The sequence below is a fragment of the Pseudoxanthomonas spadix genome (genome assembly GCF_003703395.1).
Taxonomy (GTDB): domain Bacteria; phylum Pseudomonadota; class Gammaproteobacteria; order Xanthomonadales; family Xanthomonadaceae; genus Pseudoxanthomonas_A; species Pseudoxanthomonas_A spadix.
In genome coordinates this window covers 1-114,783 of sequence record NZ_RDQN01000007.1, presented here as the reverse complement: position 1 = coordinate 114,783, position 114,783 = coordinate 1, and the positions used below count along the sequence as shown (strand labels likewise).

Genomic DNA, 114,783 nt, shown 5'->3' with positions numbered 1-114,783 from the left:
GATCCGGGCGATCTTCGCCGAAGTGATCGACGTGGAGCTGGCCGCGCCATTCCCGCGCATGAGCTGGGCCGAGGCGATGCGCCGCTACGGTTCGGACAAGCCGGACCTGCGCATCGACCTGGAACTGGTCGATGTGGCCGAGCTGGTCAAGGACTGCGGATTTGCCGTGTTCACGGCCGCCGCCCACGATGCCCAAGGCCGCGTGGCCGCGCTGCGCATTCCTGGCGGCGCCTCGCTGTCGCGCAGGCAGATCGACGAGTACGCCGCCCACGCGGCCAAGTACGGCAGCAAGGGCCTGGCCTACATCAAGCTCAGCGAGGCCGGCGAAGTCGCTTCGCCGATCGCCAAGTTCTTTGCCCAGGAGCGACTGGCCGCGCTGATCGCCCACGTCGGCGCCGGCAACGGCGACATCGTGTTCTTCGGCGCCGGTGGCTACAACACGGTCTGCGACTTCATGGGTGCGGTGCGCCTGAAGGCGGGCAAGGACTTCGGTCTTGTGTCCGATGGCTGGCGGCCGCTGTGGGTCACTGATTTCCCGATGTTCGAGTGGGACGAGCAGGCCCAGCGTTTCGTCGCCCTGCATCACCCCTTCACCGCGCCGGCGGTGGACGACATCGCCCAGCTGCGTGCGCACGCCAGGACCGCGGTCTCGCGCGGCTACGACATGGTCCTCAATGGCAACGAGATCGGCGGCGGTTCGATCCGCATCCACCGCCCGGACATGCAGAGCGCGGTGTTCGAGCTGCTGGGCATCGGCCAGCAGGAAGCCCGCGCCAAGTTCGGCTTCCTGCTCGATGCGCTGAACTACGGCGCCCCGCCGCATGGCGGCATCGCTTTCGGCATCGACCGCATCGCCGCACTGATGGCCGGTACCGACTCGATCCGCGATGTGATCCCCTTCCCCAAGACCACCGGCGCCCAGGACCTGATGACCGACGCCCCCTCGCCGATCCCCGACGAGCAGCTGGCCGAACTGCACGTCCAGGTGCGTGGCGGCGAGAAGTGAGCGAGGGGGGCGAGGAGTGAGCAGAGCGCCAGCGCATCACCGTCGCTCACTTCTCACTCTCACTTCTCTACATTCGCTCCTTGCCTGACCCCATGATCATCCGCCAAGCCACGCCCGATGATGCCCAGGCTGTCTCCGACCTGGCTGCGCGCACCTTCACCGAGACCTTTGGCCACCTGTATCCGGCCGAAGACCTGCACGGTTTTCTGGAGGAAAGCTATGCGCTGGACCGGGCCAGGATCGTGCTGGCCCATCCGGACTACGCGATCTTCCTGGCCGAAGAGGACGGCGTGGCGATCGGTCATTCGGCCGCCGGTCCGTGCGGGCTGCCGCACCAGGACGTGCAGCCGCAGGATGGCGAGCTCAAGCGCCTGTACCTGTTGTCCGGCTACCAGAACCGCGGGATCGGCTCGCGCCTGTTCCACACCACCCTGGACTGGCTCCAGCGCCACGGCCCGCGCGCGCTGTGGATCGGGGTGTGGTCGCAGAACTTCGGCGCCCAGCGCTTCTACGCCCGCCACGGGTTCGAGCGGGTGGGCCAGTACAAGTTTCCGGTCGGCAAGATCGTGGATGACGAGTTCATCCTGCGACGTCCGGCACGGTCCTGAAAGCCGCGTCCGGGTTGAGCGGGCGCGACGCCTGGGTCATGCTGCGGCCACTTCATGGAGGAAATGCCGATGTCACTGCTGCGTCCCCTGTTGTGCCTGGTCCTGGTGCCCGCCGCGTTGAGTGGCTGCGCACACGATGAGATGGCGCGTTGCACGTCGGCCTCGGGCAGCTGGGCCATCGGCCGGGTTGCCGACCAGGCCACCCTGGACCGCATCCAGGCCGAAAGCGGCGCCCGGCAACTCCGCACCCTGGCCGACGACCAGACCTCCTCGGACATCGGCATGGACCGGGTCACGGTGCACGTGGACGCGCGCAACCGGGTCAGTGCAGTGACCTGCGACTGAGACCGGCGCGCGCCCATGCCGTCCAGCAGCCTGAACTGCCCTTGCCGGCGGTGCGGGTTCTGCACGGCATCTGGAATGCTCAAGCGTGGGTGCGCCCGCTGGCCTGGCGGTTGTCGGCCCGGGGCTTCGATGCGCAGGTGTTTGGCTATCGGAGCATCACCGCAGTGCCGCAGGCGGCGATCGACTGCCTGGCCCAATGCCTGGGCGATGGCCCGCCGACACATCTGGTCGGATACAGCCTGGGTGGGCTGATTGCGCTGGAAACCCTGCGCCGGTATCCGCAGCTTCCGGTGCCGCGGCTGGTGTGCCTGGGCTCGCCGCTGCGCGGCAGTGCCACCGCCCGTGCGCTGCTGCAGCGTGGCTGGGGCGGGCTGCTGGGGCGCAGCGGGCCGTTGCTGGACCATGGCTGCCAGCCCTGGCACGGGCCGACCCAGGTGGCGATGGTCGCCGGCCTCGTGCCGCGCGGGGTGGGGCGGCTGCTGGGCGCGGTCGGCACCGATTCGGACGGCACCGTGGCCCTGGCCGAAACCCGCCTGCCGGGTCTGGCCGACCATTGTTGCGTACCGGCCAGCCACACCGGGCTGGCGTTCTCACCGCAGGCCGCGCGCCAGGTGGCCGCGTTCCTGCGCTGCGGGCGGTTCCAGCGCTGACCGGGCTGTCAGTGGCCGGCGCGCGCGGCGCATTGGAGTAAAATTATCGCTTCATGTTCGTGTCCCAACGGAAGTGTGTCATGGGTCGAGGCCCTTCGATCGAAGCCCGCAAGAACGCCAGCGACGCCAGGCGCGGCAAGATCTTCACCAAGATCATCCGCGAGATCAGCGTGGCCGCCCGCGCCGGCGGCGGTGATCCGCACCACAATCCCAGCCTGCGCACGGCGATGGACAAGGGCCTGTCGGCCAACATGTCCAAGGACGTGATCGAGCGCGCCATCAAGAAGGCCACTGGCGAGCTGGAAGGCGTCGAGTACGAATCGATCCGCTACGAGGGCTATGCGCCCGGCGGGGTGGCGGTGATCGTCGATGCGCTGACCGACAACCGCGTGCGCACCGTGGCCGATGTGCGCCATGCCTTTGCCAAGTGCGGCGGCAACATGGGCACCGAAGGCTCGGTGGCCTTCATGTTCAGGCGCGTGGGCGTGCTGAGCTTTGCGCCGGGCGCCGACGAGGATGCGGTGACCGAAGCGGCCATCGAGGCCGGGGCGGAGGACGTGGTGGTCTATCCGGATGACGGCTCGATCGACGTGCTGACCGCGCCGGAGGCTTTCGAGACGGTCAAGCAGGCCATGGCCGCGGCTGGCTTCACGCCGGGCTATGCCGAGATCACCTTTCGCGCCGACAACGACATCGCCGTGGACGGCGAGACCGCCGTGCAGGTGCGCAAGCTGCTGGACATGCTCGAAGACCTGGACGATGTCCAGGAGGTGTATTCCAACGTCGACCAGGCCTCGCTTGGCGGCGTGAGCTGAAGTGGCGGTGGCCGGGACTGGGAAGGGTCGGGAAGTCGGGACTGGGGGCTCGGCTGCGGCAGCGGCGATGGCAGGCGCGCGGGAACAGGGTTTTCCGGGTCCCGGCTCCATCCGCATCCTCGGCATCGACCCGGGCTCGCAACGCACCGGCGTGGGCATCATCGATGTCGATGCCGCCGGCCAGACCGCACACGTGTTCAATGGCCCGCTGGTGCTGCTGGGCGAAGGCGGGTTTCCGCAGCGGCTCAAGCGCCTGCTGCTGGGGCTGGGTGAGCTGCTGGAAGAGTGGAGGCCGGACGAAGTGGCGATCGAACAGGTGTTCATGGCCCGCAATCCCGATTCGGCGCTCAAGCTGGGCCAAGCCCGCGGCGCGGCGATGGCCGCGGTGGTCATGCGCGACCTGCCGGTGCACGAATACGCCGCCAGGGAGGTCAAGCTGGCCATCGTGGGGCGCGGCGGCGCAGACAAGGAACAGATCCAGCACATGGTCGGCATCATGTTGAACCTCAAGGGCAGCCTGCAGGCCGACGCGGCCGACGCGCTGGCCGTGGCCATCACCCACGCGCACGTGCGCGCCACCGCGCAGCGGATGGGCGTGGATGCGCGCGCGGCCTGGAGCAGGAAATGAGTCTCTTGAAGAAGCCGGGACCCGGGACCCGGGACCCGGGACCCGATCAGGGCAACGGCGCTTTCGGGTGCACCGGGACGGGCTCTGCCGGGTCCCGGGCCCCGGGACCCGATCAGGGCAACGGCGCTTTCGGGTGCACCGGGACGGGCTCTGCCGGGTCCCGGGTCCCGGGTCCCGGGACCCGGCTTCCTGGGTCCCGGCTTCCTGGGTCCCGGCTTCCCGGAGCGCTGCCATGATCGGTCGCCTGCGCGGGATCCTGATCACCAAGTCGCCGCCGTGGCTGATGATCGAAGTCGGCGGCGGCATCGGCTACGAACTCGAAGCGCCGATGAGCACCTTCTACGACCTGCCCGAGCTGGGCCGGGAGGTCACGCTGTTCACCCATTACGCGCAGAAGGAAGACAGCGTGTCGTTGTACGGCTTCCTGCGCGAGGGCGAGCGCAGGCTGTTCCGCGACGTGCAGAAGGTCACCGGCATCGGCGCCAGGATCGCCCTGGCGATCCTGTCGGGGGTGAGCGTGGACCAGTTCGCCCGGCTGGTGCAGGCCGGCGACGTCACCGCACTGACCCGCATCCCCGGCATCGGCAAGAAGACCGCCGAGCGCATGGTGGTGGAACTGCGCGATCGCGCCGCCGGGCTGATCGCAGGGCCGGTCGGGGGGGCCGCGCTACCGGTGGATCCCCAATCCGAGGCGATCACCGCCCTGCAGCAGCTGGGCTACAAGCCCGTCGAGGCGCAACGGATGGCGCGCGAGGTGGCCGCCCCGGGCGATGATGCCGCCGGGATCATCCGCAAGGCCCTGCGCTCAGCCTTGCGCTGAGTGCAGGCCTTCCTCACCTCCCCAGCAGTAGGCTAACTTTCGCCATGTCCACAGCGCACCCCACTTCCTCGGCTGCTGACAGCGCGGCGTCCCATCATGATCACGGCAACCAGGGCCTGCCCGGCCTGATCCTTGGGGCCGTTGGCGTGGTCTTCGGCGACATCGGTACCAGTCCGCTGTACACGCTGAAGGAGGCGTTTTCGCCGCACTTCGGCCTGGTCGGCAACCACGACACCATCCTGGGCATCCTCTCGCTGGTGTTCTGGGCGCTGGTGATCGTGGTGACGGTCAAGTATGTGACCATCATCATGCGCGCCGACAACGACGGCGAGGGCGGGATCATGGCGCTGATGACCCTGGCTCAGCGCACCTTGCCGCAGGGCTCGCGCTCGGCCTACGTGGTCGGCATTCTTGGCATCTTCGGTGCTTCGCTGTTCTTCGGTGACGGGGTGATCACGCCGGCCATCTCGGTGCTGTCGGCGGTGGAGGGCCTGGAAGTGGCCGCGCCCGGCCTGGAGCGCTGGATCGTGCCGATCACCGTGACCATCCTGATCATGGTGTTCGTCGCCCAACGCTTCGGCACCCAGAAGGTCGGCAAGGTCTTCGGCCCGGTGACGGCGCTGTGGTTCCTGGCCCTGGCGGTGCTGGGCGTGTGGAACATCATCGACGCGCCGGAAGTGCTCAAGGCCTTCAATCCGATGTGGGCGATCGACTTCTTCATCGCCCACGGCTGGCACTCGGTGCTGATCCTGGGCGCGGTGGTGCTGGCGGTCACCGGTGGCGAGGCGCTGTATGCCGACATGGGCCACTTCGGCGCCCGCCCGATCCGCTATGCCTGGTACCTCATGGTGCTGCCATGCCTGATGCTGAACTATCTGGGGCAGGGCGCGCTGGTGTTGCAGGATCCGGCTGCGGTCAGCAATCCGTTCTACGAAGGCGTGCCCGAGTGGGGCCTGTATCCGATGATCGTGCTGGCCACCATGGCCACCATCATCGCCTCGCAGGCGGTGATCACCGGCGCCTTCTCGGTGGCCCGCCAGGCCATGCAGCTGGGCTACATCCCGCGCATGCAGGTCAAGCACACCTCGCACGACACCATCGGCCAGATCTACGTGCCGGGGGTGAACTGGATGATGATGATCACGGTGCTGGCGGTGGTGCTGGCGTTCGGCAGCTCCACGGCACTGGCCAGCGCCTATGGCATCTCGGTGTCGGCCACGATGCTCATCGATACCCTGCTGCTGGCACTGGTGGCGCGGGCGCTGTGGCCGCAGGGGCGCAAGTGGGTGCTGCCGCTGTGCGTGCTGTTCTTCATCGTCGATGTGGGCTTTGTGATCGCCAATGGCGCCAAGTTCTTCGACGGGGCCTGGTTCCCGCTTGCGCTGGGCCTGATCGTGTTCACCTTGCTGCGCACCTGGCGTCGCGGCCGCGAACTGCTGGCCGCCGAAATCCGCAAGGACGGCATCGGCCTGGACAGTTTCCTGCCCGGGCTGATGCTGGCCCCGCCGGTGCGCGTGCCGGGTACGGCGGTGTTCCTGACCGCGCAGACCGGCGTGGTTCCGCATGCACTGCTGCACAACCTCAAGCACAACAAGGTGCTGCACGAGCGCAATGTGTTCCTGACCGTGCACACCCTGCCGCTGCCGTACGCGCCGGCCGACAGACGGTTGAAGGTGGAGTCGATCGGCGACGAGTTCTACCGGGTGGTTGTCAGGTTCGGCTTCATGGAGACCCCCGACGTGCCGCTGGCGCTGATGCGCAGCTGCGACCAGGGCGGGCCGTACTTCGACCCCATGGACACCACCTTCTTCGCCAGCCGCGAGACGATCGTGGCCAGCGCCCGCCGCGGCATGCCGATCTGGCGCGACAAGCTGTTCGCCGCCATGCACCGCAATGCCGCGCCGGCGACCGGATTTTTCCGCATCCCGGGCAACCGGCTGGTCGAGCTGGGCTCGCAGGTGGAGATCTGATGCGCGTGACCTGCGCCGCGGCGGCGGCGCGTGCGACCATGGCCGCATGAACGAGCACCGCCTCATTGCCGCCGACGCCACCGGCGAGGATGACGCCCTGGAGGCGTCGATCCGGCCCCGGCGCCTGGCCGATTACCTGGGCCAGCAGCCGGTGCGCGAGCAGATGGACATCTATATCCAGGCCGCCAGGGGCCGCGGCGAGGCGCTGGACCACGTGCTGATCTTCGGTCCGCCGGGCCTGGGCAAGACCACCCTGAGCCAGGTGATCGCCAACGAACTGGGCGTGAGCCTGCGCGCCACTTCCGGCCCGGTGATCGAGAAGGCCGGCGACCTGGCCGCGCTGCTGACCAACCTGCAGCCGCACGATGTGTTGTTCATCGACGAGATCCATCGGCTTTCGCCGGTGGTCGAAGAGGTGCTGTATCCGGCCATGGAGGACTTCCAGCTGGACATCATGATCGGTGAAGGCCCGGCGGCCCGTTCGATCAAGATCGACCTGCCGCCGTTCACCCTGATCGGCGCCACCACCCGCGCTGGCCTGTTGACCGCGCCGCTGCGCGACCGCTTCGGCATTGTCCAGCGCCTGCAGTTCTACAGCGCCGAGGAGCTGACCCGGATCGTGCGCCGCTCGGCGCAGATCATGGCCATCACCTGCGAGCCGGAGGGCGCGGCCGAGATCGCCCGGCGCTCGCGCGGCACCCCGCGCATCGCCAACCGCCTGCTGCGGCGGGTGCGCGACTACGCCCAGGTCCGCGCCGGCGGGCACATCGACCACACCGTGGCCAAGGCGGCGATGGAAATGCTCAAGGTGGACCCGGAAGGCTTCGACGAGATCGACCGCCGGCTGCTGCACACCATCATCGAGAATTTCGACGGTGGCCCGGTCGGTGTCGAATCGCTGGCTGCGGCGCTGAGCGAGGAACGCGGCACCCTGGAAGATGTGGTCGAGCCCTACCTGATCCAGCAGGGCTTCCTGGTGCGCAGCGCACGCGGGCGCATGGCCACGCGCAAGGCCTATCTGCATTTGGGGCTGACGCCTCGGGACCCGGGGCCCGGGACCCGGGACCCGGAGGAGCTGTTCTGATGAAGGCCGCGCAGTGGATGGCCATGGCCGTGCAGCGCTCCTGCGCCCGCGCCTTGCCAATGAAAAGGAGCGGGTCCCGGGGAGGCCGTTCTGATGGCCATGCAGCGCTCTTGCGCAAGGGCCTTGCCGATGAAAAGGAGCGGGTCATGGCCTTCGGGTCCCGGGTCCAGGGCCCCGAGTCCCGCCCTTTAAGAAGGAGCGGGTCATGACCGCCGGGTCCCGGGTCCCGGGCCCCGAGTCCCGGCCTTTATTCAGTTGGCCGACACGCGTCTATTGGGAAGATACCGACGCTGGCGGGGTGGTCTATCACGCGCAATACGTGGCTTTCCTGGAACGGGCACGCACCGAATGGATGCGCGCCCGCGGACAGATGCAGGAGCAGCTGCGCCTGGACCACGACCTGGTCTTCGTCGTGCGGGCCATGCAGGTGGACTTTCTCAGGCCCGCGCGGCTGGACGACCTGCTGGCGGTCACCGCGGCGGTCAAGCAGGTCAGGCGGGCCAGCGTGATCTTTGCCCAGCAGATCTGGCGCGAGGATCAGCTGCTGCTCAGCGCGCAAGTCAAGGTGGCCGCGGTCTCGGCTACCGCGTTTCGCCCGGTGGCCCTGGCCGAGCCGCTGTACCAGGCATTCAAATCGCTGGAAATTGCAAGTTAACCCCTTACACGCGTAGAACACCGAGGAACACGACGGATGATTGGATTGCTCCTGGCGCTGCAGGACACCGTGACCGAGGCGCTGCCGGCGCAGACCGCCAGCGCAGCCGCCCAGGCCACCGCGCAGGTGACCCACACCAGCATCAACTACTTCGAGCTGCTGTCCAGAGCCAGCTTGCCGGTCAAGTTGATCGTGCTGCTGCTGCTGGTCGGCTCGCTGGTCAGCTGGGTGATCATTTTCCGCAAGGCCGGCGTGTTCAAGCGCGCCAACCGCGATGCGGACGAGTTCGAAGGCCGGTTCTGGTCCGGCGCCGACCTCAACAAGCTGTATTCGGCCGCTGCCGACCGCAACCGTGTGGTGACCGGGCTGGAGGCGATCTTCGAGGCCGGTTTTCGCGAGTTCTCGCGCCTGCGCGACAAGCGCCGCGGCGACCCGCGCGTCCAGCTCGAAAGTGCCCAGCGTGCCATGCGCACCACCTTCGCCCGCGAGGTCGACGCGTTGGAACGCAACCTGGAACTGCTGGCCAACATCGGCTCGAACGCGCCCTACGTGGGCCTGGTCGGGACCGTGTTCGGCATCATGGTGACCATGCACGACATGCTCAACAGCGGCGAGCAGGCCGGCATCGCGGCGGTGGCTCCGGGCATTTCCGAAGCGCTGTTCGCCACCGCGATCGGTCTGTTCGTGGCCATCCCCGCGGTCTGGGCCTACAACCGCTTCACCACGCGCGTGGAGCGCATCTCGGTGCGCTATGAAACCTTCGCCGAGGAATTCAGCTCCATCCTGCAGCGCCAGCCCGGCGAAGAGTAAGGGGCCGCCCATGCAATCGGCCATCTCCCGGCGCAAGCGCCGCAAGCTCAAGTCCGAGATCAACGTGGTGCCCTACATCGACGTGATGCTGGTGCTGCTGATCATCTTCATGGTCACCGCGCCGATGCTGACCCTGGCGGTGAACGTGGACATCCCCAAGTCGACCGCGCGCTCGGTGGACAGCAAGGCCGATCCGGTGATCGTCACGGTGGACGGTGACGGGCGCTTCTTTCTAAAGCTCAAGGATGCCCCGATCCAGGAGCTTTCGGCCGAAGAGCTGCAGGCGCGCCTGGCGGCCTTCGTCAGCGAGAACAAGGACATTCCGGTGTTCCTGGCCGCCCCGGGGGATGCCAACTACCAGAAGGTGATCGACGCGACCGGCATCATTTCCAAGGCCGGGGTGACCAAGGTGGGCCTGATGAGCAAGCCGGGCGGCACGGGCGGCAATGCACGCTGAGGCGTCGTCTTTCGACCGCAGGGATCCACGCGACCGTCCGGGCACCGCGGTGGTGCTGGCCGTGTCCATGCACCTGCTGTTGCTGCTGTTGATCGTGCTGTCCTCGTACTTCAACTGGAACACCGACCAGGCCAGCGCCGCGGCCGGCGCCCCGGCCATCGAGGCGTCGCTGGAGATGTCGGCTTCGGACATGCGCGCCGCCCAGCAGGCGATCCGCGAAGCCTCCAAGGTCGAACCCAAGCCCGAGCCGCCCACGCCCACGCCACAGCCGGTGGCCGAACAGGACACCGTGCCGCCGCCGCAGCCGCTGCCCGAGCCCAGGCCACAGGATTCGCAGGTGCCGCAACAGCAGCAGGCGCAGGAGCCGGTGCCTGATCCGGACCAGGTCAACCAGGAAGAAGCCAGCCGCCTGGCCATCGCCCAGGAAAAGGCCGAGAGGGAACAGGAGGCCAAACGCCGCCAGGAGCAGATCGACCTGACCGAACGCAAGCGTCAGGAGGAAGCCGAGCGCAAGCAGCGCCTGGCCGAGCAGCAGCTGGAGGACGACCGCCAGAAGAAGCTGGCCGCGATCCGCGCCCAGCGCGAGCAGGCCGCCAGACAGGCCAGGCTGGCCGAACAGAAGCTGCGCCAGCTGGCCGACGCGCGCGCCAAGCAGGCCTCGGCGCAGGCGGCTGCGCCGTCCGCCCCGCCGGGCCAGAACGGCGTCGACGAAGGCCTGGGGGCCAGGTACAAGGCTGCGATCCAGAGTGTGGTAACCCAGCAGTGGACCCGGCCGGACAGCGTGTCGGTGGGGACCAGATGCGTGGTCGAGATCACCCAGCTGCCCGGCGGCGAGGTGATGGAAGCCCAAGTGCGCCCGGGTTGTCCGATGGACGCGGCCGGCCAGCGCTCGATCGAGGCCGCCGTGCTCAAGGCCCAGCCGCTGCCGTATCGCGGGTTCGAACCGGTGTTCCGGCGCAAGCTCACCTTCATCTTCGAGGCGCAGGATCGCTGAGGCCGCGCCTTGCGGGGTTCACGCCCCCTTGGCGTTCATGATTGCGAAAATGTTCACGTCCAGCCTGCTATCCCTAGCGGCCTTTCGCAAGACCAACGCCTTCATGAAGAAATTGTCGCACTGGTTCGTCGCGCTCATCGTCCTGCTGCTCCCGGCCCTGGGCCAGGCGCAGGATCAGGCCCTCGAGATCAACATCGTCGGCGGCAACGCCTCGGCGCTGCCCATCACGATCGTGCCGATGCCCTACCAGGGCTCCGGCGCGGCTCCGACCACCGACGTCTCGCAGGTGGTCCGCGCGGACCTGGAGCGCTCCGGTGCCTTCCGTACCCTGCCAGAGGCCAGCATCGTCGAGAAGCCGACCCGCGGCTCGGAGATCCAGTACCCGACCTGGCGCGCGCTGAAGCAGGACTACATCGTCGTCGGCCGCGTCATCGATGGCGGCAACGGCGTCTTCCGCGTCGAGTACGAACTGTTCGACGTCGCCAAGCAGGAGCGTCTGCTCGGCCTGGCCATGACCGGCCGCGCCAGCGCCATGCGCGATGTCGCCCACCAGATGGCCGATGCGATCTACGAAAAGATCACCGGCATCCGTGGCGCCTTCTGGACCCGCATCGCCTACGTCACCCAGACCGGCCTGGGCGCCAACGCGCGCTACGCGCTGATGATTGCCGACTCGGATGGGTTCAACCCGCAGACCATCGTGCGTTCGGCCGAACCGCTGCTCTCGCCCTCCTGGAGCCCGGATGGCCGCAGGCTGGCCTATGTCAGCTTCGAGCGCGGCAACTCCTCGATCTACCTGCAGGACATCACCACCGGCGCGCGTGAGCTGGTCGCCAGCTTCCGCGGGATCAACGGGGCGCCGGCGTTCTCGCCCGATGGCCGCCGCCTGGCCCTGACCCTTTCGCGCAGCGGCAACCCCGAGATCTACGTGATGGACCTGGGCAGCAAGGCGCTGACCCAGATCACCAACCAGTACGGCATCGATACCGAGCCGACCTGGAGCGCCGACGGCAGTCAGCTCTATTTCACCTCCGATCGCGGCGGCCGGCCGCAGATCTACAAGGCCTCTTCCGGTGGCGGCGGTGCCACCCGCGTGACCTTCGAAGGCAACTACAACGCCACCCCGACCGTGTCCTACGATGGCAAGAAGATCGCCGTGGCCCAAGGCAGCGGCAGCACCTATCGCATCGCCATGATGGACACCAGCCTCGGCTCGCCGCGCTGGACCACGCTTTCGCCCGGTTCGCTCGATGAGTCGCCGAGCTTTGCCCCCAACGCCTCGATGATTCTGTACGCCGCACGCGAGGGTGGCCGGGGCGTGCTGTACGCCGTTTCCGCAGATGGCCGTGTCCGTCAGCGACTGGTGCTGGCCCAGGGTGATGTGCGTGAACCGGCCTGGTCGCCGTACCGCAACGCTACTCCGCAAAAATAACCCGGTCGGGCATTTCCGCTGGCTTAATATTGCGTTAAACTAGCGCACGTTTGTATCCCACCATCCCGGATTCGTGTCACAAGGAACCCACATGAACACCACGTTTCGCGTCGCTGCTCTGTCCCTGATGTCTGTGGCCGTTCTGGCCGGTTGCAAGAAAAACACGAAGGAAACCCCGCCGCCGCCTGCCGTCGAGCCGCCGCCGGCGATGACCCAGCCGGTCGAAACCTCCGGTCTGTATGGTCCGAGCGATCTGGATACCGACGCCTGCCTGCGTCAGCGCGTGGTCTACTTCGACCTGGACCAGGATTCGCTGAAGCCGGAGTTCCAGGCCATCATGGCGTGCCACGCCAAGTACCTGCGTGACCGTCCTTCGGCCCGGGTCAACCTGGAAGGCAACGCCGACGAGCGCGGTTCGCGCGAGTACAACCTGGGCCTGGGCGAGCGTCGCGGCAACGCGGTTTCCTCCGCCCTGCAGGCCGCCGGCGGTTCGGGTGCGCAGTTGTCGGTGGTGAGTTACGGCGAAGAGCGTCCGACCTGCACCGAGTCCAACGAAGACTGCTGGGCCAGGAATCGTCGCGTCGAGATCGTGTACACCGCGAAGTAATCGACGGCTGAACTTCAGGCCACCGCTTGCGGTGGTCCACCAGGGCCGGTGACCGGAGCGGGCAACAGGACACAACCTGTCTGCCCGACCTGGCACCGGCCCTTCTCATTGGCCCGCCATGATTCAATGCCGCTTCTGCCGTGCCATGCGCATCCCTTTCGTCACGTGAGCCCCATGCGTCCAATCCATTTCCGTGTGCTTCTGCCGGTCCTGCTGCTGTCGCTGGGACTGGTGCCCACTGCCTTGGCCCAGCGCGCCAGCCTGGCCGATCGGGTTGCCGCGCTCGAAGCGCAGTCGGCCAACAGCCGCGGCAACATCGACCAGCTCAACCAGCTCAACCAACTGCGCAGCGAACTGGCCGAGCTGCGCGGCATGGTCGAGCAATTGCAGAACGAAAACGCCCAGCTCAAGCAGCGCGCCAAGGACCAGTATCTGGACCTGGACGGGCGCATCGGCCGCCTGGAGGGCGGAGGTGGCGCAGCGCCTGCAGCTGCCGGTGCGGTGCCTTCGGTCGTGCCGCCGCCGGCTTCAGGGGGTGCTTCGGCCGCCACGCCGACGGCCGTTCCGGTCGCGGACGCGGCGGTGGAAGCGCCCCCGTCCGTGCACGGCGATGCCGGCGCGCTGGCCCAGGCCGGCGACGAGCGCACCGCCTACGGCGTGGCCTTCGATGCGCTGAAGAAGGGCGAGTACGCCGACGCGGCCAACCTGTTCACCAGCTTCCTGCAGCTGTATCCCGGCGGCGTGTATGCGCCCAACGCGCTGTACTGGCTGGGCGAGAGCTATTACGTCACCCAGAACTACCAGATGGCCGCCGACCAGTTCAGCGCGCTGATCGCGCGCTATCCCACCCATGACAAGGCGCCGGGTGCGCTGCTGAAGTTGGGCCTGGCGCAGTACGGCCTGGGAAAGGTCAACGACGCCGAGGGCACCCTGCAGTCGGTGATCCAGCAATATCCCAACAGCGATGTCGCACGCACCGCCGAAGACCGCCTGCATTCGATCCAGGTCGGCCAGATGCGCTGAGGTGGATGGCTTCATCCGGGCCGCTCGAACCTGTTGTGCTGAAGATCGTTGAACGCCACTGCGGGGTCTGCGGTGGTGCACCTGTTGGAGGCCCCGTGAGATGAACGCCACTGCCGCCGCCCTTCCCGGCGATATCGAACAATCACCGCAGGAGCGGCTGAAGATCACCGAGATCTTCCTGTCGCTGCAGGGCGAGGCCGATGCGGTCGGCTGGCCGACGGTGTTCGTGCGCCTGACCGGTTGTCCACTGCGCTGCAGCTACTGCGATACGGCCTACGCCTTCCATGGCGGCACCTGGTGGGAGATCGACGACATCCTGGCCGAGGTCGCGCGCCAGGGCGTGCGCCATGTGTGCGTGACCGGCGGCGAGCCGCTGGCGCAGAAGCGCTGCATCGGCCTGCTCGAGCGCCTGTGCGATGCTGGCCACGAAGTCTCGTTGGAAACCTCCGGCGCGATCGATGTCTCACAGGTTGATCCGCGGGTGTCACGGGTGGTCGACATCAAGACGCCGGGCTCGGGCGAGCTACACCGCAACCGTTGGGAGAACCTGGCGCTGCTGAGCGCGCGCGACCAGCTCAAGTTTGTCCTGTGCGGGCGCAGCGATTACGAATGGGCGCGCGCACTGGTGCGCGAGCACGCGTTGTCCGGCCGCTGCAGCGTGCTGTTCTCGCCGTCCAAGGATCAGTTGAGTCCGCGCGATCTGGCTGATTGGATCGTCGAAGATCGTCTGCCGGTGCGCTTTCAGATGCAGCTGCACAAGCTGCTGTGGAACGACGAACCCGGTCGCTGAGTCACCGGCCGCGCGTCCTGGCGCTAGTACCGTAGCCCGGAGATAACGGAACATGGTGAAAGTGATGGATTCAAGTCCAGGGCAAGGCGCAAGCTGCCGCCAAGGCAGGCCGCCTTGGCAAGGCTTGCAACGCCGCCCTGGGCTTGAAGCCGCGCTTTCACGTTTCGATATCTTTGGGTTGCGGTACTAGGCTATGCATCCCCCGCCCGCTCGAGCCGGCAAGAACAAACGCCCATGAAAAATGCAGTGGTTCTCGTCTCCGGCGGGATGGATTCGGCCGTGGTCCTGGCCATGGCCCGCGCGCAGGGCTTTGTGCCCTACGCCCTGAGTGTGCAGTACGGGCAGCGCCACACCTCCGAACTGGACGCGGCCGCGCGCATGGCCGCCGCGCTCGGTGCGGCCGCGCACAAGGTCGTCAATGTCGACCTGCGCAGCATCGGCGGCTCGGCCCTGACCGATGACATCCAGGTGCCCGTGCGGACCGGTGAAGAGCCGGGCGGCGAGGGCATCCCGGTCACCTACGTGCCGGCGCGCAACACCATCATGCTGTCCATCGCACTGGGCTGGGCCGAAGTGCTGGGCGCGGCCGACATCTTCTGCGGCGTCAACGCGGTGGACTACTCGGGCTACCCGGACTGCCGGCCGGAGTTCATCGCCGCTTTCCAGGCACTGGCCAACCTGGCGACCAAGGCCGGCGTGGAAGGGGCGGGCATCGTCGTGCATGCACCGCTGCAGTTCATGGGCAAGGCCCAGATCGTGCGCGAAGGGGTGGCGCTGGGCGTGGATTTTTCCAGCACGGTGTCCTGCTACAACGCCGATGCGGCCGGCAGGGCCTGCGGCCATTGCGATGCCTGCCGCCTGCGCGCGGCCGGCTTTGCCGAGGCCGGCGTGGCCGATCCGACGCGCTACGCCTGATCGGGCGTGATAGATGCGATTCGCGCATCGGCGTATCGATGCGGTAAAATTCCCGGCCCGGCGCAAGGCCGGGGCCGCAGTGCCCGGGCCGTTAGCTCAGTCGGTAGAGCAGAAGACTTTTAATCTTTTGGTCGATGGTTCGAATCCATCACGGCCCACCAAATCAAGGTCCGGAAGCATCCGAAGAAGTCCAAGAAACCCCGCTGAAATGCGGGTTTTTTGTTGTCTTGCGTTCGCTTCAGTCCGATGCCGGCTATTGAAAACCGACGGTAACTGACGGTAGCTTTGCCGGTAACCCGGCATCCCGCCGACCCTGTTACCGTCATGGCCCTGTCCGATACCGCGATTCGCAAGGCAAAGCCTGCCGGCAAGCTGATGAAGCTTGCCGATGGCGGCGGCCTGTACCTCCTGCTGAAGCCAGACGGCGCGCGCTGGTGGCGCTGGGACTACCGCAGGCCCGTCACCGGCAAGCGCAACACGTTGAGTCTGGGCACCTATCCGGATGTGAGCCTGGCCGACGCCAGGGACCGGCGCGCGCAGGCCCGCAAGCTACTGGCGTCCGGTATCGACCCGGGCGAGCAACGCAAGGCGGAAAAGGCGGCGACGGCCGAGCGCACCGCCAACACCTTCGGGGCGGTTGCCGCCGAACTTCTGGCGCAGCGCGCGAAGAAGCTGGCCCCTGCGTCCGTGGTGCGGGAACGGCGCCTGCTGGAAAGCGACCTGACCCCGTACGTCGGGGATCGCCCCGTTGCCAATGTGACCGCCCCGGAGCTGCTGGCGGCACTGCGCAAGATTGAAGCGCGCGGCGCCGTGGAGACCGCGCACCGCGCGCGCATGCTGGCGTCCCTGGTGTTCCGCTATGCCATCGCCACCGGCCGGGCCGAGCGCAACCCGGCGGCCGATCTGCTGGGCGCGCTGTCGCAGCCGCAAGGCAGCCATTTCGCCAGCCTGACCGAACCGGCGGACGTGGCGCCGCTGTTGCGGGCGCTGCACGGCTACCGGGGCACCCCGGTGGTCATGGCCGCGTTGAAGCTGGCGCCCTTGTTTTTCGTCCGGCCCGGCGAGCTGCGTCGCGCGCGCTGGGCCGATATCGACCTGGACGCTGCCGAATGGCGATACACGGCCAGTAAGACCGGAACGCCCCACGTTGTCCCGTTGGCCACGCAAGCGGTGGAAATCCTGCGCGAGCTGCACGCCCTGACCGGGCGCGGACAATACGTGTTCCCCGGGGTGCGCGGTCGCGACCGGGCGATGAGCGAAAACACCGTCAACGCAGCCATGCGCCGGATGGGATTCGACGGCGACACGATGACTGGCCACGGGTTTCGCGCCATGGCCCGCACCATCCTGGATGAAGTGCTGGGCTACCGGCCCGACTACATCGAACACCAGTTGGCGCATGCGGTACGCGACCCCAACGGCCGCGCCTACAACCGCACGGCGCACCTGGCAGAGCGTCGCAAGATGATGCAGGGCTGGGCCGACTACCTGGACAGCCTGCGCGTTGGCGGCAACGTCGTGCCATTGCGGGCGAAAGCGGGTTGAGTCGCACGCGTCGCGCCGGCCGGCAGCAGAAACGGGCAACGTCCGGCAAGCGGCGCGGCGGGGTGATAGCGCACTCCGCCGCGCCTTCCACGACCGCTCAACAGGAGAGCAAGCATGGCAGCACAAAGTCTGGCAATCGATCCCGGGACCTACGGCGCGCCGCCGGTCAAGGGCAACACCCGGCGAGCGCGTCAAGCGCAGGGGCCCGAAGTGCTCGCCAGCAACCAAACCTGGCGGGGCAAGGCATGAGCGCGGCAGAACGGAAGGGCGCCGCGCTGGAGCTATTTGCCAAGGCCCTGGCCGCCAATGATGACGGCACGACCCATGGCGCCGCGGCGCCTCCCGACGATGTGCGCGAAATACTGGAAAACATGGACCGCATGACACCGGCGCAGCGCGCGCGCCTGGCCCGCCTTGCCGAGATCCTCAGCGAGGCAACGGACCGCGCTACAGGGCAAGCCGTAGGGCGGGAGGCTGGATTGAGGATGGCGCGCGAGCTAGCGCAGAAGATCCACCGGGCGCGTATGGAAATTGCGGAAAACAGCGCGCGCTGATTGCTTCAAAACGCCGCGGCTAGGCCGGCCAGCTGAAAGCGGGACACCTTCACCCGTTGCCGTGGCGTCCTTTTTTGAAGGGCGCAGGAAGGTGCGCACATGGCAATTGAAGATCCGTTCTCCGCGTGGCGGGGCCTGTCCGAATATTCCTTGGATGACGCGGCGGCCCTGTGCTGCGGCATCGTTCCCGGCCGCCTGTTCCGTCCCTTGAGGGAACGTGACAAAGCCGAGCAAGAGGAAATTGCCGCCCTGAACGGCTGGAAGCGGCGCCTTGCAGATGCGAGGGGCGCGCTGGGCGTGACCGTTGTGCGGCACCATCCGGCACGGCAGGTGTACGGGGCCACCATCGACGGTGAACGCTACCCTCAGGGAACAAAAGGCGCATGGGACGAATACGGGAAGGTCCCGCGCGCGGCGCTGGTCGAATGGCTGCGCCTGCAAGGGCCGTTGCCGCGTTTCTTTGCAGAAGATGAGCAAGCCGGACCGGTCGCGACCGAAGAAAAGCCATTGGCCGCGCGTGAGCGCACAAACCTGCTACGGATCATTCGTGCGCTGGACGTGATGGCAAAGCTGCCGGACAAGGCGGTAGGGAAAAGCGTTGAAAAACAACTGCAATTGTTGGGGTTCAGAAGTCCTAAGGACGAGATCGCCAGCCAGGTTGTGATGCGTGCGCGAGCGCTGCTGCCGGATGAAAAAAGCTAATTAGCAATCTGAATTCCTAATTGGCACATCGATTCTCGATGATGGCTGAAGATTCCGCCGCCGGACATTACGGCGTCAAAAGGAATCCGAAGCCATGCAAACACTCCCTGAAACCGGCTACCTGCGCCTGCCGCAGGTCCTGGCCCTGTTCCCCGTTTCCCGTTCCACCTGGTGGGCTGGCGTGCGTTCTGGCCGCTATCCGCAACCGTTCAAGCTGGGCGAGCGCACCACGGCCTGGCGTGCCGAGGACATTCGCGAACTGATCGCAGCGGCGGCGCAACGGAAAGCGCGAGCATGAGCGCGCCCATGACCGCAGCGCGCGCCATCGCGCCAGCAGCCACGCCGGGCGCGGATCACTGTTCCGGCCTTGTCGTGCGCGCCGTCCTGCCTGTTCCCCATGGCGCCTGGTATGCGTGCTATGCCGATGGCGTCGAGGAATTCCAGTTGGAGGTGATCGCCTGGGCCGATTGCGTGTGCCCTGATGGCACCTGGGCCGGGCTGTTTGCAGTGGTGCCGGAGGATGGCACTGCGGGCACGATCGCAACGCCGGAATCAGGTTTCAAGAGAATCACACGCCAGCGGCGCGGGCAGGTGCGGTGATGCATGCCGTTCCGCATTCGGCGGTTGGCCCGGCCGGGATCCTGCTGGCGCGCCTGGAGTGCGTGCGTCAAAGCGGACGCGGGTGGACCGCGCGCTGTCCTGCGCACAAGGACCGCAGTGCATCGCTATCCATTGCCGAAGGCCGCAACGGCTGTGCGCTGGTGAAGTGCTTTGCCGGGTGCGATGTTTCAGACGTGCTGCGTGCCCTTGGCCTTGAAATGGCAGACCTGTTCCCGCCGCGCCCCGTGGACACAAGTCCCGGCGGCCGTGCCAGTGCTCGCGATGCCTGGCGACAGAGTGGGTGGTCTGCTGCACTGGGCGTCCTGGCCCGGGAATCACTCATCGTCTCCTTGGCGGCCCGTGACTTGGCGGACGGGCGCACGCTGGGCGATGAGGACCGGGACCGGCTGTTGCAGGCCCTTGCGCGCATTGATGCGGCCCGTGAGGTGTTGACATGACCTCACCCCTTGATGAGCGCGCAGAACGCGACCTGGCACGGATGGAAGCTGCGCGCGCCGTCAAGGCCAAGCCCAGCACGCGACAGGCGCGCAGGGCCAGGTCGGTGCGTGCGCTGCGCTCCCGGTTCGTCAATGCTGACGGCGAGGCATTCGACCCGCCGGGCGTTTACTGGATCGGCGCCACGCAGGACCCCATGACCGGCGAACACCGCGAAGGGGAACCGCAATGGATCTGCGGGCCGCTGGAAATCAGTGCCTTCACCCGCGATGCACAGGGCAGCGAATGGGGCCGGCTGCTGGTGTTCCGTGACCGCGACGGACAGGAACACCGCTGGCCAATGCCCATGTCCATGTTGGCCGGCAGCGGCGAGGAACTGCGGGCCGAGCTGCTGCGGCAGGGCCTGGACGTCACGCCGGTTGCGGTGCGCCGGGGAAAGTTGGCCGAGTACATCGCGCAGGCCCGCCCGGAAGCCAAGGCGCGTTGTGTGCTGCGCACCGGCTGGCACGGGGGCGCATTCGTGCTGCCGTCCATGGCCTATGGCGAAAGCGCGGGTGAACCCCTGTTGTTTCAGGGCGCCATGTCCGATGGCGTCGCCCTTGGTTGCGCGGGCACCGTGGATGAGTGGCGCACGCTTGTGGCCGCACCCTGCGCCGGCAATTCGCGCCTGGTGCTGGCGTTGTCGGCCGCATTCGCTGGCCCATGCCTTGGGCTGCTGGACAGCGAGGGCGGCGGCTTCCACCTGCGGGGCGGCAGCAGCAGCGGCAAGAGTACGGCACTTGCGGCGGCGGCAAGCGTGTTCGGTCCGCCAGCCTATGCGCGCACCTGGCGAGCCACCGACAACGCCCTGGAAGCTGTGGCGTCGATGTATTCGGATCTTCTGTTGCCGCTGGACGAAATCGGGCAGCTTGACCCACGTAACGCCGGTGCGGCCGCCTACTTGCTGGCCAATGGCCACGGCAAGGGTCGAAGCAACCGCGACGGCACGGCGCGCGCGCCGCAGCGGTTTCGCGTGCTGTTCCTGTCCGCCGGTGAAATAGGCTTGGGCGATCTGGTGACCGCATCGGGCAACAAGCTGCGCGCCGGGCATGAGGTGCGCGTGATCGACGTCCCGGCGGACATCGAGGGGGCTGCCGGCATCTTCGAGCGCGTGCCCGACGGGACCACGCCCGGGGAGTTTGCAGATGCGCTCAAACGCGCCGCAGCGGCCCACCACGGCCACGTGCTGGCGCAGTGGCTGGACATGCTCACGCGGGACCCCGGTGCGGCGCAGGGCGAGCTGCGGGCGAATCGTGATGCGGTGTTCGATTCGCTTTGCGACGGCTTGGCTTCCGGCCAGGTCCGCCGAGTCGCGCAACGCTTCGCCCTGGTGGCCGCGGCTGGGGAGATGGCAACTTGCCGGGGGCTGACCGGTTGGCAGCGTGGTGAAGCCATCTGGGCGGCTCGCGCCTGCTACGGCGATTGGCTGCGAATGCGTGGAACCGCCGGCGCATCGGAGCCTGTGGCAATGCTTGGGCAAGTGCGCCTGTTCCTTGAATTGCATGGAGAGGGCCGGTTCAGTCCATGGAGGGACAACGGCGAGAACCACAAGCCACGCACGATCAACCGCGCAGGCTTCCGCAAAGGGACCGACGATGACGGCGGAACCGCCTATTACATCGACGGGGAGGTGTTCCGGCGCGAGGTGTGCGCCGGATTCGACCCGCGACAAGTTGCGCGCGCCTTGGCCAATGCGGGCGCGCTGCGGCTGGGAAGCGGCGGGGAGTTCACCCGCAAGGAACGGCTACCGGACGGCCGCAGCGCGCGCGTATACGTGGTCCTGCCGGCACTGTGGGATGACGATGAGGATGTGGCGTGAGTGCCGCCCACGTGGCCGCACAAGAGGCGCAGCGGTTGAAACTGATCCGCATATGCCAGGCCGCGGATCTGGACGTGCGCCGCGTCCTGCGGCTGGCGCGTGATGACTTGAACGGCCTGGCCGACTACGCCGATTGCACCCTGTTGGCATATGCGCGTGCGCTGCTTGCGAGCGATGGGCGGCGGCGGGGTGCGGTGCCTGTGGACTGGACATCGGCATGTCGTTGCCAAGGATGCGGGCCGGTGCTGCTGTGGGATGACGCACCGTTGCGGGTGCTCGCCTGCCCGTGGTGTCTCAACCGACTGCACGGCCTGCCCATTCCCCGCCCGGCGGCTGGGCCGTGATGCGCGCCGGGTGGTGCTGGGACGGGAGATTGGCAGCGCGGTGCGGGCCTGCGGGTCCTCCCGAGAGGGCACCCCTCCCGGGTAATTCGGACCCCGTTTGTTGTGTAGATAGCCCCTGTCGATTTTGACTTGACCCAACGGAGTACCCGATGACACGCGCAATTGAATGCCCGAATGAAGCCGGCGCCGAAGCCCGCCCGTCACTCCTGCCCTTCGACCCTGGCGACCTGCTGGAAATGCGCGTCCTTCCGGCGCAGTTCGCGCGCATGGTCGGAGTCTCCAAGCAAGCTGTGTCGCAGTGGATCAAGCGGGGCATCATCCAGCTTGAAGCCGACGGACGCCTGGAACCCAAGCGCGCGGCACGACAGGTCATCGAGCGCACCGACCCGACCCGGCTGCGGGCGCGCGTGTTCAAGCACGCGACCTCAACGCACGCCGAGCTGCGCACGCGCATCCGTGATCTGGAGGCCGAGTTGGCGCAGGAGCGCCAGATGAACGATGCCCGCACCGCCGCGGCCAAATACGGTGCCGAAGCGGAGGCCGTGCGGAAGCTGCAATGCTTCACGGACGCCCTCATGGCGCAGTCCGAGGCCGCAGTCGGAGCGCATGCCAAGGGCCACCTGGACCAATGGCTGGATGAGATGGTGGCCGTGGCTTTTTTTGGGCTGGACCTGGACGAATACCGCCACGAGATGGCCGGCGAGCTGGAACACGTGCCGAACTTGTCCCGGGTAGATGCGCAACCCGGGACAAACCCGGGGCGCTGAAAGCCAATGCCCGCCTGCTGTCCCGGGTGTCCCGGGTTGTCCCGGGTTATATACAAAGGTCCATTGTCAAAACGCACATCCGCCAAGGTCGGCCGCGAGGACTTTCGCGCATGTCCTCCGCCCTTTGCGTTCGCGACCCGGGACACCCGGGACACCTTGTCCCATAAGGGTTTCAGCGTCCCGGGCTTGTCCCGGGCAACCGGCTTGCCCGGGACAACAATCGTCCGATCAAGTCCAGCCGAGTCCGCACCGCTGCTGCCCGAAATTCCGGCCACGTGCTGCCAGGCAATGCCGGCGGGTCGAGACTGCATGCGATCCGGACCGTCCGGCGGACCACGGCCCGCCGAGCCGAGCCGACAGCCGGCCGAAGGCAACAGCCGCGCTGCATGTCCTCCCGTCCCCCACCAGCACGCGATCGGTTGCAATGGCTGGCGGTGCCGGACCCCTTAGCCCGGGCTACCTGTCAGGGGCCAGGCTGCTATTGGATCGCACCCATGCCAGAGCTGTGAGCGGGCGCATTGTGGCGGTAACTTTGACGGTAACTGCAAGACTCGAAAGCAGAGAACCCGCGCAGACTTGACGCTTGAGCGGGGAATTCGATTGCATCACGGCGCAGGAAAAACAGCTGGCGAGTCGGTCTGGCACCGTTGTTCTTGCCAGTGAGGTGGCCACTCCCGGGCCGCCCAGGTGATCAGCAAACCGGCACACCGCGCGGGCATCGAGCGCATCGGTCCTGGCCGGTTCTCCGGTCGCGCACCCCAGGCCGGTGCCGGTCGCACATCATTGCAGGCGCTCGGAGCCACTGGCCAACAGCGGTGCGCCTTCGAACAGCTGTGCGATCTGATCCGGGCTGAAGTGATAGCGGCGGCCGCAGAACTCGCAACGGATCTCGGCCTGGCCCTCCTCAGCGGCGGCCATGGCCTCCTCGCGTCCCAGCGAGACCAGCATGCCTTCGACCCGCTCGCGTGAGCACGAACAGGCAAAGCGCAGCGGCTGCTGGTTCAGCACCACCACCGACTCTTCGTGGAAAAGCCGGTGCAGCAGCGCGGTCGGCGCGGTAGCCAGCAGTTCCCCGCGGCCCAGGGTGTCAAACAGCATGCCGGCGCGCTGCCAGCCGTCGGCATCGCCTTCGTCGCCGGGCAGTTTCTGCAGCATGATTCCGGCAACCTGGTCGCCGTCGGCGGCCAGCAGCAAGCGCGTGGGCAGCTGTTCCGAACGCAGGAAGTAATCCTGGAAGGCAGCGTCCAGCGTGGCCGCACTGAGTTCGACCAGGCTCTGGTAGCGCTGCGGCTCGCGCGGGTCCAGGCCGGGGTTCTCGATGGTGATGGCCAGCAGCGCATCGTCGCCGAGTGCGGTCAGGTCGGCAGGCGCGTCGTGGCCATCTCGCAGCTGGACAATCCCGCGCACGGTGCCGGCGGCGGTGCACTCGGTAAACAGCGTGCGCAGGCCGACGCTGCTGCGCAGCTGTACCGACAGGCGCCCGTCGATCTTGACGTGGCCGGTGAACAGTGCCGCTGCCGCCACGGCCTGGCCGAGCAGGTCCCGGGCGCGGGGCGGGTAATGGGCCGGTTCGCGCAGGTCGGCCCAGGCCTGGCGCAGGCGCACGCTGACCCCGCGCACACCGGCCTGGGGGAGCAGGAAACGGGTACGCAGGTCGTCTGAAGACGGGATCGAGTTCACGGGTGCATCCAAGGGCAGCGGCCTCGCCTGGAGGTCCGTCAGAATCCCTAGCGTGCGGGCGGCCGCGGCACTTTCCAAGGCGGCGCCGGATCCTGGCCGTCAACGCAGTGGAACCAGCAAGTAACATTGCCGCTTCCGCATCATCGCCCAGGAGCCCGGCCATCGACCCCATGCCCGCCATCGCCCGACCGCGTCGCTGGCTGCGCTGGCTGCTGGCCCTGCCCTTGCTGATCGCGGCCGGCAGCGCGCTGCAGGTGGCGGTGTTGCGGTTCGTCGATCCGCCGGTGTCGGCCTTCATGATCGCCCGGCAGTTCGAAGCGTGGGGCCAGGGCCAGTGGCGCTTCCATCCGGCCTACCAATGGCGCGACTGGGGCCAGATCGCCCCGGCGCTGCCGTTGTCGATGGTCGCCGCCGAGGATCAGCGCTTTGCCAGCCATGCCGGTTTCGACCTGCAGGCCATCGAGAAGGCGCGCGCCCACAACGCGCGCGGTGGCCGGGTCCGCGGCGCCAGCACGATCAGCCAGCAGGTGGCCAAGAACCTGTTCCTGTGGTCCGGGCGCAGTTACCTGCGCAAGGGCGTCGAGGCCTGGTACACGATGCTGATCGAGCTGCTGTGGCCCAAGCGGCGAATCCTGGAGGTCTACGCGAACATCGCCGAGTTCGGCGATGGCGTGTATGGCGCGCAGGCGGCCGCACGCGCCTTCTGGGGCGTGGATGCGTCGCGGCTCAGCGCCGAGCAGGCCGCGCGCCTGGCCGCGGTGCTGCCTGCGCCGCGCACCTACAGCGCGGTGCGCCCCGGCCCGTACGTCTCCCGCCGCGCGGCCTGGATCCAGCGCCAGACCCGCCAGATCGGCGGTATCGGCTACCTGCAGACCCTGGAGTGAGCTGATGGCCCAAGACCGCCTGACCGTGGTGATCGCCGCACGCAACGAGGAGCAAGCCCTGCCGCGGTTGCACCAGCGCCTGCGCGCGGTGCTGGACCGGCTCGATGCCATCTCCACCCGGGTGCTGTACATCGACGACGGCAGCACCGACCGCACCTGGGAGGCCATGCAGGCACTGGCCGCCCGCGACGCACAGGTGGAATTGCTGCGGCTGTCGCGCAACTTCGGCAAGGAGGCGGCGCTGACCGCCGGCCTGGACCTGGTCGCCGAGGACAGCGCGGTGATGATCCTGGATGCCGATGGCCAGGACCCGCCGGAGCTGATCCCGCAGTTCGTCTCGGCCTGGCGCGAAGGGCATGACAACGTCTTTGGCACGCGGGTCGAACGCGATGGCGAAGGCTGGCTCAAGCGCTTCACCGCGCACGGTTTCTACCGCCTGATCGGGCGCCTGTCCAAGACCCCGATACCGGCCGACACCGGCGATTTCCGCCTGCTGTCGCCGCGTGCGCACCTGGCCCTGAGGCAACTGCGCGAGCGCCATCGTTTCATGAAGGGCCTGTTCGGCTGGGTCGGCTATGGGCCGCTGTCCATTCCCTACCATCGCCAGGCGCGCATCGCCGGGCGCAGCAAGTTTGGCGCGTGGAAGCTGTGGAACTTCGCCCTGGAAGGCATCACCAGCTTCTCCACCGCGCCGCTGCGCGCGGCCACCTACCTGGGTCTGATCGTGGCGGTGCTGTCCTTCGTCTACGCGGTGATCGTCATCGCGCGCGCGCTGGCCCATGGCGACCCGGTCGCCGGCTGGCCCAGCATGATGACCGTGGTGCTGTTCCTGGGCGGCACCCAGCTGATCGCGCTCGGCCTGATCGGGGAATACCTGGGCCGGCTCTACGAGGAAGCCAAGCAGCGGCCGCTGTACCTGGTCCAGCAGTGGCAGCCGGCGCGCGAAGGCGTATCCTTCGAGCCAACCGAAGCAGACGGAGCGCGCCATGCGCACAGTCAGGCAGTTGCTGGCGGGCAAGACCGCTGAACTGGTCACGGTGACACCGGATCAACCGGTGTTCGAGGCGGTCCGCAAGATGGACCAGCATGGTGTCGGTGCGGTCCTGGTGATGCGCGGCCAGGTGTTGGTCGGGATCCTGTCCGAGCGCGATTACGCGCGCAAGGTGGTGCTGCTGGAGCGCTCCTCGCGCAGCACCCGGGTCGAGCAGATCATGACCACCGAGGTGGTGACGGTGGAACCGCAGCAGAGCGTGGCCCACTGCATGGAAGTGATGACCAGGCGCCGCTTCCGCCACCTGCCAGTGGTGATGGAGGGCCGGGTGATCGGGGTCGTGTCGATCGGCGACCTGGTCAAGGCGGTGATCGAGGACCAGCAGGCCGATCTGGACGCGCTGCAGCGCTACATCGCCTCCTGAGCGCGGTCGCCTACTTGGCGTACTTGCCACCGCAGTCGCTGTCCTGGCCGGCCCCGGTGTCGATGGTGGCCAGCAGGGCCGCCGGCGGCGCGATGGCGCCCAGCGCCAGGGCCACGGCGCCGCGCAGGCCCAGTTTGCCCGGGTCGGGGTGGAACGAGGGGTCCTTCAACGTGCCACCGATCTTCAGCGGTGTGCGGAAGCTCAGGATGCTGCGGTCCTTGGGACGCGGGTTCAGTTCCAGCGCCAGCGATTCGTCCTTCAGATTGATCTGGCCGCTGCCGAGCACGATGGTGTCGGTGGTGTCAAAGGCCATGCTGCGGGTCTGCATCAGCCCGTTGGTGACGCCGAAGTCGGCGAAGGCACAGCGGATCGGCACCTGCTTGTCCTGGTTGAACAGATAACCCAGCGACTGCGTCACGTCCAGGCCGGCCAGTTCAACCAGCAGCTGCGGAATCTGGCCCTTGCCCATGCCCACCGCCACCTCGCCGTTGGCGTTGCCGGCCATGTGCGCGATCGAGTTGCCGGTGGTGTCGACGCGAACGTGTCCGCCGATGCGGCCGGTGGCGGCCTGGGCGATCTGGGCCTGGGGGAACAACCGGCCCAGGTCGAGCGTGTGCATCTGGATGTCGGCGCGGGTGCGGATGGTCGGGGCGCGCGCGTCCATGCCGATGTTCGAGCGGATCTTGCCGCCGGCGACGCCGAAGTCCAGCGGCTGCAGCTGCAGCAGGCCGTCGTTGAGCAGCAGGTGCGCCTCCATGTTGTCCAGAGGCAGTCGGGTGTTGATGTGCCCGGCCTGCAGGCGGACGTCGGCATCCATCGAACGCAGCTTGGACAGGTCATAGGGATCCTGCGGCAGCACGCGTGGGTCGGCGGCCAGCCTGGCGGCCCTGGCTTCCTGCTCGGCGTTGCGGGTTTCGCCGGCACCGCCTTCGGGCGGCGCGCCGATGAAGCCAGCCAGGTCATCCAGATCCAGCCGCTCGGACACCAGATCGGCCTGCAGCTTCAGGCGCGGTCGACCCAGGATCACCGTGGTCGAACCGGCCAGGTCGCTGTCGCCGACCTTGCCGGCGAAGTGGTCGTAACGCCAGGTGTGGCCATCGCGGGCCAGGTCGCCGTCGATGGCATACGGCGGTGATTCGGGCAGGGCCACGCCGATCAGCCGATACAGGTCAGCCAGGTTCTGCCCGGACAGCGCCAGACGCAGGTTGAACTGGCGCAGGTGCAGGGGGTCGACCAAGGTGCCGCGCGCGCGCGCCTTGGTGTCGCCGGCGGCGGCATGCAGATCGACGCGATACGGGCGCTGGCTGTTGGCCAGGTCCAGCGGCGACTGGATGCGTCCACCCAGGGTGAACGGGTTCTCGCTCCAGCGGCCGGCGCCGGTCAGGTCGATCGGCGGTGCCCTGTACTGGGCGTTGGGCTTGCCGCTGCTGGCCTGGATTTGCAGGTCGGTCTCGTTGGCGGCATCCAGATAGTGCAGGCGCGCACGGTCGACCACGACCGCGCCGAAGCGCGGGCTCATGCCGCCTTTTCCGTCATCGGGCGTGTCGCCCTGGAAGACCCAGTTGCCACCGCCCTGGCTGGCCGGGCGCGATTCCAGTTCCAGCACTGGCTGGGTGATGCGGATCGCCGGCAGGAACAGGCTGCGCTGGAACAGCAGCTGGCCCAGTGCCACGTCGTTTCCAGGCGCTGGGCAGTGGCCATCTCCGGCGCGGTCTTGCGCGCCCAATCGGCGTTGGCCAGGCGCAGGCGATCGGCGCCGATGGTGGTGATGCGGCCCAGGTCCACGTCCAGGTTGCCGTCGATATGGAAGGCGCGCCCGGTGTTGGCCGCCACGGCCCGCTCCACCGGGCCCTTGAACCAGTTCCAGTCCCAGAAGCCGATCAACAGCACGATCAACACTGCCGCGATGGCCAGCGCGGTCAGGACTGGATGGGCGCGGGCGACATTGCGCGAGGGCGGCTTGGCAGGGCTCATGCGGGGCCACTATCGACAGCCTGGGTGTCTACGTGCTGCGAAGGCAGGAGCAGGCGTTCAGCCCCGCCCTGACGCTCCGCGAAGCCGATCAACCGCCGTGATGCAGCCGTGGTCCCACCACCTGGCCGGTCACTGCAACGAAGTGGCAGACGCTGCCGGCCAGCACGAACAGGTGCCAGATCGCGTGGAAGTAGCGCACCGAGTCGCGTTGGTAGAAATAGGTGCCCAGGGTGTAGAAGATCCCGCCCGCCAGCAGCCAACCCAGGGTGAAGGCATCGACCGATTTCAGCAGGGGTTCGATCGCCACCACCACCAGCCAGCCCATCGCCAGGTACAGGCCGGTGGAAAGCAATCTGAAGCGGCCGGTGAAGAACAGCTTGAACACCACCCCGAACAGCGCGATCGTCCAGACCGCGGCAAACATGCCCCAGCCCCATGGGCCGCGCAGCCCGATCAGCAGGATCGGCGTGTAGGTGCCGGCGATCAGCAGGTAGATCGCGCAGTGGTCGAAGACCTGCAGCCGCGCCTTGGCCATCGGATGCTGGATGGCGTGATACAGCGTGGAGGCCACGTACAGCAGCAACAGCGTCACGCTGAACACGATCGCCGTGCCCAGCTGCCAGCCATCGCCATACAGCGCCGCCAGGGTGATCAGCACCGCGCCGCCGGCCAGGGCGGCGATCGCGCCCAGGCCGTGGGTCAGGGCACTGGCGATCTCGTCGCGGACGTTGGTCTTGGGATGTGCCTGCAGCGCCATGTCCTGACTTTATCGCAGCCCATTCCCGGCCAGATGTGAGAATGGGCGGAGAGGCTGCACTGCACCCAAGTCAGGTTGAGCTTGTGTATGCGGCGGGTCGCTGGTCGATCGATGCCTGGATCTGCCTGGATCAGTCGGCCAGCGCGCTGTGGGCGTGCTCGCGGGTCGCGCGGAAGACCACCTCCGGCGCGCGTTCCTGGGCCAGCTGCAGGTTGACCCGGGTTGGCGCCAGATACACCAGCTGGCCGGCCGCGTCGATGGCCAGGTTGGCGGCGTTCTTCTCGCGGAACTCTTCGAGCTTCTTTGGATCGGCGCACTCGATCCAGCGCGCGGTGGTGACCGCGACCGGCTCGAAGATCGCATCCACGCCGTATTCGTCCTTCAGCCGGTAGGCGACCACCTCGAACTGCAGCACGCCCACTGCACCCAGGATCAGGTCGTTGCTCATCAACGGGCGGAAGAACTGGGTCGCCCCTTCCTCGGACAGCTGGGCCAGGCCCTTCTGCAGCTGCTTGAGCTTGAGCGGATCGCGCAGGCGCGCGCGGCGGAACAGTTCCGGGGCGAAGTTGGGAATGCCGGTGAAGCTCAAGGATTCGCCTTCGGTGAAGGTGTCGCCGATGGAGATCGTGCCGTGGTTGTGGATGCCGATCACATCGCCCGGCCAGGCTTCGGCGGCGATCTCGCGGTCGGAGGCCATGAAGGTCAGCGCGTTGGCCAGCTTGTGCTCCTTGGCCGTGCGCACGTGGAAGGCCTTCATGCCGGCAGTGAACTTGCCCGAGCACACGCGCATGAACGCCACCCGGTCGCGATGCTGCGGGTCCATGTTGGCCTGGATCTTGAACACGAAGCCGGACAGCTTGTCTTCTGTTGGTTGCACCTGGCGGCTGGTGGTGGCACGCGGCTGCGGCGGCGGGGCGTGTTCGACGAAGAAATCCAGCAGCGGCTGCACGCCGAAATTGTTCACGCCCGAGCCGAAGAACACCGGCGTCTGCCGACCGGCGCGGTAGGCGTCCAGGTCGAAGCGATTGCTCGCGCCCTGGACCAGCTCCAGCTCGTCGCGCAGCTCGGCCAGCATCGTCTGGCCGATCTTCTCGGCCAGGCCCGGCGCGTCGAGCGAGGGAAAGATGGTCGAGTCCTGGCGGGTGAAGTTGCGGCCCGGCTCGTACAGGTGCACCTGGCCGGTGATCAGGTGGACCACGCCTTTCAGGCGCTGGCCCATGCCGATCGGCCAGGTCACCGGCGCGCACTGGATGCCCAGCACGGTTTCCACTTCATCCAGCAGCTCGATCGGATCCTTGCCCTCGCGATCGAGCTTGTTGATGAAGGTCATGATCGGGGTGTCGCGCAGCCGGCACACTTCCATCAGCTTGATGGTGCGCTCCTCCACGCCCTTGGCCACGTCGATGACCATCAGCGCCGAGTCCACTGCGGTCAGCACCCGGTAGGTGTCCTCGCCGAAGTCGGCGTGGCCGGGCGTGTCGAGCAGGTTGACGATCTTGCCCTCGTACGGGAACTGCATCACCGAGGAGGTCACCGAGATCCCGCGCTCCTTTTCCAGCGCCATCCAGTCCGAGGTCGCATGGCGCGCGGCCTTGCGGCCCTTGACCGAACCGGCCATCTGGATCGCACCGCCGAACAGCAGCAGCTTTTCGGTCAGGGTGGTCTTGCCGGCGTCGGGATGGGAAATGATGGCGAAGGTGCGGCGGCGCGCGGCTTCGCGGGAGACATCGGACATGGTGGTGGCGCCGGCACGGGCGCTGATGAGCGGTCAGGAAGCCAGCAAGTATAGCGGGGCAGGTGGTCCGGACCGGACGCGTTTGGACCAACAGGCGCCCATGGACCCCCTGCGCCCCTCAGCCGGCCAGCAGGCGCTCGAGCTGGGAAGCCGAGGCACGCGCCATCGGCTGTTGGTCCACCGGCGAGAGCGGCGCCTGGCGCAATGCCTGGCGCGGCAACACGGCCAGTTCGAAGTGCACCCCGTCGGCGGCAAAACCCCACACCGTGACCTCGGCATTGCGCTGGCGGTCCATGCGCAGCCGGCGCACGCGCGCATCGGCCGGAATGCGCTGGTCGTCCAGGAAACGGGCAACGGCTTCCTGGTCATCACTGTGCAGGTGCAGCTGCACCGGCGAGCGCGCATCGGCGGTGCCGTCCAGGACCGGACCGACCAGGCGCGGCGAGAACGCGGCGAAGAAGTCCATCGCCTGCAACGCGGCCTGGCGCAGCCGGCGCAGCAGTGCGGCATGATCCGGGCCGGCAAACAGGCGCTGGTACTCGCGCAACGCCGCCTGGACCTCGTGGTTGCGCGGAAGCGAGGCATCGTCGTGGATGCCAAGCCGGCTGGCGGCCTTGCGCTTGGCCAGCTGGTAGTCACCGATGCCGCTTTCGGCGATCAGGCGGGCTGCTTCGTGGGCCAGCCGGCGCCGGCGCTCGGCTGTGTGGATCTGGGCGTGCTGGCGGGCGTGGTGCATGGCGGGCCTCTGGCTTCGAGCAGTGAGCAAGGAGGAGTGAGAAGTGAGCGAAAGATGGATTGGGCTTTTGCTTTTGCTCTCTTCTCACTCCTCCCCACTCACTCCTGGCTTCAAAAGATGTCGAACGCGGCCTCGTCGGTGGCGTTCTCGTCCTGCAGCGCATCATCGCCCTGCATGCGCTCCAGGTCCTCGATCTTGATCCATTCGGTTGCGCCGTTCCTGGTGACCTCGACCATGCCCTCGGGCGGCGCATTCGGGGTGATCGGCTTGTCCTTCAGGGCCACGCGCATGTAGTCGATCCAGATCGGCAGCGCGGCCTTGCCGCCGTATTCGCGGTAGCCGAGCGAGCGGAAGTTGTCCCTGCCCACCCACACCGTGGTCACGTATGGCCCGGCGAAGCCGGAGAACCAGGCATCGCGGTGGTCGTTGGTCGAGCCGGTCTTGCCGGCGGTGTCCTCGCGGCCGAGCACGTTGGCTGCGGTGCCGGTGCCACGCCGGACCACGTCGCGCATCATCGACACCAGCTGGTAGGAGGTGCGCTCATCGATCGCACGCGGCGCCACCTTGGTGCCCGGCGGCGGCGTCTGCGGGGCAGGGTCGGGTTCGGAGGTGGCCAGCGGCGCGGGCCTGGTCGGCTGCTGGGTCTGCACCGGACCGAAGTTGAAACCATCGACCACCTGGCTCGGCGCCGGCGCGTTGGCGCCATGGCGACCGCAGGCACGGCAGGCGGTGGCCGGGTTTTCCTTGAACACCACCTTGCCGTCGCGGTCCTTGACCACATCGACCAGCCACGGCGTCACCAGCGAGCCGCCGTTGGCCAGCACTGCATAGCCGCGCGCCATCGACATCGGCGTCAGCGAGGCCGAGCCCAGCGCCATCGACAGGTTCGGCGGCAGCTCGGCGATGTCGAAGCCGAACTGGCTGATGTACTTGCGTGCGAAGTCCACGCCGATCGCATCGAGCAAGCGCACCGAGACCAGGTTCTTGGATCGCACCAGCGCCTCGCGCAGGCGCATGGGACCGGCAAACTTGCCGTCGTCGTTGCCCGGGCGCCAGACATGCCCGCGGCGGTCGCGGAACACCACCGGCGCATCCAGCACGATCGACAGCGGGTTGAAACCCTTTTCGAACGCGGCCGAATACAGGAACGGCTTGAAGCTCGAACCCGGCTGGCGCCGCGCCTGGGTGGCGCGGTTGAACTTGTTGGCGGCAAAACTGAAGCCGCCGACCAGCGCGCGGATCGCGCCGTTGTTGGCGTCCAGCGAAACCAGCGCCGACTGTGCCTGCGGCAGTTGCTCCAGGGTATAGACGTATTCGGCCGTGGCATCGGGCTGGGCGGGTTTGCTGTCGGCATCGGCCAGCGCCTTGCGCTTGGCACCGACGCGGACCAGGTCACCGCGTGCCAGCAGCTTGCCCGGGGTGCGGCCGGTCCACCTGCTGGCTGCCGCGCCCAGCACGATCTGGCGCGCGTCGCGGGTGACAACCGTGGCGCTGTCGCCGGAAGTACCGGCGACGATCGCCGGGTCGAGCCCGCCTTCGGAGGCGATCCCGGCCAGGTGCGCGGCCAGCGACTCGGCGTCGGCATCGGAGGCCAGGTCGACATGCTTCTCCGCGCCGCGCCAGCCATGGCGGTGGTCGTACACCGCCAGGCCGTCGCGCACCGCCTTGTCGGCGGCCGGCTGCAGCAGCGGGTCGATCGTGGTGGTGACGTGGTAGCCCTTTTCCAGGACGTCGCCGCCGAACCTGGCGAGCATTTCCTGGCGCACCATCTCGGCGATGTACGGCGCATAGACTTCCACCGGGCGCTCGTGCGGTGCGGCGTGCGGCGGCTCGGCCTTGGCGGCGTCGGCCTGGGCCTGGGTGATGTAGCCGTCCTCGCGCATGCGCTCGATCACGTACACGCTGCGCTGCTGGTTGCGCACCGGGTTGCTGATCGGATTGCCGCTGGAGGGGAATTTCAGCGAGCTCACCAAGGTCGCCGCCTCGGCCAGGGTCAGCTCCTCGAGCGGCTTGCCGTAGTAGAACTCGGCCGCCGCGGCGACGCCGTAGGCGCGATTGCCGAAGAAGCTCTTGTTGAGGTACAGCTCCAGGATCTGGTCCTTGCTCAGCATCGCCTCGATGCGCATGGCCAGCAGCATTTCGGCCAGCTTGCGGGTGTAGCTGTACTCGGAACTCAGGAAAAACTGCCGCGCCACCTGCTGGGTGATGGTACTGCCACCTGCCACCCGTCCCTCCCGGGTCAGGGTTTGCCACACCGCCCGTGAAATGCCCTTCGGGTCGATCCCGCGGTGCGTGTAGAAGTTGGCGTCCTCGGCCGCCACGAAGGCCTGCTGGACCTCCCGGGGGACCTGGGCGATGGCGACCGGATAGCGTCGGGTCTCGCCGAACATGCTGATCAGCTGACCATTGCTGGCATAGACATACATCGGTTCCTGCAACTGGACATCACGCAGGGATTGGATCGAGGGCAGCCTGGACGAAATGGAGTAATAAAAGAAGCCTAGAATCACCGCGCCCACCAGGGCGCCGACCAGGCACAGACCAATCGCCCAGCGCAGCAGGCGGCGGAAACGGGACATCAGGGAGCTTCCGATTGCACAATTCGTGGCACGCGAGTATAGATGCTTCCGGAAGCGGGGTTGGCTTCCTTGGGGGAAACAAACACTTGGGCTACATCCTTACAAGAACGCGTAAGGCGTCACGGGTTGCTGTACAAGTGCTTGCGGGTTGTGAATAATTCATTATTAATGTGAGGGTGGGCTGAATCCGCTCGCTCAGGTTCCGCCGGTCGGAAGGGGATATACCGTGGGGCTCATCCCGAAAAGTCAGTCTTCGCTGATCGGCGTGGACATCAGCTCGACTGCGGTCAAGCTGTTGCAGTTGTCGCGGGTCGGCAATCGTTTCCGCGTGGAACACTACGCCGTGGAGCCGCTGCCGCCGAATGCGGTGGTGGAAAAGAACATCGTCGAGGTCGAGGCGGTCGGCGAGGCCATCCGCCGTGCGGTGACCCGGGCCGGAACCAAGACCAGGAATGCCGCCGCTGCAGTGGCCGGTTCGGCGGTGATCACCAAGATCATCCCGATGCCCGCCGAGCTGGACGAGAACGAGATGGAAGCCCAGATCGAGCTCGAGGCAGTCAACTACATTCCATATCCCATCGAGGAAGTGAACCTGGATTTCGAGGTGCTCGGGCCGCTGCCCAGCAACCCGGAAATGGTCCAGGTTCTGCTGGCCGCCTCGCGCTCGGAGAACGTGGAACTGCGCCAGTCCGCGCTGGAACTCGGTGGACTGACCGCCAAGGTCATGGACGTGGAGGCCTTTGCGGTCGAGAACGCTTTTGCGCTGCTGGCGGGCGATCTGCCGGTGCCGCATGACGGCGTGGTCGCGCTGGTGGACATCGGTGCCACCATGACCACCCTCAACGTGATCCGCAGCGGCCGCAGCCTGTACAGCCGCGAACAGGTCTTCGGCGGCAAGCAGCTCACCGACGAGGTCATGCGTCGCTATGGCCTGACCTACGAGGAAGCCGGCATGGCCAAGCGCCAGGGCGGCCTGCCGGAAAGCTACGAGGTCGAGGTGCTGGAGCCGTTCAAGGAAGCCACGGTCCAGCAGATCAGCCGCCTGCTGCAGTTCTTCTATGCAGGGAGTGAATTCAATCGGGTCGACCAGATCGTCCTGGCCGGCGGTTGCGCGGCCCTGACAGGCCTGCCGGAGATGGTGGAGGAGCAGCTCGGCGTGTCGACCGTGGTCGCCAATCCGCTGGCGCAGATGACCCTAGGTCCGCGCGTGCAGGCGCATGCGCTGGCGCAGGATGCGCCGGCGCTGATGATCGCCACCGGTCTGGCCCTGCGGAGCTTCGACTGATGGCAAAGATCAATCTTCTTCCGTGGCGCGCGGAACGTCGCGCGCAGCGCCAGAAGGAGTTCTACGGCATGTTGGGCATGGCCGCGGCCATCGCGGTCGTGCTGGCGCTCTTCATCTGGTTCTACTACAACGGCCAGATCGACGGCCAGAGGGAACGCAACGCCTTCCTGCAGGGCAAGATCACCGAGGTCGATGCCCAGATCAAGGAAATCGATGCACTGGACAAGCAGAAGGGTCGCCTGCTGGCGCGCAAGAAGGTCATCGAGGAGCTGCAGGCCAACCGCTCGCAGATGGTGCATCTGTTCGATTCGCTGGTGCGCACCATCCCCGATGGGGTGGTGCTGTCCAGCCTCAAGCAGGACGGCAACATCCTGACCCTGCAGGGCCGCTCGCAGTCCAACGCGCGGGTCAGCACTTACATGCGCAATCTGGAAGGTTCGGGCTGGATGACCAAACCAGACCTGTCGATCATCGAGGCCAAGGCCGAAGGCCAGTCCGGTGGGGTGCCGGTGCCGATTGCTGGCCGCGCGCTGCCCTATGTGTTCACCCTGAAGGTCGAGCTGGCCACGCCTGCCGATCCAGGCGCGGTCCCGGTCGTTGACCCGACCGCAACGCCGGCGGCCCCGGGCGCGCCGGCCGCGCCGGCCACCACGACGCCTCCGCCAGCCCCCACGCAGACGCAAGGGAGCCCGGCGTCATGAGTCAGAAGAAAGTCAAGCTCAACGAGCTGGATTTCAGCAATATCGGCGGCTGGCCGCAGAACTACAAGATCGGGTTCTGTACCCTCGTCGGCCTGTTCATCCTGATCCTGGCCTACCTGCTGGTGTTCCGTAGCCAGGGCGAAGAACTGGAGGGCCTTGAGAGCCAGGAATCGACCCTGCGCGCCGAGTTCGAGCAGAAGGCCGGGCGCGCGGCAAACCTGCAGCCACTCAAGCAGCAGCTGGCGCAAATGGAGCAGGTGCTGCAGCAGATGCTGCGCCAGCTGCCCAGCAAGACCGAGATGCCCGACCTGATCGTGGACATCTCGCAGACTGCCCTGTCCAGCGGCCTGACCAATGAGCTGTTCCAGCCCGGCCCGGAAACGCCCAAGGAGTTCTACGTCGAAAAGCCGATCGCGCTGCGCATGGTGGGCAGCTACCACCAGTTCGGCGCCTTTGTCAGTGGCGTGGCGTCGCTGCCGCGCGTGGTCATCCTGACCATGCATGACATTTCGCTGCAGCCGGTCGACCCGAAGACCGGCGCCACCAGCAACGGCAGCCTGGAACTGTCCGGTACGGTCAAGACCTATCGCTACATGGACGAGGAAGAAACCGCCGCGCAGGAGAAGGCGGCCGCCGGCACGCGGCCTGCAGGAGCACAGCCATGAGTCGCGCCTTCTCGGTCATGCTGCTTCGCCTGTCGGTCGCTGTTGCCGCGCTGGCCATGGCCGGCTGCACCCGCGGCATCACCAGCACCCCTGGTGATGCGCCCAACCTGGAGGACTGGGTGGCCAACGTGCGCGCACGCCCGGCACCGCCCCTGGAGCCGTTGCCGGTCATGCAGCAGTTCGAGACCTTTGAATATGCGGCGCAGGGACTGCGCGACCCGTTCAGCGCGGCCTGGAGCACCACCGACGCCGGTGGCCTGCGCCCGGACCCCAATCGCCGCAAGGAAACGCTCGAGCAGTATCCGTTGGACAGCTTGAAGATGGTGGGGACGATCGGCAGCGGTCCCGGACTGGTCGCGCTGGTGATGGCGCCGGACAAGGTGACCTATCGCGTTTCTCCGGGCGACTACATGGGCCAGAGCGATGGCCGGGTCACCGATGTGCAAGCCGACCGCGTCGATCTTGTTGAGCTGGTGCCAGACGGTGCCGGCGGCTGGCTGGAGCGTCCAGCTGCTGTGACGTTAGATCAATGATTAGGGGATACACGATGACCGCTTCCAACGCTCGTAGCCAGCGGCCTTTGCGGCGCGCGGCCACCCACTGGCAATACGCACTGGTACTGGCGATTGCCGCCGTGGCCGGCGTTGCGCCGACATTCGCCGCGCAGCCCTCCACGCCCGGCGGTGCTGCGCAGACCAGTGCGGTGCAGGTTTCGGACATCGACTTCCGCCGCGCGGAAGACGGATCGGGGCGGTTGATCCTGAAGTTCGACCGCGAGGGTGCATCGCCTGACCTGCGCACCGAGGAAGGCAAGGTGATCGTGGACCTGGCCAATGTGGCCATGCCGGCCTCGCTGCAGAAGCCGATGAGCGTCATCGATTTTGCGACGCCGGTGCAGCGCATCGATGCGCACGCTGTGGGCAAGGGGTCGCAGCTGGTGCTTGATATCAAGGGCGTGGTCGAGTCGCTGGCCTACCAGACCGAAGACCAATACGTGGTCGAGATCAGCCCCAGGACGGGGAAGCTGGCGGTCGGTGCCGCCTCGAACCAGGTCGCAGGCTCGGCGCAGCTGGGCGTGGCGGCGGTCAAGCCATACTCAGGCAAGCCGGTGACCTTCAACTTCCAGGACGTGCCGGTGCGCACGGTCCTGCAGCTGATCGCCGAGGAGTCCAACCTCAACATCGTCGCCTCGGACACGGTCCAGGGCAGCGTGACGCTGCGCCTGGTCAACGTGCCGTGGGACCAGGCGCTGGACATCGTCCTGCGTGCAAAGGGGCTGGACAAGCGTCGCGATGGCAGCGTGGTCTGGGTCGCGCCGCAGCCTGAGCTGGCCAAGTTCGAGCAGGACAAGGAAGACGCGCGCATCGCGATCGAGAACCGCGAGGACCTGATTACCGATTACGTTCAGATCAATTACCACAGCGCAACCGAAATCTACAAGGCATTGACCGAGGCCAAGGGCATTGGCGGCAGCGGCGGCGGTGGCAGTGGCAGTGCTGGCAGCAACAACGAGAATGGCTTTCTGTCCCAGCGCGGTCGCCTGGTGGCCGACGAGCGGACCAACACCCTGATGATCAGCGACATTCCGAAGAAGGTCGCTTCGATGCGCGAGCTGATCGGCGTGATCGATCGCCCGGTGGACCAGGTGCTGATCGAGGCGCGGATCGTGGTGGCGACGGACACCTTCGCGCGTGATCTGGGAGCAAGATTCGGCGTGGCCGGTACCCGGGTCGGCGACCGGACCCAGATCATCGGTGGCAACACAGCCGATGTCGTGAACATCGCCAATGGCAATGATCGCCAGTTTCCGGATGCCTACAACGTGAACCTGCCTGCAGGCACTTATACGAATGGCAATGCCGCGAGTCTGGCTTACACCTTGCTTGGGACCAATTTCAGCCTGGATGTTGAACTTTCCGCGCTGCAGGAAGAGGGCCGTGGCGAGGTGATCTCCAATCCACGAATCATCACCGCCAATCAGCGCGAAGGTGACATCAAGCAGGGCAGGGAAGTGGGCTATGTGACCATCACCGGTGGGACCGGGGGCACGGCCGCCACACCGAACGTTCAATTCAAGGAAGCGCTGCTCGAGCTGAAGGTCACGCCGACCATCACGCATGATGGGCGCATTTTCTTGAATATGTTCGTCAAGAAGGACGACATTGCCCGCTACATCGATCTTCCGGGTTACGGGACCGTGCCTGAGCTCAATCGACGCGAGATCAACACGGCCGTACTGGTCGAGGACGGCCAGACCGTGGTGATCGGTGGTGTCTACGAATTCACCGACGACGCCTCGGTGGCCAAGGTGCCATTCCTGGCGGACATCCCCTTCCTCGGCAACCTGTTCAAGAAGCAGGGCAAGCAGAAGAACAAGGCAGAATTGCTGATCTTCGTGACGCCGAAGGTGATTGCGGTTCGTCAGTAGCGGCACCGGCGGCTGACGCCACATGGACGGGACCTTCGGGTCCCGTTTCCCATTGGGATGTGCGGTTGCCCGTCAGCCGATCGGGGGCGATCGCGCGGACCACGGACGCCAGGGCCTTCGTTAAACACCGATCTCGGGTTATGGTGCAGGGCGCAACCCCGCAGACTGGCGCCGGTCCAATCCCGCATTGGTCCCGACTGTGAGACACCCAATGGCCTCTTCCCCCGACGTGCTTCCTCCTGCGGCGCCTGTGCCCCAGGCGACTTCGGACAATCGGCTGCATGAGGCCTTCATCGCGCTGCGGGCCTCGCTGTCGCAGACCATCGTGGGCCAGCAGGCGCTGGTGGACCGGCTGCTGATCGCGCTGCTGGCCGACGGGCATCTGCTGGTCGAAGGTGCGCCGGGTCTGGCCAAGACGATGGCGATCCGGGCGCTGGCGGCGCGGTTGGAGGCCGATTTTGCCCGAGTGCAGTTCACTCCTGACCTGCTGCCGGCCGACCTGACCGGCACCGAGGTCTGGCGCCCGCAGGATGGGCGCTTCGAGTTCCAGGCCGGTCCGATCTTCCATCCGATCCTGCTGGCCGACGAGATCAACCGCGCCCCGGCCAAGGTCCAGTCGGCGCTGCTGGAGGCCATGGGCGAGCGCCAGGTCACCGTCGGCCGGCACACCTATCCGCTGCCGCCGCTGTTCCTGGTGATGGCCACCCAGAACCCGATCGAGCAGGAAGGCACCTTCCCGCTGCCCGAGGCGCAGCTGGACCGCTTTCTGATGCACGTGAAGATCGGCTACCCGGAGGCCTCGGCCGAGACCGAAATCCTGCGCTTGGCCCGCGAGCGTGCGCGCGACGCGCTGGAACCGGCGGCGGGCGAACAGCTGGCGCGCATGCCGCTGGAGGATGTGTTCGCGGCGCGCCGGCAGGTGTTGGAACTGCACATGGCGCCGGCCCTGGAGCGTTACCTGATCGAGCTGGTCCTGGCCTCGCGCGATGCCGCGCGCTACGACGCGGCGCTGGCCCGGCGCATTGCCTGGGGCGCCAGCCCGCGCGGCTCGATCGCCCTGGAACGCTGCGCGCGGGCCAATGCGTGGCTGGCCGGGCGCGACTACGTGACCCCGGAAGACGTCCGTGCCGTGGCGCCGGACGTGCTGCGCCACCGCGTGCTGCCCAGCTACGAAGCCACGGCCGAAGGCTGGGATGGCGCGCGCCTGGTCGAGGCACTGATCGAACGCGTGCCGTTGCCATGAGCGTCGGGACCCGGGACCCGGAACCGGGGTCCGGCGAAAGCACGCGCAGGCGCCGAAGTGGCCTTGCCGATGGACGCGTTCCCGCGCCAGGTTCCCCTGTCCCCGGGGCCGGCGACGGCCTCAGGCCAACCTTGGCCGAGCTGATCCAGCTGCGTGCCCTGGCCCAACGCCGACCTGCGGCGCGGCGCGGCAGCCATCACCTGACCGGGCCGGCGGCCTCGCCGCTGCGCGGGCGCGGCATGGAGTATGCCGAGTCGCGCGAATACGTGGCCGGAGACGATGCCCGCCACATCGACTGGCGGCTGACCGCGCGCAGCGGCAAGCCGCACACCAAGCTGTTCCAGGCCGAACGCGAGCGCCTGACCCTGATCGTGGCCGACACCGCGCCGGCGCTGTACTTCGGCACCCGGGTGCGCTTCAAGTCGGTGCAGGCCGCGCGCGCCGGAGCGCTGGCAGCCTGGGCGGCGGTGCGCGATGGCGACCGGATCTCGGTGCTGCGCGGCGCCGGGCGCGAGGCGCCGGTGCCACCGGCCTCGGGCACCCGCGGCGCGTTGCGGGCCCTGGACGGCCTGATGCGCTGGTATGCACAGCGACCGGACGACGATCTGGGCCTGGCGCCAGCCCTGGAACACGCCCAGCGCGTGCTGCGGCCCGGCTCGCGGCTGGTGGTGTTGGCCGATCCGCGCAGCGTGGCGCAAGTGCCCCAGATCCGCTGGCCGTCGCTGGCCGGGCACCACGAGGTGATCGTGCTGCTGCTGACCGATGCCCTGGAACAGGCCCCGCCCAAGGCCACGCTGCCGTTCCAGTCCGGTGACCACCGCGTCGAGCTGGACCTGGGCGATGCCGCGCAGCGCCAGCGCTGGGGGCGCGAATTCGTCCAGCCGCTGCACGCCGCGCTCGAGTACCTGCCGGCGCGCGGGGTGCGCGTGTTCGCGCTGCGCGCCGATGCGGCCAGCGACGCCTGGCTGCCGCTGCTGGGGCGCGCGCCGGCGCCGGCCACCGCATGATCGCCGCGGCGCCGCAACCGCTGGTCCTGCGCGACGTGCACGTGCCGCCTGCGCCCGGTTGGTGGCCGCCCGCGCCGGGCTGGTGGCTGGCGCTGCTGGTGATCGCGCTGGCGGTCGGCGTCCCGCTGCTGTTGCAGCAGCGCCGGCGCGCGCGCCGGCGGCGCTGGGCGGCGCTGTTCGACCGCGACTGCGATGCGGCGTCGGCGCCGCCGGTACAGGTGGCCGCGGCCTCCGAACTGCTGCGCCGCGCCGCGCGCAACGTCGATCGCCATGCCGACCGGCTGCAGGGCCAGGCCTGGCTGACCTTCCTGGACGGCACCAACGGCCAGCCATTCAGTGCCGGTCCGGGCCGGTTGCTCGAGGACGGCGGCTACCGGCGGCGGGTCGATCCGCGCCAGCTTGAACAGCTGCGCGAGCTCGCGCGCGCGCGCTTCGTGCAGCTGATGGAAGGCCGGCGATGAGCCTGGCCGCACAATGGCTGCAGGAATTCAGGCAGGTGTTCGGCGGCTTTGCCTGGCCGTGGATGTGGCTGGCGCTGCCGCTGCCGTGGCTGGTGGCCTGGCTGGCGCCGGCTGCGCGCAGCCAGTCGCCGGCGTTGCGCGTGCCCTATGGCGAGCGCCTGGACGGCATCGCCACCACCGGCGCTTCGGTGCGCCGGCTGCGGGTGAACTGGCTGGCGGCGCTGGCCTGGGTCCTGCTGTGCCTGGCCGCCGCGCGCCCGCAGCAACTGGGCGCGGCGATCACCCCGCCGCAGGCCGGACGCGACCTGATGCTGGCAGCGGACCTTTCCGGAAGCATGCGCGAGCCGGACATGGAGCTGGGCGGCCGCCCGGTCGATCGTCTGACCGCGGCCAAGGCGGTGCTGGCCGACTTCCTGGATCGGCGCATTGGCGATCGGGTCGGCCTGCTGGTGTTCGGCAACCGGGCCTACACGGTGGCCCCGCTCACCCTGGATCGCGATTCGGTGCGCGACCAGCTGCGCGACATGGTCAGCGGCCTGGCCGGGCGCGAGACCGCGATCGGCGATGCGATCGGCCTGGCGGTCAAGCGCCTGAGCCAGCAGCCGGCCGGCCAGCGCGTGCTGATCCTGCTCACCGACGGGGTCAATACCGCCGGCGCGCTGGACCCGCAGAAAGCCGCCGAGCTGGCCAGGAACCAGGGCGTGCGCATCCACACCATCGCCTTCGGCGGTGACGGGGCCGGCCTGTCGGTGTTCGGCATGCGCCTGCCGGGCCAGGGGGCCGACGACATCGACGAGGAGGGCCTGCGCGCGATCGCCGACACCACCGGCGGGCGGTTTTTCCGCGCCCGCGATACCGAGGAGCTGGTGGGCATCTATTCGGAGCTGGATCGGATCGAGCCGATCTCGCGCCCTGGTCGCGCGGTGCAGCCGCGCATCGAACGCTACCCGCTGCCCTTGGCGTTGGCCCTGGGCTGCGGACTGCTGGCCCTGGCCTGGCGAGGACTGCGCCGATGAACCGCGGCTGGGAATGGTTCGTGACCGGGTTCAAGGAGTTCCACTTCCTGCGGCCGTGGTGGCTGCTGGCGCTGCTGGCCCTGCCGCTGCTGTGGTGGCTGTGGCAACAGACCCAGCGCCGCGCCAACGCCTGGCGCGGGCTGGTGGACGCGCACCTGCTGGCGCACCTGCAGGCGGGCGGCGGGCATCGGCAGCGGCTGGCGCTGCTCGGCAGCATCGCTGCCTGGGTGCTGGGCAGCGTCGCGCTGGCCGGGCCCAGCTGGCGCCAGGACGAACAACCGCTGTGGCAGACCCGCGCACCGCTGGTGATCGCGCTGGATCTGTCCGGCACGATCAACGCCAACGACCTGCCGCCCTCGCGCCTGCTGCAGGCGCGGGCCAAGCTGGCCACGCTGCTGCGCGAACGCGCTGGCGGCCAGGTCGCGCTGGTGGTCTACGCGGGCGAGGCCTTCACCGTGGCCCCGCTGACCGATGACGCGGCCAACGTGGCGCTGTTTCTGGATGCGCTGGACCCGGGCATCATGCCGGCCGCCGGCAGCGATGCCGGCAAGGCCATTGCGCTGTCGCAGGCGCTGATGCGCCGGGCCGGGTTCGACCGGGGCCAGATCCTGCTGCTGACCGACCATGCCGACGGCGAAGCCCAAGGCGCGGCCCGGCGCGCGGCCAGCGCCGGCTTCAACGTGTCGGTGCTGGGCCTGGGCACGCCGACCGGCGCGGCATACCGCGATGCCGATGGCAGGATCGGGCGCGCGCAACTGGATGCCGCTTCGCTGCAACGCCTGGCCGCGGCCGGGGGCGGGCGCTACCAGGCACTGACTGGCGGCGATGGCGACCTCAAGGCGCTGGGCGTGCTGACTCCGCAATCGGAAAGCGCCAGCGCCGCCAAGGGCGAGAAGGGGATCGCCTGGCGCGACCAGGGCTACTGGTTCCTACCGCTGCTGATGCTGGTGTGCCTGTTCGGCTTCCGGCGCGGTGGCGTGCTGGCTGCGCTGCTGCTGTGCCTGACCCTGCCGGTGGCGCAGCCGGCCGCGGCCGCGGCTGTGGACTGGTGGGCGCGCGCCGACCAGAAGATCCAGCAGCGCCTCGAACAGGGCGCGCAGGCCTATCGCAAGGGTGACTTTGCCGCGGCGCAGGCGCAGTTTCAGGGTATCGACAGCGCCGATGGCCTGTACAACCTGGGCAACGCGCTGGCCAGGCAGGGCCAGTACGACCAGGCCATCGCCGCCTACGATGCCGCGCTGGAAAAACAGCCCGGCATGGAGGACGCCATCGCCAACCGCGCCGCAGTCCAGGCCGCGCGCAAGCCGCCGCCGCCGGGCGGGCAGGGCAAGCAGGGCGGCCAGCAGGGCAAGGGCCAGGACAAGCCGCCGTCGCAGAGCGGCCAGCAGGGCGACAAGTCGCAGCAGCAGGGTGGCCAGGGCCAGCAGGATCCCGGCGACCAGAAGCCCGCCCAGGACAGCTCCGATCCGGGCAAGCCGCAGGACGGCAAGGACCAGGCCTCCGACGCCCAGGCCGACCCGCCCCAGTCGGCCGCCGAACAGCAGCAACGCCAGCAGGCCGCCGACCAGGCCCAACGGCGCAGGATGCAGCAGGCCATGCAGCGCAACGGCCAGGATCCAGCGCAGCCCGGGCAGGCGCAGGCCAGACCCGAGACCGCGGCCGAGCGCGAACAGCGCCAGGCCACCGAAGCCTGGCTGCGACGCGTGCCCGACGACCCGGGCGGCCTGTTGAAGGCCAAGTTCCAGCTCGAATACCAGCGACGCCAGAGGGAAGGAGAATGATGCGAGCCGCCGCTTTCGGGCAGGCCCATGGCCAGCGGGCCGCCGCGTGCCTGTCGTCCAGGGTCGTGCTGGCACTGGTCCTGCTGCTGGCCAGCGCCGCACCGGCGCTGGCTGCCACGCGCGCCTGGCTGGACCGCTCGCGCACCGCGATGGGCCAGCCGGTGGTGCTGAACATCGAAAGCGACCAGGACATCGGCCAGCCTGACCTGGCCCCGCTGCAGCGCGACTTCGAGGTGGTCGACACGTCCAGCAGCCGGCGGATGGAGATGGTCAACGGCCGGGTCAGCCGCAGCACCCTGCTGGCCATCACCCTGCAGCCGCGCCGCACCGGCGAGCTGAGCGTGCCGGCGCTGGACATCCAGGGCCAACGCACGCCGATCCTGGGCCTGCGCGTGACCGAGGCCCCGGCTGCGCAACCGGGCAACGCCAACGCCTATATCGAGACCGTGGTCGACGACCTGACGCCCTATGTGCAGCAGACCGTCGGGGTGACCCTGCGCCTGTACTACGCCGTGCCGCTGGTGTCCGGGCAGCTGGACATCGATCCGCCGCAGGGCACCTCGCTGCAGCGCGTGGGCGATGACGTGCAGTCCACCCGCGAGGTCAACGGCCGGCGCTACAGCGTGGTCGAACGGCGCTTCCTGCTGGTGCCCGACCGCAGCGGCAACCTGACCCTGCCGGCGGCGCGGTTCTCCGGGCGCGGTGCCGGCGGCGGCGGACTGTTCGATTCGATGCTGGGCATGGGCCAGCGCAGCGACCTGAGCGCAGTCGGCCAGGAGCAGACCCTGCACGTGCAGGCCCAGCCGGCCGACGCCCCGCAGCCGTGGCTGCCGCTGGCCGACCTGCGCCTGCGCTATGCCAGCACCCCGCGCCAGCTCAAGGCCGGCCAGGCCAGCAGTTTCGCGGTCGAAGCCACCGCGCGCGGCGCCACCCGCGCGCAGCTGCCCGAGCTGCCCACGCCGAGGGTGGACGGCGCGCAGGTATTCGCCGAGCCGCCGCAGTTCGCCGAAAGCTTCGACGGCCCCACGCCCGTGGTGAAAGTCACCCGTCAGTATTCGCTGGTGCCCAACGGCGCCGGCAGGCTGGCGCTGCCGGGCCTGAAGATGGACTGGTGGGACGTCAAGGCCGATCGGGCCAGGACCGCGTCACTGCCGGACCTGCAGCTGGAGGTCGCGGCGGGCTCGGGCAGTTTCGCCGATGCGACCCTGCCGCAGCCGGCGGCGGCCAGCGTGCCAACCGGAGTGCAGGACAGCGGCCGCCGGGACAGCTCGGTGGTCACCGCCACGGCGCCGGCCAGCGGCCTGCGCGATCCCCGGCTCTGGATGCTGGCCGCCTGCGGTTTCGCGCTGCTGTGGCTGCTGACCCTGGGCTGGATCTTCCTGCGAGCGCGGCGCGCGCCGACGCGTGCGGTCGCGCGCGTGGCGCCCGGCCCTGCGCCTGCGCCCGAAGCGCGCGCGCGCTTCGGCCTGCCCGACCTGCGCCGGGCGCTGGATACCGGCACCCTGGACGAAGTGGGCCAGGTGCTGGTCGGCATGGCGCCGCCGCCGGCGCCCGACCTGGACGCGGTGGCCGCCCGGCTGGCCGATCCGGCGCAGCGTCGGGCGCTGGACAGCCTGCGCCGTGCCCGCTGGGCCGGCGGCGACGGCACCCAGGCGCGCAATGCGCTGCGCGAGGCGTTTGCAGGCGGGCCCAGGTGGATCAGCCCGCGTGCAGGGAACGCTGACCCGGATCCACTGCCGCCGCTGTATCCGCAGCGCTGAGCCCGTGCCCGCCGGCGCGGCCCCGTGCGGGTGTGGCCGAAGCGCGACGGACACCTTTGTTAAGCTCCCGTGCTTGCCAGTACCCACCAGGATCTTTCGCATGACCGAAGCTGCTTCCGGCAAGTCCAGGCTCCCCTTGCATTGGAAGATGCTGATCGGATTCATGCTGGGCCTGGTGCTGGGCCTGATCGTGCACGGCACCGTGGGCGCCGATGCGCAATGGGTCAGGCACGTGACCAGCGTGACCCAGCCGGCGGGCACCATCTTCCTGCGCCTGATCTTCATGCTGGTGCTGCCGCTGCTGTTCTCGGCGCTGGTGTGCGGCATCTCGGAAATGGGCGACGTGCGCGCGCTTGGCCGGATCGGCTGGAAGACCCTGGGCTACACCATCCTGGCCTCGGGGCTGGCCGTGGTCCTGGGCCTGGTGCTGGTCAACCTGTTCAAGCCCGGGGCCGGCACCGACCCGGTCGTTGCCCGGCAGATGCTGGACGCCGGCGCCGAGCGTGCCCAGGCGATCATCAGCAAGGGCAAGGCCGCACCGGGTGGGGCGGACATGCTGCTGTCGATCGTGCCGGCCAACGTGGTCAGTGCCGCCGCCAACGACCAGATCATGGGGGTGATGTTCTTTGCCCTGATGATCGGGGTGGGCGTGGTCCTGACCCGCAGCGAGAAGACCGCCGTGTTCCGCAATGCGGTCGAAGGCCTGTTCGAGATCTCCATGACCCTGATCACCCTGGTGATCAGGCTGGCGCCGTACGCGGTGTTCTGCTTCATGTTCAACCTGGCCACGCTGTTCGGCTGGGACCTGCTGCTCAGGCTCGGCGCCTATGTCGGGGTGGTGGTGCTGGCCCTGGCGATCCACATGTTCGTGGTCTATTCGGCGCTGCTGAAGTGGGCCGGCTGGTCGCCGCTGAGATGGTTCGGCGCGGTGCGCGAGGTGATGGTGCTGTCCTTTTCCACCGCCTCGTCCAATGCCACCCTGCCGACCTCGCTGCGGGTGGCCGAAGAAAACCTGCACCTGCCGAGCAAGGTCTCGCGCTTCGTGCTGACCGTGGGCGCGACCGCCAACCAGAACGGCACGGCCTTGTTCGAAGGTGTCACCGTGCTGTTCCTGGCCCAGTTCTTCGGGGTGGAGCTTTCGCTGACCCAGCAGGTCACGGTGATGCTGGTGTGCATCCTGGGCGGAATCGGCACCGCCGGGGTGCCGGCCGGTTCGCTGCCGGTGGTGGCGCTGATCTGCGGCATGGTCGGGGTGCCGCCGGAAGGGATCGGCATCATCCTGGGCGTGGACCGGTTCCTGGACATGTGCCGCACCACCCTCAACACCACCGGTGACCTGGTGCTGGCCACCCTGGTCTCCCGGGGCGAGCAGGACGCGCCCGATCCGGACGCCATCAACGCCTGACCGGCCCGGCCGGACGTGCGGGCGAGGGTTCATTTCACCGGAACGGGCCGGGATGGGACAATGCGGGTTCCTGGCGTTGCTTGCGCCGTCTTTTGCCCCGTCCCCGACATGCCCGCTCCCACCCGCCGTCAGCTCGCCAACGCCATCCGTTTCCTCGCCGCCGATGCGGTCCAGGCCGCCAATTCCGGCCATCCGGGCATGCCCATGGGCATGGCCGACATCGCCGAAGTGCTGTGGAACGACTACCTCAGCCACAACCCCAACAATCCCAAGTGGTTCAACCGCGACCGTTTCGTGCTGTCCAACGGCCACGGCTCGATGCTGCAGTACGCGCTGCTGCACCTGACCGGCTACGACCTGCCGCTGGAGGAGCTGAAGAATTTCCGCCAGCTGCATTCCAGGACCCCGGGTCACCCGGAGAGCCACCTCACCCCCGGGATCGAGACCACCACCGGTCCGCTGGGGCAGGGCTTTGCCAACGCGGTCGGCTTCGCCCTGGCCGAGAAGCTGCTGGCCCAGCGCTACAACCGCCCCGAGTACAGCGTCGTCGATCACCGCACCTGGGTGTTCATGGGCGACGGCTGCATGATGGAGGGCATCTCGCACGAGGCCGCCTCGCTGGCCGGGACCCTGGGCCTGGGCAAGCTGGTGGCCTTCTGGGACGACAACAAGATCTCCATCGACGGCGAGACCGAAGGCTGGTTCACCGACGACACCCCGGCGCGCTTTGCCGCCTACGGCTGGCACACCATCGGCCCGATCGACGGCCACGACCCGGACCGGATCAAGGCCGCGATCGAGCAAGCGCTCGCCATCACCGATCGCCCGACCCTGATCGCCTGCAAGACCACCATCGGGTTCGGTTCGCCCAACAAGGCCGGCAAGGAATCCAGCCACGGCTCGGCGCTGGGCAAGGAGGAAGTGGAAGCCACGCGCAAGGCGCTGGACTGGCCGTACCCGGCCTTCGAGATCCCGCAGGAGATCTACGACGGCTGGCGCGCCGGCGGTGCCGGTTCGTTGCGCCAGGCCGAGTGGGAGCAGTTGTTCGACAAATATGCCAGGCAGTTCCCGGCCCAGGCCACCGAGTTGATCCGCCGCTCGCACCACGAATTACCGGAAGACTTCGTCCAGGCCGCCGACGCCTACGTGGCCAGGCTGCAGGCCGAAAGCCCGGAAATCGCCTCGCGCAAGGCCTCCCAGCAGACCATCGAGACCTTCGCCGCGCTGCTGCCCGAACTGCTGGGCGGCTCGGCCGACCTGGCCCCGTCCAACCTGACCCTGTGGAAGAACGCCAAGACCGCCGTCGGTGACGACCCGGGCGCCAACTACGTGCATTACGGCGTGCGCGAGTTCGGCATGAGTGCCATCGTCAACGGCGTGGCCCAGCACGGCGGCTTCATTCCCTTCGATGCCACCTTCCTGACCTTCAGCGACTACGCGCGCAACGCGGTGCGCATGAGCGCGCTGATGCGCAGCCACGCCATCCACGTGTACACCCACGACTCGATCGGCCTGGGCGAGGACGGCCCGACCCACCAGCCGGTCGAGCACCTGGCCAGCCTGCGCCTGATCCCGGGCAACGATGTGTGGCGCCCGTGCGATGCGGTGGAAACGGCGGCCTGCTGGAAAGCCGCGGTGACCCGCACCGATGGCCCCAGCTGCCTGGTCTTCAGCCGCCAGAACCTCAAGCCGCAGCCGCGCGACAAGGCCGGCATCGACGGCATCTACCGCGGCGGCTACGTGCTGGCCGAGGCCGAGGGCGGCACCGCCAAGGTGATCCTGATCGCGACCGGTTCGGAAGTGGGCATCGCCTCACAGGCGCGCGAGAAGCTGCAGGCCGCGGGCATCCCCACCCGCCTGGTGTCGATGCCCTCGACCGACGTGTTCGACCGCCAGGACCTGGGCTACCGCGAGTCGGTGTTGCCGCCCTCGATCCGCGCCCGGGTGGCGGTGGAAGCGGCCTCGACCGATTTCTGGTTCAAGTACGTGGGCCTGGACGGCACCGTGGTGGGCATGACCACCTTTGGCGAGTCGGCCCCGGCGGAACAGCTGTTCCCGTATTTCGGCTTCACCGCCGACCATGTGGTGGAGGCGGCGCAGAGCGTGATCCGCGGCTGAGGCGTTGGTTGGCCGCGTCTGAGAGAAGGCCGGGCAATGGGGTCGACGTGGCCGGTGCGAGCTGTCACCGGCACGTCCACCCGATCAGGGCGTCGGCTCGTCAAAGAACACGCGCCGCACCGTGGCCCGCGCCGCGTCCAGCGAAAAATGCCGCTGCACGTTGTCGATGCCGTTGGCGGCCAGTTGCTGCCACAGCCGCGCATCGCCATGCAGGCGCACCACCGCGGCAGCGAACTCTTGCGGTGTATCGGCCACCAGCACATCCAGGCCATCGCGCAGGTGCATGCCTTCGACCGCCAGCGTGGTGGCCACCACCGGCAGGCCGTGGGCCATGGCCTGGTTGATCTTGCCCTTGACCCCGGCGCCGTAGCGCAGCGGCGCCAGCGCGATGCGGCTGCCTTCCAGCAGCGGCAGCAGGTCCGGGACGTGACCGTGCACGAGGATGCCGGGCTGACTGGCCAGCGCCTGGATCGGCGGCGGCGGCGCGATGCCGACGATGTGCAACTGCACCTGCGGCAGCTGCGCGCGGACCAGCGGGAAGATGGCTTGCGCGAACCAGCCCACCGCGTCCACGTTCGGAGGATGGTGGAAGCCGCCGACGAACAGCAGGTCGCGGCGCGCCTGGAACGCCGCGCCGGCACCGCCGGGCTGGTGCAGGTTGGACAGGATTTCCACGTGTACCGCCGGCGCCTGGCGCGCCAGTTCCTCGCGTTCGACGGCGCTGACCACCAGCGTGGTATCGGCGGCCTGCATCACCGCCAGTTCCAGCGCCTGGGTGGCCTGGGACTGCCTGAGCAGTACCGCATCGCCCAGGGTCTGCGCCCCACGGCGCTCGCGCAGGTAGTGCAGGTCCACCGTGTCGAAAATCACCCTGGCCTGCGGCGCGTGCTTGCGCAACAGTGGCAGCAGCGCATCGGCCACGTAGTGGCGGCACACCAGCACCCGCGCGAAGCGGCCACCGTGCTGGCGCAGGAACTGCGGCAGGCCCTTGACGAAAGGCGCATGCCAGACCTCCACGCCCATGCCCTGCAGCGCCGGCGTGTAGCCGGGGACCAGGCCCGCATCGGCGGCGATGAAGCACACGTGCGCGCCTTCCTGCTGCAGCAGCGCGATCAGGTTGACCAGCCGCAGCGAGGCCGAATCGCGATCGGGCCTGGGCGTGAAGGCGTCGATCACCAGCACCTGCCGCTGGCGCGCATGCAGGCTGGCCGGCGAAGGTGGCCTGCGCTGCGCCGGCTGCCGGGCCAGGGCCGCACGCCACTTGTCGGCGAACACGCCGGCGTTGCGCAGCTGGCAGGCCTTGATCCCGGTGTTCTCGTCGGTGCCGGCGGTGGCGCCTTCGCGATGGACCACCACCGAGCCCGGCTGGTAGCGCACCTGGTAGCCGGCCGCGCGCACGGCGAAGGCCAGGTCGGTGTCCTCGTAGTAGGCCGGCGCGTAGCGGGCGTCGAAGCCGCCGAGGCGTTCGAACAGCGTCCGCGGCACGGCGATCGCGGCCCCGGAGACGTAATCGGCCTGGCGCACGTAGCTGTAGCGCGGATCGTGTGGCGCATCGAAGCGCCCGTAATTCCAGGCCGAACCATCGGCGAACACCACCGCGCCGGCTTCCTGCAGGCGGCCATCGGGATAGACCAGCTTGGCCCCGGCCAGGCCGGTCTGCGGATGGCTGGTGAAAGTGGCCAGCAGCGCCTCCAGCCAGCCCGGCTGGGGCAGGGTGTCGTTGTTGAGGAACACCACGTAGTCGCCGCGCGCCAGCGCCGCGCCGTCGTTGCAGGCGGCGATGAAGCCGCCGTTGGTCGCGCGCCGGTGGTAGCGCAGGCCCTGCACCTGCGGCAGGCACTGGCCGCTGGCGTCGGGCGAGCCGTCGTCGACCACGATGATCTCCACCGCAAGCCCTGGCGGATGCGCGGCCAGCGCGCGCAGGCAATCCACGGTCATCTGCAGCTGGCCGTAGACCGGGATGACGATGCTCGCCCGCGGCGCTTCCGAGCACGGCACCGCAAACGGGGCGAAGGGTTCGCAGGCCGGCAGCCACAGCGGCGCGGCGGCGAGCGGGCGGCGCAGTTGCCCGGCCAGGCGCTGCCAGGCGCGGTGGGCGGTGGGCGCAAGGCCGCGGGTCCGGGCGCTGGCCACCATCCGGCGCAGGGTGGACGTCGCGCGCGTGAACAGGAAGCGCGCGTCATCCAGCAGCATCGACATGGGCGGTCCTGACTCCAGCTGATCGGGCGGCGGGCCTTGCAAGTCCGGGGTTCATCGGCCTGCTAGACTCTCCAGTCCTTTCCATTGTCGCATCCGAAGTGGCCCGCAACGACGACGAACACGACGCCGACGACACGTACGACGATCAGGAAGACGAAGCTCACGCACGGCCCGCTTCGGTGTGGCGCCGCCGCCTGATCACCCTTGCCTTGGCCCTGGCCGGACTGGGACTGGGCTTCATGATTCCCTACGTGGCCTACCTGAACCACCAGGTGAGCCAGCGCTTTGGTGCGCTGCAGTGGCAGATCCCCACGCGGGTCTACGCCCGTCCGCTGCCGCTGGCCCCGGGCCAGGCACTGGACGCGGCCACGCTGAAGACCGAGCTGGACGCGGCCTCCTACCAGGAGGACGACACCGGCCAGGCACCGGGAACCTACGCCCGCAGCGGCAACCGTTTCACCATCGCCAGCCGGGGTTTCACCGACGTGGACCACATCATCCCGGCCACCCGGGTGCAGGTGACCCTGTCCAATGGCGAGGTGCTGGGCCTGCGCGACCTGGCCCGTGGCCGCAACATCAGGTCCTCGCGGCTGGACCCGGCCCGCATCGCCACCCTGTACGGCAAGCGTCAGGAAGAGCGCCGCCTGGTTCGCCTGGAGGACGTGCCGGAATTGCTGGTCACCGGCCTGCAGGCGGTGGAGGACCGCGACTTTGCCACCCACCACGGCATCGACCTGTCCGGCATCGCGCGCGCGGGCTGGGAGTTCCTCGCCAGCGCCGGGCAGGTGCGCCAGGGCGCCAGCACCCTGACCCAGCAGCTGGCCCGCAGTGGCCTGCTCGGCATCGGCCGCGAGCAGACCCTTGGCCGCAAGTTCAACGAGATCCTCTATGCGGTGATCCTGGAGGCGCGCTACGACAAGCGCACCCTCCTGGAGGCCTACTTCAACCAGGTGTACTGGGGCCAGCGCGGCGGCCAGGCCATCCATGGCGTGTCGGCGGCTTCCGAGTTCTGGTTCGGGCGCGAGCTGGACAGCCTGTCCACCGAGCAGATGGCGCTGCTGATCGGGATCGTCAAAGGCCCGTCCTACTACGATCCGCGCCGCCACCCCGAGCGCGCCAGGGAACGCCGCGACCTGGCCCTGCGCCGGATGCTGGCGACCAAACTGATCGACCAGAAAGAGTTCGACCGCGCCGTGGCCGCACCGCTGGGCGTGACCCGGGAACCGGGGATCACCGCGGCCAACCGGTTCCCGGCCTACGTCGACCTGGTCCGCCGCCAGCTGGCCCATGACTATCCCGAAGACGCGCTGCAGGGCGCTGGGCTGACCGTGATGACCGGCATGTCGCCCTCGGCCCAGGCCTACGCCGAAGGCGCGGTGACCGGCACCATCACCCGGCTGGAAAAGGGCAAGCGTCCGCCGCTGCAGGCCGGCTTGGTGATGACCGACGTGCACAATGGCGACGTGCTGGCGGTGATCGGCAACCGCCAGGTGGCCGCGCCCGGTTTCAACCGTGCGCTGGAGGCCCAGCGCCAGGTCGGTTCGCTGATCAAGCCGTTCGTCTACCTGCTGGCGCTGGCCCAGCCGGACAGCTGGTCGCTGGCCAGCTGGATCGACGATGCGCCGATCACCGTGCCGCTGGGCCGCGGCAAGCGCTGGCGCCCGGCCAATGCAGACAACCGCAGCCATGGCCGGGTCCGGTTGATCGATGCGCTGGCCCGTTCCTACAACCAGGCCACCGTAGCGCTGGGCATGAAGGTCGATCCGCAACGGGTGGCCGAGCTGCTCAAGGTGCTGGCCGGCATCCAGGCCGATCCCAATCCCTCGCTGCTGCTGGGCGCCACCGACCAGAGCCCGTATGCGATGGCGCAGGCGTACCAGTTTCTGGCCTCCGGCGGCCAGATCCAGCCGCTGCACGCGGTGCGCGGCGTGATCGATGCCCAGGGCCGGGTGCTCAACCGTTACGACAAGACCCCGACCGCGGCGCAGAAGGGCGATTCCATCGCTGCACACTTGATCAGCATCGCGCTGCAGGAGGCGGTCACCGACGGCACCGGCCGCCAGCTGCTGTCCGACGGCCTGGGGCGCCTGTCGCCGGCCGGCAAGACCGGCACCAGCAACGACGGGCGCGACAGCTGGTTTGCCGGCTACACCGGCGACCACCTGGCCGTGGTGTGGATGGGCAACGACCAGAACCTGGAGACCGGCCTGTATGGCGCCACCGGCGCGATGCGGGTCTGGTCGGGCATCTTCTCGCGCCTGCCCAGTGCGCCGTTGCAGGTCTCCAGCGAAGGCCTGGAGTGGAGGTGGGTAGCCGAATCGGCTGCGGTCGACGCCAGCTGCCCGGGTGCGCGCCGGTTCCCGTTCGTGGCCGGCTTTGCACCGTCCCAGCAGCCATGCCCGCTCTACGACACCGGCGAGGAAAGCAGCAGCGGCGGTTGGCGCCGCTGGTTCGGCCTGCCGCCCAGGGAGCCGGACCAGCCGGCGCGCGAACTGCCGTCCCTGCCACCGCCGCCACCGTCCACGAGCCCGCTATGAACCGTGCCTTCCGCCTTGCCCTGACTGCTGCGCTGCTGCTGCCACTGGCTGGCTGCGTGACCGAGCCACCGCCAGCGCCGGCCCCGGCCCCGCCGCGGCTCACCCCGACCCAGGCGCTCAACGCGGTGCTGGCCGTGGCCGGGGCCGACGACCGCGAGGTGGCGATCCAACCGGTGCGCGATCCGCAAGTGGAAGACCTGCGCCAGGCGTCGCTGGACGCGCAGCGGCGCGGCGACTGGAAGGCCTCGGCCGATGCACTCAACCAGGCGCTGCTGATCACTCCGGACGATCCGGCGGTGCTGCAGGAACGCGCCGAGGTCGCCCTGGCCCTGGGCGAATGGGAGCGGGCCGAGACGCTTGCGCGCAAGGCCCTGGCACTGGGCTCGCGGACCGGGCCGCTGTGCCGCCGCCACTGGGCCACCATCGAGCAGTCGCAGCTGGCCCGGGGCGAAGACCGCAACGCCATCTCGGCCCACGCGCAGATCGCCAACTGCACCGTGGCCGGGTTCAACCGGATGTGAGCCGGGCCGTGCCGGGCAAGCCACTGCCGAGCGCACCGGCGCCGGCCCGGTCCGCCTTGGCGGGGCAGGGAAACCGCGCCTGATGTCGCAGCTGTCCCAGGCCAGCCGCGAGGCGTTGGGTGAGGGCGGGGCGCTGGCGGTGCGGCTGGAGCAGTTCGTCCCGCGCCAGGCCCAGCTGAGCCTGACCGCCGCGATCGCCGATGCGCTGGAAGCGCGCGACACCCTGCTGGCCGAGGCCGGCACCGGCACCGGCAAGACCTTCGCCTATCTGGTCCCGGTGCTGCTGTCGGGGATGAAGGCGATCCTGTCCACCGGCACCCGCGCGCTGCAGGACCAGCTGTTCCACCGCGACCTGCCGCGGGTGCGCGCGGCGCTGGGCGTGGGCCACAGCGCGGCGCTGCTCAAGGGGCGCGCCAATTATCTATGCCGCTATCGGCTGGGCCAGGCGCGCGGCGCGCCGCAGTTCGCCAGCCGCGAGCAGGTCGACCAGTTCCAGCGGATCGTGGTCTGGAGCGGGCGCACCCGCCACGGCGACATGGCCGAACTGGAATCGCTGCCCGAGGATTCGCCGCTGCTGCCCCTGGTGACCTCGACCGTGGACAACTGCCTGGGCACCGAATGCCCGTTCTGGGACGACTGCTTCGTGGTCCAGGCGCGCCAGCGCGCGCAGGCCGCCGACATCGTGGTGGTCAACCACCACCTGCTGCTGGCCGACCTGGCGCTCAAGCAGGAAGGCTTCGGCGAGATCCTGCCCGGTGCCCAGGCCTTCGTCATCGACGAGGCCCACCAGCTGCCGGAACTGGCGGCCAACTTCTTCGGCGAAGCCTTCGGCCTGCGTCCGTTGCAGGAACTGGTCGGCGATGCCTTCGCCGAAAGCCGCGCGGTGCCTGGTGCGTTGGCCCAGGTCGAACCGCTGGCGCGCGCCCTGGACTTTTCCGTGCGTCAGCTGCGCGCGGCGATGGAAGGGTTGCCACCGCGCGGCACCCGCCAGCGCGCACTGGGCAGTCCGGCGGTGGCCGAGGGCTTTGACACCTTGATGATCGCGCTGCAGGACCTGGCCGGTGTGCTGGCGCCGCTGGCCGCGGCCGCGCCGGGCCTGGATGCCTGCCACGCCCGGGCACGCGAGATCAGCGGCCGGCTGCAGCGCTGGCTGGGCCAAGCGCCGGGACCCGGGGAAGACCAGGACGGCGTGGCATCTGCGGCTTTTGCCATTCCGGGTCCCGAGTCCCGGGTCCCGGCTCCCGGCTCCTCCGACGTGTTCTGGTACGAGCTGACCGCGCGCGGGTTCCGCTGCCAGCGCACGCCGCTGGATGTGTCCGCGCCGCTGCGCCAGCATCGGCAGGCCTCGCACGCGGCCTGGATCTTCACCTCAGCCACGCTGGCGGTGGGTGGCGGCTTTGACCACATCGCCACCCGGCTGGGCCTGGACGATCCGCACACGCTGCTGCAGCCCAGCCCGTTCGACTGGCCGCGCCAGGCGCTGTGCTACCAGCCGCCCGGCCTGCCCGATCCGAACGCGCGCGGCTACGGCACCGCCCTGATCGCCGCGCTGTTGCCGGTGCTGCATGCCTCCGGCGGCCGTGCGTTCCTGCTGTTTGCCTCGCACCGGGCGCTGCGCGAGGCCGCGCAAGCCCTGCGCGATGCGCCGTGGCCGCTGTTCGTGCAGGGCCAGGCGCCGCGCGCCACGCTGCTGCAGCGCTTTCGCGAATCGGGCAACGGCGTGCTGCTGGGTTCGGCCAGTTTCCGCGAAGGCGTGGACGTGGTTGGTGAGGCGCTGAGCGTGGTGGCCATCGACAAGCTGCCCTTCGCCGCGCCGGATGATCCGGTGTTCGAGGCCAGGCTGGAAGCGATCCGCAACGCCGGCGGCAATCCGTTCCGCGACGAGCAGCTGCCGCAGGCGGTGATCGCGCTCAAGCAGGGCGTGGGCCGGCTGATTCGCAGCGAGTCCGATCGCGGCGTGCTGGTGCTGTGCGACCCGCGCCTGTCCAGCAAGGCCTACGGCCGCACCTTTCTGCAGTCGCTGCCGCCGTTTGCGCGCACCCGCGAGGTAGCCGATGTGCAGGCATTCTTCGGCCAGTAACCAATCAAGAAGCGGCCTGCCGTGGGAGCCGCTACAGCGGCGATGAGGCGTTACCGGTCAAGCTTCATCGCCGCTGTCGCGGCTCCCACCAAGCCGGCCTGCGTGTTCTGAAATAATGCGGCTGTCTCTCCCGCTTCCTCCGCTCCAGGTGACCCATGTCCGCAACGCTCCGCATCGCGATGGCGCAGTTCGATTTCCCGGTCGGCGACCTGGCGGGCAACACCACCCGCATCATCGACCAGATCGCGCTGGCCCGTGAGGAATTCGGCGCCGACCTGGTGCTGTTCCCCGAGCTGGCCCTGAGCGGCTATCCACCGGAAGACCTGCTGATGCGGCCCTCGTTCCTGGCCGATTGCCACGCGGCGATGGAGCAAGTGGCCAGGGCGGTCGGCGGGGACATTACCGCGGTGGTGGGCTGGCCGGAGAGTGCCGGCAGCGTGCTCTACAACGCCGCCTGCGTGATGCGCGATGGCCAAGTCATTGCCAACTATCGCAAGCGCGAGCTGCCCAACTACAACGTCTTCGACGAGCGCCGCTATTTCCACGTCGATCCCGACGGCGGCCCGTGCGTGTTCGAGGTCAAGGGCGTGCCGGTCGGCCTGGTGATCTGCGAGGACCTGTGGTTCCCCGAGCCGCTGGCCGAGACCGCCGCGCAGGGCGCACAGCTGGTGCTGGTGCCCAACGCCTCGCCGTTCGAACACAACAAGCACGCCCAGCGCGATGCGCTGCTGGCCCAGCGCGTGCGCGAGACCGGTGTGGCCCTGGCCTACATCAACCTGGTCGGTGGCCAGGATGCGCTGGTGTTCGACGGTGCCTCGGTGGTGGCCAGCGGCAACGGCGAGATCTCGCCAGCGGCTTCGGCCTTCACCGAGCAGTGGCTGGTGGTGGACTACGAGGCCGACAGCCGGATGTTCACGCCGGTGCAGTGGCAGGACGAAGGCGACGAGAGCCGCGATGCGCTGGCCTGGCGCGCGGTGGTGCGCGGGATCGCCGACTACTGCCGCAAGAACGGCTTCTCCAAGGCGTGGGTGGCACTGTCCGGCGGCATCGATTCGTCGATCGTGCTGGCGATGGCGGTCGAGGCGCTGGGCGCCGAGAACGTCACCGCCGTGCGCCTGCCCTCGCGCTACACGGCGGACTTGTCCAATTCGCTGGCCCAGGAGCAGTGCCAGGCGCTGGGCGTGCGCATGGAGACCATCGCCATCGAAAGCGCGTTCACCGGTTTCCTCGACGCGCTGGGCCCGATGTTCGAGGGCCGCCAGCCCGACACCACCGAGGAGAACCTGCAGTCGCGCGCGCGCGGGGCGATCATGATGGCCCTGTCCAACAAGTTCGGCGGGCTGCTGTTGACCACCGGCAACAAGAGCGAGTACGCGGTCGGCTACGCCACCATCTACGGCGACATGTGCGGCGGCTATGCGCCGATCAAGGACCTGTACAAGACCGAGGTGTTCGCGCTGGCGCGCTGGCGCAATACCGTCGGCGGCGCGCCGGTGATCCCGCAGGGGGTGATCGAGCGCCCGCCCTCGGCCGAACTGCGCCAGAACCAGCTGGACCAGGACTCGCTGCCGCCCTACGACGTGCTGGACGCCATCCTGACCCGCTACGTGGACCTGGAGCAGTCGCGTGCCGAGATCATCGCCGCCGGTTTCGACGCCGAGGTGGTCAACCGCATGCTGCGCCTGGTGCGCATGAGCGAATGGAAGCGCCAGCAGGCCGCGCCCGGCCCCAAGGTCTCCCAGCGCGCCTTCGGCCGCGAACGTCGCTATCCGATCAGCAACCGCTATCCGGCGTAGGAGCCTGGGCTGACAAAGCCCCCGTGGGAGCCGCTTCAGCGGCGATGGGATCTCACTTGCGGGAATGCCTCATCGCCGCTGAAGCGGCTCCCACAGGGGGCGTTGCGACGGAAAAGGGGCCTTGCGGCCCCTGTTCCGTGCGTGCGCTGGCGCGGCCCGGATCACTGCCTGCGCGCGTCCTCGTTGTCCAGCGCGGACTTCTCGCCGGCGAACGGGTTGAGCTTGCGGATGGTCATCGGATAGTCGGGCCAGTTGCCACTCAGCCACGGGTGCTGCGGGTCGTTCATCTGCAGCACGCGGCGGGCATCGTCGGCCAGGGTCTTGTTGTCCAGCCTGGTGTAGGCCTCGGCCAGGACGGCGACCGCGTCGTATTGGTACTTGCTCTGCGGGTAGGTTTCCAGGATGTACTTGGCCCGGGTCGCCGCCGCGATGTAGGCACCGCGGTTCAGGTAATACAGGGCCGTGTCCATCTCGTGGCGGGCGAAGGTGTTGCGCAACTCGATCATGCGCCGGCGTGCATCCTCGGCGTAGCGGCTGTTGGGGTAGCGCTCGGAGACGGTGTTGAAGTCGCTGTAACCCTGCAGCGGGGTGGACAGGTCGCGGCGGCTGGAATCCAGGCGCCAGACCTTCTGCAGGAACACCGTGTCGCGACTGGCGTTGGCCAGGCCGCGCAGGTAGTACATGTAGGGCACGTTGCGCTGGGTGGGATAGGTGCGCAGGAAGCGGTCGATGCTGGACACCGCCTCGTCCATCTTGCCGGACTTGTACTGGGCGTAGGCGATTTCCATCTGCGCCTGCTCGGTGTACGGGCCGTATGGGTACTGGGCGATCAGCGCCTGGAACTGCTTCTCCGCGCCGCTCCAGTTGCCGTGGGTCATGTCGGCGTGGGCTTCGGCGTAGATGGCCTCCACCGGGCGGGACTCGGCGACCTTGTCCTTGTTGTTGCGGCCACAGCCGGTGGCGGTGAGGGCCACCACCAGGAGCAGGAGCAGGACGCGGACGGCGGGGCGGGTGAACTGGGCTGCGAGGCGCTGGGACATGGGCTGGCGGCCTGGGCCGCGTCGGGGAAACGAGGCGGCGATGATAGCCTAGGCCGCTGCCGGGCCATGAATGTCCGGTCAATCGAACCCGACGGCCCTGTGACGAAATGACCGCTTCCCCCGACCACGACACCCTGCCGGACTCGGCCAGTGACGAAGGTCCGCGCACCGCGGTGGTGCCTGCGCATGCCGCCGGGCGCCGGTTCGACGCGGTCCTGGCCGAGCTGTTCCCGGAGTTTTCCCGCTCGCGCCTGGCCGAATGGATCAAGTCCGGCGATGCGCTGCTGGACGGCGAGCAGGCGCGCACGCGCGATCCGGTGACCCCCGGGCAGGTCGCCAGCCTGCAGGTGGTGCTGGACACCCAGACCCACGCCCAGCCCGAGGACATTGCGCTGCAGGTCCTGTATGAGGACAGCGAGGTCATCGTCCTGGACAAGCCGGCCGGGCTGGTGGTGCACCCCGGCGCCGGCAATCCGACCGGGACCCTGGTCAACGCGCTGCTGTTCCATGACCGGTCGCTGTCGGCGCTGCCGCGCGCGGGCATCGTCCACCGCCTGGACAAGGACACCTCCGGGGTGATGGTGGTGGCCAGGACGTTGCCGGCGCACGCCTCGCTGGTGGCCCAGCTGTCCGCGCGCCAGGTGCATCGCCAGTACCTGGCCGTGGTGGTGGGGGCGATGGTCTCCGGCGCCACCGTCGATGCGCCGATCGACCGCCACCCGCGCGACCGCCTGAAGATGGCCGTGCGCGAGGATGGCCGTGATGCCGTGACCCACGTGCGCCTACGCGAACGCTTCCGCGGCCACACCGCGGTCGAGTGCCGCCTGGAAACCGGCCGCACCCACCAGATCCGCGTGCACATGGCGCACCTGCGCTTCCCGATCGTGGGTGATCCGCTGTACGGCGGCCCGCTGCGCCTGCCGCGCGGCGCCGACGAGGAACTCACCGCCCGGCTGCGCGGCTTCCGCCGCCAGGCGCTGCACGCCGAGACGCTGGAATTCACCCACCCCACCACCGGCGAGCCGGTGCGTACCAGCGCGCCGGTTCCGGCCGACATGCTGGCGCTGATGGCGGCCCTGCGCGCCGACGTGGCCGCGCACAAGGCCAAATGAGCCTGCCGGCATGAGCGCGCTGCTGCCCGCCGACTGGCCGGCGCCGCCCGGCGTGCGGGCCTTGAGCACGCTGCGCTTCGGGGCCGGCGGCTCGGCGCCACCGTTCGACACCTTCAACCTGGGCAACCGCAGCGCGAGCGACGGCGATAGGCCGGCCCAGGTGGAAGCCAACCGTGCCGAACTGGCGATGCTGGTCGAGCTGCCGTCGCTGCCGCACTGGCTGCGCCAGGTGCATGGCACCGGCGTGGCGCGCTTGGATGTGCCGCTGGCGGTGCCGCGCGCGGCTTCCGAGGAACCCGAGGCCGACGCGGCGGTCACCGCCAGGCCTGAAGTGGTCGTGGCGATCCTCACCGCCGACTGTCTGCCGGTGGTGCTGGCCGCGGCAGATGGCAGCGAGGTGGCGGCCGCGCATGCCGGCTGGCGCGGACTGGCCGGTGGCGTGCTGGAAGCCACGGTTGCGACTATGGCCACGGCGCCTGCGCGCATCCGCGCCTGGCTGGGGCCGGCGGCCGGACCGCAGGCCTACGAGATCGGCCGGGAGGTGTTCGATGCGCTCACCGCCTCCGATCCGGAGGCTGCAGCCGCCTTCATTGCCACCCGGCCTGGCCACTGGCGGGTTGACCTGTACGCGCTGGCGCGGCGCCGGCTGGCGGCCGTGGGCGTGACCGATGTCCATGGCGGCGGCCTGTGCACCATCTCCGCACCCGGCCGCTTCTTCTCGCATCGACGTGACGGCCGCAGCGGGCGGCTGGCCACGCTGGTCTGGCGCGCCCCCTGAGCGCGGCGTGCCCCTTGGCCATGAAGGCCAGTCACACCGCTGCTGCTTCCACTCTGCCGCCGCTGTGCCAGCGTGCTGAGCGAGGCGCCGTTCAACGCGCTGCCGGCGCCACCACCTGCACGCCCCGACCTCGCAGCGACGTGTCGGGTGCTGGACTGCACGGGCCTGGGCGCTCCGCTTTTCCAGACTTCCCCCAGCGCGATTCAGATCGGACAATCGGGGCATCTGCGCAGGTTGGCGGATGTTGTCCCGCCATGACAGCGCGCCGCCAGGTGCGTCACCGTGCGCCTCTTCTTCAGCTGTTTCCCGGAGTTTGTGCCGATGTTGCTGCGTGCCGCGCTGCTGCTTTCCCTGCTGACCCTGGGCGCCTGCGTCACCACGCAGGGCACTGCTGCGCCGCAGGTCGGCACGACCGCCTCACTGCAGGGCGATGCCTTGCGCCCGGCGGCTGCCACCGGCTGGATCCGTAGCGAGCTGTACTTCGGTGTGGGCCAGGAGAGCGGCGCGGTTGATCGGCCTCAGGGTGCACCGATCAGCGAGGCCCGGTGGCGCGCCTTCTTGGACAAGGAAGTGACCCCGCGTTTCCCGGATGGCCTGACCGTGTTCGATGCCGAGGGCCAGTGGTTGTTCCGCGCGGCCGAGCCCAGCCGGCTCGAGACCAAGGTGCTGGTGGTGCTGCACCCTGACACGCCCGCGCGCCGCGCCGACATCGAGGCCATCCGCCTGGCCTGGAAGCAGGCCACCGGCCACCAGTCGGTGCTGTGGTCGCGCCAGCCGGTCGAGGTCTCGTTCTGAGCGCGTGCGCCGGTGTTCGTGGCGCTCGAGTGTGGCGATCGGCCGTGGCGGCGCTGTTCGCCGCGAAGCCGACCCCTTAGCATCGCCCTCCCCTGCTTTTGCGAACGTCGACATGTCCCACGCCGCTTCGCCCTCTCCGTTCCGCCCGCGCTGGTTCGTCGCCGGCGATCTCAATGGGTTCTTCGGTCTGGTGGTGGACAACCTGTCGATCCTGGGCTTCATCGCGATGGCGCTGGTGGGGATCTTCCGGTTTCCGGCCGAGGTGGTGTTCGGGCGGATGTTCCCGGGCACGGCCTTTGGGGTGCTGGTGGGCAACCTGGCCTACACCTGGATGGCGCGCAGGCTGGCGGCCAGGAGCGGGCGCGAGGATGTGACCGCGATGCCGCTGGGGCTGGACGCGCCGACCAGCATCGGCATGGCGCTGCTGGTGCTGGGCCCGGCCTTTGCCGGCTTCAAGGCCGGCGGGATGACGCCCGAGGCGGCGGCGATGGCCACCTGGCAGCTGGGCATGGCTGCACTGATGATCATGGGACTGTTCAAGCTGGTGCTCTCGTTCTTTGGCGAAGCGGTCACCCGCGCGCTGCCGCGTGCGGCGCTGCTGGGATCGATCGCCGGGATCGCGCTGGTGCTGATGGGCTTCTTGCCGCTGCTGGAAACGCTCAAGTCGCCGGTCGTGGGCCTGCTGACGCTGGGCCTGCTGCTGTATGTGCTGATCGCCAAGGGCCGGCTGCCGGTCAAGCTGCCGGGGGTGCTGGTGGCCTTCGTGGTCGGCACGCTGCTGTATTACGCGCTGGGCCTGGCCGGGCTGGGCGCGCCGGGCTTCAAGCTGCCCGAACTGGTGCCACCGCAGATCGCGCTGCCGCTGCCGTCGCTGGGTTTCGTCACCGGCATGGCCGATGCGCTTGCCTACCTGCCGCTGCTGCTGCCGTTCGGCCTGCTGATGGTGGTCGGCGGGATCAACGTGTCCGAAAGCGCGCGTGCGGCCGGCGACGACTACCGCACCCGCGACATCCTGCTGGTGGAAGCCATCGCCACCCTGATCGCCGGCGTCTGCGGCGGGGTGGCCCAGACCACGCCCTACATCGGCCAGCCGGCTTACAAGCACATGGGCGCGCGCAGCGGTTACACGCTGCTGACGGGCCTGTTCATCGGTATCGGCGGCATGCTGGGGGTGGTGTCGATGCTGGTGCAGTGGCTGCCGCTGGCGGTGCTCTCGCCGATCATCGTGTACGTGGCCATCGACATCACCACCCAGGCCTTCCAGGCCACCCCGCACCGGCATGCCGGGGCGATGGTGCTGGGTTTTTTGCCCTCGGTGGCCTACCTGCTGCTGATCAAGGCCCATGGCTGGATCGGGCCCGAGCAGTTCGTCGCGATGACCACCACGGTCAATGGCCAGGGCCTGCCGGAAATGGCGGTGATCCTGGTGCTGGGCAACGGCTTCATCCTCACTGCGATGCTGTGGATCAGCGCGGTGGCGGCGATGGTCGATGGCGCGCTGCGGCGGGCGGCGGTCTTCTGGGCGGTGGCTGCGGCAATGACCCTGTTCGGGGTGATCCATTCGGTGGCCCCCAACGGCGCGCTGACCCTGCCCTGGCAGCTGGAAGGGCTGGGGCGCACGCTGTGCTGGCAGTTCGCTGGCGCCTATGCCGCGCTGGCGGCGTTGATGGCGGCGTTGTCGCTGCAGTCCACGGCGAGCCTTCGATAGGCGCGCTGCCTCACGCCGCATCCAGCTCAGGATAGTGGCGGAAGAGGCCGCGGGTGTTGAACGCCACCCGCCGCTCGGAGGCCAGATAGGCGGCGATGTTCGGTCGCTGCGCGATGCGCGCCCTGAGCGCCTGCAGCAGCGGCAGGGTGGGCGCCAGGGTGGCCATGCGCTTGGGGAACATGTACTCCAGCCCGCTCATCACCTGGAACAGCGACAGGTCCACGTAGGAGTGCTGGCCCAGCGCGTGCCTGCCGCCGCCCTGTTCCAGCACGTCCTCGAAATAGCCCAGGAACTTGGGCAGGCGGTTGCTGCGCAGGTCCTCGGCGCGACGCCGCGCTTCGGTCTTCTGGTCTTCGTAGTACAGCGCGCTGGCGATCGGGTGATGGGTGTCGTGCACCTCGGCGACCAGGTCGGTGATGGTCATCTGCAGCTGCAGCGCCTGCAGGCGGCGCGATTCGGCCTGCGGCACCAGCCCCAGGTGCGGGCCCAGGTAATGCAGGATGCCGGCGACCTGGGCGATCACCAGGCGACCGGCCTTGAGGAATGGAGGTGCGAACGGGCGCGCGCCCTCGTGCTGGCCTTCCAGGAAGGCGTTCATGGCCGCATCGCCTTCCACGCGCGCCACATCGGTGTAGTCGGCGGCCGCATCTTCCAGCGCCAGGCGGACGAACTCGCCGCGGCCCTGCAGCCCGGTCCAGTAATACAGGTCGTAGTGCATGGTGCAGCTCCGCAGTCGGGGGGCACCCAGGCTAGGCCAGCGTCGGCACGTACGGCGTGATCAGGGACGCGTGGATCACGTCAATGCGACCACCCCGGTCCTCGCCCAGCAACCAAGCCAGCTTGCGGTCGCGGGGCAGCTGCTTGACCTGCCATTCGGCCCGCGCGGCGCTGGCGCGGTCGGGGTAGGGCCGGCTGCCCAGGATGCGCACGGGTGGGTGGGCGCGGGTGTAGCGCGCGCCGCGGCCCTGCACGTGGGCCTGGAAGCGGGCCTGCACATCGTTGCTGATGCCGCAGTAATAGCTGCCGTCGCGGCACTGGAGCAGGTAGACCGACCAGGAGGTGGGGGTGGGCATGAGGGTCATGATGCCGCAGGCGGGGCGCGCCCTTGCGCAGGATCAAGGCGCGCCAGCGGTCAGGCCGGCACCCTGCAGCGGGTTCAATCGGTTGGCGCAGCCGCCTTGAAACCCGCCCTGCCAACGCCATGTCGGTGACATTGCCGGCCTTGCCGGCCCCCCCTTCGAGGATTTCCCAATGCGGATGGACAAACTCACTTCGCGCTTCCAGCAAGCCCTGGCCGATGCCCAGTCGCTGGCCGTGGGCCGCGACCACAACTTCATCGAACCGGTGCACCTGATGGTGGCGCTGCTGGATCAGTCCGGCGGCAGCACCCGCGCGCTGCTGCAGCAGGCCGGGGTCAACGTGCCGGTGCTGCGCGAGCGCCTGGGCGAGTCGCTGGAGGCACTGCCCAAGGTCACCGGCCAGGCCGGCAACCTGTCGGTGGGCAACGACCTGGGCCGCCTGCTCAACCAGACCGACAAGCTGGCCCAGCAACATGGCGATGCCTTCATCGCCAGCGAGTGGTTCGTGCTGGCGGCAGTGGATGACGGCGGTGCGGTGGGCATGGCCCTGCGCGCGGCCGGTGCCGACAAGAAGAAGATCGAGGCGGCCATCGACAAGATCCGCGGCGGCGAGAGCGTGCAGTCCGAAAACGCCGAGGACCAGCGCCAGGCGCTGGAGAAGTACACCATCGACCTGACCGCACGCGCCGAGAGCGGCAAGCTGGATCCGGTGATCGGCCGCGACGAGGAGATCCGCCGCACCATCCAGGTGCTGCAGCGCCGGACCAAGAACAACCCGGTGCTGATCGGCGAGCCGGGCGTGGGCAAGACCGCGATCGTCGAAGGCCTGGCCCAGCGCATCGTCAATGGCGAGGTGCCGGAGAACCTGAAGAACAAGCGCGTGCTGTCGCTGGACATGGGCGCGCTGATCGCCGGCGCCAAGTTCCGCGGGGAATTCGAGGAGCGTCTGAAGGGCGTGCTCAATGACCTGGCCAAGAGCGAGGGCCAGATCATCCTGTTCATCGACGAGCTGCACACCATGGTCGGCGCCGGCAAGGCCGAGGGCTCGATGGATGCGGGCAATATGCTCAAGCCGGCGCTGGCCCGTGGCGAGCTGCACTGCGTCGGTGCGACCACGCTGGACGAGTACCGCAAGTACATCGAGAAGGATGCCGCGCTCGAGCGCCGCTTCCAGAAGGTGTTTGTCGGCGAGCCGTCGGTGGAAGACACCATCGCGATCCTGCGCGGCCTCAAGGAGCGCTACGCCGTGCACCACGGTGTGGAGATCACCGACCCGGCCATCGTCGCGGCGGCCACCCTGTCCCACCGCTACATCGCCGACCGTCAGCTGCCGGACAAGGCCATCGACCTGATGGACGAGGCCGCCAGCCGTATCCGCATGGAGATCGATTCCAAGCCGGAGGAACTGGACCGCATGGAGCGCCGCCTGATCCAGCTCAAGACCCAGCGCGAGATGCTGAAGAAGGAGAAGGACGCCGAATCGGCCAAGCGCCTGGCCGACCTGGAAGCGGACATCGACACCTTGGAACGCGAGTTCTCCGACCTCAACGAAGTCTGGAAATCGGAAAAGGCCGCGCTGCAGGGCGCCACCCGGATCAAGGAGCAGATCGAGGCGGCCAGGGTGGAACTGGAAGGCGCCCAGCGCCGCCAGGACTATGCGCGCATGAGCGAGATCCAGTACGGGGTGCTGCCGCAGCTGGAGAAGCAGCTGGCCGAAGCCCAGGCGGCCGAGCAGCAGGAGTTCAAGCTGGTCCAGGACCGGGTCACTGCCGAGGAGATCGCCGAGGTGGTTTCGCGCTGGACCGGCATCCCGGTGTCCAAGATGCTCGAGGGCGAGCGCGAGAAGCTGCTCAAGATGGAAGACCAGCTGCGCGAGCGCGTGGTCGGCCAGGAGGAGGCGATCAAGGTCGTGTCCGATTCGGTGCGTCGCTCGCGTGCCGGCCTGTCCGATCCAAACCGGCCCAGCGGTTCGTTCCTGTTCCTGGGCCCGACCGGCGTGGGCAAGACCGAGCTGTGCAAGGCGCTGGCCGAATTCCTGTTCGACAGCAGCGAGGCGATGATCCGCATCGACATGAGCGAGTTCATGGAGAAGCATTCGGTCGCCCGGCTGATCGGCGCGCCCCCGGGCTACGTGGGTTATGAGGAAGGCGGTTACCTGACCGAGGCGGTGCGTCGTCGCCCGTACTCGCTGATCCTGCTGGACGAGGTGGAAAAGGCGCACGGCGATGTGTTCAACATCCTGCTGCAGGTGCTCGACGATGGCCGCCTGACCGATGGCCAGGGCCGCACCGTGGACTTCCGCAACACCGTGATCGTGATGACCTCCAACCTGGGCAGCCAGCTGATCCAGGAGATGTCGCACGATGAAAGCGCCGAGTCCTACACCAAGATCAAGGCGGCGGTCATGGGCGTGGTCCAGGCGCACTTCCGGCCCGAGTTCATCAACCGGCTCGATGACATCGTGGTGTTCCATCCGCTGGACAAGGTCCAGATCCGCCAGATCGCCAGGATCCAGCTGCGCGGGCTGGAAGCGCGCCTGCGCGATCGCGGGATCGGGCTGGAGGTGTCCGATGCGGCCCTGAGCGTCCTGGGCGACATCGGGTTCGACCCGGTCTACGGCGCACGGCCCCTCAAGCGCGCGATCCAGTCGCAGCTGGAAAACCCGCTGGCGCAGAAGATCCTGTCCGGCGCGTTCGTCAGCGGCGACACCGTGCAGGTCGACGCGGCAGGCGGGCGGCTGGTGTTCGCCAAGGCGTAAGAAGGCCTGAATTCTTTGCTGTATGTCGCCATCCCCGCGCTCAACGGCGCGGGGATGGCGTTTTTTAAGATAAAACTCACCAGGTCCGCAGTCACTGCCGAAGCCCCGTGGTGCAGGCCAACTGCACCGTCGGTGTGCTGCGGAGTCTGGAGAAATGTGCCCGTATCGGGTATGATTTTGTGGCCAAGATGACGCCCATCCTCAAACGGAAAGATTTTGCACGGTGGCAGGTGGGTGAAAAGCTGCCCGATGCTGCCTTGTGCAAGGCAGTTCAAGAGATGGAAAGTGGCTTGGTCGACGCCGACCTGGGTGGCTTCCTCTACAAGAAGCGGGTAGCCCGCCCAGGTGCAGGCAAGAGCGGTGGCTATCGGACGCTGCTGTCGGCTCGGATCGGCAGCAGCTATGTTTTCCTGCATGGGTTCCCCAAGAGCGACAAGGCGAACGTCACGCAAGACGAGAAGAAGGCACTGCAATTTGCCGGCAAGGTGTTCTTGGAACTGTCTGCCGATGCTTTGTCCAAGGCATTGCGATCGGGCGTCTTACTGGAGGTGCATTGTGAGCAAGATCATTGAATCCCTGCGTGGCGACCTGGCTGCGCTCCACGAAGCCGGAGCGATCGGTAAGGTGACGATGCGCAAGTTCGACACCCTTTGCCCGCCGCCAGTGCGGGAGTTCGGCGCTGCCGACATCAAGCGCCTGCGCGAAACCTTGAAATTCAGCCAGCCGGTGTTTGCGCTCCACCTACACACCACCGCCTCGACGGTGCGCAAGTGGGAGCAAGGTCAGACTCACCCGACCGGCCCCGCACTCAAGCTGCTCAACGTCATTGCAGACAAAGGCCTGCAGGCCATCATTTGACCTGATTGGCACGAGCTTTCAGCAAAAACACAGGGCGTTGCGCAGGACAGGTTCCGGCCATGGCCGGGTTCTGGCGGTGGCGAGCAGCAGCCAGGTCCTGCCGGCCGTCACCGGGTCCGCCGCCTGGTGAAGCAGCACGGCCTGCAGGCGCGCTGGAGGCGCACGTTCGTCCACACCACCGATAGCCGATGACCTGTCGGTGGCGGCCAGCCTGCGCGCAAACGCGCCGTGTCGGTACCGGCGTAGTCGGATCGCTCATGCGCTGATTGCCTTTGGACATGAGCCGGGGTGGTGGAGGCCACCCCCGGCGCGACGGGCTGGGCTATCGTCGCCTTCCTTCTGCCCCAGTGAACCTGTGCCATGACCCAGCCCCAGTGGAAGCCCGAAACCATCGCCGTGCACGGTGGCTACAGCCCCGACCCGACCACCCGCGCGGTCGCCGTGCCGATCTACCAGACCGTGGCCTTCGCCTTCGACAGCACCCAGCACGGCGCGGACCTGTTCGACCTGAAGGTGCCGGGCAACATCTACAGCCGGATCATGAATCCGACCAACGAGGTGCTGGAGCAGCGCATGGCCGCCCTGGAGGGCGGGATCGGTGCGCTCGCGCTGGCCTCCGGGCAGGCGGCGGTGACCTACGCGATCCAGACCATCGCCGAGGTCGGCGACAACATCGTCTCCTCCAGCGCGCTGTACGGCGGCACCTACAACCTGTTCGCGCACACCCTGCCGCAGTTCGGCATCAGCACCCGCTTCGCCGATTATCGTGATCCACAGGCCTTCGCCGGTCTGATCGACGAGCGCACCAAGGCGGTGTTCGTCGAATCCATCGGCAACCCGCGCGGCAACATCACCGACATCGAGGCGGTGGCCGCAATCGCCCATGCGCACGGCGTGCCGTTGATCGTGGACAACACCGTCGCCACGCCCTACCTGTTGCGCCCGATCGACTTCGGCGCCGACATCGTGGTCCATTCGCTGACCAAATACCTGGGCGGGCACGGCAACAGCCTGGGCGGGGCGATCGTCGATTCCGGGCGCTTCCCGTGGGCCGAGCACAAGGCCCGCTTCGGCCGCCTCAACGAGCCGGACGTCAGCTACCACGGCGTGGTCTATACCGAGGCCCTGGGCGAGGCGGCCTACATCGGTCGTGCGCGCGTGGTGCCGCTGCGCAATACCGGCGCGGCGCTGTCGCCGTTCAATGCCTTCCTGATCCTGCAGGGGATCGAGACCCTGGCCCTGCGCATGGACCGGATCAATGCCAACACCCTGGCCGTGGCCCATTACCTGCAGCAGCATGCCCGGGTGCAGTGGGTCAACTATGCCGCCCTGCCAGATCACCCCGAACATGCGCTGGCGCGCAAATACCTGCGCGGTCACGGCTCGGGCGTGCTCACCTTCGGTCTGCCCGGCGGGCGCGAGGCCGGCGCCCGCTTCCTGGACGCGCTGCAGCTGTTCACCCGCCTGGTCAACATCGGCGATGCCAAGTCGCTGGCCACCCATCCGGCCTCGACCACCCACCGCCAGCTCTCGCCCGAGGAACTGGACAAGGCCGGGGTGGGCATCGACACGGTGCGCCTGTCGCTGGGGATCGAACACATCGACGACCTGCTGGCCGACCTGGAACAGGCCCTGGCCCAGGCCTGAGCGGGCGCTACGGCACCGGCTGCGCGCGCAGGGCGCGGTAGGGCGGGGTGGCCAGGATCATCTCGGCCAGCGAATGGGCCAGTTCGCGTTCGGCCAGGACCGCGCCATCGGCGCCGTGTGCGAGCAGGTGCGCAACCTCGGCTTCGCTGTGGGCGCGCGCCAGCACGGTCAGGTTCGGGTTGAGCGCCCGCAACTTGGCGATGGCCTCGCCGGCTTCCAGCGGCTGGGCGATGGCCAGCACCGCGATCCTGGCCTTGTCCGGTTGCGCCTCGGCCAGCACCGCATCGGCCGCCGCGCTGCCGCGGATGGCGGCAATGCCGGCGGCGTGCGCCCTTTCCACGTTGTCGCGGTTGTCATCGATCACCACCAGCGGCACCCCGCGCTCGCGCAGCAAGCGCGCCAGGTGGCTGCCCACGCGCCCGTAGCCGATCACGATGGCGTGCTCGTGCCCCTCCAGTGGTGGGCCGGGCCGCGGCTCGGGTTCGGCGGCCGGGGTGACCCCGGCGGTGTTCATGCCGTGGCGCTTGTTCCAGGCGTCCAGGGCGGTGAACAGGAACGGATTGGCCACGATCGACAGCAGCGCCCCGGCCAGGATCAAGTCGTGCCCTTGCTGCGGCAGGATCTTCAGGCTCAGGCCCAGCCCGGCCAGGATGAAGGAGAACTCGCCGATCTGCGCCAGGCTGGCCGAGATGGTCAGCGCCGTGCCCTTGGGATGGCCGAACGCGCGCACGATGAGGTAGGCCGCCGCCGACTTGCCGACCACGATGATCAGGAAGCTCGCCAGCACCTGCAGCGGGTAGGTCACCAGGATGGCCGGGTCGAACAGCATGCCGACCGAGACGAAGAACAGCACTGCGAACGCATCGCGCAGCGGCAGCGAATCGCTGGCCGCCTTGTGGCTCAGCTCCGACTCGTTGAGCAGCATCCCGGCAAAGAACGCGCCCAGCGCGAAGCTCACCCCGAACAGCCTGGCCGAGCCGAACGCCACCCCCAGGGCGATGGCCAGCACTGACAGGGTGAACAGCTCGCGCGAGCCGGTGGCCGCGACCTTCTCCAGCGTCCACGGGATCACCCGCCTGCCCACCACCAGCATCACCGCCACGAACGCGGCCACCTGCAGCAGGGTGATGCCGATGGCCTTGGCGATCGACAGCCAGGCGTTCGGTTCGGCCTGGGCAGCCTTGACCGCCGCGCCGCCGCCGGCCTCGGCCACGGCCTGCGCGGTGGCGCCGTCGCCCAGCGCGCCGGCCAGCGCCGGCAGCAGCACCAGGGCCAGGACCATGGCCAGGTCTTCCACGATCAGCCAGCCCACGGCGATGCGGCCCTTGCTGGTGTCCAGCATGCGCCGGTCTTCCATCGCCCGCAGCAGCACCACCGTGCTGGCCACCGACAGGGCCAGGCCGAACACCAGGCCCTGCAGCGCGTTCCAGCCCATCCACCAGGCCAGCCCGAAGCCCAGCGCCGTGGCCACGGCGATCTGCGCGATCGCGCCGGGGACGGCGATCTTCCTGACCGACATCAGGTCTTCCAGCGAGAAGTGCAGGCCGACGCCGAACATCAGCAGCATCACCCCCAGCTCGGACAGCTGGGTGGCCAGGTCCTGGTCGGCGACAAAGCCGGGCGTGAACGGCCCGACCACCATGCCCGCCACCAGGTAGCCGACCAGCGGCGAGAGCCTGAGCCTGTTGGCCAGCGCACCGAACACGAACGCCACGACCAGGCCGACGGCGATGATGTCGATCAGGCTGGTGTCGTGGTGCATGGCGTGTCCCCCGTTAGGCTCGTGTACTCGTGGCCCGAGTTTCGCGCAATCGGCACAGGCCGGGAAAATCGAAACTGACTCGCCGGTTCATGTCATCTATCGAAGACGGACGCCGCCGGCAGCAGGACACCGGCGGCTGACACCGGAAGCAGCGGGTGTGCGCATGCGCTTGACCGGTGGCAAACCGGATCGAGCGGGTTCTGGTCCGCGCAATGAAAAAGGCCCCGACATGCATCGGGGCCTTGGCCAAATCAGGCCGTCCGGATCGGCGCTTGCACCGAAGCGCTGACGGAAAACCGGATCCGGTCTTCCGCCGGGCGCTGCGGTACCTGCTGCTAGAAGCCGCTCACGTTGAGCCGGCCACCGGTGACGGTCTTGCCTTGCAGGGAGGTGGTCGGCACGGTGTTGTCGAGAATCGCCGCCTTGATGTCCGCCGCGCTGGCACCGGGACGGGTCGAGGCGTACAGCGCCGCGGCGCCGGTTACATGCGGGGTGGCCATGGAGGTGCCGTTGTAGCTGGCGTAGCCGGCGGTGACCTTGCCCTTGTTGCTGACCGGCACGGTGGAGTAGATCGCCGAACCCGGCGCGCCCAGGTCCACGGTGGTCTTGCCCCACTGCGAGAAGCTGGACAGCGCGCCGGTGTTGGTGATGGAGGCCACGGCGATCACGTTCGCGTTCGGGTAGTTGGACGGGTAGCTGGCGGTGGTGTCGTTGTCGACCGCGTCGTTGCCTGCGGCGGCCACGAACAGGATCTCGGCGCTGCCGGCGCGGGTGATGGCGTCCTGCAGCGCCTGGGAGAAGCCGCCGCCGCCCCAGGAATTGTTGGTGGCGACGATGTTCAGGCCGTGGCGGGTCTTGAGGTCGGTGATGTAGTCCACCGCCTTGACCGCATTGGCGGTGGTGCCCCCGCGGCGGCCCAGGAACTTGGCGCTGATCAGCTTGATCCCGCTCCAGCACACCCCAGCCACGCCCTTGCCGTTGCCACCCACGCCGGCGATGGTGCCGGAGACATGGGTGCCATGGTCGTCGCTGGCGCCGCCGGAGTTGATGTTGTTGCTGCCGCCGTCGAAGTCCCAGCCGCGAATGTCATCGACATAGCCGTTGCCGTCGTTGTCCACGCCATCGGCCGCGTCATAGGGGTTGGACCAGATGTTCGGTGCCAGATCGTCGTGGCTGTAGTAGATGCCCTCGTCGATCACCCCGACCAGCACGTTGCTGCAGGCGGTGTGGCCTGCGGTCCAGGCTTCGCCGGCCTGCGAGCCGTACTGGTTGGCCGGGCTGGTGCCGTCGCCGTACATGCCCCACAGCGAACCGTTGGAGTAGTAGGTATCGTTGGAGGTCGCGCCGATGGTGTAGACCCAGTTCGGCTCGGCGTAGTCGACGGCCGGGTCGCTGCTCAGTACCTGGATGGCCGCAGCCAGGTCCTGACCACTGCGCAGCTTCAACAGCGCCAGTTCGCCCTGCTTGCCATTGCCGGGGCGGACGATGTCCAGCTTGCTGGCACCCAGGCCATGCTCGATCGCCTCGCGATCGGCGGCGGTGGCGCCGTCGCGGTACTTGATCAGCAATTCATCGGGCTGGTGCAGACGCCCGGCCTTCAGGGACTGGGCCACCAGGTCGGGCCTACCCGCGGCCTGGGCCGAAAACGACACACCCAGAATCGCTACCACTGCACCTGCCAGAACCCCAAACCGCGTGCTGATCGCCATTGATGCGTCACTCCGTGTTGTATGAATGAGAAAGGGAGGCCGTTAAGCCGCCAGTCAAGTTAGCCGATCGTAAACCCAACATGTGCGTTTTCGGTCACTTTTCTGAAATCTTCACAGCCGATAGGCAACCAACGGCCTGGCAAGAACACCCCCACCCTGAATGGCGGGGCGCCGCGCGGACGCTTCGCCATAAAACAACCCCGGCGCGAAGCCGGGGTTGGTCGGGTCGCGCGGTGGCGTGCGGGCTTACCAGGTATAGGCGATGCGGCCATACACGTAGGCGCCGTTGAAGCCGAACGGCGAGTAGTTGCTGTACTGGAAGATCCCGCTGGTGGAGTTCACGTAGCGGTTCTCGTCCGGGTAGGTGTCGAACACGTTGTCTGCGCCCAGGGTGAGGGTCCACTGCTGGGTCGGCTTGTAGCTGGCCGCCACGTCCACCAGCCATTCGGCATCGTAGCTCTGGTCGTTGGCCGGCACGGTCGCGTTGCGCACGGTGACGCTGCCGTAGCGGGTCCCGGTCAGGCTCAGGTTCCAGCGGTCCGAATGCCAGGTGCCGCCCAGGATCGTCTTGTTCTTCGGGAAGCTGTCTTCCAGGCGGCCGACTTCGTCACGGGCGATCAGCGGGGTGCTGATGCCCAGCTCCGCCAGCGCGGCCGGCGAGGCCTCCAGGCGGGTGATTTCGGTCTCCCCATAGCTGTAGCTGGCCGTCAGGTCCAGGGCGCTGGCCGCGAACGGCACGGTGTAGCTGCCGACCACGTCCACGCCCTTGGTGCGGGTGTCGGCGGCGTTGGTGAAGTAGCGGAACTGGGTCACCTGGTCCACGCCCAGGCTGGACAGCAGCGCCTGCGCGGCGGCATTGGTGTTGATGTTGGAGGACAGCAGGATGCGGTCGTCGATCTCGATCTGGTAGGCATCGACCGTCAGCGAGAACTGGTCGGTCGGCTGCAGCACCAGGCCCAGGCTGTAGTTGGTGGAGGTCTCGGCGTCCAGCGGCTTGGCGCCCAGGGCCTGGGCGATGGCGGTGTCGGCCGGGAAGGTGCCGCTCTGGTAGAAGACGCCGTTGGTGATCGTGCTGGAGATCGCCTGAAAGCTCTGCTGGGCCAGCGATGGGGCGCGGAAGCCGTTGGAGACCGTACCGCGCAGCGCAACCATGTCGGTGAACGCGTAACGCGCCGACAGCTTGCCCGAGGCCTTGCTGCCGAAGTCGGAGTAGTCCTCGTAGCGTCCGGTCAGGCCGGCGGAGAACTTGTCGGTGAAGTCGGCTTCCACACCGGCATAGACCGCGTAGTTGTGGCGGTCGGCGTGCACGGCGTTGGCCGGGGTGAAGCCGCCGAAGCCCTGTGCCCCGGAGCTGGAGCCGGGGATGCCCAGGCCCGCATTGGCGTACGAGCCATATACGCCCGGCGACTGGTTCCACTTCTCCTCACGATATTCAGCGCCGAAGGACAGCGTCACCGGGTAGGCCAGGCCCCAGTCCAGGGCCTGGGTGAAATCGGCGTTGAGGATGTTCTGGGTGTACTCCAGCGCCCCGTCGTAGAAGCGGGTCGGGCTGGTGTCGCCGAGCGTGTAATTGATGGTGTTGTCGGTGGCGTAATCGATCCTGTTGTAGCCGTAGTTGTAGCTGACATCCCAGGCAAAGCCGCCTTCGGTATTGCCCTTGAGCCCGGCAATGAGCGAGCGGTCCTTGGAGTACTGGTTGATCACCGGCACGTAGCCGTCCGGGTAATACATGGCCAGCAGCGCGGCCTGGTTGTTGTGGTTCCTGGAGCGATAGAACGCATACGAATTGATGTCACGGTTGCTGGCGATGGCCGTGGCGTAACCGGTGATGTTGTCGGCGAAATCGAAGCTGGCGCTGGCCGAGGCCGCGCCGGCGTCCACCTCCGGATCGCCGATGATGAAGGCCTTCTCGCCCACCCCCGGGAAGTTGCCGGTGTTGGGCGTGGTGCCGGCGTAGGCGCCGGAACGATTGGTCGGATCCTGGTAGCCGGCCTGGCCGGCCACGTGCAGGGTGCCGCGGCCGTCGGCGAACTGCACGCCGGTGTCGCCGGAGAGCTGGAACTGCGCGCCGTCGCCCTTGGAATATTCGCCATAGTTCACCGCCAGGCTGCCGCCCTTTCCGGCGCCCTTGAGGACGATGTTGATCACCCCGGCGATGGCGTCCGAGCCGTACTGTGCCGAGGCGCCGTCGCGCAGCACTTCCACCCGCTCGATGGAGGCCACCGGAATGCTGTTGAGGTCCACGGCCGAGGAGCCGCGGCCGATGCTGCCGTTGAGGTTGAGCGCCGCCGAGCTGTGGTAGCGCTTGCCGTTGACCAGCACCAGCACCTGGTCCGGGGACAGGCCGCGCAGCTGCGCCGGACGCACGCCACTGGTGCCGTCCACCAGCGCCGGGCGCGGGAAGTTCAGTGAGGGCAGGGCGCGCGCCAGCGCGGTGGCCAGTTCGGTGGTGCCGGTGGCCTGCAGGGCCTCGCGCGAAATGATGTCGATCGGCGACTGCGATTCGGCCAGGGTGCGGTCGGTGACGCGGGTGCCGGTGACGATCACGTTGTCCAGCGTCTTGGCGGTCTGCTGGCCTTGCTGGGCCAGCGCGGGGACCGCCAGCGCAAGGGCGATGGCGGCGGTCAGGAGGGTGGGCTTGTACATCATGGATGCTCCGGTGGGTAAAAAGATGGCCGCCCGTGATGGTGTCCAGCACCCGGGATCTTGTTTGTCCCGATGTCACGTCTTGCTGCGGCGCAGGACACGAATAACCGCCAGGTGAGCACAAAGTCAACGGTTTCTTAACGAACAATCCTGCCAGCAAGACCCGATACACTGGGACGTCTGCTGGATACCTCCCCCGGGAACCTCACGTGATTTCGCTTCGCAACTTCGCCCTTCGCCGCGGCGAGCGCCTGCTGTTGTCCAACGTCGATCTGACCATGCATGCCGGCTATCGGGTCGGCGTGGTGGGGCGCAATGGCACCGGAAAATCCAGCCTGTTCGCCGCGGTCAGGGGCGAGCTGGAAGCCGACAAGGGCGATGTCGAACTGCCCGGCAAGGTGCGCATCGCCAGCGTGGCGCAGGAAACCCCGGCGCTGCCCGATCCGGCGCTGGATTTCGTCCTCGGTGGCGATACCGAAGTGGCCGCGGTGCTCAAGGCCGAGGCCGACGCGATCGCCGCCGAGGACTGGGAAGCGGTGGCCGCGGTGCACCTGCGCATGGAGGAGGTCGGTGGCTACGACGCCCAGGCGCGCGCCGGCAAGCTGCTGCATGGCCTGGGCTTTGCGGCCGACACCCACAGCCGCGCGGTCAAGGATTTCTCCGGCGGCTGGCGGGTGCGCCTGAACCTGGCCCGCGCGCTGATGATGCCTTCGGACCTGCTGCTGCTGGACGAACCGACCAACCATCTGGACCTGGACGCGGTGTTCTGGCTGGAACAGTGGCTGCTCAAGTACCCCGGCACCTTGCTGCTGATCAGCCATGACCGCGAGTTCCTGGACAACGTCGCCACCCACACCCTGCACCTGCATGGCGGCGGCGCCAAGCTGTACGTGGGCGGCTACACCGACTTCGAACGCCAGCGCACCGAGCACCTGCGCCAGCAGCAGATCCAGCACGAAAAATCCGAAGCCGAACGCGCCCACCTGCAGTCCTTCATCGACCGCTTCAAGGCCCAGGCCAGCAAGGCCAGCCAGGCCCAGAGCCGGATCAAGCGCCTGGCCAAGATGGCCGGTACCGAGGCAGTGCGCGCCGAGCGCGAATTCCGCATCGAGTTCTCCGCGCCGGCGCGCCTGCCGTATTCGCTGATCCGGCTGAATGATGTTGATTGTGGTTATGCACTTGGTGGGACTGCGGACGGTTCGCCATCTGGCCCCGCCAGGCACGCGGGGCATTCGGGCGTGCGCGAGCCAGTGGCTCGCGAGCAGCACGCCCTCATTCTGCACGATGTGGGCTTCGGCCTGGAGGCGGGCGACCGCATCGGCCTGCTTGGCCCCAACGGCGCGGGCAAGACCACCCTGGTCAAGACCCTGGTCGGCGAGATCGCGCCATTGCGCGGCGAGCGCAGCGCGCACCCGGACCTGCGCATCGGTTACTTCGCCCAGCACACGGTGGAATCGCTGCACGAAGGCCGCTCGCCGATCGACCACTTCCGCGACCTCTCCCCCGACGCCTCGACCCAGTCGTTCCGCGATTTCCTGGGCAAGTGGAATTTCCCGGGCGACCGCGCATTCGAAGTGGTCGACGGCTTCTCCGGCGGCGAGCGCGCACGCCTGGCGCTGGCCCTGATCGCCTGGCAGCAGCCCAACGTGCTGCTGCTGGACGAGCCGACCAACCACCTGGACCTGGAAATGCGCGAGGCCCTGGCCGAGGCGCTGAGCCTGTTCGAAGGCGCGATCGTGATGGTCAGCCATGACCGTCATCTGATCGGCCTGGTCTGCGACACCTTCTGGCGCGTGGCCGATGGCGTGGTCGCGCCGTTCGCCGGCGACCTGGACGAATACGCCGCCTGGTTGCGCAGCCGTCCCAACGCCCAGGGCACCAAGCAGAAGATGGCCGCCGCCGCGCCCACGCCACCGCCGCCGACCAAGCCGGTGCCGCAGAAGAAGCCGCCGAATCCGCACAAGCTCAAGGCGGCCGAGGAAAAAATGGCCCAACTGGAAGCGGCACTGGCCGCCATCGACGCGCAGCTGGCCGATCCGGCCAATGCCGCCGACGGCAGCCGGCTGGTCGACCTGGGCCGCCAGCGCGAGATGACCGCGAGCGATCTGGCCAAGGCCGAAGCGGCGTGGATGGCGCTGTACGAAGAGGTGGCCTGAGCCACGCCCAGCAGCCGATGCGCGCGATCGCGCGCCACCGCAGGCACCTCACGATCGTCATTCCCGCGTAGGCGGGAATCCAGGGACGTTGCCGTGATCGAAATGCAAGCCGCTGGGTGACCAGACACCAGGTCTGTTGAAAGCGCTTCGACGCGTTCGCGGGGATGACGCTTCGAGTTTTTTGTGAAGACCGCTGGCACCGCTTTGGCATGGCCCAGCCTTGTGCGCCGGTTCCAGAATGCACAAAGGCCGCTTCTGCGCGGCCTTTGTGCTGGTGCAGCTGGCTGAAGAACTTACTTCAGCTTGGCCTCGGCCCGCAGGGCCTCGGCGCGGTCGGTCTTTTCCCACGAGAACGCGGTGGCGGTGTGCTGTTTGCCGGCACCGTCGGTGTAGCTGAATTCCTTCGGCTTGCGGCCGAAGTGGCCGTAGGCGGCGGTCGGCTGGTACATCGGGTGGATCAGGTCTAGCATCTTGATGATGCCGTAGGGGCGCAGGTCGAAATGCTTGCGGATCAGCTTCTCGATCCTGTGGTCCTCGATCTTGCCGGTGCCGAAGGTGGTGACCGAGATCGAGGTCGGCTCGGCCACGCCGATGGCGTAAGAGACCTGCACTTCGCAGCGGTCGGCCAGGCCGGCGGCCACCACGTTCTTGGCCACGTAGCGCGCGGCGTAGGCGGCCGAACGGTCCACCTTGGACGGATCCTTGCCCGAGAACGCGCCGCCGCCGTGGCGGGCCCAGCCGCCGTAGGTGTCGACGATGATCTTGCGCCCGGTCAGGCCGCAGTCGCCCACCGGCCCGCCGATGATGAACTTGCCGGTCGGGTTGATGTGGAACTTGGTGTCCTTGTGCAGCCACTTGGCCGGCAGCACCGGCTTGATGATCTCCTCGCGCACCGCTTCGATCAGGTCCTTCTGCCTGACCCCGGGATCGTGCTGGGTGGACAGCACCACCGCGTCGATGGCGGTGGCCACGCCGTCCTCGTAGCGCAGGGTGACCTGCGACTTGGCATCCGGACGCAGCCACGGCAGCGCCGAGTTCTTCTTCTTGCGCACCGCGGCCTGGCGCTCGACCAGGCGGTGCGCGTAGTGGATCGCGGCTGGCATGAAGCTTTCGGTCTCGTTGGTCGCATAGCCGAACATCAGGCCCTGGTCGCCGGCGCCCTGCTGCTCGGGATGCTTGCGGTCCACGCCCTGATTGATGTCCGGCGACTGCTTGCCGATCAGGTTCAGCACCCCGCAGGTCTCGCCGTCGAAGCCGACGGTGGAGCTGTTGTAGCCGATGTCCAGGATCACCTTGCGGGTCAGCGCTTCCAGGTCGATCCAGGCGCTGGTGGTGACCTCGCCGGCGACGATCGCCACACCGGTCTTGACCAGCGTCTCGCAGGCCACCCGTGCGCGCCTGTCCTGCTGCAGGATCGCATCGAGGACCGCGTCGGAAATCTGGTCTGCAATCTTGTCCGGATGGCCTTCGGAGACCGATTCGGACGTGAACAGGTAGCTGGACATCAGGCTTATATCCTTCAATGCGGATGAAAAGATGGCCGCGCATGATACACGCGCACGCGGCTCGGCGCATGTGCACTGGCGTGCTGCTGCCGCGAGGCGACTTTGGCCTGCGCCCATGACAGGACCGCGGCGGCGCTGTCATCGCGCTGTCGCGGCCACGCAATGTGCCTGTCGCCGGCGCGGCCCAGTCTGGCGTTCCAGATACGCCGCTGCCGCGACAGGCCCGCCATGCGACCTCTGGAAGATACCCTCATCGAACGTTATCCGCGCTGGTTCGGTGGCCGCCGCGGCGCGCTGACCCAGCCGCTGTTGCGGCGCTGGGGGCATTGGTCGGGGATCGACCAGGCGCTGGCTTTCGTGCGCGACAACGCAGGGCTGCAGGCCTGGGAGTTCGTCGCCGCCGCGCACGGCTTCCTGCATTTGCAACAGCAGCATGACGCGCAGGCGCTGGCCCGGATCCCGGCGAGCGGGCCCTTGCTGGTGATCGCCAACCATCCTTCCGGTGCGCGCGATGCCATCGCCCTGCTGGGCCTGATCGGCCAGGTACGGCGCGATGTGCGCATCATCGCCAACCACTTGCTGGCCCACATCGCCCCGCTCGCGCCGCTGCTGCTGCCGGTGCGCGTGTTCGGCGGCAGCGCCGACGCCGGCAGCCTGCGCGCGGTGCGCACCGCGCTGGCGGCCGGGCAATGCGTGATCGTGTTTCCGGCCGGCGAAGTCTCGCGGCTGCATCCGCTGGGCGTGCGTGATGGCCGCTGGCGCGCCGGGTTCGCCCGCTTTGCCCGGGCCAGCGGCGCGCCGGTGCTGCCGGTGCGGGTGCAGGCGCGCAATTCGGCGTTGTTCTACGGCGCCTCGGCGGTGTTCAAGCCGGTCGGCACGGTGCTGCTGCCACGCGAGATGTTCGCCCGTCGCCAGCAGCCGTTGAAGCTGCACGTGGGCCAGGCCCGGTTGCTCGAGGCCGGCATCGGTGACCAGGCGGCGATCCGCCAGTTGCGGCGCGCGCTGTATGCCCTGGGCCGGCGTTCGGACGGGCAGGGCAAGGCGCCTGCGGCGCTGGCCGAACCGGTGCCGGTGGCGCAGCTGCGGGCGGCCGTGGCCGCCCTGCCAAACCTGGGCAGCACCCGCGAAGGCCGCACGATCGTGGCCGGCCGCCTGGACCCGCAGTCGCCGCTGCTGCGCGAGATCGGCCGCCTGCGCGAGCTCACCTTCCGCCAGGTCGGCGAGGGCACCGGCCGTGCGCTGGACCTGGACGCGTACGACGCCTGGTACGACCACATCGTGTTGTGGGACGAGCAGGCCGGCGCCATCGCCGGTGCGTATCGGGTCGCCCGCGGCGCCCCGGTGCTGGCCCAGCGCGGCCTGGCCGGGCTGTACACCGCCTCGCTGTTCGACTGGGCCGAAAGCGCACTGCCGCGCATCGCCGAAGGCATGGAGCTGGGCCGCAGCTTCGTCGCCCCGGCCTACTGGAACAGTCGCAGCATCGACCAGCTGTGGCAGGGCATCGGCGCCTATCTGGCCCGCTATCCGCAGGTGCGTTACCTGTTCGGCGCGGTGTCCATCAGCGCGGCCTTGCCGTGCGCGGCGCGCGAACAGATCGTGGCCTACTACCAGCAGTTCCATGGGCATGGCCAGGCCTGTGCCACCGCGCGCAAGCCGTTCCATTTCACCCAGGCCCCGCCGCAGTTCGAAGCAATGGATGCGGCCACCGCCCTGGCGGTGCTGCGCGGCAACCTGGACGCGCTGGGCGCGCAGCTGCCGATGCTGCTGCGCCAGTACACCGAGCTGTGCGAACCGGGCGGTGCGCGCTTTCTGGCCTTCGGGGTGGACGCGGATTTCGCTGGCTGCGTCGATGGCCTGATCGAACTGGACCTGGCGCGCATGCACGTGCGCAAGCGCCAGCGCTATCTGGCACCTTCATCGCAGGAGCAGGCCGCATGAACCGCGCGATCTTCGTCTCCGATGTGCATCTGGGCTCCACCCACTGCCATGCGGCCGAGTTCGCCGATTTCCTCGGGCGTGTGCAGTGCCGGCAGCTGTACCTGGTCGGCGACATCGTCGACCTGTGGTGGATGGCACAGCGCCGCGCGCGCTGGGACGCGGCCCATCAGCGCGTGGTCGAGGCCCTGCATGCGCTGGCGCGCAGCGGTACCGAGCTGATCTACGTGCCGGGCAACCACGACCGCGCCGCGCGCCGCTTCTGCGGGCTGATGCTGCCGGCCATGCAGGTGCGCCGGCGGGTGATCCACACCACCGCCGACGGCCGTCGCCTGCTGGTGGTGCATGGCGACGACTACGACGCGGTGACGCATTTCGGTGGGCTGCAGGAACGCTTCGGCGACTGGCTGTACTACCGCATCCTCACCGGCAACAAGCTGATCAATCGCCTGCGCCGCCGCCTGGGCCTGCGCTACTGGTCGCTGGCCCAATACCTCAAGCGCAAGAGCGCGGCAGCCGAGCGCTACATCGCCCGCTTCGTGCAGGCCGGGCTGGACGACGTGCGCCGGCGCGGGCTGGATGGCATCGTCTGCGGCCACATCCATCGCGCCGCGCTGATCCGCCAGGACGGCCTGGTGTACGCCAACGACGGTGACTGGGTCGAAAGCCTGACCGCCCTGTGCGAGACCGCCGACGGCACGCTGCAGCTGCTCGCGCACACCGGCCAGGTGCTCGGCGAGGTGCCGGCGCGGCTGCGACTGGTGCCGGAACCGGAGCGGCCGCTGCCCAGGGCGGCGTAGCGGTGGGCTTTCCCCGGCCTGATTGGCATTGACCTTCGTCATCCCCGAGAGGCGAAGATCCAAGGACGTTGCTCTCGGTGGGGGACGTCCATGGATTCCCGCCTGTGCGGGAATGACGGGTCGGGAGAGAGGACTTGGGTCCGCTGCTAGCATCGGCGCCCATGGACTCGATCACTCACCTGGTTCTCGGCGGCGCCATCGGTGCGGCGATCGCACCGGCCGGCCAGCGCCGCGCCGCGCTTCTGGCCGGCGCGGCGCTCAACACCGTGCCGGACCTGGACGTGCCGTTGCTGCTGACCCTCACCGACGACCCGGTGACCTGGATGACATGGCATCGCAGCTTCCTGCATTCGGTGTTTGTGCTGCCGCTGATCGGCTGGCTGGTGTGGTGGGCGTGTCGAATGCATGGCAAGCGGGTGCAGGCGGCGCCGGTGCGCTGGTTCTGGCTGATCCAGGCCTGCCTGCTCAGCCATCCGCTGATCGATGCCTGCACCGTCTACGGCACCTGGCTGCTGTGGCCACTGGAAGTGCAGCCAGCGATGTGGTCGCTGTTGTTCATCATCGAACCGGGCTTCACCCTGTGGCTGCTGCTGGGCTGCGTGATCGCCTGGTGCATCCCGAAAGCCCCCGGGGGCCGGCGCGGCGCCATTGCCGGGCTGGCACTGGCCGCGGCGGTGCTTGGGGTGGCCGGTCTTGCCAAGCTCAAGGTGGAGCGCGAGGCCGAGCGCAACCTGGCTGCACTGGGCCTGGCACACGCGCCGCGCTTTTCCACGCCGCTGCCGTTCACCGTGCTGCTGTGGCGGGTGGTGGCGATGACGCCCGGTGGCTATGTCGATGCCGAACGCTCGCTGTTCGACGCGGGGCCGATGGTCTTCCACGGCCACGCCTCCGACACCCAGGCGCTGGCCCAGGCGCGGGCGGCCGCCATTCCCGCGGTGAGGCGGCTGGACTGGTTCAACCATGGCTTCATGCGTGCCCAGGTGCGCGATGGGCAGCTGGTGTTGTCTGACCTGCGCATGGGCCTGGATCCGGACTACACCTTCAATTTCGCCGTGGCCCAACGGCGCGCGGGCCAATGGCAGGCGATCGCGCCGCAGCAGATCAAGGCACCGCTGCCGATCTCGGGCGCATCGGGTCTCGGCAGGCTCATCGGGGCGGTATGGCGGCGCACCTGGCACCAGAGTGATGCGCCGCTGCGCGATGCGATCCTCGCGCCGCAGGCTCAGGCTGCGGTGGCGAATCCGGACGGCACGGCAGCTTCCAGCGCGTCGAAGTAATCGACGGTCAGGCGCAACTGCGCCTCGGCGGTTTCGGCACGGTTGACCACCGCGCGGAAGGCGGCCATCTCTTCAGTGGATTGTTCCGGGCGGTTCTTCACATACCAAGCCAGGTGCTTGCGGGCGATGCGCACGCCCTGCAGTTCCCCGTAGAACTCATGCAGCGCATGCAGATGGCCGAGCAGGATCTGGCGCACCTCGCTGATCGACGGTGGCGCCAGTTCCTGGCCGGTGGCCAGGAAGTGCGCGATCTCGCGGAAGATCCATGGGCGTCCCTGCGCGGCGCGTCCGACCAGCACCGCATCGGCACCGGTGGCGTGCAGCACCTGCGCGGCTTTTTGCGGTGAATCGATATCGCCGTTGGCGAACACCGGAATCGACAGCGCCGCCTTGATCGCGGCGATGGTGTCGTACTCGGCGGTGCCGGTGTAGTGCTGGTCGCGGGTGCGGCCGTGGATGGCCAGCGCGGCGATGCCGGCCTCCTGGGCAATGCGGGCAATCACCGGCGCGTTGCGATGCCCGGCATCCCAGCCGGTGCGGATCTTCAGCGTCACCGGCACGTCCACGGCCTTGACCACCGCCTCGACGATCCGCGCCACCAGGCCTTCATCGCGCATCAGCGCCGAGCCGGCCCAGGCGTTGCACACTTTCTTGGCCGGGCAACCCATGTTGATGTCGATGATCTGGGCACCGTGGTCGACGTTGTAGCGCGCCGCCCTGGCCAGCTGCTGCGGCTCGGTGCCGGCGATCTGCACGCTGACCGGGGCCGGCTCGCCGGCATGGTCCATGCGTCGCAGCGACTTGCCGGTGTTCCAGAAACGCGGATCGGAAATGGTCATCTCCGACACCGCCAGGCCCGCGCCCAGCTGCTTGCACAGCTGCCGGAACGGCTTGTCGGTGACCCCGGCCATCGGCGCCAGGATCAGCGGTGGATCGATCGTGTAGGGGCCGATGTGCATTTGATCGGGACTCGGAATGCGGGACTCGGGACTCGGGACCCGGGACCCGGGACCCGGAAGAGCCAGGGCGCCAGTCGTGGCAATTTGCTCGTTGGCCGGGCAGTTGAGCTTGGACTCTTCGGCTCCGACGAAAATTTGCTTAAAAAGTCTTGACTGGAAATCGAGACCCAAGATCTTGCTTTGGACTCCCGGGTCCCGGGTCCCGGGCCCCGGCTTCTCAATCCTCCGGCGTCAACCGCGGCATCGACGCCGCGGCCCCTTCGCGTTCGGTCGAACGCGCGGCGAAGCGGTTGGCAAAGCGCACGTGCAGGTTGAACGCGGCCTGCGGTGCGTGCGCCAGCGAGGCGGCCAGGGCGCCGTTGAAGGCATCGCCGGCCCCGGTGGTGTCCACGGTCTGCGCGCTTTCGGCGGCGACGCGGTAGTAGGGCTGGGTGTCGCCGCGCAGCTGCTCGTCCTCGTGCGAGACGAATGCACCGACCGCACCAAGGGTGATCACCACCGTGCCACCGGGCAGCAGCTGCCGGCACAGGCCGTGCAGGGTGTTGCCGTCCAGCGCGGCGACATCGTCGGCTTCCATGCGATGGCCGACATGACGGCCGAGCAGACCGGCGAATTCGGTCTCGTTGGGGGTCAGGATGTCGCTCTGGCGCAGCAGCGAGATGCTGGCCACCGCGTTGGCCGGCGCCGGATTGAGGATGGTGGTGACCCCGGCGGCATGGCCCGCGGCGATGGCCGCTTCGATGCTTTCCAGCGGCGATTCCAGCTGCGCCAGGACCACCTGTGCCCCAGCCAGCAATGGCTGCTGGGCCGCGATGAAGCCGGTGCTCAAGGTGAAGTTGGCGCCCGGGCCGATCACGATGGTGTTGCGGCCGTGGCTATCGACATAGATGCCGCCGGTGCCGGTGGGTTCGTTGCTGGATTCGGCCACCACGGTGACCCCGTCCTGGGATGCCAGCTCGCGCGCCATGGCGCCGCCGGCATCGCTGCCCAACGAGCAGACGAACGCGGTCGATGCACCCGCGCGCGCGGCGGCGATGGCCTGGTTGAAGCCCTTGCCACCCGGCCCGGAGCTGTAGCGCCCGGCGACGGTGGCGCCAGCGACCGGCAGGGTCTCGCAGCGCCATACGTGGTCGACGTTGAACGAGCCGACGACAACGATTGAACTCATGTGGATCTCTTCTTCTTCGGGAACGGCGGCTGTGCGCTGCCGCTCAGGGGGGGCGCAAGTATGCCGCAGGCGGTGGTGTAGCCGCCGTCGCGGTCGCGGATGCCTGGACGCGAGCCGCTGCCCGCCTGGCCGCCCGCCGTCACCACGGAGCTTCAGCTGAAGTGGGTCAGCACCCCGGCGATGGTCGCGGTCATGAAGGTGGCGATGGAGCCGCCCAGCACGGCGCGCAGGCCGAAGCGGGCCAGGTCGGCGCGACGCTCCGGGGCCAGGCCGCCGATGCCGCCGAGCTGGATCGCGATCGAGCTGAAATTGGCAAACCCGCACAGCGCGTAGGTGGCGATCAGGCGGCCTTCGCTGCTCAGCGACACCCCCGGCAGCTGGCCATTGACGATCTGCGCCAGCTCGGAGTAGGCGACGAATTCGTTGATCACCACCTTCTGGCCGATCAGCGCACCGACCGTGGTCGCATCGGCCCATGGCGTGCCGATCACCCAGGCCAGCGGTGCCAGCAGGTAACCGAACAGGGTCGACAGGTTGGTCGGACGGCCGAGCATCGCGGCCAGGCCGGTGACATCGCCCAGCCAGGTCAGCGGCGCGTTGATCAGCGCGATCAGGGCGATGAAGGCCAGCAGCATCGCGCCGATGTTCAGCGCCAGGCGCAGGCCATCGCCGGCACCGGCCGCCGCCGCGTCGATGATGTTGCTGGTGGTCTTTTCCACTTCCATCTTGACCGTGCCGCGGGTCAGCGGCGTGCCGGTCTCCGGGATCAGGATCTTGGCGATCACCAGCGTGGCCGGCGCGGCCATGATCGAGGCGGCCAGCAGATGTTTGGCGTAGAACGCCTGCGCGGCCGGATCGCCGCCGCCCAGCATGCCCACGTAGGCGGCCAGCACGCCGCCGGCGATATGGGCCATGCCGCCGATCATCATCGTGATCAGCTCCGACTCGGTCATCCTGGAGATGTACGGGCGCACGGTCAGCGGCGCCTCGGTCTGGCCGATGAACACGCTGGCGCACACGCTGGTGGTTTCCGCACCGGACACGCGCATCACCTTGGTGATCGCCCAGGCCATCATCCGCACCACCGCCTGCATCACTCCCAGGTGATAGAGCACCCCCATCAGCGCCGAAAAGAAGATGATGGTCGGCAGCACCTGGAAGGCAAAGATGAAGCCGACCCTGGACACGTCCATCAGGCTGCCGAAGATGAAGTTCGAGCCTTCGCCGACGAAGTTCAGCACCTTCACGAAGACCCTGCCCAGCCAGTCGAAGACCTCGCGGCCGCCCGGCACCAGCAGCACCAGCGCGGCAAAGCCGATCTGCAGGACCACCCCGGTAAGCACCAGCTTCCAGTCCACCGCGCGCTTGTTGTTGGAGAACAGCCAGGTGATGCCCAGCAGCACGACCAGACCGAACAGGCCGAAGGCGGCCCGCCACACACCTTCCAGCATCTGCTTCCCCAGGAAACGCGCGACCTCGAATCGGCCAGCCTAAGTGAGGCCGCCGGCCGCGGCAAGGTGAAGTCGGCAGCGCCCGCGCCCGCTGTGGCGATGTGGTGGGCAGATGCCGGACGTCTGCGCCAATGAGTGGGGCGGTTGCTGCGGCCGGCTATTGGCAGGGTGCGGCGGCGGGATCGTCCGGCCGCAGGGTCAACGCGCGTGGCACGCCGCCCGGAACTGGACGACTGCCGAAGGATTCGCGGTACAGTCGCTGGGCCTGCTGTTCGGCATCGGCGCGCTGGCGGGGATCCAGGGCGCCAGCGTCCGGCGCTGGTTCGCCACGCAGCCAGGACAGCAGCAGGCGATAGCTGTAGGCCTGGACCGGATCGTCGGGCAGCAGGGCATCGAGCGGGACGCGATCGTCGGCATAGGCGTCGGCCAGCAGCTGCGCGGCCATCGGATCGCCGGCACGCAGGGCGCGCTGCAGCATCGGCACCGCTTCGCGATACCAGTGGCCGAAGGCGGGGTCATGCAGGTAGCGATACTGGTCCTGGTCGCTGCCGGCCTGGCCAAAGAACGCGCCCTGCGCATAGCGCAGCAGCGCGTCGCGGTTGCCGGCCAGCGCGGCCTTGCGCAGATAGGCGCCCGCCTGGCCAGGCAGCGACCGGTCCATGCCCTCGCAGTAGCGGGCCAGGTCCTGGTCGCGCTGGACCAGCTGCCCGCGTGCGGCATCGGCGGCCGCATCGGCCTGCGCCGGCGACTGGCCCTGTTGCAGCGCAAGCCTGCGTGCGGCCTCGATCTGCGGCGCGTGGTTGGCGCCGGACTGGCCGCACAGGGCCAGTTCGACACCAAGCCTGCAGGCGGCACGCGCATCACCGGCATCGGCCCGTTGGCGCACCAGGGCCAGGTTCGCGCCCAGCGGCTGGCCCCACGGCGGCAGCGGCGAGGGCATCGACGGCGCGCCAAAGGGCAGGCCACGCGCCTCGTTCGCGTCGCCCGGCGTTTTCCCTTCGGCGTGGGCCCCGGCCTGGGCCGCATGCGCAGCGATCTGCGCGGACATGGCGTCCGCGTTCTGCGCCTGCTGCCGCCAGCGCCAGCCTGCAAACCCCAGCGCGCCCGCCACCAGCAGGCCCATGACCAGATTGAATCGGCCGCGTGGCGTCACCGCGCCTCCTTGAGGCATCACACGGGCGAAGTCTGACATGGGCAGCTCGTTGCATCTGGCTTGCGCCGCGCGCGGGGACAGGGTGGCGGGGCGGCTTCCATTGGCCGGGACGATCAACGGCATTGACTCTCTAATGAGAATGATTACCATCATCTCAGAACCCGCCAACGGAGTTGCCATGAATGTCCACACCGTCGTCGTCCCCCACAACGATCTGCGCGCCGCCGAGCACACCCCGTGCGTCGTGCCGCCGGCCGAAATCCTCAGCAGCCAGGCGCTGCTCAAGGGTCGCCGCGAGATGCTGATCCAGCACGGCGATCGCACCTACCGCCTGCGCCATACCAGCAACGACAAGCTGATCCTCACCAAGTAGGCCCACCAGCACCAGGCGCCCGCCGCCTTGCCGGTTCCACTGCGCTGTGACCCGGGTCAGCAGGTGGCCTGGCAGCCGTGGGCGCCTGCCGTTGTTCGACCGCGATGCCCGTGCCCGTTGTTGCGTGTGCGGGGCTGCCTGGACTTGCCGCCGTGCCCAGACCCCAGGACCGGCAAGCCGATGCGCGCCTATACTTGCTGGAGCGAGCGTCCTGGCGCAGGACGCAGCAAGGGAAGGGGAATGCGATGGGCATCGGAATGATCCTGGCCGCGGTGATCGTGGTCTTCGTCGTGGTCACGCTGTTCAAGGGCGTGCGCGTGGTGCCGCAGGGCTTTGAGTACACCGTCGAGCAGTTCGGCAAGTACACCAACACGCTCTCGCCCGGCCTGCACATCCTGATCCCCTACATGCAGGGCGTCGGCCGCAAGGTCAACATGATGGAGCAGGTGTTCGACGTGCCCTCGCAGGAGGTCATCACCAAGGACAACGCGGTGGTCAAGGTCGACGGTGTGGTGTTCTTCCAGGTGCTGGACGCGGCCAAGGCTGCCTATGAAGTGTCCAGCCTGGACCAGGCGATGGTCGCGCTGATCCAGACCAACATCCGCACCGTGATCGGTTCGATGGACCTGGACGAATCGCTGAGCAACCGCGAGGTGATCAATGCGCGCCTGCTGGGCGTGGTCGACCATGCCACCAGTCCGTGGGGCGTCAAGGTCAACCGGATCGAGATCAAGGACATCCAGCCGCCGCGCGACCTGGTCGATGCCATGGCCCGGCAGATGAAGGCCGAGCGCGACAAGCGCGCCTCGATCCTGGAAGCCGAGGGCTCGCGCCAGTCGGAGATCCTGCGTGCCGAAGGCGAGAAGCAGGGCGCCATCCTGCAGGCCGAAGGTCGCCGCGAGGCCGCCTATCGCGAAGCTGAGGCACGCGAGCGCCTGGCCGAGGCCGAAGCCAAGGCCACCACGCTGGTCTCCCAGGCCATCTCCGAGGGCAACGTGCAGGCGATCAACTACTTCATCGCGCAGAAGTACGTGGAGGCGTTCCGCGAGCTGGCCACCGCGCCCAACCAGAAGTTCGTGCTGATGCCGATGGAAGCCAGCGGCATGATCGGCTCGCTCGGTGGCATCGCCCAGCTGGCGCGCGAGGCACTGGGCGCCGATGGTCCCAAGCCGCCGGCGATCCCGCCGCGCGCGCCGCGCAGCGGTGTCTGACCCCATGACCCTGCGCCTGGCGTTCTGGGCGGTACTGGCGCTGGTGCTGTTCGCCGCCGAAGCGCTGCTGCCTGGCGCCTCGCTGATGTGGCTGGGTTTTGCCGCCGCGGCGATGATGGCGGTGATGCTCATCGCGCCGGGCCTGGACATCCTGGCGCAGGCGATCCTGTTCGCGGTGTTCGCCATCGCCTCGGTGCTGATCTACCGGCGCTGGTTCCGTGCCCGCGCCCAGGTCAGCGACAAGCCGCTGCTCAACCGCCGCGCCGACCAGCTGATCGGCCAGACCGCCGTGCTGGAGCAGGCCATCGTGCGTGGCCGCGGCCGCATCCAGCTGGCCGATACCTACTGGAGCGTGGAAGGCCCGGACCTGCCGGCTGGCGCCGCCGTGCGGATCGTGGCCACCGACGGCATGACCCTGCGGGTGCAGGAGGTCTGATCGCTGCGTGTCGGTGGCCAGGCCGCCGCCGCATGGCCCATCTGGAATAATGCCGGTCTCTTTGCAAGGACCCGGCCATGACCAAGAAGACCATCCTCAACGACAGCCACCGCGCCCTGGGCGCCAGGATGGTGGACTTCGGCGGCTGGGACATGCCGATCAGCTACGGCTCGCAGATCGAGGAGCACCACGCCGTGCGCACCGACGCCGGCATGTTCGACGTCAGCCACATGACCGTGGTCGACCTGCGCGGCCCGCGCACGCGCGAGTTCCTGCGTTACCTGCTCGCCAATTCGGTCGACAAGCTCAAGACGCCGGGCAAGGCGCTGTACTCGGCGATGCTGGACGCCAACGGCGGGGTGATCGACGACCTGATCGTTTATTTCCTCGATGAAGCCTTCTTCCGTCTGGTGGTCAACGCCGCCACGCGCGAGAAGGACCTGGCCTGGATCAACAAGCAGGCCGCCGCCTATGGCGTGGAAGTGATCGAGCGGGCGGAGCTGGCGATGATTGCCGTGCAGGGCCCGAACGCGCGCACCAAGGTCATCGGCCTGCTGCGCGAACAGGACCGCGCGGCCGCCGCCAAGCTGCCCCGCTTCGCCGCCCTCGATGCGATCAGCACGTCCGGCACAGCGCTGTTTGTCGCGCGCACCGGCTACACCGGCGAGGACGGGTTCGAGATCATCCTGCCGGCCGAAGGCGCGGTGGCGTTCTGGGAGGCGCTGATCGAAGCCGGCGTCAAGCCAGCCGGCCTGGGGGCACGCGACACGCTGCGCCTGGAGGCGGGCATGAACCTTTATGGCCAGGACATGGACGAAACCGTCTCCCCCTACGAGGCGGCGATGGGGTGGACCGTGACCCTGGACGAAGGCCGTGAGTTCGTCGGCCGTCAGGTGCTCCAGGCCCAGCAGCTGCAGGGCGCGCCGCGCCAGCTGATCGGCCTGGTGATGGATGAAAAGGGCGTGCTGCGCCATGGGCAGAAGGTCATCACCGCCCAGGGCGATGGCCAGATCCTGTCCGGCACGTTCTCGCCGACGCTGGGCAAGGCCATTGCCCTGGCCCGCGTGCCGGCTGGCGAACCCGGCGCGGTGCACGTGGACATCCGCGGCCGCCAGATGCCGGTGCGGGTGGTCAAGCCTCCGTTCGTGCGCGAGGGCCAGGCGCAGCCCAGCGTGCTGGACTGAGCGTCCAGGGCGCGGCCATGGCCCATTCGTGGGAACACTTCGTCTTCCTGCACCTGCCCTGGTCGTTGCTGGGCGTCAGACGTTTTGCGCGAGATGAGTGCCGCGCTGCTCACGCCAGGTGACAAGGCACCGGCGCCTTTCGCTAAACTCCCCGCCATTCCCCACTACCGCCTTCGGCCGGAGCACCCCATGAGCGAGATCCCTGGCGATCTGAAATTCCTCAAATCCCACGAGTGGGCCCGCGTCGAAGGAGGTGGACGGGTCACCGTCGGCATCTCCGATCATGCCCAGGGCCTGCTGGGCGACCTGGTCTACGTCGAGCTGCCCGACATTGGCGACACGGTGACCGCCGGTGAGGCCAGCGCCGTGGTCGAGTCGGTCAAGGCCGCCTCGGACGTCTACAGCCCGGTGTCGGGCACCGTGGTCGAGGTCAACCAGGCGCTCGCCGACAAGCCGGAGACCATCAACGAAGACGCCTTCGGCGAAGGCTGGCTGTACGTGGTGGAGATCAGCAAGCCGGAAGAGCTGGACGAACTGCTGGGTCCGGACGAGTACGCCGAGCAGATGGACCAAGAGGAAGACTGAGTTCGCCTTCGGTCCGCGGGCAACACTGCATCCGACGACGCCGCTTCTTCGAAGCGGCGTTTTTCGTTTCGTCCGGCACTCGCAGCGAGCGACCTTCGGCGTCGTCGCCGGGCGCGTCGGTACATGCAACGTGGATCCCCGATGCGTTGATGGACGCCGCACATGCCGGAAAAGTTTGCGCAGTTCGCGGGCATCGCCATCTGCGCGACGCAAAAATCATCGCCTTTGAAGCTGTGCGGATCAGTCGCGATTCAACTGCCGGGCATGCGCATGGCCTCCATGGCGCCCTGCTTCAAGCCCATGGCCCGATCTACAGCGTGCGACATCTGGCATGCACAAAACAGCATAAAAAAAGCACTCTGCAAAAAATGCCGTGAGCTTGCGCAGCATGCAACGTGCATCCACGTGCGAACCGGGGCGTAAGGTCGCGCTGCGCGGTCGCGATGCCCATGCAAAACGCGATGCGAAATTTTTATGCAAAACGGTTGACACCTATAAAAACCGTGATTAGGTTTCGCCCCAACGCAGCCCACGCATCATCAAGCAAGCGAGCCGGTCATCGCGACGAAGCGCACAACGACAAGGTCGCCCGCCCGTACCCCGCTGAGGATGGTCGAAGGCTTCGCTTCCCCCGAGCAAATTCAGCACCTGATCCGCCACGACACCTGCCCATCCAGCGCGGGTGTCTTTGCCTGGTCCGGTGCAGGACGTCGGCCCTGGCCGCCATCCAGCAAGATCCGCCCCAGCGCGCATGGCGCGTCGGCGGCTGCATGCGGGTCCGACTCCCGCAGCGTTTCGAGTACTGGGCTTGGTACTGGATGTTTCATCCAAAGCAATCACTGACGAGGAGCCATCACATGGCAACGAAGAAAGCTGCAAAGAAAACGGCCAAGAAGGCCACCAAGAAAGTCGCCAAGAAATCGGTAGCCAAGAAGGCCGTGAAGAAGGCTGCCAAGAAGTCGCCTGCCAAGAAGGCCGTGAAGAAGGTCGCCAGGAAGTCGCCGGCAAAGAAGGCCGCAAAGAAGGCCGTCAAAAAGGCCACCAAGAAGGCCGCAACCAAGAAAGTCGCCAAGAAGCCATCAGCCAAGAAGGCCCCGGCGAAGAAGGTCGCCAAGAAGGCTGCCAAGAAGTCGCCTTCCAAGAAGGTTGCCAAGAAGAAGGCCGCTCCGGTCGCGCTCCCCGCGACGCCGGCTCCGCTGATCTAAACAGGATCGCGGCAACCGCAAGACGCTGGATCGCAAGACTCACTGAAACTTCCTTCCCGGTGCCCAGCGGGGAGGAAGTTTTTTTTGTCTGCGTCTTGTGCGTCGGCGACGCGCTCGGACCGGATGCACCGCATCGCACACGACGGCATCGCTCAGGCGATGGCCTGAAACCACAACGCCGGGGCAAGCCCGGCGTTGTGGGGTGATCGAGGCGCAGCGGGCGGTCAGTGCGGCGCGGCCACGGCCTCGCCGGAAGAAACACCGGGCTCGTCGGCGGCGGCATCGTCGTTGCCAGCCATCTGCAGCGTCTGCGGCAGCGGATGGCCGTTGGTCTGGGCCAGCAGCAGCTGCTTGCCCAGCTCGGTGTGGAGCCATTGCTGCGGCGGCAGGCCCAGTGCGGTATCGAGCACAGTAGGCAGCAGGCCCGATGGCAGTGGGCTGCTGCTGTTCCACAGGATTGCCACGCCGAAATCACGCCCCGGCACCAGCGCGACCAGTCCGCGGTAACCCTCGACCGCGCCGGCATGGAAGACGACCTGCTGGCCGGAATAGTCCAGCACGCGCCAGGCCAGGGCATAGCTGGCCGAATCCACGCGCGCGCCACGCCAGCCGGCGCGCATCTCGCCAGGGGTGCTGATCAGCGGCGCGTGCAGCGTGGCCAGCAGCGGTGCCGGCAGCACGTCGGGGCGATGGCCCAGGTGCGCCAGCAGCCACTGGGCCATGTCGCTGGCACTGGCATTGACACCGGCGGCCGGTGCCAGACGGTAGTAGGTGGGCTTGGGTTGCAGCGAGGCCCAGCCGCTGCGTGCGCGCACGTGCGGACGCGCCCAGCTGGGGCTGTGCTCGATGCCGGCCAGGCCGATGCTGGCATCGTTCATGCCCAGTGGCTTGAAGAGGCGGCGATCGACGGCCTGGTCGTAGAAGCTGCCGGTAGCGGCAAACACCACGTCACCGACCAGGCTGAAGGCCACGTTCTGGTACTCGTAGCATTGGCCCGGCTTGCAGCCAAGCGGCGCGGTGGCCAGCTTCTGCGAGACCGAGTAGTAGTCGGCGTTGGCCTCGATATCCCGGTCGAAGGCGTTGTGCCAACGCAAGCCGGTGCGGTGGCTGAGCACGTCGGCCACGGTGACCTGGCCGGTGGCAACCGGATCGATCAGCTGGAAACTGGGGACGTAGTCGGCCACCTTGCTGTCCCAGCGCAGCACGCCGTCGTTGACCAGCAGGCCGGTGATCGTGCCGGCGAAGGCCTTGGACAGCGAGGCCAGGCGGAACACGGTGTGGGCGTTGATTGGCTGCGGGTTGCGCACGTCGGTCACGCCGTAACCGCGGGCGCTGATCACGCGGCCGTCCTGGACGATGGCCATGGCCAGGCCGGGGACGCGCTGGCCAACGGTCAGGTCATTGGCCAGTGCTTCGAATGCGGCCACGTCGAAGCCCGGTGCAACCGGGCGCACCTGCGCGGGGTTCAACGCGGTGCGATAAGGCAGCGGCTTGGTCGGGGATTGGTAAGGCGCCGGCGCGGCGCGCCAGCGTTGGGCAGCGGCGCTGGAGACCTGGCCCGTCGTGCCGCCCACGGCCGGCAGCGGCGCCGCAAGGGTAGGGGTCTGGGCGGTAGAGGAGAGCGCCAGTGGCAACAGCATGGCCAAAGAGCTCAATCGCCAGGGCCGCGCACGACGCTGTCCGCTGTGTTCTTTCATGTCCAACACCCCTGCGCTCTCGCTTGGCCGGATCATAACGCTGGCGCGCGCGAATGCACAAACCGTGCGAACAAGGCCCGCCATCTTGTTCATCGCGCTGGATTTTGTACGGTTTTCTGAATACGGCTTTTGCGCGCGCGGCGACGCCCATGGCGGGGTTGGCCTTCATCCTCGGTTGCATCCTTGCGCTGCTGCGCGACCAAAGCGGTAAAGACCGCCCGACCCGGTTCGGCCATGATCATCCCGATGTCAGACCCCACTGTCCCCTCCCCGCGCGGCCGCGGCGACGCCCTGCTGGGCACCGGCTTTGTCCTGGTCTGGTGCACTGGCTACATCGCCGGCAAGGCGGTGGTGGCACATGCGGCGCCGTTGACCTCGCTGGTGCTGCGCTTCGGGCTGGCCGCGTTGCTGTTCGGTGCGATGGCGGCGGTGGCGCGGGTGCGCCGCTGCAGCCGGGTGGAGCTGTGGCAGAGCGCGGTCACCGGCGTGCTGATGCTGGCGCTGCACTTCGGTGCGGTCTACGTGGCCTTTCGGATGGGCGCCAACGCCGGCGTGTCGGCGCTGGTGATCGGCGCGATGCCGTTGCTGGTGGCGGTGGTGGCCACCCTGGACGGCAGCGAACGGCTGGGCCTGTGGCGTTGGCTGGGGATGGCCCTTGGCCTGCTGGGCGTGGCGCTGGTGGTGGCCGACCGGGTCGACGGCGCCACCCCGCTGCCGGCCTGGGGCATGTTGCTGCTGGGCCTGGTTGGCATCACCGCCGGCACGCTCTACCAGAAGCGGCACGCCGCGCAGCTGGACATGCGCCTGGCCCTGGCTGTCCAGAACGCTGCGGCGACGCTGGTGCTGCTGCCGTTCGCGCTGGGCGAAGGGCTGCACTTGGACAACACGCTCGCGTTCTACTTGCCGCTGGGCTGGCTGGTGTTGGTGAACTCGATCGGTGGCTTCGCGCTGCTGTTCCTGCTGATCCGGCGCGGTGCGGCCACGCAGGTGGCGGCGCTGTTCTTCCTGATGCCGCCGGTGACGGCGGTGTTTGGCCACTTCACCCTGGGCGAGCACCTGACCTGGCTCAAGGGCGCCGGCTTTGCCTGCGCGGCTTTCGGGGTGTGGCTGGCCACGCGCCCGCAGGCCGGAGGAGGCCACTGATCCGTCACCGTGCGAGCTCGCCGGTGCGCAGTCTGGCGATGTTGCAGTGCATCGGCTACCGTGCGCGCGTGATGGCCTTGGAGTGCGCGCCCATGTCGGTGTCTGTGCAGCGGTCGGGATCGGCCGCGCGGTGAACCAGGCCACCGGCAGTCCGGGGATGATCGGCCGTTTCCGCCAGGCACTGCGCGCCTCCCCGCCGCTGGCGTGGGCCTTCCTGTATTTCTTCTGCCTGCTCACCGGGTACTACATCCTGCGGCCAGTGCGCGAGGCGATGTCCTCGTCCAATGACATCCGCACGATCTTCCCGCCGGAGATGATCGCCTTCTTCGCCGCGCGCGGCATGGCGCTGAAGGACTTCACGCTGCAGGTGATCTTTACCTGCGTGTTCCTGATCATGCTGCTGCTGCAGCCGCTGTATGGCGCGCTGGTGAGCCGCTTCCCGCGGCGGGTGTTCCTGCCGGTGGTGTACGGGTTCTTCATCGTCACGCTGTTGGGCTTCTACGTGATGTTCGACAGCGGCGTCGCGGGGCGCGGGATGGCCTTCATCCTGTGGATCACGGTGTTCAACCTGTTTGCGGTGGCGGTGTTCTGGAGCTTCATGGCCGATGTCTTCAGCGATGCCCAGGCACGCGCCAGCTACGGCTACATCGGCGCGGCCGGCACCCTGGGCGCGCTTGCCGGACCGCTGCTGACGCGGCTGCTGGTGGACCGGATCGGTATCGCCAACCTGATGCTGGTTTCAGCCGGCTTCCTGCTGATGTGCCTGTTGTGCATCTACCGGCTGCGGTGGTGGGCGGTGCAGCGCGAGCAGGCGCACCACCTGGCCAGCGGCGAGGTGCCGATGGGCGGGGATATCCTCGGCGGCCTAAAGCTGATCGCGCGCGAGCCGCTGCTGCGCTGGATGGCGGTGATGGTGGTGTCGGGCGTCGGCGTGGGCACCCTGCTGTACAACGAACAGGCCGCCATCGCGCGCGCTGCCTTCAGCACGGCCGACCAGAGCACGCGCTATTTTTCCGGCATCGACCTGGCGGTCAACGGCCTGACCCTGGTGGTGCAGCTACTGCTCACCCGCATGCTGCTAACCCGCTACGGCATCGCCCCGGCACTGCTGATCCCGGGCGCGGCGATCATTCTGGGGTACGCGGCGCTGGCTGCCTCGCCGCTGCCGATGATGGTGGCGATCGTGCAGGTGGTCACGCGCGCCGGCGAATTCTCGTTGGCCAAGCCGGCACGCGAGACGATCTATACCCGCGTGCCGCGCGAGTGGCGCTACAAGGCCGGCGCGGCGATCGACACGGTGATCTACCGCGGCGGTGACCTGAGCTTTGTGTGGTTGCACAAGCTGCTGTCGGCATTCGGCTCGCAGGTGGTCTTCGGTGCCGGGCTGGTGGTTGCCTCGGGCATGACCGCCGGTGCGTTGTGCCTGCTGCGCCAGGCCAGCAAGCTGCCGGCAGAGCGCCCGCACACGTCTTGATCGTGGCAGCCAGCTCCGTGCCCACTGCAGCCGGCGGCGTTTTTTTCCGACCGGGCATGCGCCGGACTGCGAGGATCGGGCTTCAGCGGTGGGCCATGCAAGACTGCAGACAGCACAACGGCGGACACCAGCTCCGCCGTTGCAGATCCACCTTGAGCGGCGTGCTTACGCCGCTTCGCGCGAGGCGGCCCCGATCGGACCGGGGCGATAGCCGGCCGAGCGCAGTTCCTCGGTATCGAAGTCGTCCACGCTGATGGCGTCCATGGTCAGCGTGCGCAGCTCTTCCAGCTGCAGGCGCTCCTCGGCGGTGATCAGGCCCTCGCGCACGGCCTCGTCCAGCTGCGAGGAGAAGTCCAGCGCCTGGATGCCCCTGGTCTTGAGCGCCTTGATGAACTTGCGTTCCACCGGCTCGGCGGCCACGGCCTTGGCCAGGTAGCTGGCGATGCGGCCGCCCGGGTTGTTCTCGCAGGGCGTGAGGAAGACCCCGTCGGCCAGCTGGTCGCGGGCGGCGTTGGGCGCCATCAGCAGCGCGGCCACGCGATGGCCCAGGCGATCGCCCGGCGCCTCGGCGCGGCGGCCCCAGGGGAAGATCAATGCCCACAGCAGCCAGCCCACCGGGCGCACCGGGAAGTTGCGCAGCGCCGCCGACAGGGCCAGTTCGATCTCATGCACGCTGTGGTGGAAGGCCCAGGCCAGCAGCGGTTGTTCGGCCTGCGGGGCGCCATCGTCGTGGTAGCGCTTGAGCATCGCGCTGGTCATGTAGATGTGGCTCAACACGTCGCCCAGGCGACCGGACAGTGATTCCTTGAACTTGAGCTTGCCGCCGAGCAGCAGCATCGACACGTCGGCCATCAGTGCCAGGTTGGCCGAGTAACGATCCAGCTTGCGGAAGAAGCGCCTGGTGTAGGCATCGCCCGGCGCGGCGCCGATGCGCGCGGCGGTCAGGCCGAACCAGAACGAACGCACTGCGTTGGAGATGCCGAAGCCGATGTGGCCGAACAGGCTGCGGTCGAAGGCTTCCAGGCCGGCGCCGTGGTCCGGGTCCTGTGCGGCCTTCATTTCCTTCATCACCCACGGGTGGCACAGGATCGCGCCCTGGCCGAAGATCAGCAGGCTGCGGGTCATGATGTTGGCGCCTTCGACCGTGATGCCGATCGGCGCGGCCTGCCAGGAGCGGCCGGCGAAGTTCTTCGGCCCCAGGATGATGCCCTTGCCGCCGACCACGTCCATCACATCGGAGACGACCTCGCGGCCCATGGTGGTGCAGTGGTACTTGGCGATCGCCGAGGGCACCGACGGCACATCGCCGCGGTCCACGGCTGCGGCGGTGGCCTGGGCCAGCGCGCTGATCGCGTAGGCCTTGCCGCCGATCCGGGCCAGGGCTTCTTCCACGCCCTCGAAGCGGCCGATCGACAGGCCGAACTGCTTGCGGATGCGCGCATAGCTGCCGGTGACCACCGCGCCGAACTTGGCACCGCCCGAGGCGGTGGAAGGCAGGGTGATCGAGCGACCCACGGCCAGACACTCGTTGAGCATGTTCCAGCCCTTGCCGGCCATGTCCGCGCCACCGATCAGCTGGCTCAGCGGGATGAAGACGTCCTTGCCGTGGATCGGGCCGTTCTGGAACGGCGAGTTGAGCGGGAAATGGCGGCGGCCGATGTCCACGCCCGGGGTGTCGCGCGGCAGCAGCGCCAGGGTGATGCCGATGTCCCGGGTGTCGCCGAGCAGGCCATCGGGGTCGTACATGCGGAAGGCCAGGCCGATCAGCGTGGCCACCGGCGCCAGGGTGATGTAGCGCTTGTCGAAGGTGAGCCTGACCCCCAGCACGTTGGCGCCGTTCCACTCGCCCTTGCGTACGATGCCGTAGTCGGGGATCGAGGTCGCATCGGAGCCGGCAAACGGACCGGTCAGGCCGAAGCAGGGCACTTCCAGGCCCGACGCCAGGCGCGGCAGGTAGTAGTCCTTCTGTTCCTGGGTGCCGTAATGGACCAGCAGTTCGCCCGGGCCCAGCGAATTGGGCACCCCGACCGTGGAGCTGGCCACCGAGGAGATCGAGGAGATCTTCTGGATCACCTTGTGGTGCATCAGCGCCGAGAAGCCCAGGCCGCCGAATTCCTTCGGGATGATCATGCCGAAGAACCTGTGCTGCCTGACGAAATCCCAAACTTCCGGTGGCAGGTCGGCGCGCACGTGGGTGATGTCCCAGTCGTCGATCATCCTGCACAGTTCCTCGACCGGGCCATCGAGGAAGGCCTGTTCCTCGGCGGTGAGCTGTGGCTTGGGATAATCGAGTAGCTTGCGCCAGTCCGGATCGCCGGTGAACAGCTCGCCTTCAAATCCGACCGAGCCGGTTTCCAGCGCGATGCGCTCGGTCTGCGACAGCGGCGGCAGCACCCTGCGGAAGAACTTCAGTATTGGCGCGGTGACCAGCGCCTTGCGCACCGGCGGCAGCAGCAGCGGCACGGTGATGGCCGCCACGATCACCGCCGCGACGATGCAGGCGGCGGCGTTGGCGCCCAGCAGCCAGCAGGCGACCAGCGCGCAGGCACTGATCGCCGCCCAGGTGGCCAGACGCATGCGGTGGTAGGCGGCCAGGCCGCCAGCCAGCAGCACGGCGAGAAACGGAACCAGGATGCTCATGAGCGTGCTCCGGAAGCAGGATCGAAGTCGGTGTTGGAGAAGCGGGCGTGCCGGGCGCGCGACAGCGTGCCCAGGTAGTCGAGCACCGCGTCGGTGAATGCGTCGTTGTCATCGCCGGCCAGCATGTGCCCGGCGCGCGGCAGTTGCACGTGCCGCGCCTGCGGCACCAGCGAGCGAAAGGTGCGGATGTTGTCTTCGGATACCAGCTCGCTGCGTCCGCCGCTGATCAGCAGGACCGGACAGCGGACGCCGCGTGCGGCCTCGGCGATGGCGTCCTGGTGGCGGGCGCTGTCGCGGATCAGTTCGTCGATCAGGCGCATGTCCCAGTGCCAGCGCCAGCGGCCATCCGCGTCCTGGCGCATCAGCGGGGCCAGCGCCTGCGCCGCGCGGCGCGGGCGGTGAGGCAGGTAGGCGGCGACCAGGTCGGCGGCCTGCTCAAGCGACGCGAATCCGTCCTGGAACGCAGTGGCGAACTCCAGCACGCGCGCCAGCCCGGCCTGCTCCCAGTGCGGGGTGATGTCCACCAGCACCAGCGCCGTGAACAGTCCCGGCCAGCGGCTTTCGGCGATCAGCCCGAACAGCCCGCCCATCGACGCCCCCACCAGCACCGGCGGCTCGGCCTGTTCGCCGGCGACGATGATCAGGTCGTCGACGAACTGTTCGGCGTCGTAGCGCAGCTCGGGCGCGTTGCGCTGGGAATCGCCATGCCCGCGCGCGTCGTAGGTCAGCCCGGCGTGGCCCTGGCTGGCCAGTGCCATCGCACTCTTGCGCCAGGCACCGCCGCTCTGGCCGAAGCCGTGGGTATAGAGGATCGCCGGCCGCTGACCCGCCGCCGCTGGCGGCCGGAACATGGTCGCATTCAATCCAGTGCCGCATGCCCCGGTCAGGCGCACCGTCTCCAAGGTCGCCTGCGGCTGTTTTCCAGTGGGTTTGGCGTTGACCATACGCATAAGTATGGACCACCCTGGAAATCCGCGTCAAACCATACAAGCGTTTGATCGAAAGACGTCCCCGCTGCCTTGCATAAAACATACCTGTACATGCTTTGGCGTATGGTTAAATGGCGCGATGAACCCCTCCGCTGCCACACCCAGTCCCACTTCGTCCAGCCGTGCCCCGCGCCTGAGCGCCGAGGACTGGGCCCAGGCCGCGCTGGACCTGGTCGCCGAACAGGGCGTCGCCGCGGTCGCGGTGGAACCGCTCGCTCGTCGCCTGGGCGTGACCAAGGGCAGCTTCTACTGGCATTTCCCTTCCCGCGATGCGCTGCTGCAGGCGGCGCTGGAGCGCTGGGAAATGGTGGAACAGGAAAGCGTGTTCGGCAGCCTGGAAGTGGTGCCCGACCCGCGCGAGCGCCTGCGCCAGCTGTTCCTGCTGGTCGCCCACGAGGCCAAGTCGCACATTGTTTACAGCGAGCTGCTCAAGGCGCTGGACCACCCGGCGGTGCAGCCGGTGATCCAGCGGGTGTCACAGCGGCGCCTGGACTACCTGATCGCCTCGTTCCGCCAGGCCGGCCTGGGCCGCACCGATGCCCGGCACCGGGCGCGGCTGGCCTACGCGGCCTATGTCGGCTTCCTGCAGCTGTCGCTGCAGCTGCACCAGCCGCGGATGCAGCACGAGGAGTTCGAGGATTACGTCAGCCACATGATCGCCGTGCTGATTCCGAGCTGACCAAAACCGGGGTCCAAAACCGGGGTCAGAGTCGACTTTCTCCCCGCCTGCACCGGGCTCGGCGGCACTGCAGGAGAAAGTCGACTCTGACCCCGGTTTTTGGTTTTCACTGCGAGATACCATGGCGCATTCGAGCGGTCGGCCCCGGCAAACCGGGCGCCGGAAGCGTTCGGCGATCATGATCAGGCGGTGATGTCGTGGCAGCTCATCAGTTGTGGGTGGAAGCGGAAAAGGCGGTGGATCGCAAGCAGTGGGACGCAGCCGAGCGCGCCTATCGACGCGCGCTTGCCAGCGACCGGTCGCACGTGCCTTCGTTGATCGGGCTTTCCAGTGTGCTGAGCACGCAGGGGCGGCATGTGCAGGCGCATGAAGCCATCATGGCCGCATGGGCGCAGCGTCCGGGCAATCCGGCGCTGATCTACGCACTGGCCCAGCGCCTGCGTTTCTTCAATGAATTTGCCGCGCTGGAACAGTGCCTCTCCGATGCGCGGTTCGCCGAACAGGCGCCGGTCCCGGTGGTCGCCCGCGGCGTGGTCATGCTCAGTTCGATCGGCGCACACCCGGCCGCGGTGCGCATGGCCCAACGCGGCGTGGCGCGCGACCCGAACAACGCGGCGATCCTCTACGTGCGCGGCAACCTGCACCTGTTCTCCGGCGAACCCGAGCAGGCCGAGCAGTGCTACGAAGCCTCGCTGGTGGCCGATCCCAGGCTGTACCAGAACTCATGGATGCTGGCGAGCGTGCGCACCCAGACGCGCCAGGCCAATCATGTCGACCGCCTGCGGCGCCAGGTCAAGGAAGCCAACCCGGGCAAGGAAGGCGAGGCATACCTGTGCTACGCGCTGCACAAGGAGCTGCATGACCTGGGCGATTACGAGGAAGCATGGAAGGCGCTGGAGCGCGGCTGCCGGGTGAAGCGCAGCCACGTGCAATACGTGCCCCGCGACGATGCACGCCTGGTCGACGCCTTGATCGAGCGTTGCGACCGGTCCTTCGTGGAAGCGGCCAGTGGTGTCCACCAGCCGGCGGTCCCCATCTTCATACTCGGCATGCACCGCTCCGGCACCACGTTGCTGGAGCGCATGCTGTCGGGCCACTCGCAGGTCGCCGATGCCGGAGAAACCGGTTCGTTCGATGCGCAGATGCAGCTGGCCGCCAACCGCCAGTACGCCAACCGGCTTGACTTCGAGATCGTCGAACGTGCCGCCGGCCTGGATTACGATGCGGTGGCCAAAGGCTACGCTTCGGCGGGGCAATGGCTGAGCCGGGGCAAGCCCTTCTTCACCGAAAAACTGCCGATGAACTTCTGGAACGCCGGCTTCATCGCCAGGGCGCTGCCGCAGGCCAGGATCATCAACCTGGTGCGCGATCCCATGGATACGTGCTTCTCCAACCTGAGGACGCTGTTTGCCGGCGTCGCCACCTATTCCTACGTGCAGGAAGAACTGGCCGGTTTCTACCTGCAGTACGCCAGGCTCATGCGGCACTGGATGGAGGTGATGCCCGGCCGCATCCTGCAGGTCAGCTACGACGAGCTGGTGGCGGACCCGCAGGCGGTGGGCGAGCGCGTCGCCGAATACTGCGGGTTGTCCTACCAGGCTTCCATGGCCGAGGTGGAGCGCGAATCGGGTCGGGTCGCCACCGCCAGTGCGGCGCTGGCCAGGCAGGGCGTGCGCCGCGACCGGGGCCAGGTGTGGAAGCATTACCAGGCGCACCTGCGGCCGCTGGCCGAGGCCTTGCGGCCGCTGTACTGAGAGGCTGAGAAAAAATCGCCCGCCTACTGCGACCGTCGCCAAACGCCCGTGCCGGCGGCGCGCTGCGGGCAAATCCGGGTCATTTGGCTCACCAAACTCCCCGGATTTGCCCCCAACGCACCTTGTCACGAACGCTTGGCGGCGCTCTCGCTACGGCGGTCGAATTTTTCTCAGCCTCTGAGACTATCGCCGGAGCGCGGGCTTGATCCCGAACCAGCAGTTGAACGCGATGGTGATGCGCTCGTCATGGCCGTAGAACGGCAGCACCTCGTGCTGCAGCCATGAGGGAAACAGCACCAGTTGGCCGGGCTGCAGCATGATCGACCAGGTGCCATGGTGATACGGCGCCTGCTGCCGTGCATTGCCGGCATCCATGAAGTAATTGCTGTAGTAGTGCGGGTTATGGAAGCGAAGCACGCCGGACTCGGGTCGATCGGCCACGCTTGCCCCCGGAGTCACGCAGTACACCCCCGACCAGGACGCCATCGGATGGGTGTGCAGGACGGTGAACCCGCCATCGCGGGTGACATGAAACCAGGTGTGGGAAAAGATCTCAATGCGCTGCATCTCGGCGGCGGAGTAGCCATTGACGTCCCGCAGCGCCTCGCCCAGCGAGGTCCAGCAGAACGCCTTGAGCTGCTGGATGCATCGCTCGGGCCATGAAAAAAGCTCGAAGTCGCTTTCGAACACGCCCGCCTGCTGCTTCAGCGACGGGGTGGCATTGGCATACTTGCCGCCCTGGGCCTCCCGATCCAAAAGGAGCTGCCTGAGTTCGGCATTCAGCGCCTGCGGCTCGGGCAGGAAGGCCTGCGCCAGCGGCACGGCGAACACGGGTGCGATCTGCAGGGCCATGGGGTGTGCGGGAGTGATGTCATCGACAGGGTAGCGAAAAGCACTACGGCCCCGAAAGGGGCCGTAGCGATCACGCGATATCGCTGATCCAGGCCGGATCAGAACTTCTGGGTGTATTGCATGTACAGGAAGCGGCCGTCGATGTCGTACGCCGGATCGAAGCTGTTGGCAAAGGTGGTGTAGGACACCGGCGGGGTCTTGTCGAACACGTTGTTGGCGCCCAGTGTGATCTTGGCGTTCCACGGCGCATTCCAGTAAAGGGACACATCGTGGTAGGTCGCCGCACCGATCTTGTTGAAGGACTGGTCCGGATCGACGATGCCGTCGGCATCGAGCACCGCGTCGCTGCACAGCTCGCCAAAGCCGTAGTCGTTGTAATAGAACGGGCAGCCTTCTTCCTGGCGGGAGTAGTAACGGGCCATCCAGGTCGCGCCCAGGTCACCCTTCTCCCAGCGGGCCATCAGGTTGCTGCGGATGCGCCAGTTGTTGCTGCCGTCGAAGTACTCGCCGACCAGGTTGTCGCCGTCGCCGTTCTGCTCGTACTTGGCGTAGTAGGTGTTGTCCAGGGTGAAGCTGAAACTGCCGAAGCGGGTGTCGGGCAGGCGGTAGTTCAAGGTCAGGTCGTAGCCCTCGGCCTCGATGACGCTCAGGTTCAGGCCGGCCGACAGCAGCGTGTCGATGGACCCACCGGGGGCGCGGACAAACAGGGAGCATGCCTGCGCGTTGGCGTTCTCGACGCATTCATCCAGGATGAACTGGCCGGAGTAGGACGAAATCCCGCCTTCGATCTCGATGTTCCACCAGTCCAGCGAGGCGTCGAAGCCCTCGATGAAGGCCGGGCTCCAGACCAGGCCCAGGGTCTTGCTGGTGGAGGTTTCCGGCTCCAGGTTGGGGTTGCCGCCCACACTGATGCGGATCTGCGAGTTGCCCTGGTCATAGCCGCCCACCGGCACGCCCTGCGCGTGGCAGCGCGCCTGCTGCTCCGGCGACAGCAGGTTGTAGATGCCGCCGAAGGTGGTCGAGCAGGGGTCGGCAATTTGCGAGAACGAGTCACCGACGCCGGAGTACAGCTCGGAGATGGACGGGGCGCGGAAGCCCTCGGCCCAGTTGCCGCGGACCAGCAGGTCCTCGAACGGACGCCACTTGAAGCCGGCCTTGCTGTTGGTGGTGTCGCCGAAGGTGTCGTAGTCCGAGTAGCGGGTCGCCACGTTGATCTCCAGCTCCTTGGCCAGGAACACGTCGCGCAGCAGCGGAGCAGACAGTTCCAGGTAGGCCTCGTCCAGCTTGAACTCGCCTTCGGTTGGGCTGCGGACGTTGCCGGTGGTGTTGCCGGAGGCGATCAGCGCGTCCGGGGAGTCGTAGCCGGATTCCTCGCGGTGCTCCAGGCCGGCCGCGAAGGCGAGCATGCCGCCCGGCAGTTCCACGATTTCGCCGGACAGGTTGGCGAAGTACTGCTTCATCTTGTACTGGTATTCGTCGTGCGCGACGAAGGACGAGTAGTCCAGCATGTCCTGGGTGATGGAGCCCTGGCCGCCCAGCAGGTTCAATGGAACGCAGCCATCGATCGCCGAGCCGGGTGTGCCGCAGCGCGCGACGCCGCTGGCGTCGTAGAACGACGGGCCCAGGGCGTTGCGCAGCGCCAGCACGTTGAACAGGCCATAGGTGGTGTCGTTCTGGTCGTTGCGGCCATAGCTCATGCCCACGTCCCAGGAGAAGTAGCGCTCGGAAAATTCGAAGTGCCCTTCCAGGGCGCCGACGAAGCCGAACGTGTCCACGTTCTGGTTGAAGCTGCGGCCGCCGGTTTCCTGCGCGCGGCGCTGGATCCGCGACACGTCCCGGCCGAACGGGTTGTAGACGCTGTCGGCGCTGATGCTGATGGTCCGGGCCTGCACGCCGGCGCCGGGGCCGGTGCCGAGCACGATCGGCATGGAGGCCAGCAGCTGTTCGGAGCGGCGGTTGTTGTAGGTGGCCTGGGTGGTGAAGCGCACGTTGTCGGTGATGTCGAAGCTGGCCGAGCCGAAGATCGACTTGCGCTCCTGCGGAGTCACCAGGTAATTGTCCGGCGCGAAGTTGTACAGATCGTCTTCGCCGGTGCCCCAGTTGCGCCAGTTGGAGGGGGTCGATCCGGCGTCGTAGCCGAACTGGCCTGCGCTGCCGTCCGGGCGGGTCTGGGTGCCCGAACAACGGCCATTGGAGAAGGTGCCGTTGCACACGGCAAAGCGGCCGTTGGGGCTGGTCGAACTGCCGAAGGCGGTGCCGGTCTTGTACACCGGGAATTCCGAGATCTTGCGATCACCGGCCATGACCGGATCTTCCTTCACGTAGGTGGCGCCGAACATCGCGCTGAAGCGTTCGCCGCTGCTGCCGATGGTGATGTCGTAGGACTCGCGCGAGCCGTCGCCCTGGTCGTACTGGCCAAAATAGGCATTGGCTTCGGCGCCGTCGAAATCGGTGCGCAGGATCACGTTGACCACGCCGGCGATGGCGTCGGAACCGTAGATCGCCGAGGCGCCATCCTTGAGCACCTCGATGCGTTCCACCGCGGCGGTGGGGATGGTATTGAGGTCGGTGGCGCCACCCAGGCCAGTACCGGCGACCCAGCGGCGGCCGTTGACCAGCACCAGGGTGCGGTTGGAGCCCAGGTTGCGCAGGCTGACCCGGGTCTCGCCGTTGCCGCCATTGTTGTAAGTGGTGTTGAGGGTGGTGCCGTTTGCGGTCAGATTCTGGATCACGTCGCCGATGGAGGTCAGGCCCTGGGCCTGGATGTCCTGCCGGGTCAGGGTGAACACCGGCTGCGAGGTCTCGGTTTCGGTGCGCTTGATGCGTGAGCCGGTGACTTCGACCCGGTCAAGGGTGGTGGGGTCGGGGGTCGTCGACTCCTGGGCAAGGGCGCTGCCTGCGCTGACGGTGCTTGCGAACAGCGCAAGGACGACCGCGTCGCGCAGCTTGTGGGTCTTGCAGTTCATTGGTTCTCTCCAGAATGTGGATTTGTAACCCGAAGGGGTGGGGCCCAGGCGGGAGCAGGCGAGCGCACCCAACCACCAGGTGAATCGATGGTAACCGGGTGGTTTGGTAAATTAAAGTCCCGTTAAAGATGCAGATATCGTGACAATCGCGTAACAAATTCGCGATGTTCGCCCAACAAAAAAGGCGCCAGGAGGCGCCTTTTGTCCTTGGCCTGCGGATGCGGGCTACAGGTCCTGTTGGTAACGCACGTACGGCACGGCGCCCTCGGCTTCCAGGGCGTTGTCCGGCGCAAAGGGGTTCTTGCCGCTGGTGACGATGTTCTCGGCGCCCACGGTGAGCCGGCCACTCCAGGGGGTACGCCAGGTCAGGCCGACGCCCAGGCCTTCCCACTTGCCGGGCTGGCCCGGGGCATCGACCACGCGGCCGACGATGCTGCCGCTGAAGGCGCCGTAGCCGCCACCGACGCTGAGGCTGCGGCTGTTCCACTGGTCCGGGATGTTGCCCAGCTCCGAGGCCGGGACCAGGCGCGCGTGGGCGATGGTGCCACCGATGGTGACGAAGCCCTCGCGGCCGATGTTCTTCTGGCCGAAGACCGCCAGGTCGTTCTGCTCGAAACGGCCGGCGCTCGGGTTGGAGGTGCCCGGGCTCATCCAGGCCGGCAGGCTGTCGTGGCCGTTGCCCACGCTCAGGCCGACCTTGCCGCCGGGACGGCTCAAGGTGGTGGCGGCACTGAGGCGCTGGCTGTTGGTGTCATCGTCCAGCATGGCCACGTTGCAGGTGGTGATCAGGCTGCTGATGCTGTTGCCGATCCCGTTGCGGTTGTTGCACAGCAGGCCCAGCGAATCACCCGAGTCCAGTCCGAAGGCTGCGCTGAGCGTGTTGCGCCCCAGCCGCCAACGCGCGCCGGTGGCGGCCTCGCTGGTCGGTTCCAGGATCAGTGCGCCTTCCACCTGGCCGTTGCTGTTCCACACCGGCAGCATGGTCGTGCCGCTGCGCGATTGCGCAAGCGCGCCGGAGCTGGCCATGGTGAAGGCCAACATCAGGGCAAGTAGCGGTCGACGGGGGCGCAGGCGCATGGTTCTGCTCTGACAGACGCCGGTGGGAAGAAGTTCCCGCAGCGTGATGGGGTCAAACCATATTCGATTTATGTTTATTTAACAAGTCAACAGCAGAAGGTGCCGTTCGTCGGCAACTGGCTCTGCTGCGAGTCAAGCATGGCATCAGCATGCGCGCAGTTCAGGTGATGAAGGGATGCACGCCGCATCGACTAAAGTCAGGCGGCCTTGCGGCCCGTTGGACCGGACTTGGGTCGGGCATTCCGCGCCCGGGCACGGTGCTTCTTCCCGGCACCGGGCCATCGCGTTGATCCACCGACCGCGCTACGAATTTGGAAACGGCGATGCAGCACACCATGTCCCAGCCGGTTGCGAGCGAACCGCATCGGCAGAGCGCCGAACAAGTCCTCGCCTCGCTCCAGACCGACGCGCACGCCGGGCTGAGCGGGCAGGAAGCGGCGCGGCGGCTCCAGGAACTGGGGGCGAACACCCTGACCGAGCAGGCCCAGCCATCGGCCTGGCGGAAATTCCTGGCCCAGTTCACCGACGTGCTGGTCGTGCTGCTGCTGGTGGCGGCACTGATCTCGGCCGGGCTGTGGCTGGTCGAACGCGACTCCGCCTTGCCTTTCGAGGCGCTGGCGATCTTTGCTATCGTCCTGCTGAACGCGATCATGGGCTACCTGCAGGAGGCCCGCGCCGAGCGCGCGGTGGCCGCGCTGCAGAAGCTGTCGGCGGCCCAGGCCACGGTGATCCGCGATGGCGTGCGCCAGCGCATCCCGGCCGCCGAGATCGTGCCTGGTGACCTCCTGCTGGTCGAGGAGGGCGACACCATCGCGGCCGACGCGCGATTGATCGAATCGATCTCGCTGCAGATGGCCGAGGCTGCACTGACCGGAGAAAGCCAGCCGGCGAGCAAGAGCGTCGCGCCGATCCCGGGCGAGGCCCCGGTCGGCGATCGCCACAACATGATCTTCTCCGGCACCACGGTCACCTATGGGCGCGGCCGCGCGGTGGTCACGGCCACCGGCATGCGGACCCAGATCGGACGCATCGCCGGCATGCTGGAGAGCGTGCCGAGCGAGACCACGCCGCTGCAGCAGGAGCTGGACCGGGTTGGCCGGCTGCTGGGCACCATCGTGGTGGCGATCGCAGTGGTGATGATCGCCACCATCCTGATGGTCGAGGACGTGCGCGGATTTTCCGCGGTCTTTGACGTCCTGATCCTGGGTGTGGCGCTGGCCGTGGCCGCCGTGCCGGAGGGCCTGCCGGCGATCGTCACTGCGGTGCTCTCGCTGGGGGTCCAGCGCATGGCCAGGCGGCACGCCATCGTGCGCCACCTGGCGGCGGTGGAAACGCTGGGCTCGGCGAACGTGATCGCATCGGATAAGACCGGGACCCTGACCCGCAACGAGATGACCGTGCGGATCCTGGCCACCGCCAGCGGACGGGTGGTCTTCGGCGGAACCGGCTACGGCCCCCAGGGCGAAGTCAGCCGCGAGGATGGCGCTGCGCTGGATGAGGACCTGCGCGCCGAACTTCTCCGCGCCCTGACCGTGGCCGATCGTGCCAGCAACGCGGTCCTGGTCGAACAGGACGGGCGTTGGACGGTGCAGGGCGATCCGACCGAAGGCGCACTCATCGTGGCCGCGCGCAAGGCCGGACTCGACCCGGCCACGCTCGGCGCCCGCTTCAGGCGCATTGGCGAGGTGCCGTTCTCCTCCGAACGCAAGCTGATGAGCACCGTCCACCTGGACGCCGAAACGTCGGATCGGTGCCTGGTGCTGACCAAGGGCGCACCGGACAGAGTACTGGCGCGCTGCTCGCACGAATGGGTGGGCCAACAGGCGCAGGCGCTGACCGCGGCCCGTCGCGAGCAGATCGCAGCGGTAAATGACGCGCTGGCCGGTCAGGCCCTGCGCACGCTCGGGCTCGCATTCCGCGCGCTCCCCGGCGATGCCGCGGCGAGCGAGGTCTTCGACGAGGGGCTGGAGCAGGACCTGGTGTTCCTGGGGCTGGCCGGCATGATCGATCCGCCACGCGCGGAGGCCAGGCAGGCGATTGGAAAGGCCAAGGCGGCGGGGATCCGCCCGATCATGATCACCGGCGACCACCCGGTGACGGCAGCGGTCATCGCCGTCGAGCTGGGGGTCTCCGATGGCCGGGTCGTGACCGGCGCTGAAATCGAGGCGATGTCCGACCAGGCGCTGGATGCGGTCGTGCCGGCGGTGTCGGTATTCGCGCGGGTCGATCCGGCGCACAAGCTGCGCATCGTCAAGGCCCTGCAGCGCAGCGGCATGACCGTGGCCATGACCGGTGACGGGGTCAACGACGCCCCGGCCCTGAAGACGGCCGACATTGGCATCGCCATGGGCATCACCGGCACGGACGTGTCCAAGCAGGCGGCCGACATCGTGCTTGCCGATGACAACTTCGCTTCGATCGTCGCGGCGGTTGAGGAAGGCCGGGCGATCTACGCCAACATCCGCAAGTTCCTGCGCTACCTGCTCTCCTCGAACATCGGCGAGGTCATGGTGATGTTTTTCGGGGTGCTGCTGGCCGGCTCGATTGGCCTGGCCTCGCCAGGCGAAGGGGAGCTCGTGCTGCCGCTGCTGGCCACCCAGATCCTGTGGATCAACCTGGTGACCGATGGCGCGCCGGCGCTGGCCCTGGGCGTCGAACCGGCAGGCCTTGGGGTGATGGGCGAGCCGCCGCGGCCGCGGTCCGAGCGGGTGATCACCCCGGCCATGTGGGCCGGCATCGTGTCGGTCGGGGTGGTGATGGCCGCCGCCACGCTGCTGATGCTGGACGCATGCCTGCCCGGCGGCCTGATCGAAGGACGCGGCACGATCGGCTATGCCCAGACCATGGCCTTCACCACGCTGACGATGGCCCAGCTGTTCAACGTGTTCAACGCGCGCTCGGACCGGGCCAGCGCGTTCGGCGGGCTGTTGGCGAACCGATGGCTGTGGGCGGCCGTCGCCCTGTCGCTGCTGCTCCACGCTGCCGTCATCTACCTGCCGCCCCTGCAGCAGGCCTTTTCGACCACCGCGCTGAGCGCGGCGGACTGGGCGGCCTGTGCCGCGGCCGCAAGCTCGGTGCTGTGGCTGCGCGAGCTCGACAAGCTGGCTGGACGGCTCCTGCGCCGGATGCGGCGCAAGGCTGCCGCTTCCGGCTGAGCGCCCCTATCCGGCGCCCGGCCGGATGCTTACCCTTGCAACCCCACGCCGACCATTGCCTTGCCCATGACCGATTGGATCGAACTCGCGCCTGGCCTGTCGATTCGCCGGGCCCGCACCGTGCGGGCGCTGGCCGACTACCGGCTGATCGTCTTGGACATGGACTCCACCCTGATCACCATCGAGTGCATCGACGAGATTGCCGCGACGGTGGGCTTGAAGGAGCAAGTCGCCGCGATCACCGAGGCGACCATGCGCGGGGAGATTGCCGACTTCCGCCAGAGCCTGATCCAGCGGGTGGCGCTGTTGAAGGGCGTGCCGGTGGACGCATTGCAGGCGGTCTATGACCAGCGCCTGGGCCTGACGCCAGGCGCCGAAACCCTGCTGGCCGCATGCAAGGCTGCGGGCCTGAAGGTGCTGCTGGTGTCGGGCGGCTTCAGCTTCTTCGCCGAGCGCCTGCGCGCGCGACTGGGCCTGGATTTCGTGCGCTCCAACCTGCTCGAAGTGGCCGACGGCGCGTTGACCGGGCGCGTGCTGCCGCAGGTCTGGGGCGAGATCTGCGATGGCGCGGTCAAGCGCGCCACGCTGCTGGACGTGGCCTCGCTGATGGGCATCGATCCTGCGCAGACGATCGCGGTCGGCGATGGCGCCAACGACATCCCGATGCTGCAGGCGGCGGGGCTGTCGGTGGCCTTTCATGCCAAGCCGAAGGTGCGCGAGGTGGCCGATGTCGCCCTCGACCAGGGGGGCCTGGACCGGCTGCTGCAGCTGCTGAAATGATGCGCGGCTAACGCGCGGGGGCAAGAGTGACTGCGCAGACATACACCACTTCGCACGCGCCACCGCCGCTGTCCTGGCGCGAGGTGGAGCTGCGCCAGTGCCAGCCGTCGCTTGCGCTGGCTTCGACCAGCCACCCATCCAGACGCACGTTGTCGTCGCGCTCGACCCTGGACAGTTGCGCGGCGATGGCCTGGTTGGCCGGAATCATGTGCATGTTCGCGCTGCTGCTGACGATCTCGTCAACCGGCAGTGGCGGCTGGTTGGCCCAGCTGTAGTGGTACCAGCGCGACGACTGGCTGATCCGCAGCTGCGAGAGCACCGCATCCTCGCGCATGCGCTGCCAGCCCAGGGCCAGGTCGAGGGGAGACAACTGTGCCTCGCGGCCGAATCGATAGGTCTGGCGCGACAGCACGCGCGCATCGATGCTGAAGCCGGCCAGCGGCGTGAGCGTGTAGCCGTTGTGCGCGAACGTCCCCGGGCGACCGCTGATCGGCGTTTGCAGCGGACTGTCGCCGGCAGGCACGCGCGGCGGCAGGCTGCAGGCCGATGCGCCTTGCACCCCTTGCGGGGCAGCCGTATTGCGATCGCGCAGTGTCCACCAGGCCACGCCGGCGACCACGGCGACCATGCCCAATACCACCGGCGCTGCCTTCATCCCCTGCTACCCGTGTTGCGCCGGCACTCCCCATGAGCGCCGCGCCGGCATGCTAGAGCGCCGGGATCTCAGGTGTCCATCGCGATCCCGGGACGTGGGGCCGGCAGGGCATGAAAAGCCGCTGCGGACAGCACACTCCGGCAGCGTAAACCCAGTCAGGAGCGTCCGGCCGCCCTTTGCGCAGCGCACGGTGGCCGGTGTGTGGCGGATGCGAGCAGATTGGCATGCCGCGACATTGCTCGACCCAGGCTCCCCGCGCCATCAGACGATTCCCAATCCCTCGTAGGAGCAACTGTCTTCTCAGGCGCCTGTCATTCTCCATTCAGTTTGGTCTCTGGCCATGGCGTTGAGGCGGGTGAGCAGTACCCGCATGCAGGCGGTGATGGCGACCTTGGCGCACTTGCCCCGTTGGCGCAGGGCTTCGTATCGCGTCT

The 114,783-nt window shown here is 68.1% G+C and carries 96 protein-coding genes, 1 tRNA gene and 3 pseudogenes (1 of these 100 only partly in view); 75 read left to right on the top strand and 25 right to left on the bottom strand.

What is annotated here, in order from left to right:
* From aspS to D9R12_RS11945, 29 genes are all read left to right on the top strand, one after another.
* Positions 1-1,006 carry the 3' portion of an aspartate--tRNA ligase gene (aspS, locus tag D9R12_RS12075; protein ID WP_122230799.1) on the top strand. Its footprint begins 746 nt before the window's first position, so only the last 1,006 of its 1,752 coding nucleotides appear in the window; the start codon falls outside the window, past its left edge; its stop codon occupies positions 1,004-1,006.
* Positions 1,007-1,098: 92 nt separating this feature from the next.
* The gene (locus D9R12_RS12070) at positions 1,099-1,614 is read left to right on the top strand and encodes a GNAT family N-acetyltransferase (protein WP_014159796.1); all 516 of its coding nucleotides are present in this window, start codon (positions 1,099-1,101) and stop codon (positions 1,612-1,614) included.
* Positions 1,615-1,683: 69 nt separating this feature from the next.
* Positions 1,684-1,959, top strand: coding sequence for a hypothetical protein (locus tag D9R12_RS12065; RefSeq protein ID WP_147475087.1), 276 nt, complete (start codon positions 1,684-1,686; stop codon positions 1,957-1,959).
* 89 nt (positions 1,960-2,048) lie between these two features.
* Positions 2,049-2,609 carry an alpha/beta fold hydrolase gene (locus tag D9R12_RS12060; protein ID WP_244919643.1) on the top strand — a complete coding sequence of 187 codons (561 nt, stop codon included), beginning with the start codon at positions 2,049-2,051 and terminating at the stop codon, positions 2,607-2,609.
* Positions 2,610-2,689: 80 nt separating this feature from the next.
* A complete protein-coding gene (locus tag D9R12_RS12055) occupies positions 2,690-3,424 on the top strand; it encodes a YebC/PmpR family DNA-binding transcriptional regulator (RefSeq protein ID WP_014159799.1) in 735 nt (244 codons plus the stop codon).
* A gap of 67 nt (positions 3,425-3,491) precedes the next feature.
* On the top strand, positions 3,492-4,052 hold the full coding sequence (gene ruvC, locus D9R12_RS12050) for a crossover junction endodeoxyribonuclease RuvC (RefSeq protein WP_122230793.1): 561 nt from the start codon (positions 3,492-3,494) through the stop codon (positions 4,050-4,052).
* A 232-nt stretch (positions 4,053-4,284) separates the two neighbouring features.
* On the top strand, positions 4,285-4,872 hold the full coding sequence (ruvA, locus tag D9R12_RS12045) for a Holliday junction branch migration protein RuvA (protein ID WP_122230791.1): 588 nt from the start codon (positions 4,285-4,287) through the stop codon (positions 4,870-4,872).
* Positions 4,873-4,916: 44 nt separating this feature from the next.
* Positions 4,917-6,842, top strand: coding sequence for a potassium transporter Kup (locus D9R12_RS12040; RefSeq protein WP_014159802.1), 1,926 nt, complete (start codon positions 4,917-4,919; stop codon positions 6,840-6,842).
* A gap of 46 nt (positions 6,843-6,888) precedes the next feature.
* Positions 6,889-7,926, top strand: coding sequence for a Holliday junction branch migration DNA helicase RuvB (gene ruvB, locus D9R12_RS12035; RefSeq protein ID WP_014159803.1), 1,038 nt, complete (start codon positions 6,889-6,891; stop codon positions 7,924-7,926).
* Between the two features lie 205 nt (positions 7,927-8,131).
* Positions 8,132-8,581, top strand: a complete 450-nt coding sequence (gene ybgC, locus D9R12_RS12030; RefSeq protein WP_122230789.1) for a tol-pal system-associated acyl-CoA thioesterase — start codon at positions 8,132-8,134, stop codon at positions 8,579-8,581.
* Positions 8,582-8,617: 36 nt separating this feature from the next.
* On the top strand, positions 8,618-9,391 hold the full coding sequence (tolQ, locus tag D9R12_RS12025) for a protein TolQ (protein ID WP_122230787.1): 774 nt from the start codon (positions 8,618-8,620) through the stop codon (positions 9,389-9,391).
* 10 nt (positions 9,392-9,401) lie between these two features.
* The gene (gene tolR / locus D9R12_RS12020) at positions 9,402-9,848 is read left to right on the top strand and encodes a protein TolR (protein ID WP_014159807.1); all 447 of its coding nucleotides are present in this window, start codon (positions 9,402-9,404) and stop codon (positions 9,846-9,848) included.
* Positions 9,838-10,842 (top strand): cell envelope integrity protein TolA, encoded by a 1,005-nt coding sequence (gene tolA, locus D9R12_RS12015; RefSeq protein ID WP_122230785.1) that lies wholly within the window; start codon positions 9,838-9,840, stop codon positions 10,840-10,842. Before tolR ends, tolA begins: the two co-directional genes overlap by 11 nt.
* A gap of 103 nt (positions 10,843-10,945) precedes the next feature.
* Complete coding sequence (tolB, locus tag D9R12_RS12010) at positions 10,946-12,274, top strand: Tol-Pal system beta propeller repeat protein TolB (protein ID WP_122230783.1); 1,329 nt, start codon at positions 10,946-10,948, stop codon at positions 12,272-12,274.
* Positions 12,275-12,365: 91 nt separating this feature from the next.
* Positions 12,366-12,881: a peptidoglycan-associated lipoprotein Pal gene (pal, locus tag D9R12_RS12005; RefSeq protein ID WP_014159810.1), complete on the top strand. Its 516-nt coding sequence runs from the start codon at positions 12,366-12,368 to the stop codon at positions 12,879-12,881.
* 183 nt (positions 12,882-13,064) lie between these two features.
* Positions 13,065-13,904 (top strand): tol-pal system protein YbgF, encoded by an 840-nt coding sequence (gene ybgF, locus D9R12_RS12000; RefSeq protein ID WP_425476611.1) that lies wholly within the window; start codon positions 13,065-13,067, stop codon positions 13,902-13,904.
* A 100-nt stretch (positions 13,905-14,004) separates the two neighbouring features.
* Positions 14,005-14,694 (top strand): 7-carboxy-7-deazaguanine synthase QueE, encoded by a 690-nt coding sequence (gene queE / locus D9R12_RS11995; RefSeq protein WP_122230781.1) that lies wholly within the window; start codon positions 14,005-14,007, stop codon positions 14,692-14,694.
* A gap of 234 nt (positions 14,695-14,928) precedes the next feature.
* Positions 14,929-15,609, top strand: coding sequence for a 7-cyano-7-deazaguanine synthase QueC (gene queC / locus D9R12_RS11990; RefSeq protein ID WP_122230779.1), 681 nt, complete (start codon positions 14,929-14,931; stop codon positions 15,607-15,609).
* Positions 15,610-15,694: 85 nt separating this feature from the next.
* A tRNA-Lys gene (locus D9R12_RS11985) sits at positions 15,695-15,770 on the top strand.
* Positions 15,771-15,933: 163 nt separating this feature from the next.
* Positions 15,934-17,154 (top strand): tyrosine-type recombinase/integrase, encoded by a 1,221-nt coding sequence (locus tag D9R12_RS11980; RefSeq protein WP_122230777.1) that lies wholly within the window; start codon positions 15,934-15,936, stop codon positions 17,152-17,154.
* 114 nt (positions 17,155-17,268) lie between these two features.
* A complete protein-coding gene (locus D9R12_RS16135; protein WP_280524763.1) occupies positions 17,269-17,403 on the top strand; it encodes a hypothetical protein in 135 nt (44 codons plus the stop codon).
* Positions 17,400-17,708, top strand: coding sequence for a hypothetical protein (locus D9R12_RS11975; RefSeq protein ID WP_122230775.1), 309 nt, complete (start codon positions 17,400-17,402; stop codon positions 17,706-17,708). Before D9R12_RS16135 ends, D9R12_RS11975 begins: the two co-directional genes overlap by 4 nt.
* Positions 17,709-17,807: 99 nt before the next feature.
* Entirely contained in the window at positions 17,808-18,410 is a 603-nt protein-coding gene (locus tag D9R12_RS11970) for a hypothetical protein (protein ID WP_122230773.1), read from the top strand.
* A 94-nt stretch (positions 18,411-18,504) separates the two neighbouring features.
* The gene (locus tag D9R12_RS11965; RefSeq protein WP_122230772.1) at positions 18,505-18,708 is read left to right on the top strand and encodes a helix-turn-helix transcriptional regulator; all 204 of its coding nucleotides are present in this window, start codon (positions 18,505-18,507) and stop codon (positions 18,706-18,708) included.
* 8 nt (positions 18,709-18,716) lie between these two features.
* On the top strand, positions 18,717-19,010 hold the full coding sequence (locus D9R12_RS11960; protein WP_147475086.1) for a hypothetical protein: 294 nt from the start codon (positions 18,717-18,719) through the stop codon (positions 19,008-19,010).
* Positions 19,010-19,468: a DNA primase gene (locus D9R12_RS11955; protein WP_122230768.1), complete on the top strand. Its 459-nt coding sequence runs from the start codon at positions 19,010-19,012 to the stop codon at positions 19,466-19,468. Before D9R12_RS11960 ends, D9R12_RS11955 begins: the two co-directional genes overlap by 1 nt.
* On the top strand, positions 19,465-21,324 hold the full coding sequence (locus D9R12_RS11950; RefSeq protein WP_122230766.1) for a DUF927 domain-containing protein: 1,860 nt from the start codon (positions 19,465-19,467) through the stop codon (positions 21,322-21,324). The genes D9R12_RS11955 and D9R12_RS11950 overlap by 4 nt, the downstream gene beginning before the upstream one ends.
* On the top strand, positions 21,321-21,668 hold the full coding sequence (locus D9R12_RS15615; RefSeq protein ID WP_147475085.1) for a hypothetical protein: 348 nt from the start codon (positions 21,321-21,323) through the stop codon (positions 21,666-21,668). The genes D9R12_RS11950 and D9R12_RS15615 overlap by 4 nt, the downstream gene beginning before the upstream one ends.
* 149 nt (positions 21,669-21,817) lie before the next feature.
* Entirely contained in the window at positions 21,818-22,435 is a 618-nt protein-coding gene (locus D9R12_RS11945) for a hypothetical protein (RefSeq protein WP_122230764.1), read from the top strand.
* 780 nt (positions 22,436-23,215) lie between these two features.
* Here the strand turns inward: D9R12_RS11945 and hslO are convergent.
* Positions 23,216-24,106 (bottom strand): Hsp33 family molecular chaperone HslO, encoded by an 891-nt coding sequence (gene hslO, locus D9R12_RS11940; protein ID WP_043290936.1) that lies wholly within the window; start codon positions 24,104-24,106, stop codon positions 23,216-23,218.
* A 179-nt stretch (positions 24,107-24,285) separates the two neighbouring features.
* Here hslO and mtgA point away from each other — a divergent pair, with 179 nt between their 5' ends.
* From mtgA to D9R12_RS11925, 3 genes are read left to right on the top strand one after another with little or no spacing between them, the layout of a single operon-like run.
* Positions 24,286-24,999 (top strand): monofunctional biosynthetic peptidoglycan transglycosylase, encoded by a 714-nt coding sequence (gene mtgA / locus D9R12_RS11935; RefSeq protein WP_122230762.1) that lies wholly within the window; start codon positions 24,286-24,288, stop codon positions 24,997-24,999.
* A 4-nt stretch (positions 25,000-25,003) separates the two neighbouring features.
* On the top strand, positions 25,004-26,026 hold the full coding sequence (locus D9R12_RS11930; RefSeq protein WP_122230760.1) for a glycosyltransferase family 2 protein: 1,023 nt from the start codon (positions 25,004-25,006) through the stop codon (positions 26,024-26,026).
* Positions 25,986-26,414, top strand: a complete 429-nt coding sequence (locus tag D9R12_RS11925) for a CBS domain-containing protein (RefSeq protein WP_043290386.1) — start codon at positions 25,986-25,988, stop codon at positions 26,412-26,414. The genes D9R12_RS11930 and D9R12_RS11925 overlap by 41 nt, the downstream gene beginning before the upstream one ends.
* Positions 26,415-26,424: 10 nt before the next feature.
* Here D9R12_RS11925 and D9R12_RS11920 read toward each other — a convergent pair.
* From D9R12_RS11920 to D9R12_RS11900, 5 genes and pseudogenes are all read right to left on the bottom strand, one after another.
* A pseudogene (locus D9R12_RS11920) lies at positions 26,425-28,388 on the bottom strand (AsmA family protein).
* An 88-nt stretch (positions 28,389-28,476) separates the two neighbouring features.
* Complete coding sequence (gene trhA / locus D9R12_RS11915; protein WP_014159819.1) at positions 28,477-29,145, bottom strand: PAQR family membrane homeostasis protein TrhA; 669 nt, start codon at positions 29,143-29,145, stop codon at positions 28,477-28,479.
* Positions 29,146-29,275: 130 nt separating this feature from the next.
* Entirely contained in the window at positions 29,276-30,880 is a 1,605-nt protein-coding gene (locus D9R12_RS11910; protein WP_122230758.1) for a peptide chain release factor 3, read from the bottom strand.
* Positions 30,881-30,998: 118 nt separating this feature from the next.
* Positions 30,999-31,616 carry a hypothetical protein gene (locus D9R12_RS11905; protein ID WP_122230756.1) on the bottom strand — a complete coding sequence of 206 codons (618 nt, stop codon included), beginning with the start codon at positions 31,614-31,616 and terminating at the stop codon, positions 30,999-31,001.
* Between the two features lie 110 nt (positions 31,617-31,726).
* Positions 31,727-34,195 carry a penicillin-binding protein 1A gene (locus D9R12_RS11900; RefSeq protein ID WP_122230754.1) on the bottom strand — a complete coding sequence of 823 codons (2,469 nt, stop codon included), beginning with the start codon at positions 34,193-34,195 and terminating at the stop codon, positions 31,727-31,729.
* A gap of 226 nt (positions 34,196-34,421) precedes the next feature.
* On the opposite strand from D9R12_RS11900, the gene D9R12_RS11895 reads away from it, so the two are divergent.
* The 13 genes from D9R12_RS11895 (at position 34,422) to tkt (ending at position 50,065) form a co-directional block, all read left to right on the top strand.
* Positions 34,422-35,480, top strand: a complete 1,059-nt coding sequence (locus tag D9R12_RS11895; RefSeq protein WP_014159823.1) for a pilus assembly protein PilM — start codon at positions 34,422-34,424, stop codon at positions 35,478-35,480.
* Positions 35,480-36,181 carry a PilN domain-containing protein gene (locus tag D9R12_RS11890; protein WP_122230752.1) on the top strand — a complete coding sequence of 234 codons (702 nt, stop codon included), beginning with the start codon at positions 35,480-35,482 and terminating at the stop codon, positions 36,179-36,181. The genes D9R12_RS11895 and D9R12_RS11890 overlap by 1 nt, the downstream gene beginning before the upstream one ends.
* Positions 36,178-36,846: a type IV pilus inner membrane component PilO gene (locus tag D9R12_RS11885; RefSeq protein WP_122230750.1), complete on the top strand. Its 669-nt coding sequence runs from the start codon at positions 36,178-36,180 to the stop codon at positions 36,844-36,846. Before D9R12_RS11890 ends, D9R12_RS11885 begins: the two co-directional genes overlap by 4 nt.
* 17 nt (positions 36,847-36,863) lie before the next feature.
* Complete coding sequence (locus D9R12_RS11880; protein ID WP_425476612.1) at positions 36,864-37,379, top strand: pilus assembly protein PilP; 516 nt, start codon at positions 36,864-36,866, stop codon at positions 37,377-37,379.
* A 14-nt stretch (positions 37,380-37,393) separates the two neighbouring features.
* On the top strand, positions 37,394-39,274 hold the full coding sequence (locus tag D9R12_RS11875) for a type IV pilus secretin PilQ (protein ID WP_122230748.1): 1,881 nt from the start codon (positions 37,394-37,396) through the stop codon (positions 39,272-39,274).
* Between the two features lie 211 nt (positions 39,275-39,485).
* Complete coding sequence (locus tag D9R12_RS11870) at positions 39,486-40,517, top strand: AAA family ATPase (protein WP_043290388.1); 1,032 nt, start codon at positions 39,486-39,488, stop codon at positions 40,515-40,517.
* A gap of 140 nt (positions 40,518-40,657) precedes the next feature.
* Positions 40,658-41,524, top strand: a complete 867-nt coding sequence (locus D9R12_RS11865) for a DUF58 domain-containing protein (protein WP_014159829.1) — start codon at positions 40,658-40,660, stop codon at positions 41,522-41,524.
* Positions 41,521-41,985, top strand: a complete 465-nt coding sequence (locus D9R12_RS11860; protein WP_014159830.1) for a DUF4381 domain-containing protein — start codon at positions 41,521-41,523, stop codon at positions 41,983-41,985. Before D9R12_RS11865 ends, D9R12_RS11860 begins: the two co-directional genes overlap by 4 nt.
* Positions 41,982-43,001, top strand: a complete 1,020-nt coding sequence (locus D9R12_RS11855; protein ID WP_122230744.1) for a vWA domain-containing protein — start codon at positions 41,982-41,984, stop codon at positions 42,999-43,001. The genes D9R12_RS11860 and D9R12_RS11855 overlap by 4 nt, the downstream gene beginning before the upstream one ends.
* Entirely contained in the window at positions 42,998-44,782 is a 1,785-nt protein-coding gene (locus D9R12_RS11850; protein ID WP_122230742.1) for a VWA domain-containing protein, read from the top strand. Before D9R12_RS11855 ends, D9R12_RS11850 begins: the two co-directional genes overlap by 4 nt.
* Positions 44,782-46,542 carry a BatD family protein gene (locus tag D9R12_RS11845; RefSeq protein WP_122230863.1) on the top strand — a complete coding sequence of 587 codons (1,761 nt, stop codon included), beginning with the start codon at positions 44,782-44,784 and terminating at the stop codon, positions 46,540-46,542. Before D9R12_RS11850 ends, D9R12_RS11845 begins: the two co-directional genes overlap by 1 nt.
* Before the next feature lie 100 nt (positions 46,543-46,642).
* Positions 46,643-47,947 carry a dicarboxylate/amino acid:cation symporter gene (locus D9R12_RS11840; protein ID WP_014159834.1) on the top strand — a complete coding sequence of 435 codons (1,305 nt, stop codon included), beginning with the start codon at positions 46,643-46,645 and terminating at the stop codon, positions 47,945-47,947.
* A gap of 108 nt (positions 47,948-48,055) precedes the next feature.
* Positions 48,056-50,065, top strand: coding sequence for a transketolase (gene tkt / locus D9R12_RS11835; protein ID WP_122230740.1), 2,010 nt, complete (start codon positions 48,056-48,058; stop codon positions 50,063-50,065).
* Positions 50,066-50,149: 84 nt separating this feature from the next.
* On the opposite strand, the gene D9R12_RS11830 is transcribed toward tkt, so the two are convergent.
* Positions 50,150-52,264 (bottom strand): glycosyltransferase, encoded by a 2,115-nt coding sequence (locus tag D9R12_RS11830; protein WP_122230738.1) that lies wholly within the window; start codon positions 52,262-52,264, stop codon positions 50,150-50,152.
* Between the two features lie 98 nt (positions 52,265-52,362).
* On the opposite strand from D9R12_RS11830, the gene mrcB reads away from it, so the two are divergent.
* The 4 genes from mrcB (at position 52,363) to D9R12_RS11810 (ending at position 59,198) form a co-directional block, all read left to right on the top strand.
* Positions 52,363-54,801: a penicillin-binding protein 1B gene (gene mrcB, locus D9R12_RS11825; protein ID WP_122230736.1), complete on the top strand. Its 2,439-nt coding sequence runs from the start codon at positions 52,363-52,365 to the stop codon at positions 54,799-54,801.
* Positions 54,798-55,322 (top strand): hypothetical protein, encoded by a 525-nt coding sequence (locus D9R12_RS11820; RefSeq protein ID WP_014159838.1) that lies wholly within the window; start codon positions 54,798-54,800, stop codon positions 55,320-55,322. Before mrcB ends, D9R12_RS11820 begins: the two co-directional genes overlap by 4 nt.
* A gap of 82 nt (positions 55,323-55,404) precedes the next feature.
* Entirely contained in the window at positions 55,405-57,402 is a 1,998-nt protein-coding gene (gene yoaA, locus D9R12_RS11815) for a DNA repair helicase YoaA (RefSeq protein ID WP_122230734.1), read from the top strand.
* 155 nt (positions 57,403-57,557) lie between these two features.
* A complete protein-coding gene (locus D9R12_RS11810) occupies positions 57,558-59,198 on the top strand; it encodes an NAD+ synthase (RefSeq protein ID WP_122230732.1) in 1,641 nt (546 codons plus the stop codon).
* A gap of 161 nt (positions 59,199-59,359) precedes the next feature.
* Here D9R12_RS11810 and D9R12_RS11805 read toward each other — a convergent pair whose 3' ends face one another.
* Positions 59,360-60,238, bottom strand: coding sequence for an outer membrane protein assembly factor BamD (locus D9R12_RS11805; protein ID WP_122230730.1), 879 nt, complete (start codon positions 60,236-60,238; stop codon positions 59,360-59,362).
* A gap of 107 nt (positions 60,239-60,345) precedes the next feature.
* Between D9R12_RS11805 and rluD the strand changes: the two genes are divergently transcribed.
* The 4 genes from rluD to D9R12_RS11785 all read left to right on the top strand — a co-directional run bounded on the left by rluD (position 60,346) and on the right by D9R12_RS11785 (position 64,631).
* Positions 60,346-61,350 carry a 23S rRNA pseudouridine(1911/1915/1917) synthase RluD gene (gene rluD / locus D9R12_RS11800; RefSeq protein ID WP_244671902.1) on the top strand — a complete coding sequence of 335 codons (1,005 nt, stop codon included), beginning with the start codon at positions 60,346-60,348 and terminating at the stop codon, positions 61,348-61,350.
* 10 nt (positions 61,351-61,360) lie between these two features.
* Positions 61,361-62,128, top strand: a complete 768-nt coding sequence (gene pgeF, locus D9R12_RS11795; protein WP_122230728.1) for a peptidoglycan editing factor PgeF — start codon at positions 61,361-61,363, stop codon at positions 62,126-62,128.
* Positions 62,129-62,449: 321 nt separating this feature from the next.
* Positions 62,450-62,923: a DUF3574 domain-containing protein gene (locus tag D9R12_RS11790; protein WP_122230859.1), complete on the top strand. Its 474-nt coding sequence runs from the start codon at positions 62,450-62,452 to the stop codon at positions 62,921-62,923.
* A 112-nt stretch (positions 62,924-63,035) separates the two neighbouring features.
* Positions 63,036-64,631, top strand: a complete 1,596-nt coding sequence (locus D9R12_RS11785) for a SulP family inorganic anion transporter (RefSeq protein WP_014159845.1) — start codon at positions 63,036-63,038, stop codon at positions 64,629-64,631.
* 10 nt (positions 64,632-64,641) lie between these two features.
* On the opposite strand, the gene D9R12_RS11780 is transcribed toward D9R12_RS11785, so the two are convergent.
* Together D9R12_RS11780 and D9R12_RS11775 are read right to left on the bottom strand one after the other, a co-directional pair.
* Positions 64,642-65,349 (bottom strand): glutathione S-transferase, encoded by a 708-nt coding sequence (locus D9R12_RS11780; RefSeq protein ID WP_014159846.1) that lies wholly within the window; start codon positions 65,347-65,349, stop codon positions 64,642-64,644.
* Positions 65,350-65,380: 31 nt separating this feature from the next.
* Positions 65,381-65,704, bottom strand: a complete 324-nt coding sequence (locus tag D9R12_RS11775) for a GIY-YIG nuclease family protein (protein ID WP_122230726.1) — start codon at positions 65,702-65,704, stop codon at positions 65,381-65,383.
* Between the two features lie 178 nt (positions 65,705-65,882).
* Between D9R12_RS11775 and clpB the strand changes: the two genes are divergently transcribed.
* From clpB to D9R12_RS11755, 4 genes are all read left to right on the top strand, one after another.
* Positions 65,883-68,468 carry an ATP-dependent chaperone ClpB gene (gene clpB, locus D9R12_RS11770; protein ID WP_122230724.1) on the top strand — a complete coding sequence of 862 codons (2,586 nt, stop codon included), beginning with the start codon at positions 65,883-65,885 and terminating at the stop codon, positions 68,466-68,468.
* 107 nt (positions 68,469-68,575) lie between these two features.
* Positions 68,576-69,040 carry a type II toxin-antitoxin system RelE/ParE family toxin gene (locus tag D9R12_RS11765; RefSeq protein ID WP_425479102.1) on the top strand — a complete coding sequence of 155 codons (465 nt, stop codon included), beginning with the start codon at positions 68,576-68,578 and terminating at the stop codon, positions 69,038-69,040.
* On the top strand, positions 69,024-69,326 hold the full coding sequence (locus D9R12_RS11760; protein WP_122230722.1) for a helix-turn-helix domain-containing protein: 303 nt from the start codon (positions 69,024-69,026) through the stop codon (positions 69,324-69,326). Before D9R12_RS11765 ends, D9R12_RS11760 begins: the two co-directional genes overlap by 17 nt.
* A gap of 360 nt (positions 69,327-69,686) precedes the next feature.
* Positions 69,687-70,973 (top strand): O-acetylhomoserine aminocarboxypropyltransferase/cysteine synthase family protein, encoded by a 1,287-nt coding sequence (locus D9R12_RS11755; protein WP_122230720.1) that lies wholly within the window; start codon positions 69,687-69,689, stop codon positions 70,971-70,973.
* A gap of 7 nt (positions 70,974-70,980) precedes the next feature.
* Here D9R12_RS11755 and ybaL read toward each other — a convergent pair whose 3' ends face one another.
* From ybaL to D9R12_RS11740, 3 genes are all read right to left on the bottom strand, one after another.
* The gene (gene ybaL / locus D9R12_RS11750; protein ID WP_122230718.1) at positions 70,981-72,735 is read right to left on the bottom strand and encodes a YbaL family putative K(+) efflux transporter; all 1,755 of its coding nucleotides are present in this window, start codon (positions 72,733-72,735) and stop codon (positions 70,981-70,983) included.
* 335 nt (positions 72,736-73,070) lie between these two features.
* The gene (locus tag D9R12_RS11745) at positions 73,071-74,348 is read right to left on the bottom strand and encodes a S8 family peptidase (protein WP_244919642.1); all 1,278 of its coding nucleotides are present in this window, start codon (positions 74,346-74,348) and stop codon (positions 73,071-73,073) included.
* Positions 74,349-74,690: 342 nt separating this feature from the next.
* Positions 74,691-77,093, bottom strand: coding sequence for a TonB-dependent receptor plug domain-containing protein (locus D9R12_RS11740; RefSeq protein ID WP_193384091.1), 2,403 nt, complete (start codon positions 77,091-77,093; stop codon positions 74,691-74,693).
* A 206-nt stretch (positions 77,094-77,299) separates the two neighbouring features.
* Here D9R12_RS11740 and D9R12_RS16290 point away from each other — a divergent pair.
* Together D9R12_RS16290 and D9R12_RS16285 are read left to right on the top strand one after the other, a co-directional pair.
* Positions 77,300-78,266 (top strand): annotated as a pseudogene (locus tag D9R12_RS16290) (ABC-F family ATP-binding cassette domain-containing protein); the annotation flags it as partial.
* Between the two features lie 95 nt (positions 78,267-78,361).
* Positions 78,362-79,246: pseudogene (locus D9R12_RS16285) on the top strand (ATP-binding cassette domain-containing protein); the annotation flags it as partial.
* A 293-nt stretch (positions 79,247-79,539) separates the two neighbouring features.
* Here D9R12_RS16285 and metK read toward each other — a convergent pair.
* Entirely contained in the window at positions 79,540-80,751 is a 1,212-nt protein-coding gene (gene metK, locus D9R12_RS11730; protein ID WP_014159854.1) for a methionine adenosyltransferase, read from the bottom strand.
* A gap of 228 nt (positions 80,752-80,979) precedes the next feature.
* Between metK and olsF the strand changes: the two genes are divergently transcribed.
* The 3 genes from olsF (at position 80,980) to D9R12_RS11710 (ending at position 84,763) form a co-directional block, all read left to right on the top strand.
* Positions 80,980-82,689, top strand: coding sequence for a bifunctional ornithine lipid synthase OlsF (gene olsF, locus D9R12_RS11720; protein ID WP_122230710.1), 1,710 nt, complete (start codon positions 80,980-80,982; stop codon positions 82,687-82,689).
* Entirely contained in the window at positions 82,686-83,486 is an 801-nt protein-coding gene (locus D9R12_RS11715; protein WP_122230708.1) for a UDP-2,3-diacylglucosamine diphosphatase, read from the top strand. Before olsF ends, D9R12_RS11715 begins: the two co-directional genes overlap by 4 nt.
* A 161-nt stretch (positions 83,487-83,647) precedes the next feature.
* Positions 83,648-84,763 (top strand): metal-dependent hydrolase, encoded by a 1,116-nt coding sequence (locus tag D9R12_RS11710; protein WP_122230706.1) that lies wholly within the window; start codon positions 83,648-83,650, stop codon positions 84,761-84,763.
* Here the strand turns inward: D9R12_RS11710 and dusB are convergent.
* From dusB to D9R12_RS11690, 4 genes are all read right to left on the bottom strand, one after another.
* A complete protein-coding gene (gene dusB, locus D9R12_RS11705; protein ID WP_122230704.1) occupies positions 84,709-85,722 on the bottom strand; it encodes a tRNA dihydrouridine synthase DusB in 1,014 nt (337 codons plus the stop codon). The two genes, D9R12_RS11710 and dusB, sit on opposite strands and share 55 nt — an antisense overlap.
* A 217-nt stretch (positions 85,723-85,939) precedes the next feature.
* The gene (locus tag D9R12_RS11700) at positions 85,940-86,890 is read right to left on the bottom strand and encodes a ribokinase (protein ID WP_122230702.1); all 951 of its coding nucleotides are present in this window, start codon (positions 86,888-86,890) and stop codon (positions 85,940-85,942) included.
* A 152-nt stretch (positions 86,891-87,042) separates the two neighbouring features.
* Positions 87,043-88,341: a NupC/NupG family nucleoside CNT transporter gene (locus D9R12_RS11695; protein ID WP_122230700.1), complete on the bottom strand. Its 1,299-nt coding sequence runs from the start codon at positions 88,339-88,341 to the stop codon at positions 87,043-87,045.
* A gap of 157 nt (positions 88,342-88,498) precedes the next feature.
* Positions 88,499-89,494, bottom strand: a complete 996-nt coding sequence (locus D9R12_RS11690) for a hypothetical protein (protein ID WP_147475084.1) — start codon at positions 89,492-89,494, stop codon at positions 88,499-88,501.
* 178 nt (positions 89,495-89,672) lie between these two features.
* Between D9R12_RS11690 and hemP the strand changes: the two genes are divergently transcribed.
* From hemP to D9R12_RS11660, 7 genes are all read left to right on the top strand, one after another.
* Positions 89,673-89,867: a hemin uptake protein HemP gene (gene hemP / locus D9R12_RS11685; protein WP_122230696.1), complete on the top strand. Its 195-nt coding sequence runs from the start codon at positions 89,673-89,675 to the stop codon at positions 89,865-89,867.
* 245 nt (positions 89,868-90,112) lie between these two features.
* Positions 90,113-91,078: an SPFH domain-containing protein gene (locus D9R12_RS11680; RefSeq protein ID WP_122230694.1), complete on the top strand. Its 966-nt coding sequence runs from the start codon at positions 90,113-90,115 to the stop codon at positions 91,076-91,078.
* A 4-nt stretch (positions 91,079-91,082) separates the two neighbouring features.
* Positions 91,083-91,514, top strand: coding sequence for an NfeD family protein (locus D9R12_RS11675; RefSeq protein WP_014159868.1), 432 nt, complete (start codon positions 91,083-91,085; stop codon positions 91,512-91,514).
* Positions 91,515-91,591: 77 nt separating this feature from the next.
* Positions 91,592-92,698, top strand: coding sequence for a glycine cleavage system aminomethyltransferase GcvT (gcvT, locus tag D9R12_RS11670; RefSeq protein ID WP_122230692.1), 1,107 nt, complete (start codon positions 91,592-91,594; stop codon positions 92,696-92,698).
* A 189-nt stretch (positions 92,699-92,887) separates the two neighbouring features.
* Positions 92,888-93,283, top strand: a complete 396-nt coding sequence (gene gcvH, locus D9R12_RS11665) for a glycine cleavage system protein GcvH (RefSeq protein ID WP_014159870.1) — start codon at positions 92,888-92,890, stop codon at positions 93,281-93,283.
* A 149-nt stretch (positions 93,284-93,432) separates the two neighbouring features.
* Positions 93,433-93,660 carry a hypothetical protein gene (locus tag D9R12_RS15610; RefSeq protein WP_147475083.1) on the top strand — a complete coding sequence of 76 codons (228 nt, stop codon included), beginning with the start codon at positions 93,433-93,435 and terminating at the stop codon, positions 93,658-93,660.
* 480 nt (positions 93,661-94,140) lie between these two features.
* A complete protein-coding gene (locus D9R12_RS11660; protein WP_043290392.1) occupies positions 94,141-94,488 on the top strand; it encodes a hypothetical protein in 348 nt (115 codons plus the stop codon).
* Between the two features lie 224 nt (positions 94,489-94,712).
* Here the strand turns inward: D9R12_RS11660 and D9R12_RS11655 are convergent, their stop codons facing one another.
* The gene (locus tag D9R12_RS11655) at positions 94,713-96,185 is read right to left on the bottom strand and encodes a serine hydrolase domain-containing protein (RefSeq protein WP_122230690.1); all 1,473 of its coding nucleotides are present in this window, start codon (positions 96,183-96,185) and stop codon (positions 94,713-94,715) included.
* 246 nt (positions 96,186-96,431) lie between these two features.
* Here D9R12_RS11655 and D9R12_RS11650 point away from each other — a divergent pair, with 246 nt between their 5' ends.
* Together D9R12_RS11650 and D9R12_RS11645 are read left to right on the top strand one after the other, a co-directional pair.
* Positions 96,432-97,328 (top strand): DMT family transporter, encoded by an 897-nt coding sequence (locus D9R12_RS11650; protein ID WP_244671904.1) that lies wholly within the window; start codon positions 96,432-96,434, stop codon positions 97,326-97,328.
* 157 nt (positions 97,329-97,485) lie between these two features.
* Positions 97,486-98,802: an NTP/NDP exchange transporter gene (locus tag D9R12_RS11645; RefSeq protein ID WP_122230855.1), complete on the top strand. Its 1,317-nt coding sequence runs from the start codon at positions 97,486-97,488 to the stop codon at positions 98,800-98,802.
* A gap of 165 nt (positions 98,803-98,967) precedes the next feature.
* Here D9R12_RS11645 and D9R12_RS11640 read toward each other — a convergent pair whose 3' ends face one another.
* Together D9R12_RS11640 and D9R12_RS11635 are read right to left on the bottom strand one after the other, a co-directional pair.
* Positions 98,968-101,442, bottom strand: a complete 2,475-nt coding sequence (locus D9R12_RS11640) for an acyl-CoA dehydrogenase (protein WP_122230686.1) — start codon at positions 101,440-101,442, stop codon at positions 98,968-98,970.
* Positions 101,439-102,386, bottom strand: a complete 948-nt coding sequence (locus tag D9R12_RS11635) for an alpha/beta fold hydrolase (RefSeq protein WP_043290395.1) — start codon at positions 102,384-102,386, stop codon at positions 101,439-101,441. Before D9R12_RS11635 ends, D9R12_RS11640 begins: the two co-directional genes overlap by 4 nt.
* Positions 102,387-102,510: 124 nt before the next feature.
* Here D9R12_RS11635 and D9R12_RS11630 point away from each other — a divergent pair, with 124 nt between their 5' ends.
* Entirely contained in the window at positions 102,511-103,110 is a 600-nt protein-coding gene (locus D9R12_RS11630; RefSeq protein WP_122230684.1) for a TetR/AcrR family transcriptional regulator, read from the top strand.
* A gap of 197 nt (positions 103,111-103,307) precedes the next feature.
* A complete protein-coding gene (locus tag D9R12_RS11625; RefSeq protein WP_122230682.1) occupies positions 103,308-104,864 on the top strand; it encodes a tetratricopeptide repeat-containing sulfotransferase family protein in 1,557 nt (518 codons plus the stop codon).
* A 183-nt stretch (positions 104,865-105,047) separates the two neighbouring features.
* Here the strand turns inward: D9R12_RS11625 and D9R12_RS11620 are convergent, their stop codons facing one another.
* The 3 genes from D9R12_RS11620 to D9R12_RS11610 all read right to left on the bottom strand — a co-directional run bounded on the left by D9R12_RS11620 (position 105,048) and on the right by D9R12_RS11610 (position 109,759).
* Positions 105,048-105,716, bottom strand: coding sequence for a TIGR02466 family protein (locus D9R12_RS11620; protein ID WP_122230681.1), 669 nt, complete (start codon positions 105,714-105,716; stop codon positions 105,048-105,050).
* Between the two features lie 98 nt (positions 105,717-105,814).
* Entirely contained in the window at positions 105,815-108,682 is a 2,868-nt protein-coding gene (locus tag D9R12_RS11615; RefSeq protein WP_122230679.1) for a TonB-dependent receptor, read from the bottom strand.
* A gap of 225 nt (positions 108,683-108,907) precedes the next feature.
* Entirely contained in the window at positions 108,908-109,759 is an 852-nt protein-coding gene (locus D9R12_RS11610; RefSeq protein ID WP_122230677.1) for an XOO1806 family protein, read from the bottom strand.
* 335 nt (positions 109,760-110,094) lie between these two features.
* Here D9R12_RS11610 and D9R12_RS11605 point away from each other — a divergent pair, with 335 nt between their 5' ends.
* Positions 110,095-112,914 (top strand): cation-translocating P-type ATPase, encoded by a 2,820-nt coding sequence (locus tag D9R12_RS11605; protein WP_210538899.1) that lies wholly within the window; start codon positions 110,095-110,097, stop codon positions 112,912-112,914.
* A 66-nt stretch (positions 112,915-112,980) separates the two neighbouring features.
* Complete coding sequence (serB, locus tag D9R12_RS11600) at positions 112,981-113,694, top strand: phosphoserine phosphatase SerB (RefSeq protein ID WP_122230673.1); 714 nt, start codon at positions 112,981-112,983, stop codon at positions 113,692-113,694.
* 7 nt (positions 113,695-113,701) lie between these two features.
* Here the strand turns inward: serB and D9R12_RS11595 are convergent, their stop codons facing one another.
* A complete protein-coding gene (locus tag D9R12_RS11595; protein ID WP_122230671.1) occupies positions 113,702-114,349 on the bottom strand; it encodes a hypothetical protein in 648 nt (215 codons plus the stop codon).
* Positions 114,350-114,783: the final 434 nt, after the last annotated feature.

What these genes read in the sequence shown, in the direction of transcription:
- D9R12_RS12070 (WP_014159796.1), top strand. Translation starts at nt 1,099, where the DNA reads ATGATCATCCGCCAAGCCACGCCCGATGATGCCCAGGCTGTCTCCGAC.
- D9R12_RS12065 (WP_147475087.1), top strand. Translation starts at nt 1,684, where the DNA reads ATGTCACTGCTGCGTCCCCTGTTGTGCCTGGTCCTGGTGCCCGCCGCG.
- D9R12_RS12055 (WP_014159799.1), top strand. Translation starts at nt 2,690, where the DNA reads ATGGGTCGAGGCCCTTCGATCGAAGCCCGCAAGAACGCCAGCGACGCC.
- ruvC (WP_122230793.1), top strand. Translation starts at nt 3,492, where the DNA reads ATGGCAGGCGCGCGGGAACAGGGTTTTCCGGGTCCCGGCTCCATCCGC.
- ruvA (WP_122230791.1), top strand. Translation starts at nt 4,285, where the DNA reads ATGATCGGTCGCCTGCGCGGGATCCTGATCACCAAGTCGCCGCCGTGG.
- D9R12_RS12040 (WP_014159802.1), top strand. Translation starts at nt 4,917, where the DNA reads ATGTCCACAGCGCACCCCACTTCCTCGGCTGCTGACAGCGCGGCGTCC.
- ruvB (WP_014159803.1), top strand. Translation starts at nt 6,889, where the DNA reads ATGAACGAGCACCGCCTCATTGCCGCCGACGCCACCGGCGAGGATGAC.
- ybgC (WP_122230789.1), top strand. Translation starts at nt 8,132, where the DNA reads ATGACCGCCGGGTCCCGGGTCCCGGGCCCCGAGTCCCGGCCTTTATTC.
- tolQ (WP_122230787.1), top strand. Translation starts at nt 8,618, where the DNA reads ATGATTGGATTGCTCCTGGCGCTGCAGGACACCGTGACCGAGGCGCTG.
- tolR (WP_014159807.1), top strand. Translation starts at nt 9,402, where the DNA reads ATGCAATCGGCCATCTCCCGGCGCAAGCGCCGCAAGCTCAAGTCCGAG.
- tolA (WP_122230785.1), top strand. Translation starts at nt 9,838, where the DNA reads ATGCACGCTGAGGCGTCGTCTTTCGACCGCAGGGATCCACGCGACCGT.
- tolB (WP_122230783.1), top strand. Translation starts at nt 10,946, where the DNA reads ATGAAGAAATTGTCGCACTGGTTCGTCGCGCTCATCGTCCTGCTGCTC.
- pal (WP_014159810.1), top strand. Translation starts at nt 12,366, where the DNA reads ATGAACACCACGTTTCGCGTCGCTGCTCTGTCCCTGATGTCTGTGGCC.
- queE (WP_122230781.1), top strand. Translation starts at nt 14,005, where the DNA reads ATGAACGCCACTGCCGCCGCCCTTCCCGGCGATATCGAACAATCACCG.
- queC (WP_122230779.1), top strand. Translation starts at nt 14,929, where the DNA reads ATGAAAAATGCAGTGGTTCTCGTCTCCGGCGGGATGGATTCGGCCGTG.
- D9R12_RS11980 (WP_122230777.1), top strand. Translation starts at nt 15,934, where the DNA reads ATGGCCCTGTCCGATACCGCGATTCGCAAGGCAAAGCCTGCCGGCAAG.
- D9R12_RS16135 (WP_280524763.1), top strand. Translation starts at nt 17,269, where the DNA reads ATGGCAGCACAAAGTCTGGCAATCGATCCCGGGACCTACGGCGCGCCG.
- D9R12_RS11975 (WP_122230775.1), top strand. Translation starts at nt 17,400, where the DNA reads ATGAGCGCGGCAGAACGGAAGGGCGCCGCGCTGGAGCTATTTGCCAAG.
- D9R12_RS11970 (WP_122230773.1), top strand. Translation starts at nt 17,808, where the DNA reads ATGGCAATTGAAGATCCGTTCTCCGCGTGGCGGGGCCTGTCCGAATAT.
- D9R12_RS11965 (WP_122230772.1), top strand. Translation starts at nt 18,505, where the DNA reads ATGCAAACACTCCCTGAAACCGGCTACCTGCGCCTGCCGCAGGTCCTG.
- D9R12_RS11960 (WP_147475086.1), top strand. Translation starts at nt 18,717, where the DNA reads ATGACCGCAGCGCGCGCCATCGCGCCAGCAGCCACGCCGGGCGCGGAT.
- D9R12_RS11955 (WP_122230768.1), top strand. Translation starts at nt 19,010, where the DNA reads ATGCATGCCGTTCCGCATTCGGCGGTTGGCCCGGCCGGGATCCTGCTG.
- D9R12_RS11950 (WP_122230766.1), top strand. Translation starts at nt 19,465, where the DNA reads ATGACCTCACCCCTTGATGAGCGCGCAGAACGCGACCTGGCACGGATG.
- D9R12_RS11945 (WP_122230764.1), top strand. Translation starts at nt 21,818, where the DNA reads ATGACACGCGCAATTGAATGCCCGAATGAAGCCGGCGCCGAAGCCCGC.
- mtgA (WP_122230762.1), top strand. Translation starts at nt 24,286, where the DNA reads ATGCCCGCCATCGCCCGACCGCGTCGCTGGCTGCGCTGGCTGCTGGCC.
- D9R12_RS11930 (WP_122230760.1), top strand. Translation starts at nt 25,004, where the DNA reads ATGGCCCAAGACCGCCTGACCGTGGTGATCGCCGCACGCAACGAGGAG.
- D9R12_RS11925 (WP_043290386.1), top strand. Translation starts at nt 25,986, where the DNA reads ATGCGCACAGTCAGGCAGTTGCTGGCGGGCAAGACCGCTGAACTGGTC.
- trhA (WP_014159819.1), bottom strand. Translation starts at nt 29,145, where the DNA reads ATGGCGCTGCAGGCACATCCCAAGACCAACGTCCGCGACGAGATCGCC.
- D9R12_RS11910 (WP_122230758.1), bottom strand. Translation starts at nt 30,880, where the DNA reads ATGTCCGATGTCTCCCGCGAAGCCGCGCGCCGCCGCACCTTCGCCATC.
- D9R12_RS11905 (WP_122230756.1), bottom strand. Translation starts at nt 31,616, where the DNA reads ATGCACCACGCCCGCCAGCACGCCCAGATCCACACAGCCGAGCGCCGG.
- D9R12_RS11900 (WP_122230754.1), bottom strand. Translation starts at nt 34,195, where the DNA reads ATGTCCCGTTTCCGCCGCCTGCTGCGCTGGGCGATTGGTCTGTGCCTG.
- D9R12_RS11890 (WP_122230752.1), top strand. Translation starts at nt 35,480, where the DNA reads ATGGCAAAGATCAATCTTCTTCCGTGGCGCGCGGAACGTCGCGCGCAG.
- D9R12_RS11885 (WP_122230750.1), top strand. Translation starts at nt 36,178, where the DNA reads ATGAGTCAGAAGAAAGTCAAGCTCAACGAGCTGGATTTCAGCAATATC.
- D9R12_RS11880 (WP_425476612.1), top strand. Translation starts at nt 36,864, where the DNA reads ATGCTGCTTCGCCTGTCGGTCGCTGTTGCCGCGCTGGCCATGGCCGGC.
- D9R12_RS11875 (WP_122230748.1), top strand. Translation starts at nt 37,394, where the DNA reads ATGACCGCTTCCAACGCTCGTAGCCAGCGGCCTTTGCGGCGCGCGGCC.
- D9R12_RS11870 (WP_043290388.1), top strand. Translation starts at nt 39,486, where the DNA reads ATGGCCTCTTCCCCCGACGTGCTTCCTCCTGCGGCGCCTGTGCCCCAG.
- D9R12_RS11860 (WP_014159830.1), top strand. Translation starts at nt 41,521, where the DNA reads ATGATCGCCGCGGCGCCGCAACCGCTGGTCCTGCGCGACGTGCACGTG.
- D9R12_RS11855 (WP_122230744.1), top strand. Translation starts at nt 41,982, where the DNA reads ATGAGCCTGGCCGCACAATGGCTGCAGGAATTCAGGCAGGTGTTCGGC.
- D9R12_RS11850 (WP_122230742.1), top strand. Translation starts at nt 42,998, where the DNA reads ATGAACCGCGGCTGGGAATGGTTCGTGACCGGGTTCAAGGAGTTCCAC.
- D9R12_RS11845 (WP_122230863.1), top strand. Translation starts at nt 44,782, where the DNA reads ATGCGAGCCGCCGCTTTCGGGCAGGCCCATGGCCAGCGGGCCGCCGCG.
- D9R12_RS11840 (WP_014159834.1), top strand. Translation starts at nt 46,643, where the DNA reads ATGACCGAAGCTGCTTCCGGCAAGTCCAGGCTCCCCTTGCATTGGAAG.
- tkt (WP_122230740.1), top strand. Translation starts at nt 48,056, where the DNA reads ATGCCCGCTCCCACCCGCCGTCAGCTCGCCAACGCCATCCGTTTCCTC.
- D9R12_RS11830 (WP_122230738.1), bottom strand. Translation starts at nt 52,264, where the DNA reads ATGTCGATGCTGCTGGATGACGCGCGCTTCCTGTTCACGCGCGCGACG.
- D9R12_RS11820 (WP_014159838.1), top strand. Translation starts at nt 54,798, where the DNA reads ATGAACCGTGCCTTCCGCCTTGCCCTGACTGCTGCGCTGCTGCTGCCA.
- yoaA (WP_122230734.1), top strand. Translation starts at nt 55,405, where the DNA reads ATGTCGCAGCTGTCCCAGGCCAGCCGCGAGGCGTTGGGTGAGGGCGGG.
- D9R12_RS11810 (WP_122230732.1), top strand. Translation starts at nt 57,558, where the DNA reads ATGTCCGCAACGCTCCGCATCGCGATGGCGCAGTTCGATTTCCCGGTC.
- D9R12_RS11805 (WP_122230730.1), bottom strand. Translation starts at nt 60,238, where the DNA reads ATGTCCCAGCGCCTCGCAGCCCAGTTCACCCGCCCCGCCGTCCGCGTC.
- rluD (WP_244671902.1), top strand. Translation starts at nt 60,346, where the DNA reads ATGACCGCTTCCCCCGACCACGACACCCTGCCGGACTCGGCCAGTGAC.
- pgeF (WP_122230728.1), top strand. Translation starts at nt 61,361, where the DNA reads ATGAGCGCGCTGCTGCCCGCCGACTGGCCGGCGCCGCCCGGCGTGCGG.
- D9R12_RS11790 (WP_122230859.1), top strand. Translation starts at nt 62,450, where the DNA reads ATGTTGCTGCGTGCCGCGCTGCTGCTTTCCCTGCTGACCCTGGGCGCC.
- D9R12_RS11785 (WP_014159845.1), top strand. Translation starts at nt 63,036, where the DNA reads ATGTCCCACGCCGCTTCGCCCTCTCCGTTCCGCCCGCGCTGGTTCGTC.
- D9R12_RS11780 (WP_014159846.1), bottom strand. Translation starts at nt 65,349, where the DNA reads ATGCACTACGACCTGTATTACTGGACCGGGCTGCAGGGCCGCGGCGAG.
- D9R12_RS11775 (WP_122230726.1), bottom strand. Translation starts at nt 65,704, where the DNA reads ATGCCCACCCCCACCTCCTGGTCGGTCTACCTGCTCCAGTGCCGCGAC.
- clpB (WP_122230724.1), top strand. Translation starts at nt 65,883, where the DNA reads ATGCGGATGGACAAACTCACTTCGCGCTTCCAGCAAGCCCTGGCCGAT.
- D9R12_RS11755 (WP_122230720.1), top strand. Translation starts at nt 69,687, where the DNA reads ATGACCCAGCCCCAGTGGAAGCCCGAAACCATCGCCGTGCACGGTGGC.
- ybaL (WP_122230718.1), bottom strand. Translation starts at nt 72,735, where the DNA reads ATGCACCACGACACCAGCCTGATCGACATCATCGCCGTCGGCCTGGTC.
- D9R12_RS11740 (WP_193384091.1), bottom strand. Translation starts at nt 77,093, where the DNA reads ATGATGTACAAGCCCACCCTCCTGACCGCCGCCATCGCCCTTGCGCTG.
- metK (WP_014159854.1), bottom strand. Translation starts at nt 80,751, where the DNA reads ATGTCCAGCTACCTGTTCACGTCCGAATCGGTCTCCGAAGGCCATCCG.
- olsF (WP_122230710.1), top strand. Translation starts at nt 80,980, where the DNA reads ATGCGACCTCTGGAAGATACCCTCATCGAACGTTATCCGCGCTGGTTC.
- D9R12_RS11715 (WP_122230708.1), top strand. Translation starts at nt 82,686, where the DNA reads ATGAACCGCGCGATCTTCGTCTCCGATGTGCATCTGGGCTCCACCCAC.
- D9R12_RS11710 (WP_122230706.1), top strand. Translation starts at nt 83,648, where the DNA reads ATGGACTCGATCACTCACCTGGTTCTCGGCGGCGCCATCGGTGCGGCG.
- dusB (WP_122230704.1), bottom strand. Translation starts at nt 85,722, where the DNA reads ATGCACATCGGCCCCTACACGATCGATCCACCGCTGATCCTGGCGCCG.
- D9R12_RS11700 (WP_122230702.1), bottom strand. Translation starts at nt 86,890, where the DNA reads ATGAGTTCAATCGTTGTCGTCGGCTCGTTCAACGTCGACCACGTATGG.
- D9R12_RS11695 (WP_122230700.1), bottom strand. Translation starts at nt 88,341, where the DNA reads ATGCTGGAAGGTGTGTGGCGGGCCGCCTTCGGCCTGTTCGGTCTGGTC.
- hemP (WP_122230696.1), top strand. Translation starts at nt 89,673, where the DNA reads ATGAATGTCCACACCGTCGTCGTCCCCCACAACGATCTGCGCGCCGCC.
- D9R12_RS11680 (WP_122230694.1), top strand. Translation starts at nt 90,113, where the DNA reads ATGGGCATCGGAATGATCCTGGCCGCGGTGATCGTGGTCTTCGTCGTG.
- D9R12_RS11675 (WP_014159868.1), top strand. Translation starts at nt 91,083, where the DNA reads ATGACCCTGCGCCTGGCGTTCTGGGCGGTACTGGCGCTGGTGCTGTTC.
- gcvT (WP_122230692.1), top strand. Translation starts at nt 91,592, where the DNA reads ATGACCAAGAAGACCATCCTCAACGACAGCCACCGCGCCCTGGGCGCC.
- gcvH (WP_014159870.1), top strand. Translation starts at nt 92,888, where the DNA reads ATGAGCGAGATCCCTGGCGATCTGAAATTCCTCAAATCCCACGAGTGG.
- D9R12_RS15610 (WP_147475083.1), top strand. Translation starts at nt 93,433, where the DNA reads ATGGACGCCGCACATGCCGGAAAAGTTTGCGCAGTTCGCGGGCATCGC.
- D9R12_RS11660 (WP_043290392.1), top strand. Translation starts at nt 94,141, where the DNA reads ATGGCAACGAAGAAAGCTGCAAAGAAAACGGCCAAGAAGGCCACCAAG.
- D9R12_RS11655 (WP_122230690.1), bottom strand. Translation starts at nt 96,185, where the DNA reads ATGAAAGAACACAGCGGACAGCGTCGTGCGCGGCCCTGGCGATTGAGC.
- D9R12_RS11650 (WP_244671904.1), top strand. Translation starts at nt 96,432, where the DNA reads ATGTCAGACCCCACTGTCCCCTCCCCGCGCGGCCGCGGCGACGCCCTG.
- D9R12_RS11645 (WP_122230855.1), top strand. Translation starts at nt 97,486, where the DNA reads ATGATCGGCCGTTTCCGCCAGGCACTGCGCGCCTCCCCGCCGCTGGCG.
- D9R12_RS11640 (WP_122230686.1), bottom strand. Translation starts at nt 101,442, where the DNA reads ATGAGCATCCTGGTTCCGTTTCTCGCCGTGCTGCTGGCTGGCGGCCTG.
- D9R12_RS11635 (WP_043290395.1), bottom strand. Translation starts at nt 102,386, where the DNA reads ATGGTCAACGCCAAACCCACTGGAAAACAGCCGCAGGCGACCTTGGAG.
- D9R12_RS11630 (WP_122230684.1), top strand. Translation starts at nt 102,511, where the DNA reads ATGAACCCCTCCGCTGCCACACCCAGTCCCACTTCGTCCAGCCGTGCC.
- D9R12_RS11620 (WP_122230681.1), bottom strand. Translation starts at nt 105,716, where the DNA reads ATGGCCCTGCAGATCGCACCCGTGTTCGCCGTGCCGCTGGCGCAGGCC.
- D9R12_RS11615 (WP_122230679.1), bottom strand. Translation starts at nt 108,682, where the DNA reads ATGAACTGCAAGACCCACAAGCTGCGCGACGCGGTCGTCCTTGCGCTG.
- D9R12_RS11610 (WP_122230677.1), bottom strand. Translation starts at nt 109,759, where the DNA reads ATGCGCCTGCGCCCCCGTCGACCGCTACTTGCCCTGATGTTGGCCTTC.
- D9R12_RS11605 (WP_210538899.1), top strand. Translation starts at nt 110,095, where the DNA reads ATGTCCCAGCCGGTTGCGAGCGAACCGCATCGGCAGAGCGCCGAACAA.
- serB (WP_122230673.1), top strand. Translation starts at nt 112,981, where the DNA reads ATGACCGATTGGATCGAACTCGCGCCTGGCCTGTCGATTCGCCGGGCC.
- D9R12_RS11595 (WP_122230671.1), bottom strand. Translation starts at nt 114,349, where the DNA reads ATGAAGGCAGCGCCGGTGGTATTGGGCATGGTCGCCGTGGTCGCCGGC.